Raw genomic sequence first — 112,679 nt, 5'->3', positions numbered from 1 at the left:
GCAGCATCGCCGAGTGGAACTTCTCGGCGCCGCGCCTGGACTGCCGCCACTGGAAGAACATGGCACCCTCGGAGCCGCGGGCCACGTGGGCCAGGGAGTTGCGGGCCATCTGGCCGGGAGCCTTGGCCGGGTTGCGGGGCTGCCAGTTGACGCCGGAGGTGGAGTGTTCGAGCAGCAGCCAGGGGGCGCCGCCCGCGACCGAGCGGGTGAGGTCGGCGGCCATGGCGAGGTTGACGTGGGTGCGGCGGCCGTCGGTGATCAGGTAGTGGTCGTTGGTGACGAGGTCGACCTCGCGGCCCCAGGCCCAGTAGTCGACGGAGTCGCACTGGCTGAGGGCGGTCATGAAGTTGGTGGTGACGGGAACGCCGGGTGAGAGGCGGTGCAGGATGTCCCGCTCGGCGCGGAAGTTCTCGCGCATCGTGGCGTCGGCGAAGCGCTTGTAGTCCAGCGCCTGGCCCGGGTTGCCCACCGTCGGGGTCGTGCGCGGCGGGTTGATCTGGTCGAGGTCGGCGTAGCGCTGGCCCCAGAATGCGGTGCCCCAGGCCTCGTTGACGGCGTCGACGGTGCCGTAGGTGGTCGCGAGCCAGCGGCGGAAGTGTGCGGCGCAGGAGTCGCAGTAGCAGGCGGAGACGGGGACGCCGTACTCGTTGTGGACGTGCCAGAGCGCGAGTGCCGGGTGGCTGCCGTAGCGCTCGGCGAGCCTGGTGGTGATGTTCGCGGCGGCGGCGCGGTAGTCGGCGTTGCTGTGGCAGATGGCGCCCCGGGAGCCGAACTCGTACCGCGTCCCCTCGGCGGTGACGGGCAGCGCCTCGGGGTGGGCCCGGTAGAACCAGGCGGGCGGGACGACGGTGGGTGTGCCGAGGTCGGCGCGGATGCCGTTGTCGTGCAGCAGGTCCAACAGGCGGTCCAGCCAGCCGAAGTCGTAGGTACCGGGGGCGGGCTCCAGCAGGGCCCAGGAGAAGATCCCGGCGCTCACCATCGTGACGCCGGCCTCGCGCATCAGCCGGACATCCTCCGGCCAGACACTCTCCGGCCACTGCTCGGGGTTGTAGTCCCCGCCGAAGGCGAGCCCGGTGAGGCCCCTGGGGGTGGTCTCCGGCATGGCTGGTCTCCCGAATGTGATCGATCAGTTGGGAACGTGCACACACATGATCGGCGGTGCGATCCCAACATAACCGCACAGCAACAACCATTGACAAGTGTCCGGGATGTTTCTCTACTGTGAACGCTCACAGAAGCATGGCAGGTCTTCGCAGCAGGCGGAGACCCCAGGTCAGGGGAGAGTTCCATGCCGTACACGAAGCGCCGCCGCCTGGTGACCTCCGCAGTCGCCGTCGCACTCGGTGCCACCACCCTCGCCGCCTGCGGCTCGTCCGACGACAGCGGCGACGCCCAGTCCGGTCCGGTCTCGCTGACGTACTGGACCTGGACGCCCGGCATGGACAAGGTCGTCGACCTGTGGAACGAGGGCCCGGGCAAGAAGGAACAGATCACCGTCACGGTGAAGAAGCAGGCGTCCGGCGACACGCTGGTCACCAAGATCCTCACCGCGCACAAGGCCGGCCAGGGGCCCGACCTGGTACAGGCCGAGTACCAGGCGCTGCCCACGCTGGTCAGCAACGACGCGCTCGCCGACATATCCGGCGAGGTCGGCGACGTGAAGGGCCGGTTCGCCGAGGGCGTGTGGCAGCAGGCCACGCTGGGCACGGACGCCGTCTACGCCGTCCCGCAGGACATCGGGCCGATGATGTTCTACTACCGCGAGGACCTGTTCGAGAAGTACGGCCTAGAGGTCCCGGCCACCTGGGACGAGTTCGCCGAGACCGCGCGCAAGCTGAGGAAGGCCGCCCCCGACAAGGACCTCACCACCTTCTCCGCCAACGACTCCGGCCTCTTCGCGGGCCTCGCCCAGCAGGCCGGCGCCAAGTGGTGGTCGGCCGAGGACGGGAAGTGGAAGGTCGGTGTCAACGACGAGGCGACGAAGAAGGTCGCCGAGTTCTGGGGCGGCCTCGTCAAGGAGGGCGCCATCGACAACCAGCCGATGTACACGCCCTCCTGGAACAAGGCACTCAACACCGGCAAGCAGCTCGCCTGGGTCAGCGCCGTGTGGGCGCCCGGCACGCTGACCACCGCCGCGCCCGACACCAAGGGCAAGTGGGCCATGGCCCCGCTCCCCCAGTGGCCCGGCGGCGAGAACCGCACCGGCAGCTGGGGCGGCTCCTCCACCGGCGTCACCACCGACTCGAAGCACCAGGACGCCGCCGCGAAGTTCGCCGAGTGGCTGAACACCGACCGGGACGCGCTGAACGCCCTGGCCAAGGAGGGCGGCGTCTACCCGGCCTCCACCTCGGCCCAGCTCAGCGGCGCCTTCACCAACCCGCCGGAGTTCTTCTCCAACCAGCCGGACTTCTACACCAGGGCCGCCGACATCGCCGAGACGACGGCGCCGGCCGCCTGGGGCCCGAACGTCAACGTCGCCTACACGACCTTCAAGGACGCGTTCGGCACCGCCGCCAAGAACAGGTCGGACTTCACCGCCGCCCTCGACACCATGCAGGAGGAGACGGTCACCGACCTGAAGAAGCAGGGCTTCGAGGTCGCCCCGTGACCAGCACCACGGCACGCCGCAGGCCGTACGGGGTCAAGGGCGCCCCGTATGCCTTCCTCCTCCCCGCGGTCACCCTGTTCCTGCTCTTCTTCGCGCTGCCCATCGGCTACGCCGTCCACCTCAGCTTCCGCAAGGTGGAGGTCTCCGGGCTCGGCCTCGGCGCCGGTGCGCGGCAGGAGGTGTGGGCCGGCCTGCAGAACTACACCGACGCCCTCACCGACAGCGAGCTGCTGAACGGGGCTCTGCGCGTCCTGGGCTACGGCTGCGTCGTCGTACCCGTGATGCTGGGTCTGGCCCTGCTGTTCGCGCTGATGCTCGACGCCGAGAAGGTGCGGTTCACCCCGGTCACCCGGCTCGCGATCTTCCTGCCGTACGCCATCCCCGGCGTGGTCGCCGCGCTGCTGTGGGGCTTCCTGTACCTGCCGGACGTCAGTCCCTTCTACTTCGTGCTCGACCGGCTCGGTCTGCCGCAGCCGGACCTGCTGGACGGCGGCCCGCTCTACCTCGCCCTGTCGAACATCGCGATCTGGGGCGGCACCGGCTTCAACATGATCGTCATCTACACCGCGCTGCGGGCCATCCCGGCCGAGGTGTACGAGGCGGCGAAGCTGGACGGCGCCTCCCCGCTGCAGATCGCGCTGCGGATCAAGATCCCGATGGTGGCGCCGTCGCTGGTGCTGACGTTCTTCTTCTCGATCATCGCCACGCTCCAGGTGTTCAACGAGCCGACCACCCTCAAACCACTCACCAACTCCGTTCCCACCACCTGGAGTCCACTGATGAAGGTGTACCAGGACGCCTTCGGCAACGGCGACATCCACGCGGCCTCGGCCCAGGCGGCGATCATCGCGCTCGTCACCCTGACGCTGTCCTTCGGGTTCCTGCGGGCCGCGAACCGCCGCAACAAGCAGGAGGCAGCACGATGAGTTCCCTTGCCGTCCGCAAGACGCGGCCGGCGGCGGGCACCACGCCCGGCACCGCCCAGGGGCCCCCGCCGCGCCGCCGTATCGCGCTGGTCCCGACCATCACGCTGCTCCTCGGCGCCGCCTACTGCCTGCTGCCGGTGGCCTGGGTGGTGGTCGCGGCCACCAAGTCGGGCAGCGAACTGTTCTCCACCTTCACCTTCCTGCCGGGCACGGGCTTCGCCGACAACGTGAGCGACCTGAGCACCTACCGGGACGGCGTCTACTGGCAGTGGATGGCCAACTCGGCTCTCTACGCCGGCCTCGGCGCCCTGCTGTCCACGGCTGTGTCGGCGATCAGCGGCTACGCCCTGGCGACCTACCGCTTCCGCGGCCGGGAGACGCTGTTCAACGTGCTGCTGGCGGGCGTACTGATGCCCCCGGTGATCCTCGCCGTCCCCCAGTACCTGCTGCTGGCCGAGGCGAACCTGACGGACTCGTACCTCTCCGTGCTGCTCCCCCAGATCCTCTCCCCCTACGGCGTCTACCTGGCGCGTGTCTACGCCTCGGCGGCGGTGCCCGCCGACGTGGTGGAGGCCGGGCGGATGGACGGGGCGAGCGAGTGGCGGATCTTCACCCGGGTCGCGCTGCCGATGATGGTGCCCGGACTGGTGACGGTCTTCCTGTTCCAGTTCGTGGCCGTGTGGAACAACTTCCTGCTGCCGTACATCATGCTGAGCGACGACGAGAAGTTCCCGATCACGCTCGGTCTCTACACACTGCTGGAGCAGGGCGCGAACACGCCGGCGCTCTACACGCTGGTGATCACCGGTGCCTTCCTCGCGGTGCTTCCGCTGGTCGCCCTCTTCCTTGTCGTCCAGCGGTTCTGGAGCCTCGACCTGCTCTCCGGGGCCGTAAAGTCATGACCATGAGCAACACGGGGGGCCGGCGCCGACCGCCCACGATCCACGACGTGGCGCGCGAGGCCGGAGTGTCGCGGGGCACGGTGTCACGGGTGCTCAACGGCGGGCACTACGTCAGTCCGGCAGCACAGGAGGCCGTCAACGCGGCCATCCGCAAGACGGGTTACGTCGTCAACCGGCACGCCCGGTCGCTGATCACCGGGCGGTCGGACTCGGTGGGGTTCCTGCTCACCGAGCCGCAGGAGCGGTTCTTCGAGGACCCCAACTTCAACGTCCTGCTGCGCGGCTGCACCCAGGCGCTGGCCGCGCACGACGTCCCGCTGCTGCTGATGCTGGCCGGGACCAAGGACGAACGGCGGCGCATCACGCGGTACATCACGGCGGGCCATGTCGACGGAGTCCTGCTGGTCTCCAGTCACTCCGGGGACCCGGTCGCCGAGGAACTGCGCGCGGCAGGGGTGCCGCTGGTCGCGTGCGGCAAGCCGATCGGGCTGGGCTCGAAGGTGAGTTACGTGGCCGCCGACGACCGGGACGGCGCCCGGGACATGGTCCGCCATCTGCTGTCGCTGGGGCGGCGGCGGGTGGGCGTGGTGACCGGCCCGCTCGACACCCCGGGCGGTGTCGAGCGCCTGGCCGGCTACGAGGAGGTGCTCGGCGAGGCGGGCATCGGCGTCGACGAACGGCTCGTCGTCACGGGCGACTACAGCCGGGCCAGTGGCGAGGTGGCGGCGGAGCGGCTGCTGGCGCGGGCACCGGACGTGGACGCCGTGTTCGTGGCGTCCGACCTGATGGCACAGGGAGTACTGACGGCGCTGCGACGGGCGGGGCGGCGGGTGCCCGAGGACGTGGCGGTGGGTGGTTTCGACGACTCCCCCGCGGCGGTCGCCGCCAGTCCCGAGCTGACCACCATCCGGCAGCCCTGGGACCGGATCAGCGCCGAGATGGTCCGGGTGCTGCTGGCCCGGATCGGCGGGGAGGACCCGGCGACGGTGATCCTGCCGACGGAACTGGTGAAGCGGGACTCGGCCTGAGCCCGCGTTCCTTGCGTGCGCACTAATTGCATACTCAAGGAACACTCGCTTCGGTGTTACCGTGCACGTATGGCAGTCAAGACGGCCGGTGCGCGGCTCGAGGAACGGTGGCGGGAGATCCTCTCGGTCCACGCCCGCACCATGTGCGAGATCGACCGCGCGCTGCACCCGCACGGTCTGGGCGCGAGCGACTTCGAGGTGCTCGACCTCCTCGTGACCGAGGGGCCCGAGGAGGGCTCCCAGTGCCGGGTGCAGAACCTGGTCGGCCGGGTCCATCTGAGCCAGAGCGCGCTGTCCCGGCTCATCGCCCGGCTGGAGAGGGACGGGCTGGTGGAGCGCACGATGTGCGCGGAGGACCGGCGCGGTGTGTACGTCGCCCTGACCCGCAGGGGCCGCGACCTGCACGCCGAGGTACTGCCGCTGCAGCGGGCCGTGCTGGCCCGCATGCTCGGCGACGACGGTACCGCTCACGCTCGCCCCTGACGGCGCGCGCCCCTTCCGTCCCTAGGGGCGGGCCAGCAGGGTGCGCACGCCGTCCGACGTGAGCGTGAGGCGGTGCTCCGAGCCGGCGTCGATGGACAGCGACAGGTCGTCGGCCGGCCACTGCGCGGCGAGGGCGCCCAGCGGCACCATGCGGTAGCGGGAGACGTACGGCAGCAGATCGGCCATCTCCAGCTCGGAGGTGAACACCGGCACCACCTGACGGCCGCCCTGTTGTTCCAGCACCGGCAGGGCCAGCATCCCGGGGTCGGCGGCGTCCTGGCCGTCCGCGTCGTCGGGCACCGGGACGAGGACGTCGCTGCTCGCGAGCGTGTCGAGCGCCGCCGTGTCCTCGGTGTTCTCGGCAAGTACGTCCAGCGCGCGGTGGGCGGGCGAGACGGAGTTTTCGTTCGCGGGTGTTTCCATGGCAGATCCCTGGTAGCGGCGGTGATGGAGCCCGCCCCGATGGCCGGCACGGGGGCGGTTCAGGCTCGCGTACCCGATCACCCGGGGCGCAATCCTGTTCGACGCCCGACGCCGTCGCCAACCTGTTCGGCCCGGCACCGTCAGGGCGGTCCGGGTCCACGACGACATGCCCGGGATGTGAGTACTGGGGCCCATGCGGTTACCCGGGAGGTCCCCGAAGGGCCACGAAGGTCCCGAAAGACCCCGGGAGTCGAGCCACCGACTGGGAGAAGTGCTCATGTCCCACACCACCAGCGCCCGAGAGGTGGTCGACGCCGTCAAGGACGTCGACTTCCCGGCGGGCAAGGACGACCTGATCCGGGCGGCGCGCGAGGCGGGCGCCTCGCCGGACGCCGTCGCCGCACTGCGCGGCATTCCGCCCGAGAGCTACGCCAACCGCGAGGAGGTGGCGAGGTCGGTCCGCGTGGACCCCGCCTCCGACCTCGGCACCTCTCCCGCGCAGCGCGCCGAAAAAGCTCGCGCCGGCGGCAAGCCGGGCCAGTCGCAGCATCTGCGCGAGGTGCCGAAGCCGCCCGTGGAGGAGGAACTGGACCGGGACCGCTGACGTCCTGGAAGCCCGCCGCGTCGCGCCGGCCGGGCCCCTCGACCGGCGCACGGCGGGGCGGTGCGCCCCCTCGGGACACCACGCGCGCTCCTCGCACCACCCAAGGGCTCCCGTCGCACCGCAACCTTTCGGTCAATCGGCCCGTCTCATCCAATACCGGAACACGCAGACCCCCCGGGGGACACGATGCGACGAAGCAGAACGGCATGGATGGCGGTCGTGCTCGCGGGCACCGCCCTGGGGACGGCCACGGTCGCGGCCGACGCGGCCCCGGTCACCGACGCGCGGAGCACCGTGCGCGACACCGCGCGCTCCACGGCGTGCGCCACCGGCTGGGGCAGTCACGACAAGACCCGCGTCGTGGGGACGACGACGCCGGTGAAGGACGTCAGGACGGGGCGCCACGCGTGCTTCGACCGGATGGTCGTCGACGTGCCCGGTGCGAGCGCCGGGCGTCTGGGCTACTTCGTCCGGTACGTCGACCGACTGCACCAGGACGGCTCGGGCCGCCCGATCGCGGTGGGCGGCCAAGCCGTCCTGGAGGTCAGGATCGCCGCACCCGGCTACCGGCCCGAGACCGGCGACGCCACCTATCCGGGCCGGGCCGGGCGGCCTCTGCCGGGTGTCGACCTCACCGGCTACCGCTCCTTCGAGGACACCCGGTTCGCCGGCAGCTTCGAGGGCGAGACACAGATCGGGCTCGGCGTCCGCGCCCGGCTGCCCTTCCGGGTGCTGGCGCTGGACGGCCGGGTCGTGGTGGACGTCGCCCACACGTGGGACGGGGTGCGCTGAGGCGGGCGGTCCGGCGTGCGCTCAGGCGGGGCGCCCGCCGGCCTCCACGAGTGCGGCCAGTTTGGCCAGGGACATGCGCGTGCCCGTCTCGTTGTCCGCGGCCGGCACGGCGTCCGGGAGTCCGTCGTGGGTGACGACGACCTCCGTGCCGCCGTCCGCGTCGGTGAGCGTGGTGGTCATCGTCATCGTGCCCTCGAAGGCGGCGTCGGCCGACTCGAACTCGAGCACCTCCACGACCTGTTCGTCGGGCACCAGCCGCGCGAAGTGCCCGTGGTAGGTGTCCGTGCGCGCGCCCGACTTGCCGACCCCCGCCGCCGACTCGTAGGTGAGCGAGACGCGGAAGGTGCCGCCCTCGCGGGCGTCGAACGTGTGCACCTGTGCGGTCATGTCGTCCGGAGCCCGCCACGCGGCGACGGCGTCCGCGTCCAGCAGCGCGCGGTACACGGCGGAGCGCGGGGCGTTCACGCGCCAGGAGACCCGGGTCGAGTGCATGGACACGATGCTACTGCACTCATCTGATCGCCCGGGGGCCCACTTGATCGATCAGAAGGGCGATCGGGTTAGCATATGAGCGCCGCCTAGCTCGAAAGATAGAGACGTGACTGCCAACGACGACTCGTTCACCAACTGGAAGAACCGCGAAGAGATCGCGGAATCGATGATCCCGATGATCGGGAAGCTGCACCGGGAGCAGGACGTCACGATCCTGCTGCACAGCCGTTCCCTGGTGAACAAGTCTGTGGTCAGCATCCTCAAGACCCACCGCTTCGCCCGCCAGATCGCCGGCGCGGAGCTGTCGGTCACCGAGACGATGCCCTTCCTGCGGGCCCTCACCACGCTCGACCTCGGTCCCTCGCAGATCGACATCGGCATGCTCGCCGCGACCTACAGGAGCGACGACCGCGGGCTGACGGTGGAGGAGTTCACCGCCGACGCCGTCGCCGGGGCCACGGGCGCCAACAAGACCGACCGGCGCGAGGGGCGCGACGTCGTCCTGTACGGCTTCGGCCGCATCGGCCGGCTCGTCGCCCGCCTGCTCATCGAGAAGGCCGGCTCGGGCAACGGCCTGCGGCTGCGCGCCATGGTGGTCCGGGGCGGTGGCGAGCGGGCCGCCGAAGACATCGTCAAGCGCGCCTCGCTGCTGCGCCGCGACTCCGTGCACGGCCAGTTCCAGGGCACGATCACCGTCGACGAGGACAACAGCACGATCCTCGCCAACGGCAACGCCATCAAGGTGATCTACGCCGACGACCCGACGCAGGTCGACTACACGGCGTACGGCATCAAGAACGCCATCCTCATCGACAACACCGGCAAGTGGCGCGACCGCGAGGGCCTCTCGAAGCACCTGCGCCCGGGCATCGACAAGGTCGTCCTGACGGCGCCGGGCAAGGCCGACGTCCCCAACATCGTGCACGGCGTCAACCACGACACCATCAAGCCGGACGAGCGGATCCTGTCCTGCGCGTCCTGCACCACCAACGCGATCGTCCCGCCGCTGAAGGCGATGGCCGACGAGTACGGCGTGCTGCGCGGCCACGTGGAGACGGTCCACTCGTTCACCAACGACCAGAACCTGCTGGACAACTACCACAAGTCCGACCGGCGTGGCCGGTCCGCGCCGCTGAACATGGTCATCACCGAGACGGGCGCCGCCTCCGCGGTCGCCAAGGCTCTCCCGGACCTCAACGCGAGGATCACCGGCAGCTCGATCCGCGTGCCGGTGCCGGACGTGTCGATCGCGATCCTCAACCTCCAGCTGGCCCGCGAGGCCACGCGCGAGGAGGTCCTCGACCACCTGCGCGACGTGTCGCTGACGTCGCCGCTCAAGCGCCAGATCGACTTCATCAGCGCCCCCGACGCGGTCTCCAGCGACTTCATCGGCTCGCGCCACGCCTCCATCGTCGACGCCGGCGCGCTGAAGGTCGAGGGCGACAACGCGATCCTCTACCTCTGGTACGACAACGAGTTCGGCTACTCCTGCCAGGTCGTGCGCGTCGTGCAGCACGTCTCCGGCGTGGAGTACCCGACGTATCCGGCCCCGGCGGTCTGATCCTCGCACGGAGCGGGCGTGCGCGAGGGGCGGTGGGACGCGATGTCCCGCCGCCCCTCGCGCGTGCCGGGTCAGGGCGTGAGGCCCTCGACGAACACGCGGGTGAGCGCGGTCGGCGCGGTGATGGCGGTGCCGACGACGACACTGTGCGCACCCGCCGCGAGCGCCCGGCCCGCCTGTTCCGGCGTCGCGATCCTGCCCTCGGCGATCACCGGGATGGCCAGCGCGGCCGCGAGGTCGGCCACGAGGGCCAGGTCCGGGGCGGTCTGCGCCGGGGAGCCCGGCACGTAGCCGGAGAGGGTGGTGCCGACCAGGTCGGCGCCCTGGCCGGCGGCGGCGACCCCCTCGTCGAACGTCGACACGTCGGCCATGACCAGGGCGCCCGCCGCGTGCACGGCCTCGACGAGTTCGGCGAAGGTACTGCCGTCGGGGCGCGGGCGCGCGGTGGCGTCGGCCGCGACGACCGCGGCGCCGGCCTCCACCAGGGCGAGCGCGTGGCGCACGGTCGGGGTGCGAAGACGTCGCTGTCACCGTCCTTCCACAGGCCGATCACCGGGAGGCCGACAGCCGCGACGGTGGCCGCGACGACCTCCGGGTCGTTGACGCGCACGGCCGCCGCGCCGCCGGACCGCGCCGCGAGGGTCATGCGGACCAGGGTGTCGGTGTGGCGCATCGGGTCGCCGGGCGGCGCCTGGCAGGACACGATCAGGCGGCCCTTGAGGGCTTCGGCCAGGGACGGGGCCGAGGTCATGTACGGACTCCAGTGGTGAGGGGGTCGTGCAGAGGCAGGGTGCGGGTCAGCTCGGCCGCGCCGAGGACCGCGGCGTCGGCGCCGCCGTTCGGCGCGGCGGGGCGCAGCGTGCGCAGCGGGGGCATGAGCTCCGCCGCGAACGCCGCGCACAGGGCGTCCCAGTACAGGGCGCCGATCCCGGGTACGCCGCCGGCGACGACGACCCGGTGCGGGCCGAGCGCGTTGGCGAGGCCGCCGAGGGCGCGGCCCACCGCCCGGGCGCCGAGCGTGATGGCGGACGCGGCGTGCGCGTCGCCGTGGGCCGCGCGTTCGGCGACGGTCTGGAGGCGGTCGGCGTCCTCCCCGCTGATCCGTCCGTAGTGCGCGGTGATGGCGGGGCCCGCCGCGATCGCCTCCAGGTGGCCGGTGGCGCCGCAGGTGCAGGGCAGACCGGCCGCCTCGGGGCTCGGCAGGTGACCGAGGTGGCCCGCGATGCCGGCCGCGCCGTGCAGCATGCGCCCGTCGGCGGCGACGGCTCCGCCGACTCCGGTGCCGACGGCGGCGTAGATCAGGGTGCCGTCGGCGCCCAGCCCGGCGAGTTCTGTCGCCGCGGCGGCGCGTACGTCGTTGTCGCAGGCCACGGGGGACCCCGTGCGGGTGGCGAGGCCGGTGGCCAGGGCCCGCTGCTGGAAGGCGGACGACGCGTGCGCCACCGCCTTCCCGGCGGCGACGGAGGGTCCGGGCGGCCATCGCTGGCACTGTGTCCACCCTCAGCAGAGCATGATGACGGAGGAAGCCCTGAGCGGAGGCTGACCCGGCCCGCATCGGCCGACCGGGCCGGGGCATGCGTGTGATGGCGTTCCCCGCTCGGACGCCGTGTCGCACGACGGTCGGCTGAAACGAGAATGGGGCCATGAACGCACTGGTTCGGCGCCCGCCCCGGCGCTCGCCCTGGGTCGAGGTGCTGATCTGGTGCGTGGCGGTGCTGAGCCTGACCGTCCTGGCCGCGGCCGCCGTCGTGCGCAGCACCGTGCTCGATTCGGAGTTCTACGGTCAGGTACTGGAGGACGAGCGGGCCTACCAGCGGTTCTACGACGAGGTACTGGTCGACCCGGCCAGTACGCCGCTGGCCCAGGAACTGCTGGACCGGCTGCCCGTCCCGCAGTCCACCATCACCTCGAACCTCAAGGTCGTGATCCCGCCGGAGACACTGCGGGCCATGGGCGACCGGCAGATCGCCGAGGTGATCCACTATCTGGAGGGCGACCGCGACCGGCTGCGGGTCACGGTCGACCTGGAGCCCGTGGTCGCGAACGTCGAACGGCTCAGCCAGGCCTACTTCGGTGATGCCGTCGCCGCCCTCCAGCAGCGGTCGGAACCCGACTTCCAGGCCTTCGTGCAGCGGCTGTCCGAACTGGCGGCACAAGTGGTGGCCGGTGAGGCCCCGCTGGAGGGCCTGCCGTCGCTGCCGCTCTCCCCCGACCAGGCGGCCGCGGCCACGGAGGCCCTGATGCGGCTGGTACCGGCGGACGCGCGCGCCGACACCAGACCCGGCGTGCAGACGGCGCTGGACCGGGGGGACGTGGCCTCGGCGCTGGCCGCGGTCGCGCCGGTCGCCCTGACGGACCAGGTCCGGGCAGCCGCCGCGGAGTTGCTGCGGGAGGCGAACGACGGCACGTGGGTCATCACCGTCGATCTCGACCCCCGGCAGGAGGCGCTCGCTCCGGTGGACCGCGCGCGTGCCGTCACCCGCCTCTTCCAGGAGGTGGTGGAACCGGCGGCGGCCGTGCTCTGTGCCGCCGCGCTCACGCTGCTGTGGTTCTCCACACCCTCTCCCGCCAAGCGCCGGCTGATCCCGCTCGGCTGGGTGCCGGCCGCCGCCGCGTCGCTGATGGCGCTGACGGTGCTCGTCCTGCGTCTCGCGCTGGGCGACGCGCTGTTCGACACCCCGTCGTCCTGGCCTCCGACGGCGTCGTCCCTCCTCGGCGACATCCAGGCGACCGCTCTCGACCGGCTCCTGACCACCGCCACCGTCGTCGCGGTGATCCTGCTGGCCGCCGGCGCCCTGCTGATCACCGTGGGATGGGTCTGGCAGACCAGGCCCGGTGTGCCGGTCCTCACCGATCCGCGGCACGGCCCCACCCTGACCTTCGCCGTCACGGCGTGCGCGCTCGTCGGCACGATGCTGGCGCCGGTGGCGATCACCGGCTCCGCGCCCCGCGTCTGCCAGGGCAGCGCCGAGCTGTGCGACGCCCGCTACGACGAGATCGCCCAGCTGGCGTCGCACAACGCGATGGCCACGACCGCGGACCGGTTCATCGGCCCCCTCCAGGACCCGGACATCGTCGGTCAGCTCAACGCGGGGGTGCGCGTCCTGCTGCTCGACACGCACCGGTGGGAGCGGCCCGAGGAGGTCGCGGACCGACTGAGCACCTCGGACTTCTCCCCGGCGCTGCGCCGGCGGCTCACCGGGATCCTGGAGCGGGTGAACCCTCCCCACCCGGGCCTGTGGCTGTGCCACTCGGTGTGCGGGGCCGGGGCCCTCGAACTGGAGCCCGCGTTGCGCCAGATCGGTGAGTGGCTGCGCGCGAACCCCACGGAAGTCGTCACCCTGATCCTTCAGGACGGCGTCGGCTCCGCGGAGAGCCAGAGCGCCTTCGAGCGGGCCGGGCTGTCCGACCTGCTGTACGAGCCGGACGCCGACCCGGACCGCCCGTGGCCGCCGCTGGGGGACATGATCGACGACGGCCGGCGCCTGGTCGTCTTCGCGGAGAAGGCCGACGGGCCCGCGCCGTGGTACCGGAACTTCTACCGGTACGGCATGGAGACGCCCTTCGCGTTCCGCAGCCCGGACGAGATGTCCTGTCTGCCGAACCGGGGCGGCGCGGACAAGCGGCTGTTCCTGCTCAACCACTTCGTCACGGCCGGCGGCGGGCGGCGGCTGGACGCCGGGGTCGTCAACTCCCGGCAGCGGGTACTGGAGCGGGCGCGCACCTGCGAGCGGCGGCGGGGCAGACCGGTCAACTTCATCGCGGTGGACTACGCGACGATCGGCGACGCGCTCGGCGCGGTCCGGGAACTCAACGCCGAACGCCGCCAGGACGACTCCCGCCATCCCGCGGGACGGTCGCCGGAGAAGCTTCCCGGCGCGTGAGGAACGCGACGGCGTGCCGCCCGGCGACGCGTTGGTGCTCCGCGTCGCCGGGCGGGTGCTGCCGGCGGTGCCGTACCGGACCGCCGGCCGGTCTCACCGGTTGATCTTGAACTGCGATCCCGGTTCGATCGTCACGTCCTCCTCGGCCGAGTCGGTGATGGTGACGTCGGTGAGGGTGGCGCTGCCGCGGGCGCCGCCCATCGCGAGGATGCCGGAGCCGTTGTTCGACTGGTCGATGCGGACGTTGTCCACCCTCACGTCCGGTATCTCGCCGCCTCCCGTCTTGAACTGGATGCCGTCATAGGTCGAGTCGAGGATGTCGGTGTCCCGGATGGTCACGCCGGGGATGTCCGGCCCCTGCGCGAAGAGGGTGATGGCGCCGAACTCCTGGTCCTCGTTCCAGAACGCGCCGCCCGTCCGGTGCAGGGCGTTGCCGGCGATGAGGGTCTGTCCGGAGAAGGGCAGCGGGTCGTGGTCGGTGGCGAGCATGATGCCGGGGTAGTTCATCGTGTCGGAGATGACGTTGTTCTCGATGGTGTTGCCGTAGCCGCCGTAGACCGCGATGCCGTTGGCCCGCCACGGGAGCTGGATGGTGTTGTTGCGGAAGTGGTTGTCGTGGCCGACGTCCACGGAGGTGTCCTTCACGTACTTGCTGGCCCACACCGCGAGGGAGTCGTCGCCGGTGTTGCGGAAGGAGGAGTTGTGGACCGTGGAGTTGCGGGTGCCGTTGGCGAAGTTGATGCCGTCGGCGTAGGTGTTGCGGATGCGCATGCCGGTGAACTCCAGGCCGTCGCCGGGGCCCCACAGCTCGGGGATGTTGGAGTAGTCGCGGCCGGCCCAGACGCCGACGTTGGCGTGCTCGATCCACACGTTGCTGATCCTGGTGTCCTGGCCGAAGCGGCCGTTGAGTCCGACGCCGCCCTCGTGGTTGCCGTCGCCGCCGCGGATGGTGCCCGAGCCGAGGATGGCGATGTCGGAGATCTGGGTGTTGTGGTCGATGTCGAAGCCGAAGTTGCCCTCGTGCGGGTGGTTGATGCCGCCGGCCTCGTGCGGCGGGGTCAGGGTGTGGAGCTGGGAGTGCCACATGCCCGCGCCGCGGATGGTGACGTCGCGGATGCCGACCGTGTTGAACTGGCCGCGGTTCTGCGGGTCGTCGGTGAGGATCTTCTGCTCCTGGCGCCACTGCCCCGCCGGGATCCACACGCAGGGGATCTCGCCGTTCTGGTCGGCGGTGACGGCGCGCTGGAGGGCGTCGGTGTCGTCGAGTCCGTCGCCGGGGACGGCACCGTACTCGGTGATGGAGGCGCAGTCGGCGGGCTTGGCCGCGGGCGGCGCGACCTGCTCCAGGTCGATCAGGTCGATGACGTGGAAGGCGGCCGAGTCGCCCGCGTCGCGCTGGAGGCGGAACTCGGTGCCCTCGGGGAAGGTCCTGTCCAGCAGCGCGTGGGACTCGTCGAACAGCCGCCGCGCGTCGCCGCCGGGCCGGTTGGTGAGGCCCTCGGGGTCGTCGGTGTTTCCGTACAGCCAGCTGTGCTTGGACGACAGAGTCAGTTTCTGTACGAAGCCGCCGTCGGCGTAGAGGCTGATCGTGGCGTCCGCTCCCCCGCCGCCGGGGGCGTCGGGGACGGAGTTGCGCACCACGATGGAGTTGGTGGGTGTGGTGGAGGTGAACTCGACGTACTCGCCGGTCGAGTCGAGCCGGACGGACTCGCGGCCGGACGACTCGGTGCCGAAGTTGGTGTGCCCGAAGGTCCGCTTGGCGTCGGTGGTGAGCAGGGTGCCGTTGTGACGGCCGTCCTCGGCCTCGTACTCGGTGTACGGCACGGCGGCGCCGCGTCCGACGACGAGGGACTTGGCGAGCACGTTGTTGTTCTCGTTGGTCTCGGTGACGACGCCGGTCGCGTCGGCCGTGGCGGAGAGTGTGACGCCACCGCCGGTCGCCGTCCAGGTGCCGCTGACCGGAACGTTCACGGTGGCGCCGGCGGCCACCGCGCCGGTGGTGCCGTTCAGGGTGGTGGAGCCGGCCTGGAGCCGGGTCACCGAGCCGGCCTGGACGGCGCTCGTGCCGCGGTTGTGCACGGCGACGGTGAAGGAGACCTTCGCGCCCACGGCCGGGTTGGCCGGATCGGTGGTGATGGAGCGCACCTCCAGGTCGGGTCCGGGGGCCCGGTCGACGACCAGTCGGCCGGAGGCGGTGCGGCTGTTGTTGGTGTCGTCCAGTTCGGCGACCGTGTCGCCCGGGTCGGCCACCGCGGCGACGGCGTAGTCACCGGCCGCGTGGGTGCCGGTGGCGACGGCGACCTCGGCGAACTCGCCGGGGTCGAGCGCGGGTACCTCCGCGCTGCCGGCGGTCGTCCCCTCCACGGTGACCTCGGCGGTCGTCGCGGCCGAGGGCGCGGTGCCGGCGTTGCGGACCGTGGCGTTCACGGTCACCTCGTCCCGCTCCGAGGGGTCGGCGGGTGACCAGTCGAGGCCGGTGACGGTCAGGTCGGGTGCGGGCGCGGCGGTGCCGACGACCTGGAACTCGGCGACCTGACCGCCGGGCGCGCCGGAGTTGGCGAAGAACCTGAGCCGTACGTCGGATACGCGGCCGGTGACCGGGATGGTCACCGTGTTGTCGTTGCCCGGGCTGAACGCGTGGTCGGCCCGGGCGCGCAGCGAGGTGAAGTCGCTTTGGCCCTGCTCCCGGCCTAGGACCTGGATGCTCTGGGTCCGGGCCGCCCATACGGGGGCCGGGTCGAGCTTGACGACCACGGCGCTGATGTCCGCGTCGGCGCCGAGTTTCACGGTGAGGTCGGCGGGGTGGCCGGCCGCTTCCCAGTAGGTGGAGGTCGAGTCGTCGGTGGCGTTGGCCGCGACGTAGGAGTGCACCGACGAGGTGGCCTCGGCCGGCTTGTTGCGGGCCAGGTTGGTGCCGGTGGGCGGTGGCTCGGTGTCCACTTCCTCGCCGTACACCTCCAGTTCGGAGAGCTGCGCGGCGTTCCAGCCGGTGTTGCCGCTGACGTGGACGCGGACGTAGCGCGCCTCGGAGGGGGAGGCGAGGTCGACGGAGACGGTGTTGGCCCGGTCCGGGGTGAACGCCCGTGCGGCAGATCCCGCGAGGCTGCCGAAGGTGGATCCGTCGGTGCTGCCCTGGAGGGAGAGGGTCTGGCTGCGGCTCTCCCAGCCGGCGGGCAGTTTGAGGACCACCCGTTCGACGTTCCGGACCTCGCCGAGGTCGACCTGCACCCACTGGGGGAAGGAACCGGCCGGGCCCTCCCAGTAGGAGGCCTGGGTGCCGTCGGTGGTGTGGCCGGCGGGGTACGAGCCGTGCGAGCCGCCCGCCGTTGCCGGGCGGCCGAGGGCGAGGTTGACGTCGGCGGCGGCCGTCGCGGCCCGCGCGGTGGCCGTGAGGGGCAGCGGGAGCAGCCCGACCGTCATCAGCCCGGCCACGACGGCGCCCGTCAGCGACCGTCGGCCGAGGGATCTCCATCTCATGGGGGTCCTCTGTTCCTTGGGGAGTCGGGGAGCGCGGCAGGCCGGCGGGGAGGGGGAGCACCGACGCACCGACCATGCGCGCCAATTGAGCAGGACAGTCGATTCTTTGCGGAAAGTGCGTCATCAGATTTCTAGTGCGTCACCGGTTTGTCAACGGTCCTCGTTACAGCGGGATTTGGGACGCAAACGGCTTGCGTCGCTTGCCACGTACTTGCGTTGACTGTGACCTGGTCAGGTACCACCGACAGGGCCTGGAAGTGGCTGCCGAACCTCGCGAGGCACGCAAGCGGTGTACGGGGACGAGAAACAGAAAGGCCGGCCCGACGCCAGTAGGCGTCGGGCCGGCCCTTGCCGGTGCGGGGTCCCCCGGGGGACTGGATCAGTCGGTGCCGAACTCCATCGCGGCGCGGTCCAGCAGCTCGTCGTCGCCGGAGACCTCACCGCGGGAGGCGATGGCCTGCGCGCCGCCCTCCGGCATGGCACCGATCAGCCCGGTCGAGGCGGCCTGGGCGGCACCGATGGCGGGGTTGGCGGTGCCGATCAGACCGAGCCCGGCGTACTGCTCCAGCTTGGCGCGGGAGTCGGCGATGTCGAGGTTGCGCATGGTGAGCTGGCCGATCCGGTCCACCGGACCGAACGCGGAGTCCTCGGTGCGCTCCATCGACAGCTTGTCCGGGTGGTAGCTGAACGCCGGGCCGGTGGTGTCGAGGATCGAGTAGTCCTCACCGCGCCGCAGCCGCAGCGTGACCTCGCCGGTGACCGCCGAGCCGACCCAGCGCTGCAGCGACTCGCGGATCATCAGCGACTGCGGGTCCAGCCAGCGGCCCTCGTACATCAGCCGGCCCAGACGCCGTCCCTCGGCGTGGTACTGGGCGAGGGTGTCCTCGTTGTGGATCGCGTTGACGAGGCGCTCGTACGCCGCGTGCAGCAGGGCCATGCCGGGGGCCTCGTAGATGCCGCGGCTCTTCGCCTCGATGATCCGGTTCTCGATCTGGTCGGACATGCCCATGCCGTGCCGGCCGCCGATGGCGTTGGCCTCCATCACCAGGTCGACCGGGGAGGCGAACTCCTTGCCGTTGACCGTCACGGGGCGGCCCTGGTCGAAGCCGATCGTGACGTCCTCGGCGGCGATCTCGACCGACGGGTCCCAGAACCGCACGCCCATGATCGGCTCCACGGTCTCCACGCCGGTGTCGAGGTGCTCCAGCGTCTTGGCCTCGTGGGTGGCGCCCCAGATGTTGGCGTCGGTGGAGTACGCCTTCTCCGTGGAGTCCCGGTAGGGGAGGTCGTGGGCGATGAGCCACTCCGACATCTCCTTGCGGCCGCCGAGCTCGGTCACGAAGTCCGCGTCCAGCCACGGCTTGTAGATCCGCAGCTGCGGGTTGGCGAGCAGGCCGTACCGGTAGAACCGCTCGATGTCGTTGCCCTTGAACGTGGAGCCGTCGCCCCAGATCTGGACGTCGTCCTCGAGCATCGCCCGGACGAGGAGCGTGCCCGTGACGGCACGGCCGAGCGGCGTGGTGTTGAAGTAGGCACGCCCGCCCGAGCGGATGTGGAACGCCCCGCAGGTGAGCGCGGCCAGGCCCTCCTCGACCAGCGCCGCGCGGCAGTCGACCAGACGCGCGATCTCGGCGCCGTAGGCCTTGGCGCGGTCGGGCACCGAGGCGATGTCGGGCTCGTCGTACTGACCGATGTCGGCGGTGTACGTGCAGGGGACGGCGCCCTTGTCACGCATCCACGCGACCGCGACCGAGGTGTCGAGGCCGCCCGAGAAGGCGATACCGACGCGCTCGCCGGTGGGGAGGGAGGTGAGGACCTTGGACATAGGAAGAGTATGCATGATTACGCATGACCATGCAAAGGTGGGTGGTCACCGGGCCGGCATCGCGACGTACTGGTACTCCAGGAACTCCTCGATGCCCACCGTTCCGCCCTCGCGGCCCAGTCCCGACTGCTTGACGCCGCCGAAGGGCGCGGCCGGGTCGGAGACGAGGCCGGTGTTGAGGCCGACCATGCCGACCTCCAGGCGTTCGCTGACGCGCAGGGCGCGGTCGAGGCCCTCGGTGAAGACGTAGCCGACGAGTCCCCAGGGGGTGTCGTTGGCCCGGCGTACGACCTCGTCCTCGTCGTCGAAGGTGAGGATCGCCGCCACGGGACCGAAGATCTCCGTGCCCATCAGGCGGCTGTCCGCACTGACGTCGGCGAGCACCGTGGGCGGGTAGAAGCGGCCGGGGCCCTCGGGCGTACGGCCGCCGACGAGAACGCGGGCGCCGCGCTCCACCGCGTCGGAGACCAGTTCCTCGACCTTGGCGCGTCCGGCGGCGTCGATGAGCGGGCCGACGTCGACACCGTCCCGGGTGCCGGGGCCCACGACGAGCGAGCCCATGCGGGCGGCCAGGCGCCGCGCGAACTCCCCGGCCACCGACCGGTGGACGAAGAAGCGGTTCGCGGCGGTGCACGCCTCGCCCATGTTGCGCATCTTGGCGACCATCGCGCCGTCCACGGCCACGTCCAGGTCCGCGTCGCCGAAGACGATGAACGGCGCGTTGCCGCCCAGCTCCATCGAGGCACGGACGACGGTGTCGGCGCACTGGGCGAGCAGCAGCCGGCCGACCTGCGTGGAGCCGGTGAAGGACAGCTTGCGGATCAGTCCGCCGCGCAACAGCGGCTCGCACACCTCCCCGGCCCGGGAGGTGGTGACGACGTTCAGCACGCCGTCCGGCAGTCCCGCCTCCTTGAGGATCGCGGCCAGGGCCAGGCTGGAGAGCGGGGTCTGCGGGGCGGGCTTGAGCACCATCGTGCAGCCGGCCGCGACCGCCGGGCCGATCTTGCGGGCGCCCATGGCCAGCGGGAAGTTCCACGGGGTGATCAGCAGGCAGGGGCCGACCGGGCGCCGGGAGAGCAGCATGCGGTTGCGTCCGTCGGGGAGGACACCGTGACCGCCGCCGACGCGGACGGCCTCCTCGGAGAACCAGCGGAGGAACTCGGCCGCGTACGCCACCTCTCCCCTGGCCTGAGCCAGCGGCTTGCCCATCTCGGACGTCATCAGGCGGGCGAGCCCGTCGGTGCGGTCGAGGACGATCTCGTACGCGCGGCGCAGGATCTCGCTGCGCGCCCGTGGTGCCGTGCGGGCCCACTCCTCCTGCGCCTGGACCGCCGCGTCCTGGGCGAGCCGGGCGTCCTTCGGGCCGGCGTCGGCGACATGGCAGAGGATCTCGCCGGTCGCCGGGTCGTCGACGGGCATGGTGGCGCCGTCGGCGGCGTCCGCCCAGGCACCGCCGATGAACAGCTGGGTCGGGGTGTCGGTCATGGGGTCCCTCCTGGTGCCCGGCCGGTGGGCCGGGCTCGGTCGCCGTGTGCCGGTGTGCGGTGCTCGTGCGCCCGAGCGCCGGAATGCCGGGGCGCGGTCGTCATGTCCCGTACGGTCACCGTGGCCCGTGTGGTCACCATGGCCCCTGGGGTCACCGTCATTGGTCAGCCGCTCCCGACGTACCGGCCTCGACCGCCGCCGCCCACGCCCGGAGCCCGTCGTCGACGGCCGGCTCGTCGATCACCAGCGCCGGGATCATCCGGACCACCTGGTTCCAGGCCCCGCAGAGCAGCAACAGCAGGCCCTCGTCGACGGCGGCCCGCTGGACGCGGGCGGCGGTCTCGGGGTCCGGGTCGCCGTCCTCGGTGACGAACTCACTGGCCAGCATCAGCCCCATTCCCCGTACGTCGCCGATGGCCGGCGTGCGGGCCGCCACCGCCTCCAGCCCGCCGCGCAGCCGCGCCCCCATCGCCTCGGCGTTCTCCACGAGCTTCTCGTCGCGCACGACGTCGAGCGTGGCGCAGGCCGCCGCGCACGCCACCGCGTTGGCGCCGTACGTGCCGCCCTGCGAACCCGGCCACGCCTTGCGCATCAGTTCCTCGGGGGCGGCGATGCCGGACAGCGGAAAACCGCTGGCCAGGCCCTTGGCGGTGATGAGGATGTCGGGCGTGACCCCGAAGTGCCCGTGACCCCAGAACCGGCCGGTGCGGCCCACGCCTGTCTGCACCTCGTCGAGGATCAGCAGGAATCCGTGGCGGTCGGCGCGCTCCCGCAGGCCCTCCATGAAGGCGCGGTTCGCGGGTACGTACCCGCCCTCGCCGAGCACCGGTTCGACGATGACGGCGGCGGTGTCGGCGGGCGAGGAGATGGTCTGGAGGGTGTAGTCGAGTTCCCGCAGGGCGAAGCGGGTGGCGGTCTCCTCGTCCCAGCCGTAGCGGAAGGCCGTCGGGAACGGGGTGACGACGACACCGCTCATCAGCGGTGAGAAACCGGACCGGAAGCGGGTGCCGGAGGTGGTCATGGAGGCGGCGGCCACGGTCCGGCCGTGGAAACCGCCGTGGCAGACCAGGACGTTCGGCCGGCCGGTGGCCTGGCGGGCCAGGCGCAGCGCCGCTTCCACGGCCTCGCTGCCGGAGTTCATGAAGAACAGGCTGTCCAGGCCGTCCGGCAGCACCTCGCCGAGCTTGTCGACGAGGTCCCGCAGCGGCTGGTGCATGACGGTCGTGTACTGACCGTGCACCAGCGTGCCCACCTGTTCCCGGGCGGCGGCGACGACCCTCGGGTGACAGTGCCCGGTGCTGGTGACACCGATGCCGGCGGTGAAGTCCAGATAGCGGCGGCCGTCCTCACCATGGAGGTGGACGCCCTCCCCCCGGACCGCCACGACGGGCGTGGCCTGGCGAAGGTGCGGCGACAGTGCGGTCATGGTCGTCTCCCGGCCTGATCGTCGGTCTGCTGCTCTCCCGAGCCTTCCCAGGGCCCGGGGTCCGGCAACGCGTGATCTGTCCGGCCGGGCCGCGGTATCCGGACGTTGTGTCAACCATTGGGGTCCCGCCGCGCGCCCCGGCCGCGCCACGGCCGCCGTCCGAGCGCTCTTGCGCAGGTCAGTGACGCTTGTCAGAGTGACGCCAGGCGTGCAAGGAGGCACTGTGGGCGAGAAGCGGCACCGGGGCCCGGTGGGACGTCCCCTCACCGTGGCCGACGTGCTGGCCCTGCCGGTCCTCGCCGCGGGAGAGCCGCGGGTGGTCACCGGCCTGGATCACGTCGGCCGGCCGGTCCGCTGGGTCCACATCACCGAACTGACGGACCCGGCCTCCTTCCTCAAGGGCGGTGAACTCGTCCTCACCACCGGCATGCCCCTGCCCGACGACCCCGTCGCCGTACGCCGCTACGTCGACGAACTCTCCGCCGTCGGTGCCGCGGCCCTGGTCATCGAACTCGTACGCCGCTATCACCGGCCGCCCGACGCCCTCGTCGACGCATGCCGGACCCGCGGCCTGCCTCTGGTCACGCTCGCCAAGGACGTCAACTTCCTGGAGGTCACCCAGGTCGTCCACACACTGATCCTCGGCAACCAGGCGGACGCGATGCGCAGGACCCAGCGCGTCCACGAGGCGTTCACCGCCCTCACCCTGCGCGGCGCCGGTCCGCAGGACGTGCTGCGCGCCGCGGCCCAGATGTGCGGCCGCACGGTCGTGCTGGAGAACCTGGTCCACCGGGCGCTGCTCTGTGAGCCCATGGGCACTGCGACAAAAGCGGCGCTCACCGACTGGGAACGGCGTTCCCGGGCCACCCCGCCGGCCGACCGTACGGGGCTCTTCGGCCCCGAGGGCTGGCTCGTGGCCCCGGTGGAGTACCAGGGCGAGGACTGGGGTCGGGTGATCATGCTTCCCGGTCCGCCCGGCACGCCCGGTCCACCCGGCACGTCCGGCTCTCCCGGCACGCCCGGTCCTTGCGGCACACCCGGTCCTTGCGGCGCGCCCGAGGCCTTCGGCCCCGAGGACGTCACCGTGCTGGAGAGGACCGCGATGGCTCTCACCATCGCCCGCCTCACCCACCCCGTCTCCTGGGAACGCACCGCGCACCGCAACGCCCTGCGGGACCTCGTCGAGCAGCGGCACCGCTCCCCCGCGGAGGCGCGCGCCCGGGTGGCGGCACTGGGGCTGCCGACGGAGGGCGCCCGCTTCGTCGCCGTCCTCGCGGACGTGCCGGCAAAGGACGACACCGTGAGGACCGAGACCCGCCTCACCGAGGAACTGGGGGCGACGGGGGCCCCGGCGCTCGTCGGCCGCCTCGCCCCCACCCGCCTCGGAATCCTGCTGGCGCTGCGCCCGTCCGGTCCCTGGCGGCAGGCCGTGGAGCGGCTGAGCCGCACCGCCCGGGACGCGGTCCCGGACACGACCGTGAGCGTCGGCTCCCCGGCCTCGGACCTCGCGGACGTCGCCCGCTCGTTCCGCGAGGCGGCCCGGGTGGCCGAGGCCACCGAGCCCGGTCAGCCCCTCCCGCCGGACCGCTCCTTCCACGAACGGTCCGACATCGGCCTGCGCCGCCTGCTCTTCGCGCTGCGCGACGACCCCCGGGTCCAGGACTACGCGGAACGGCAGCTGGGCCCGCTCCTCGACCACGACGCCCGGCACGGCACCGACCTCCTGGCCACCCTGCGCGGCTACCTGGACGCCGCCGGCAACAAGACCGTCGCCGCGCGCGCCGGCGGTCTGTCCCGGGAGACCGTCTACCAACGGCTGCGCACGATCGAGCGGTTACTCGGCCGCGACCTCGAATCCGGCGGGCAGCGCACCGAGGTCCACGTGGCGCTGCACGCCCTCGACGCCCTGCGCGGCGGCTGACCGCTCACCGCCTCGCGCGTCGCCCGTTCACCCATCCGAGCAGGACCATCGAGCACACCGCCGCGAACGCGCACCACGTCGAGACGAACTCCAGCCGCCACAGGGCCCAGCAGACCGGCGCGCCCACGCCGGTCAGGTACCCGAGCACGCGCAGGCCCCGGTCGCCGGACAGCAGCAGGGAGCCGACCGTGGCCACCAGGTAGCCCACGACCAGCGGCCCGGCGTGCGGCAGGTCCACCGCGTAGCCGATCGTGTGGCCGCGGATCTCCGCCCGCACAGGGCGCGTGGCGAGTACGTACGAGAGCACCGTCGCCGTCGCGGCTCCGGCGGCGAGCGGCACGACGAGTCGACGCCGTGCGGACCGCGGGGCGGCGCACAGCACGCCCGCCGGTACCCACAGAGCGAGCAGTGGGAGGGCCATGACCGTCCAGGCCAGGGTGGCCGGTCCGGTCCCTCCGTCCGAGGCCCAGACCGCCGCCTCGACCATCTGATGGAGTCCGAGCAGCAGGGGCAGCGCGGCCAGCGGAAGGTCGCGGCCCCGTCGGGTCCGCGCCACGCAGGCCACGCCGACGGTGGCGACCGCCGCGCCCGCGACGAGGTCGGCCTCCGCGCTCCAGCACATCCTCGCGTCCTCGGGTCGGCCGACGGGCCCCCATCCTCACCGATCCGGTGGGGCACGGCCTTGTCGACACGGCCGCACCACCGTAAGTGGCCCCGCCTGCCCGCCGTCCCTCCGGTCCGCCACCCCGCGACGAGCGGTGCCACCCGGGGTCACCGGGTGGCACCGCTCGTAGTACGGCCGGCGGATCAGGCGTCGGCGGTGGCTTCCTGGCCGAACACGGCGTGCAGCCGCCGCGTGTGGTCGACACGGCGTTCCGGGCCGGTGAGGGTCACCGTCGCCGTCAGGAGCGGGTCGGTACTGGACGCGGCGAGCCGGAGCTCCAGGTCGCCCGGCTCGACGACACGGTGGCCGTCGCGCCCGGTGAAGGAGGCCAGGTCGGCCGGGACCGAGACGCGTACACGGCGTCCCTCACCGGGAGCCAGCGGCACCCGCGTGTAGCCGACGAGGCGCTGCACCGGCTGGACGACGGAGGCGACCGGGTCGTGCAGGTAGAGCTGGACGACCTCGGTTCCGTGCCGTTCGCCGGTGTTGCGGACGGTGAGTTCCAGCCGGAAGGCACCGTCCGTGGGCGCCTCCTCGGTGTCCACCGTGAGGTCGCTCCAGGCGAACGTCGTGTAGGTGAGGCCGTGCCCGAAACCGAAGGCGGGTGTCGGGTCGATGTTGGACACCTCGCTGGCGTGGGCGAGCCGCGCCCCGAGATACGTGGTCGGCTGGGCGCCCGCCCCGCGCGGCACGCTGACGGGCAGCCTGCCGGTGGGGCTGGTGCGCCCGCTGAGCACGCCGGCGATGGCGGCGGTGCCCTCCTCGCCCGGGAAGAAGGACTGCACGATCGCGGCGGACTCCGCCACGGCGCGGCCCAGGGCGTAGGGCCGCCCGGCGAGCAGCACCGTCACCACGGGCTTGCGGGTGTCCAGCAGCGCGTCGAGGAGCTGCTGCTGGGCGCCGGGCAGGGCGAGCGACTCGACGTCGCAGCCCTCTCCACTGGTGCCGCGGCCGAACAGTCCGGCGCGGTCGCCCAGGACGACGACGACGACATCGGCGTCGCGGGCCGCCCGGACGGCCTCGGGGATGCCGATGACGTCCCCGTCGTCGACCCCCGTGCCGCGCACGTGAGTGAACTCGGCGTCGGGGAACTCGGACGCCAGGGTGTCGCGCAGGGTGGGCAGTTCGATGCCGACCGGGTTCTCGGGGTGGTGGACGCCGATGTGCTGGGGGAAGGAGTAGCAGCCCAGTACGGCGGTGGGCTCGTCGGCGTTGGGTCCGACCAGGGCGATGCGGCGCGGCCGGTCCAGGGGCAGGGTGCCGTCGTTGCTCAGCAGCACGACCGCTTCCTCGGCGACCGTGCGGGCCAGTTCGCGGTTCGCCGGGCCGTCGAGGTCGATCCTGCCGCGCAGCGCGGCCGGGTCGTCCGGGTCGGCGCCGTCGAGCGCGGGCGGCACCGGGTCCCAGTCCGGGTCGAGCAGCCCGAGCGCCGCCTTCTGGGTGAGTACCCGGCGCAGGGCGCGGTCGATCACCGACTCCGGCACGCGGCCGTCGGCGACCGCCTCGACCAGGGTCGCCCCGAACGTCTTGACCGTCGGCAGTTCGACGTCCACGCCCGCCCGCAGCGCGGCGCCGGCGGCCCCCGCCCAGTCGGCGGCGATGCCGTGCAGCGTCTTGAGGAAGGCGATGCCGAAGTAGTCGGCGACCACGGTGCCGTCGAAGCCCCACGTGTCGCGCAGCAGCCCGGTGAGGAGGTCCTCGTCGGCGGCGGCGGGCATGCCGTCGATGTCGGTGTAGGCGTGCATCACCGATCGGGCGCCGCCCTCGCGGATCGCCATCTCGAAGGGGGGCAGCAGCACGTCGGCCCGCTCGCGCGGGCCCACGGAGGAGGGTGCGAGATTGCGTCCGGCGCGGGAGGCCGAGTAGCCGACGAAGTGCTTGAGGGTGGCGACGACGCCGGCGTCCTCCAGGCCCCGCACGTAGGCGGTGCCGATGGTGCCGACGAGGTACGGGTCCTCGCCGATGGTCTCCTCGACCCGGCCCCAGCGGGCGTCGCGCACCACGTCCAGGACGGGTGCGAGGCCCTGGTGGACGCCGACGGCCCGCATGTCGCGGCCGATGGCGAGGGCCATGCGCCGGACCAGGTCCGGGTCGAAGGTGGCGCCCCAGGACAGCGGGACGGGGTAGGCGGTCGCTCCCCAGGCGGCGAAGCCGGCCAGGCACTCCTCGTGCGCGACGGCGGGGATGCCGAAGCGGTTCTCGGAGGCGATGCGGGCCTGGGTGCGCATGAGGGAGAGCGCGCCGAGCGCCGGGTCGACGGGGGCGGTGCCGAAGGGACGGGTGAGTTGGCCCAGTCCGGTGGGCAGGAGGGCGTCGAGGTCGACGGCCTCCTCCATGTCGTGCTGATGGGGGGCGACGTCTCCGCCCTCGTTGGACGCGCCGACCCACACGCCGTACAGCTGGGCGATCTTCTCCTCGGGGGTCATCGCTTCGATCAGTGCGGACACCCGGTCGGTGAGGGATCGGGCGGGGTCGTTCCAGAGGGGCACTTCGGGGGTGGTCTCTACGGCCACGTTGGCGGTCACTTTCCTCCGGCACCCATCAGGCCCTGGACCAGGGCGCGACGGGCGAACAGGTAGACGAGCAGGATGGGCACCATGGACAGCACCACGGCTCCCAGCAGACCGGGGATGTCGATGCCGTGCGCGGTCTGGAAGTTGTACAGGCCCAGGGTGACCACCTTGGTGGACTCTGACTGGGTCAGGACGAGGGGGAACAGGAAGCCGTTCCAGGCCTGGAGCGCGGAGAACACCACGATCGTGGACAGTCCGCCGCGGGACAGCGGCAGGACGAGCTGGAAGAACACGCGGCGCGGGCTGGCGCCGTCCATCGCCATGGCCTCGTACAGCTCCTGGGAGATGTCACGCATCGCGCCGCTGAGGATCAGGGCGGACATCGGCAGGCAGAACGCGGCCGTGGGCAGGATGACGCCGAGGAGGTTGTCGTACAGCCCGGCTTCGCTGATCAGGTAGAACATCGGCACGATCACGGCCTGGGCCGGGATGGCGAGGCCGAGCAGGAACAGCCGGAAGATCGCCGACGTGGTCCTGCCGCGGCTGCGGACGATCGCGTAGGCGAGCGGCGGGACCAGCAGCAGCACGATGCCGATCACGGAGGCGGTGACGAGCAGGGTGTTGAGGAAGTACTGGCCGAAGCCCGAGTCGAAGGCACCGGTGAAGTTGTCCAGCGTGAAGCTGTCCGGGAACGAGACCGGGCCGTTCTCGGCGTAGTCCTGACGGGTGCGCAGGGTCGCGGAGAGCATCACGTACAGCGGCAGGCCGACCAGGAGGAGCCAGAAGAGCGAGCCGGCGCCGGCCAGGTAGTTCGGTCGGCGTCTCATGACACACCCTCCGCTGAGCCGCGCATCTTGTCGTAGCCGGAGACCCGGACGACGATCAGCGAGATGATCGTGGCGGCGACGACCAGGGCAAGGGCGATCGCGGAGCCGGTGCCGTAGTCGAAGCTCTTGAACGCCTTGTCGTACATGTAGTAGGCGCTGATGGTGGTGTCGGTGCCGGGGCCGCCCTGGGTCAGGATGAGGACCGTCTCGAACGTGGTCAGACCGCCGACGATCATCAGGATCCCCGAGGTGACCATGGAGGTGCGCAGCTGCGGCAGCGTGATGTGGAAGAACTGCCGGTAGCGGCCCGCCCCGTCGATCTCCGCGGCCTGGTACAGCACCGGCGGGATCGCGCGGGCGGCACCCTGGTAGATCAGCGTGTGGAACGGGGTGAACTGCCAGGTGCTGACGAACGCCAGCACCCCGATGGCCGTGGCCTGTTCACCGAACAGGTTGCCGTCGCCGAACAGCCAGGTGGCCTCGGCCGGGATGCCGAAGTTCGGGTCGAGCAGCGCCCGCCACAGCACGGAGACGGCCGTCGCGGACAGCAGCAGGGGAATGAAGTAGATGACCGACAGGACGGCGCGGTTGCGCTGGTGACCGGCGGCCCAGACGCCGAGCAGGATGCTCAGCGGGGTCTGGAGGACCACGCCGAGCGCGGTCAGCAGCAGGGTCAGCCAGATGCTCTTGAGCATGACCGGGTCGTCGATGAGGCGCGACCAGTTGTCGGTGCCGACGAACTCGGGCGAGCTGAGCCCGTCCCAGCTCATGAAGGACAGCACCGCCACCATGATCAGCGGGACGATCGCGAAGAGGGCGAAGAAGACCGCGGCGGGCAGCGCCCAGGCGAAGCTCGGGCGGCCTATCTTCGTTGCGGACGAGGCGGGCGGCCGCCGCCGGGACCCCTTGCGGGGTTCGGCGGGCGGCCGGGCGCTCGTGGTCTGTGTGGTCATGAGCCGTTCGTCACTCGGTCGGGAGGGCCTGCATGGCCTTGATGAAGCCGTCCGTGTCGAGCTGTCCGTTGAAGAACTGCTGGATGGCCTTGTGCATGTCCGAGCTCGCCTTCTGCGGGAACGACTGGTCCCAGGAGAGCTGGAAGGACGGGGCGTCGGAGACGAGGTCGTACTGGAAGCGCGAGTACTCGGGGGTGCCCGAGGTCTCGATGAACTTGTCCGTGTTGGTCGTGGTCGGCAGGTTGCCGATGTCCAACTGCGCCTTGACGAAGTCGTCGGAGTACATGAGCTTCAGGAACTCGGCGACGGCCTCGGGGTGCTTGGTCTTCTTCATCACCGAGTAGTAGTTGTTGGTGTTGCCGGCGACGTTGCCCGGGTCGCCCTTGCCACCCTCGACGGCCGGGAAGGCGGTGTAGCCGAGGTCCTTCTCGGCGAAGTCCGGATGGTCCGTCAGCTGCTGGGAGTAGTACCAGGAACCCATCAGCTCGAAGCCGGCCTTGCCCGAGGCCACCAGCTGGACCGAGCCGCCGTTGGTGTACTTGACGGAGTCGTAGTTCTTGCCGAAGGCGCCGGCGTCGACGAGCTCCCTGATCTTGTCCAGGGCCTCCTTGCTGTCCGCGCTCTCCCAGGCGGCCTTGTCGCCCCCGACGGCCTTCGCGAACAGCTCCGGGCCGGCGATGCGGTCGTAGAGGTACTGGAACCACATCTGGGTGGGCCAGACGTCGCCGCCGCCGAGCGCGATCGGCGTGACACCCTCGTCCTTGAGCTTCTCCACCGCGGCGAGCAGTTCGTCCCAGGTCTTCGGCGGCTGGACGCCGGCCTTGTCGAGGACCGCCTTGTTGTGGAAGAGCAGGACCGGCTGGGTGCCGCGCATCGGGATGCCGTACGGCTTGCCGTCGACGACCGCGCTCTCGAAGACGCTCGGCAGGAACTTCTTCTCCAGGTCCGGGTTCTTCTTGATGAAGTCGTCGAGCGGCAGCAGCAGGTCGGCCTTGACGAACGGCTTGATGCTGCCGCCGCCCCAGTTGAAGAAGACGTCCGGGGCCTGGGGGGTGTTGATGATCGTCTGCAGCTTCTTCTGGTAGTCCGCACCCGGGATGGTGTCGAGGACGACCTTGACGTCGGACGTCTTGTTGAACGTGTCGACGATCTTCTGCTCGACCTTGTTGGTGGCGTCCCCGTAGACCAGGACATGGATCTTGCCGTCGTCGGACGACGCCCCGCCGCTCCCGTCACCGCAGGCGGACAGGCTCAGCGCCATGGCGAGCGTCGCACCGGTGGCGACCAGTCTGGGCAAGCGCGCACGTGTCTTCATCGTTCGCCTTTCGAAAGTTTCGGCATCAACACCGAAAGTCCATGCTGGTCGGACAGTAAAGTCAGACGGGATTTCCGGTCAATGGTCGTGCAGGTGCCGACTCAAAACGTTATCGATCGGATGGCCTATCCTGCCTCCATGCACGATGAAGTTGAGGTGGGAGCGAGGGTCACCCTGGCCGCGGTGGCGAAAGAAGCGGGGGTGTCCCCTCCGACAGTTTCGAAAGTCCTCAACGGTCGTTCGGACGTCTCCAGCACCACCCGGGTCAAGGTGGAGCGGCTGCTGGAGGCCCACGGCTACCGCCGCCGAAACTCGAACCCGTCGCGCTCCCCGCTGGTCGAACTCGTCTTCCACGAGCTGGACAGCGTCTGGGCGATGGAACTCGTCCAAGGCGTGGAGACCGCCGCCAAGGCGAACCGGGCGACCGTGGTGCTCACGAGGAGCGGCACCCGGCACGCACCGGCGCCCGACTGGATCGAGGGGGTGCTCCGGCGCAGGCCACTGGGTGTGGTGCTGGTCTTCTCGTCACTCCCCGCGGAGATGAAGCACCGGCTCCGGTCGCGGAACATCCCCTTCGTCATCGTCGACCCTGCCGGCGACCCGGACCCCGACGTGCCGTCCGTGGGCTCCGCCAACTGGGCCGGGGGCCTCGCCGCGACGCGTCATCTCACCGACCACGGGCACGAACGCGTCGCGATCATCACCGGGTTCGAGGACATGCTGTGCTCGCTGGCCCGTCTCGACGGGTACCGGTCGGCCATGACCATGGCGGGCCTGACGATCGACCAGCGCCTCGTCCGCTTCGGCGACTTCGACGTGCAGAGCGGTTTCGAACACGCGATGGACCTGCTGGACGGCCCCGTCCGGCCGACGGCGATCTTCGCGGGCAGTGACCTGCACGCCCTCGGCGTGCTGGAGGCGGCCCGGGTCAGAGGCCTGCGCGTGCCCGAGGACCTCTCGGTCGTCGGCTACGACGACGTACCGCTGGCCCAGTGGTCGAGCCCGCCGCTGACCACGGTCCACCAGCCGCTGCGGCACATGGCCGAGGAGGCGACCCGCATGCTCTTCCGCCCGGACGGCCCGGGCCGCGCCGCCCAGCGCATCGAACTGGCCACGCACCTCGTCGTACGGCAGAGCACGGCGCCACCGGGAGGAGCCTCCGCCGACGCGTGACGACGACCCGCCGGTCACCGCCGGCCGCTGTCGGTGGGTCGCCCCCCCTCCCGGCGGGTCACACGGCACCGCGCCGTGCGCCACCACGCCGTCACGCGGTCCGTGAGCGGCCCCGACCGGTTCGGGAGGCCACGGCGAGCCATCCGGCCGACGCGCCGACCGCGTACCAGAACAGGTCGGGTGTGTCGAAGGTGGAACCGAGGACCAGGCGGGCGACGGCGCTGTGCCGGGAAAGCTCCGCAGGAACCCCGCTGAGCTGTGAGAACTCCACCGCCCAGCTGAACGTCAGGGCGACCGCGCCTGCTTTCCACGCCGTCACCCGTGGCGCCACCAGGACGACGAGGGCGACGATCAGCAGGGTGTACAGGGCGTCTCCGCCGTACTTGGCCACGTCTCCCGCCGCCACGGCCCTGAGGCCCAGCCCCGCTCCCACGGTCGTCAGGGCGGCCGCAGCCGCCGCAAGGCGGGTCCGGTTCCTCCCTTCGCTGTCGACACCCGCACCGGTCTTGGGAGGAGAGGCCATACGGTCATTCTGCGGGACCGGCTCCGCTCCCCGGCGGGGCGGGTGGGGCGGTGCGGGTGGGCGGTGCGGGTGCGGCGGTGCGGGTGCGGCCGGGGTGGCCGGCACAGCGTCGTTCCTCGGCCGTTGTGCGGGAAGGCGTCGACCCTTGTGCGGGGAGGCGTCAGCCGTTGTCCGGGAAGGCGTCGTGTTCGCGGAGGACACCGATGACCTCGTCGTCGCTCACCTGCTCGAAGTCCTCGTACCAGTGACCGACCGCCCGGAAGTCCGGCGGCCGGTGCGGACAGACCACGTCGTCGGCCTCCGACTCCATCTCGGCCGCGGTCTCGGGAGCGCTGACGGGAACGGCGAGGATCAACCGGGCGGTACGCCGACGGCGCAGGTGCCGCAGGGCGGCGCGGGCGGTGGCGCCGGTGGCCAGTCCGTCGTCGACGAGCACCACGGTCCGGTCCTCGACCCGGGGCGGGGGCCGGCCGCCCCGGTACAGCAGTGCGCGACGGTGCAGTTCGGTACGCTCGCGGGCCACGTCCGGGAGGAGGCGGTCCTCGTCCAGGCCGAGCATGTCGAGTGCCCGCCGGTCGAACAGCGGCGGGTCGTCGCCCACGATCGCGCCGATGCCCGTCTCGGGTCGGCCGGGAAGGCCGATCTTCCGTACGACCAGCACGTCCAGCGGCGCTCCGAGCGCCCGGGCGACCTGGGCGGCCACGGGGACGCCGCCCCGGGGCAGCGCGAGCACGAAGGGGTTGGGGAGGTCGCCGCCGGACGCCCGTTCCACGAGGTGGACGGCGAGTTCCTGGCCGGCTTCCCGGCGGTCGTGGAATCGCATGACCGGGTATCTGCCTTTCTTACGAGGAGGAGGGGCCCCGCACGGTGTCGCGTGACCGGCCGGAGCGCTCATCGTCCGCCCGCCCCCTCAGGTGGTCACGGAACCAGCCGGCGGCGGCCTCGGTGACCTGGTCCAGGGCGCCGGGCTCCGGGAAGAGGTGCGTGGCCCCGGCCACGACGTGAGTCAGGTGGGGCACGGACAGCCGTTCCGCGGCTTCGCGGTTGAGGTCGAGCACCACCGGGTCGCTGCCGCCGACGACGAGCAGGACCGGGGCCACGACCATGGGCAGCACGTCGCCGGCGAGATCCGGCCGTCCGCCCCGCGACACCACCGCCGCGACCTGTCTCGGCCGCTCCGCCGCGGCCACCAGGGCGGCGGCCGCCCCGGTACTGGCCCCGAACAGACCCACGGGCAGGTCCGTGGTGTCCGGGCGTCGCTCCACCCAGTCGACGGCGTCCACGAGTCGCCGGGCCAGCAGCGCGATGTCGAAGCGGTGCCCGGCCGTCGCCACGTCCTCGCGCTCCTCGTCCCCGGTGAGCAGGTCCAGCAGCAACGTGCCGAAGGACGCCCGGCGCAGTCCGGTGGCGACCGCCCGATTGCGGGGACTGAGGCGCGAGCTGCCACTGCCGTGCGCGAACACGACGATTCCCCGTGCCCCGCCGGGGACGATCAGGTCCCCGTCCAGCGTCACGCCGTCCGAGGTGACCCGTACGGATTCGGAGATCACGCGTGTTCATCTCCCCTGGTGCTGTCCGATGGCCGCTACCGGGTACCCGGCCGAGTGATCGGGCACACCGGGACACACCGGGTGGGCAGACCGGTACACACCGGGTATGACACGCGAGCCCCCACGCTCGGCCCCGCCTTCGTCCCCGGGCTTCCGGTGTAGTGGCGCAACCGCGGGTACTCGCCCGGTGCCAGCCACCGGCTCTCTCGGCCGGAACGCACCATGGGGAAGGACGCCCACCTCATGCAGCATGACGAGATGATCGGAAAAGTGCAGGCGCTCGCCCAGTTGCCCGACCGGGGTTCTGCCGAACAGGCGACGCGGGCCGTACTGGAGACACTGGCCGAGCGGCTGCCGTCGGGGCTCGCGGATCACACGGCCGCCCAACTGCCTGCCACGTTGGCCACCACCATGCGACAGGTGACGGGTTCCACCGCCGAGGGGCACTCGGACACGTCGGCCGAGCGATTCGACCTCACCGTGTTCGCCGGCCGGATCGCGGGCCGCGCGGCGACGGACGAGGACCAGGCCCTGCGCGAGGCCGCCGCCGTGCTGGAGGTGCTCGACGCCGCCCTCACTCCGGAGCTGACGGAGAAGGTGTCCGGGGCACTGCCCGCGGACATCCGCGAGCTCCTGCCCGCCGGCCGCACCGTGGAGGGCGACTGAACCGGGACCGCGCCACCGCGCCCGGCGCCGGTGCGGCTTCCGAGCCGTCATCGGGTCCGAATCCACGCACAGTGCGCAGATCACCTTGAGCGTCCCGGCCCGATCACCTCCTGAGCGGCGGGTGCCGGACACTCTGCGAGACTGCGCGCTGACTGTCGTACGGATCCGGAGAGCACGAACATGACCGACCGCGGTATCGGGCGGACCGGGGCCAGGGGCACGGGACGGCGATCGGCACGACGCGCTACTACTACGGGTCCGCCTCCATGCGGTTCCTCGTCGAGCCGGAACCGCCCGGAAGGTAAAAGAATCACAAAGTAGCGGGATGGTCGACGGAAGGCTCCCTCCTCCTTCGGAAGCACTCCGAAGGAAAAGGACCAGACGTGGGCGGTCACCGCCCACCCGGACGGCACCTACGCGCTGAGGAACGTGAACTCCGGACTCTGCGCGGACATCAGCCAGAACTCCACCCAGCCGGGGGCCGCCGTCATCCAGTGGCCGTGCGGCGGAGCCCCGAACCAGCGCTGGACCGCCACACCCGAGGACGGCGGCTACACCCTCACCGCCCGGTCCAGCGGCCTGCTCCTCACCGCGGCGTCCACCACCGGCGGCGCATCGCTCACCCATCGTCCCGCGACGTCCGGCGCGATCCAGACCTGGACGTTCACCGGCGTCTCCTGAGTCCGTGGCTCGGCCCCGCCCGGGCCGTCCGGCCCACGGACATCGCAGGCTCCCTCCCCTCCGCCAAGGACTCTCCCCGGCGGACCACGTGACGGCAACACCCCGTAGTACACGGATGTGGACGCTCCGACCTCCAGGCAGCAGCTGGGCACTGACCGGGGGCGCGCTGTCCGACCTCGAGATCCGGTGCTCCGGAGCGGGGCCCGTTCACCTCGTGGGCCATCAGGGCAACCATCCGCCTCCATGTCGCAGTCCGGCGGTCGGCCCACGGCACCGCCGCTCCGCAGGCGGGGTCCGGCCCGGCGGCCCGGCTGCCGGGCACAGGGCTCTGTCAGTGGCGGGTGGCAGCATCGGGCGTATGACGGACATCACGGCATTCGACTGGCGGGCCTTCCTGCTCGGGTGGAGCGGGGAGTGGGCGGATTCCCTGCCGGACGGCGAGACCCGGGGCGAGGACGAGGAGGCCGCCCGGCGGGCGCGGTGGCTGGGGTTCCCACCCGCCTCCGAGGAGCGGATCGCCGTCATGGAGGAGCGCCTCGGCCGTCGGATGCCCCCGTCGTACCGGGAGTTCCTCAAGGTCAGCGACGGGTGGCGGCACGCGGGCGGCTTCGTGTCGCTGCTGGCGGGGACCGCGGACGCGCGCTGGCACGCCAACGAGTCCGAACTCGCGGAGCTGTTCGAGGAGGACCTGGACGAGGACGCCGAGCCCGAGGAGTGGCGGGAGGCGGACCTCTGGAGGCGGGGGCTGCAGCTCGACGTCGACTCCGACGCCACCTACGTCCTCCTGGATCCCGAGGACGTGGACGAGGACGGCGAGTGGGCCGTGTACACGTGGGCCGGCTGGCGGGCCGAGTCACCCGAACGGCACGCGAGCTTCCTCGCGTTCCTGCGGGACATGCACCGCCAGTTCCACAGTCTGCGGGCGCGAGCCGGCGACGGGGTACCGGCGTTCGTCAACGACACGACGCGAAGGCTGGACACCCTGGTGGAGGAGGCCCGGCTGGAGGCGCTGCGGGGCGGCTGGGCACGGGCCGTGGAGGCGCTGGACGAGGCCAAGGCGTACGGCAGACCGCGGGCCGCCGGGCTGGGCGACCAGATACGCCGACTGCTCGGCCAGACCTTCATGGTCTACTTCGACGGCCTGGTGACGGACCCGCGGTACGCGCCCGAACTGCTGCCACCGTTGGTCGCCGAGCACGCGGCGCACTCGTACCGGGACGACTCCACGCTGAGGTTCCACCTGCGGGGCGCCGACGACGACCTGGTGGCGCTGGCTTACGCGACGCTGGACCAGGTGCGCGGCGGCACGTACCGGTACACGGCGACCGGTCCGTTCGGAGAGGCGGTCGAGCGGGCGCGGGAGCAGGCAAGGTGGGCGGACACCGACGGGGCATGGCGGACGCTGAGGGACGCTCTGCCCCTGTGGGAACCACTGGGACCTGACCACCTGGCCCCGCTGGGCTGGGTGGCCGACCCCGTACTCGGGCCGCTGCTGACGCCCGAGCGGGGCCGCGAGCTGCTGTCCACCCCACGGGGCGGGCAGACCGGTCAGGCACCGGGACCGACGGCCGGGCTCGCCCCGGACGGTCCGGCGTGGCTCGCGGAGCGCGACCACGGCGACAACCGCACGTCGCGGGCAACCTGAAGGACGGCACCGAGGCGGAACACAGTCGCTTGAGTCCCGGACCGCACCGCTGGACCGCACGGGTGCGCCCGAAAACGTGGCGGATGTGGTGTGCCCCGGCAGAGTACTTTGACGTGCCCCTCCCGGCCGCGGCCCGCGACCCGTAGCCGGCCCGCAGACTTCCGGCAGGACATCACGGCGTTGGTCCGACGAGCCCAGGCCGCAGGCGCGTCGCGGCCGCGGCCGTGCACAAGGAGCGGGGTGCCCCCGCACCGGCCCCGATCCTCGATCTGGGCAGCGGTCCCGACACCGGCAGCCTCACCCTCGCCCTCGCCCGCCAGTTACCCGGCGACGTTCGAGGCGGTGGACATCTCTCCGCAGATGCTGCACCGGCTGCACAAGCAGGCCGCGGCGACTGGCATCACCGACCGGATCAGCACGCTGGAGGCGGACTTCGACGAGCCCTGGGCCGAGATCGGTGAGGGCGGGCCGTACGACCTGATCTGGGCCGCCGCCTTCCTGCACCACGTGGCCGACCCCGCCCGCCTTCGCCCGGGCCTTCGAGCAGCTGCGGCCGGGCGGGCCCATCGCCGTCACCGGGATGGACTTCTTCCCCCGGTTCCTGCCCGAGGACACCGGTACCGGCCGGCCCGGCCTCGATGCCCGCCTGCACGCCGCCACGAACACCCAGCCGCCCCACGAATGGACCGACCACCTCCGGGGCGCCGGGTTCACTCCCGAGGAGCGGCGCCCCTTCGATATTCGTCTCGACAGCACTCAGGCAGGACCGTCGCTGAACGCCTGCGCCCAGGGCTTTCTGGCCAAGCCGCGCTCCCACGCCACAGACGTCCTGGACGCGGGCGACCTGTCCGCCTTGGACGCGCTGCTGGACGAGACACAGCCGCACGGCATCGCGCGCCGTGACGACCTGAGTGCGCGCGCACCACCCGCACCACCTGAATCGCCCGCCGCCCCTGACCCGCGGAGCGAGCCGCGCCAAAGCCCGCCTCACCCACCGCTGGGCCCTGGAAGTCGAAGCCCGGCCGGTGGGCGAAGAGCACAACCCGATGGGACCGTGCCCGTGCCGTTCCTCATGACGAGGACACAGGGCCCGGGACGCTCAGTCCATGACCGCGGTGGCCTCGATCTCCACAAGGTGCGCGGGGATGTCCAGCGCCGCGACGCCCAGAAGGGTGGCCGGCGGGGCTGCGGTGACCCCGAGCTTCTCGGTCGCCCGGGCGATTCCGGCGAGGAGCAGGGGCATCTTGTCCGGGGTCCAGTCGACGACGTACAGCGTCAGCTTCGTCACGTCGTCGAAGGAGGCGCCGACACCGGCCAGCGCGGTACCGATGCTGAGGTAGCACTGCTCGACCTGCGCGGCCAGGTCGCCGTCGGAATCCCAGGCGACCTGGCCGGCGATCGAGACCAGCTTCGTACCGGTCGCGACCGACACCTGGCGGTAGACGTCGATCTCGGGCAGTCCCGCGGGGTTCACCAGGGTGATGGCCATCGTCGTACGCCTCCTTGTCGCACAGGCCTGCCGGCCCGCGCTTGCTCTCTTGTGGTTACTGGGAAACCGTAGAAGAGTGGCTGCTGACATGGAAGAACGCACTTTCAAGTGACTGAGGGACCTTATGGTGACCAAGCAATTCACGGGCTCTCCCGCGGAACAGGCGGACCTGAGGCGGGCGGATTCGCTGGCGCGGGAAATCTTCTCGGACGTCGCCAACAAGTGGGCGCTGTTGATCATCGAGGCCCTGGGCGAGGGCACCCTGCGCTTCAGCGAGGTGCGGAGCGCGGTCGAGGGGATCAGCCACAAGATGCTCACCCAGAACCTGCGCATGCTGGAGCGCAACGGTCTGGTCGAGCGGACCGTGTACCCCACGGTCCCGCCGAAGGTCGAGTACACCCTGACCGAGCCGGGCCAGGGACTGCGGAAGACGGTCGACGTGATGTGCGAGTGGACCCACCGAAACCTCGGCCACATCGAGGCGTCCCGACGCGGTTTCGAGGGCTGAGAACGGCCGGTCCCATCCCTCAACCGCCCTTTCCACGAGTCGGCATGGTGGCCGCGCGCATAGCCGACCCTCGAACTATGTTGCCCCGCCACATGTGCGCTTGACCTGCGGGTTCCTACGGTGTGGCGACACGCGAACGTCCCCGTCACACCCCAGGAAGTGGTGCCGATGTCGTCGCCCGCAACCGCTCCACCGGCCCCGGACAACTTCAAGCGCATCGTCGCCGCGTCCCTCATCGGCACCACCATCGAGTGGTACGACGACTCATCCGACCAGAGCTACGACCTGCGGCCTTTCCAGGGTTGACCCTTCCGAGTCAGCACCGCGCCGGCATCGGCAATTCTCGTGCCGGCCGGGGAACGAGGAAGCACCAGACCTGGCCGAAGGCTGCCCTGATGACATCGTGACATTGGCGCGGTCGGGTTGGCCTCGGCAGCGGGGCGACGAAATCGGCCAGGCTCGGGCGCGCGTCGGCGCTCGGCAGCTTGTCGCCGCGCTCGACATACTCGACGGTCTTGGCCGACGGGCCGGCGTCGTTGACGGCGTCGGCACTGCGGTGAGACCCGACGACGGGACACGGTCTTAAGCTTCATCCGCCGAATGTGACGCCGGCCCGGCCAACCCGTGCAACAGCAGGTCCGTAAGGGTGTCGACGACGCGCTGGTCGTCTTCGCCGCCGGGGGGCGTCAGCACAGCGTAGTTGAGGGTGACGAGCATCGCGCCTATCGCCCCCGCGATGAACTCGGGGTCGCCGGGCAGCTGGTGTCCGCGCTCGACCAGGTACTCCAGATGCTCCCGAATGGTGTCTGTCTGCTCGCGCAGGTCGCGCCAGGCCCGGCCCGTGCCCGGGTCGTCGGCCACCATCGCCTGAAACAGTGCGAGCGTGACCGGGCGATTCTGCCGCATCACCGTCCAGGCGACACCGAGGTGGTCGCGCAGCTGGTCGCGGTCGGTCAGGTCGTGGTCGCGGGGGTGCTCCAGGCCGACCATGCGCTCGTCGATCGCATCCTCCATCTCGGCGAGGAGCGCCTGGAGCAGCTCGTCCTTGCCGGCGAAGTGTTCGTAGAACGAGCCGGTCGAGCGTCCGGCCGCTGCGGTGATGTCGGTGATCTTCGTATTGAGGTAGCCGCGATCGTTGAACAGCCCCCGCGCCGCGTCCAGCAGCGCGGCACGAGTCTGGGCCGCACGGACCTTTCGACTGGCGGTACTCGCCTGCGGCATGTCGTCCTCCATCGGCTGTTGACAGATGCCAGCCTATCGGAACAGACTTACGCTGAATCAGTATTCAGTGAAACCAAATTCAGGGAGCGCTGTGCGAACGATCGTGATCGGTGGCGGGATAGCCGGGCCTGCCATCGCCCTTGCACTGCAGCAGATCGGTCACGACGTGACCGTCTACGAGGCGTACGATGTTCCGCCCGAGGACGTCGGCGCCCACTTCAGCCTGGCGGTCAACGGCCTGCGCGCGCTGGAGAAGCTGGGCTGCCTAGGCGACGTACAAGCGGCCGGACACCCCATCGAACGGATGCGGTTCTACACGGAGGGCGGCCACCTCTTGGGCGACGTGCCACGCCTTCGGCGTGAAGCCGACTCGATGCGCAGCATCTCGCTCGAGCGCGGACGGCTCGTGGCAATCCTGCGGCGCGCGGCGCTCGACGCGGGCGCGCGGATCGTCACCGGCGAACGCCTGGTGGGCGGAACGGAGTCAGCGGACAGCGTGGTGGCCGAATTCGCCTCCGGCCGGCGCGACACCGCGGAGCTGCTCGTGGGCGCCGACGGCGTCTGGTCGACCGTGCGCGGGCTGATCGACTCGTCCGCGCCGCGCGCAGAGTACGCGGGGCTCTACGGGGTCGCCGGAATCGCCACCATGACGGGTCTCGAGCCCGGCGTCTGGAATCTCGCCTACGCGCGCCACGGCGCCTTCGTATACACCAGCATCGACGAAAAGACCCAGTGGTGGACGGCTCAGATCGGAGATCCGGTCAAGCCCGACCTACGAGGCATCGACGACGCGCAATGGCTACGGCGCGTCGCCGAGCTGTTTCCGGAGGCGATGCCGAGGGCCATCGTTGGAGCCGCGACATCGATAGTCGCGTCCGGCCACCTGAACGTCTGCGATCCGGTCCGGACGTGGCACAGTGGGCGCATGGTCCTGGTCGGCGATGCCGCCCACCCTGTCGGCGTCGGACACGGCGCCTCGATGTGCACCGAGGACGCTTTGGAACTCGCGGCGGCGCTGAGCAGCGCCCCGACCGTCCCAGCGGCGCTCAAGGCCTACGACGCGGCACGCCGCCCGCGCATTGACAAGCTGCTCAAGCACGGGCACAACGCCCGTGAGAGCAAGCGGCCCGGTGCCGTGAAGCGACAGGTCAACGCGGCGAAGATGCGCGTACTCCTCCCGTTCTTCGAACGGGCGCAGGGATACCTGTACGACTATGAGCCGCCTTCCCTGTCCGCCATGGGCGGATCACCGTCCGCCACGCGCTAGACGGCCCGCAGGCCCGACGTCTCGCTCGTGAAGATGGACGCGGGTTGCCGAGGATGGGTGTCGGCAGGGCCTCATTCACAGGGGGCGCCGGTGCATGTCGCGCGTACGAGGGTGGGGTCGGATTTCCACGCCCGTTCGGTGGTGGCGTGCAACGTCCGCAACGGACACGGCGCGAGACCGTACTGACCGACCATTGACCGACCCGCACGGATGACAACCCGGTGTGGCGACGCATCGAGGACGATGCGGCGCCACACCCATCGAGAAGGAGAAGCAGTTGCTGAAATCGCTGGTGAGGAAGAACCTGGCCATCGGGCTGGTGATCACGGCCGTCATCGCGTCGCTGTCGGTGGTTGTTGCGGACGACGGCAGCAAGGTGGAGGAGCTCAGGAAGTCGCTGATAATAGGCTTATCAGTGACGGGGGCAGTGACAGGGGGTACCTGGTTGCTGCAGCGGAGGCGTGCGGCACGGTGACCGGCGTCCAAGCACCGGCCCTGTGGTCACCGGCGCTGCAACGGCATCGCCTCGTCAGTAGGCGCCGCCTCGGTGGCCGGACCGCCACGGGGCGAGGGGGTGGCCCGGCGACTCCTCGGCGTCTGGGATCGCGTTTCAACGGCGGCTTGACGTGGACCTCGGAGAGGGGCGACACGAAGTCGTACTTCCGTACGGCGTGACCTCGCCCCAGCGGACGCCCCTGCCGGCGGCGGACTCGACGAGCGGGTGCCACTGCGCGTCGCACGATTCCCGGCCGGTCGAGGTCTCCTGCTCGGTGACACACCGGTGCAGAGCCGCAGGTCCTGGCTCCGATCGGATGAGACGTCGCACCACTCGATGGTGGTGCCGAAGGACGCGGCGACGATGCGCTTGAGGTTGTTCGCGGCTGGTGGAGCGGTTGCGGGCGACGACATCGGCACCACTTCCTGGGGTGTGGCGGGGACGTTTGTGTGTCGCCACACCGTAGGAATCCACAGGTCAGGCGCACATGTGGCGGGGCAACATAGTTCGAGGGTCTGCTATGCGTGCGGCCACCACGCCGGTTCGTGGAAAGGCGTCGCAGGGGCTCGGTGATGGTCGAAATGAGTGCCGTCCGGGACGAGCAGTTCAGGGTGGTTTGACGGTGCGGTGCTGACTCCCCTGCTGACTACGCTCCGTTGAACTCATTACATGCGGCGCGGGCGGCCGTTCGCGGGACGGTCGGCCCAAGACCGTCCCGTACAAGCCCAGCCCCCGTTCCGCTCCCCACCGCCAGGCCGCTGAACAGGACACACACGGCAGCCCGGCTGGAGTACTGACATGTGGGCGTCTTGAGAGTATCCCGTTGAGGTCGTCGGAGGGCTTTCGCGCTGAGCCGGGGGCGACGAACCCGGTCCGACCGCCGGTGCGGCTGCGGACCCGTCGTGGACAAGGCTCTGAGGCCGTCGGCATGCTGGAACCGGCCACGGTCGTCTCACTGCTCCGCAACCTCGCGGCGGGTCAGGGATAACGAGGAACCCGGCGGTCATGCACATCATCCCCAGCCCTGCTGGCCGAAAACGTCGGTGTAGTTGCTGCCGAAGCCCGGGACCTCATAGACCTCGACCCGTAGCAGGAGTGCCGTCGTCGTTCATCATCATCTCCTCCTCCTGCATGTCTGACATTCTCCTCACCCGTGCGGCTGCGGAGCTCGGACGACGCTTCCGGCCGGTCGGGACACAGGGAGTCTGGTTTGCGCAACCGACCCGGTCACCGGCGGTGTCCGCCGATGCCCTCGTCGTCCGCTTCGTGCCAGATCACGTGACCGTCCGCGATGTACACGACGTCGTCGCTTGCGAACCGCGTAGGATCAGGTTCCGGACGGCCGGGCCCGGCCATGTCGTCCAGGTCCACCTGCAGCCGGTCGATGTCGTTCACCAGCCTGAGCAGGTGTGGTGTCGTTCCGTCGTTGGTCCGTAGCGAGTTCAAGCAGATGCGCAAGGTGTTGAGGGCGTGACGCATTTCCGTGAGCTGCGCGTTCGTCATGGCTTCCTCCGTCCAGTGCGGTTCGGTGGTCCCCCTGCGCGGCCAGGGACAAGGCGGCAGCCCAGAGACCGTCTTACGATGTCCGGGACTCGGTCAGTTCGCGCCAGCCTTCCGCGCTCAGCGCGTGAGCGGGTGCTCCCGAGCCGGCCAGACGCCGCCACAGGGGCGGGGAGACCAGCAGGCAGGCACTGATCGCTCCCAGGAGCAGGGCTCCGGCCGGATCGTGGCGAAGGGGCAGCAGTTCCTCCGCGCTTCCCTCGTACCACCCTCTTCCGGTCGCGGCCCGGGCGAGTTCCTGCAAGATGTCCAGCCGCCCTCGGCCCACCTCCGCGTGCCGCAGCACGGCCATGAGCAGCATGTGGGTACGGATGCCCGCGCGTGCGGGCGGCGGAGGCCCCACGGCTTCGCCTCTCGACAGAGCGAGCCAGCGCGGCACCAGGTCGACGCCGGCGAGTTGGGCGTTGACGGGTTCCACGAGCCGCGGGTTGACGTCGATGTAGCGGACCGTGCCCCGCGACTCGTCCAGAATTCCGTCCATGGACAGCGGTCCGTGCCAATCCAGCGCGTCGCCCAGCTCGGTGAGGTGCCGAGTCACGTCGGGCAGCGTCAATGACTCCTTCGCGGCGGCGCTGCCCTGCGCCCCCTCTCGGCTACGCAGTGACACATGCGCGCCGACCAGGGTGCCCCGGTCGAACAGCGACTGGGCCATGACGAGCGGTCCTCGCAGGGCCTTCTGAACCAGAATCACGCCGCCGCGGTCGAAGGTCTCCCTCACCTCGGGCCGGGCTGCGGCCCCGGCCAGCCCTGCGGGGTCAGTCGCGCGCCAAACCCCGCGACTCGAGGTCGCCACCGGCAGCTTGACGTACGCGGGCAGCAGGTGCACCTGTGCAAGCAGTTCCTTCGCGTCCGTCACCAGCGCGGTATCCGGCTGGGGCAGTCCGAGTGTGCCGAAGAGCCTGACAGTCTCGGCCTTGTCCTGAACCTGACGCACCGCGTCGAACGCCGGAACGGCCAGTCCGACTCCCATCGCGCCGAACTCCTCACGGTGTCGCGAGAGCGCCACCAACTGCTCGTGGGTGGGTAGCACGACGTCGTACTCGTATTCCGCCAGAACTCGCCGCAGGGCGACCAGGTAACGTTCCGGTCCGGCGGAGAAGCGCGGGCCGCGGTGGCGGCGCGCCACCCACCGGGACCGTGCGGTGAGGCCGAGTCCGCCGCTGTCCATGACACCGATCTCGTGTCCCTGGCGCCCGAGCACCGTCAGTATCTCGCGGGCCGACGCGCTGGACGCCTCGGTGAGCAGGACTCGGTAGCGAGGAGTGTGGTGCTCGCCGTCAGCCATGGGCCGTCTTCCTCTCCTTCAGTGAACCGCTGGCACCCCGGCTCCTTACACCGAGCACGAGTGTCACGCCGCCTATGGCAAAGAACGCCAGGATGGAGAGCCACGCCAGGCGGTAACTCCCCGACACCTGCAGGACGATCCCGAAGGCCGATGTACCGAGGAAGGCCAGGCACCTGTTGACCATCTCGAAGATGCCGATGAACTCGGTCGTCTGGTCCTCCGGTACGAGCCTGATGAACACCGACCGCGACAGCGCGTAGGTGCCACCCACCACCAAGCCGGCGCCGACACACAGCGACAGGAAGGCGAAGAAGGCCTCGTCGGGGACGAGCGCCCCGGTGACCACCGTGAGCATCCAGGCGACCAGCAGCCCTTGGAGCACCCTGCGGCCCCCGTACCGCTCCGCCAGGCGCCCGGCGATGAGCGCACCCGCGAACGCGACGAACTGGACCGCGAGGATGGCGATGACCAGGCTGTCCTGCGAAATGCCGATCTCCTCCACCGCGTACGTTCCCACGAGTGAGGTCACGGCCTGCATGCCATTGTTGTAGAGCAGAAAGGCGATCAGGAACCAGCGAGCCCCGGGCAGTTTCCACAATCGGCGCACGGCCATGAAGAGTGTGCGGTACACGCCACTCGTCACCGACTGGGCCTCGACAGCCGGAGGAGTTCCGTAGCCGCGCATCATCCATATCGCCACGATGGCGAAAACCAGCCACCACACTCCGGTGATAAGCAGAATGAGCCGTACGGCCTGACTTTCCGTCAGTCCAACCGTTTCGTGATTGGCGTACAGCGCGAGATCGAACACCAGCACAAGACCGCATGCCAGGAATCCGGCCGCCGATCCCTCGGTGGACATGCGATCCTGCCGCCTGGGCGAGGCGAGAATCGGGATGTACGTGTTCGCGATCATGATGGAGGCACCCAAGGCCATGATGGACACCACGTACAGCACGCCTCCGAGGAGGTAATCCGTGGGACCGATGGCGACCATACCGATGCCCGCGCACGAACCGCCGGCCGCGAACACCGCGAGCAGCCGGCCCCGGTCGTGCCGTTCGGAGAGTGCCGCAGCAGCGGGCAGCAGGAACGCCTGGAGCAGGACGGACAGAGCGGCGACGTACGGGTAGAAAGAACCAGCCAGCACCGGGATGCCCAGAGGGTGGACATACCCGTCGACGTCGGCCGCGTTTTCACTGACATCGGTGATGTACGGCCCGAAGAAGATCGAAGTGACCGAGGTGGCGAAGACCGAAGTCGCGCAGTCGTAGCCGTACCAGCCCAGTCGACCGCGCCGTGTCTCACGCCAATGCATCTCCTCCTGAGTTCCGGGCGCAGCCAAGGTACGTGCCTGGCCGGCCATTAAGGGCGCCCTGTGGCAAAAAACGCGAGCACGGTACGGATCATGTACGAGGCAGGAGTCATAGGACACCTCCGCAGCGTGGGGGGAACAGACCTTTTTCTCACCGTAGGGCGAGATGAGGCCCACCATCCATGGCACCCGCCCCCGAGTGTCGGTGGGGTTACCCCCCGACCCATATCCGAATTTTCAGACACCAGCCAGAGGAATCCGGAGCGGGATGCCAACGGAATGCGACTCGAAATCACCGAAGAAGCTGATCTTTTCAGCCACGCAAGGGCATCACCATCGTCTCAAGCAGTTCCTGGGGCCGGTCGTTTATGAAGAAGTGCCCTCCAGGGAACATGTGCGACCGAAAACGCGCTCGCGTGAGACTCTCCCAGGCCAGCAGCTCGGTCCGATCGGCCCGGGGGTCCTCTTGGCCGCCGAAGACCGTCAGGGGGACGTCCAGGAGCGGCTCTGGCCGGTACTGGTACGTCTCGTTGACCCCCAGGTCCGCGCGCAGCAACGGCAAAAGCAAGGCCATGAGGTCCTTCTCTCGCAGTACTGCTTCCGGCGTACCCCCCATACCGGCTACTTCGCCGATCAGCTCGTCGGCCGGCAGATCACGCAGGGGACGCCGGGTGTCCGGCAGTTGAGGTGCCGCCCGGCCGGAGACGAAAAGGTGGACGGGAGGCCCGGCGTCCATCCGGCGGATCTCCCGCGCCAATTCGAAGGCGACCAGCGCACCCATGCTGTGCCCATAGAGCGCGTATGTCCCGGTGAACTGTTCGCTCAGCGCCGCCGCCAGGTGTCCCACAAGCTGGTCGCAACGGTCGTACGGCGCCTCCCGGAACCTTTCGGCCCTGCCCGGCGGCTGCACGGGACAGACTCTGACGCCCTCTCCGACGAGGGAGCGCCAGGGTGCGAACGCTGCCGCGCTCGCACCGGCACTGGGAAAACAGAACAACCGGGGAGCGGCAGGTGGTGGCTCACCGAACGGCAGGCACAGCCCGGCAAGGCTCCCGTCAGCAGTCACTCCCGGCATGGCTTGTTTGACGTCTTCGCTCATCGGGTCTCGACCGTCAGGTACTCCGGCGGTGACTGGATCTGTCGCAGATCGGACTCGAGAACCAACCGGTTGCCGTCGCGTTCAGCCTCCCGGAAACCAGCGAAGGCATAGGTCACGTACATGACCCGGTTACGCCCGGTCTCCACGAAATCCGCTCGGAGTACGGCGCCGTCGTCCCGGGCCAGTGACATCACGTGGTTGAGCAGCACCGTTCCGACGCCCCGCGCCAGTACTCGGCAGGACATCAGGAGCATACGCAGGTGCCATGCGGGCCGGCCGCGCTCGACCAAGGCGAGCCCGATCTTGCCGTAAGTCCCGTATCGGTCCGTCAGGCCCGCGACCAGCAGCACATGGTCCGGCGACTGCCGCAGCCCGTCCAGTTCCTCGTACGAGTAGGTCCGTCCGGTGGAGTTGAGCTGATTGGTCCGGACGGTCAGTTCCTCGGCCCGTTGCAGGTCCTCCCGTTCGGCGGGGGAGATGGTGAAGTGCATGCCGAGTGTGGCGAGGAACTCCTCGTTGGTCCCGGTGTACTCCTGCTCCAGCTGGTCTCTCAGGGCCGCGCTGCGGTACATGTCCCGGCGTATCCGGGACTCGTCGGTGATGAACTTCGGCTGAAACTCCGGTGCTTGTAGCGCCTGTTCGAGCTCGGCGACATCCACCGTGAGGACCGAGGGCAGCATGTGCTCCACCTCGGCGCGTTCGAACGGCTGGTCGTCGACGAAGGCGACGGCGTCCAACCCGATGTTGATGGCCTTGGCGATCGCCTCGATCGAACTCGACTTGGGATTCCAATTGATCTGGGGATAGAGGAAGTACTCCGCGAGCCCCTCGGCTTCAAGGCGCTCCATGGCGGCGGCGTGATCGTTGCGGCTGGCGACGGAGTGCAGGACGCCGAGGTCGTTGAGCCTCTTGATCTCGGACACGACCTCCGGCCGGACGGCCACCCGGCCCTCCTCCAGCAGGACTCCGTCCCACAGAGTGTTGTCGAGATCCCACACGACGCACTTGATCCGGCCCTGGCGGGGCTTGCTGTCAACCATACTTCCGGTGGTCTCACCGGGGTTCATACTGCCTCCTGCCGGTACGCTTCTGTCGCGATGGTGAGCTGCTGGAGTTCGGTGCTGCCCTCGATGATCTCGGCTACCTTGGAGTCCCGGTACATCCTCGCGACCGGGTACTCGGCGCTGAAGCCGTTCGCGCCATGAATCTGCACCGCGTCGCTCGCGGCGGCCGTAGCTGCTGTGGAGGCCTGGTACTTCGCCACCCAGGTCGCCATGATCGTCGCAGGGTCGTCCGCGTCTTTCAGCCGGCCCGCCTCGGCGCACAGCAGCCGGGCAGCCCGACTGCTGACCACCATGTCCGTCACCTTCCGGCGGATCAACTGGAGTTCGGACAGCCGGCCGTCACGAACCGAACGCCGGGTGGTGTAGTCGACGCAGGCGTCCAAGCACGCCTGGACGATCCCGACGGATCCACAAGCCACGCTGTAGCGGCCCAGGTCCAACGCTCCGGTCATCACGGTCCCTGCCGCCCAACCCGGCGGACCGATCATCGCGTCCGGACCGACCCGGACGTCACGCAGCACAATGCCGGCGAGCATGCTGGCCCTGGTGCCCATGACCCCGGTGAGGGGAGTGATCTCCACCCCGGGGGCATCGGCCGGCACAAGGAAGGCACTCATCCCCTGTTCGGTCCGGCAGAAAACAAGGAGCAGACCGGCGACCTGGCCGGCGGTCATCCACTTCTTCTCACCGTTGATGACCCAGCCGGTCCCGGCAGGCTCGGCGAGCGTGCCCGAAGCCGAGGCATCACTGCCGCTGTCCGGCTCGGTCAGGCAGAAGGCCCCAAGCAGGTCACCGGCGGCCAGGCGGGGCAGCCAACGCTGCCGTTGTCCGTCGGTACCCCAGCGGTGGACCGTCCAGGCCACCATAGTGTGCACGGTCAGGAAGCTGCGGACGGACGAGCAGCCCCGACCGATCTCCTCGTGGACACGTCCCAGCGTGGTCCACGTCATGCCTGACCCACCCGCGTCGACGGGGAGGAAGGGGGCCCACAGCCCCTGCTCTCCCACCCTGGTCAGCAGCTTCGACGGCAGCCGTTCGTCCCGGTCCCACTCCTCGGCGTACGGAACGATGTCGGATGTCACGAAGTCACGGACGGATTCGATCACGTCCTCCGGTGCCCCCGCGGTGCTGCCACAGGCCTCGGTCAAGGAAACGGTCATCGTGTACTCCTGGTCATCCGGCCGACAGGCGGACGCTGTCGGTCATCCCGCCCACCAGGTCGGCCATGGCGTTGAGGGTGCGGAAGCTGTCCAGCCGCAACTGCTCGTTGGGTACCCGGACGCCGAACGTCTTCTCCACGAACATGACGAGTTCCATCGCGAAGAGCGAGTTGACGAAGCCCAGGGCGAAGATGTCCTCGTCGTCGGCGAGGGAGATCCCGGGGAACTTGGCGGAGATGAACTCACGTATGGGCGTGCGAACGTCGTCGGACATGGTCGGACACTCCTCAGTTGACGGGAACGGAGCGGACAGCCCCGCTGCCTTCGGCGGACGGACCGGTTTGCGAGGTGGCCGACGGGCCGTAGGCGTAGAAGCCCTCACCCGACTTGCGGCCGTGCAGTCCGGCGTCGGTCATGTGCTTGAGCAGCGGGCAGGGACGGTACTTGCTGTCCCCGAAGTGCTCCTGGAGCACCTCGATGCTGTACAGGATGGTGTCGACACCGATGAGATCCGCGGTCTCCAGTGGCCCCATCGGGTGGCCGAAACAACTACGGAAGACCTCGTCGACCGTCTCCGCGTCGGCCACGCCCAGTTGCTGGCGACCGGGGTGCTGTCGCTGCTGACAGCGGTGCTGTCGGACTCCGCGTTCAACAGCTGGGGCCGACGGATACCGTTCCTGCTCTCCGGGGTACTGGTCATGGTCGGTTTGTGGATTCGTCTGTCTGTCGACGAATCGCCGGTCTTCAAGCAGGCGTTGGCACAGGCCGCCACGCGCGAGGCAAAGGCCGAGCCGCTGCCGATCGTCGCCGTGCTGCGGCACCACTGGCGTGACGTGCTGATCGCGATGGGCGCGCGGATGGCGGAGAACATCAGCCATTACGTCATCACGGCCTTCATCCTCGTCTACGCCACCACCGCCGCCGACGTCTCCAAGCAGAGCGCGCTCAACACGGTACTGATCGCCTCGGCCGTGCACTTCGCGGTCATCCCGGCCTGGGGTGCGCTGGCGGACCGGATCGGGCGGCGTCCGGTGTATCTGCTGGGCGCGGCCGGTGTCGGGCTGTGGATGTTCCCGTTCTTCACGCTCATCGACACCGGTGACTTCGGCAGTCTGCTCCTCGCGGTGACCGTGGGCCTGGTGATGCACGGCGCGCAGTTCGCCTCCGTCGCGGCCGGCGCCCCCGCGCCGCTGATCGCCACCGCACTGCTGGACAAGTACGACAGCTCCACCCCGGTCTCCCTCTACGTCATCGCCGCGGTCGTCCTGACGCTGATCGCCGTGGGCGTGGCGAAGGAGACCCGCCGGCGGTACCTCAACGAGGTCATGCCGTCTTCCGAAGGCGCGGACGGAGACGGGGACAAGAAGGAGGCGGAGGGGAGCGCCTCCGGGGCGCCGGGGGCACGCGCCCTGTGCCCTGTCCTGTCTCTGGCCTCCGTACGCCCGTGCGTGCGGGGGTCAGTGCGGTGCCGGGGCCGACAGGCGGTGGAGTCTGAGCGCCAGTTGTGTCTCCAGTGCGCGGTCGGGGCTCTGCCAGTCGTCACCGAGGAGGCGGCCGACGCGTGCCAGGCGCTGGGCGACCGTGTTCACGTGGACGTGCAGGGCGTCCTTGGTGCGGGCGGGGCTCATGCCACAGGCGTAGTACGCGTCGAGGGTGCGCAGGAGCTCGGTGCCGCGCCGCTCGTCGTAGGCCACGACCTGGCCGATGGTGCGCTCGACGAAGCCGGACACGTTCTGGTCCCCGGCCAGCAGCAGGCCCAGGAAGCCGAAGTCCTCGGCGGCGGCGCCGTCTCCGGAGCGGCCCAGCAGGCGCAGCGCGTCGAGGCAGCGTCCGGCCTCGGTGTACGCGGTGGCCACGGAGTCGGGGTGCGTGGCGAGGTTCTCCACGGGGGCGGAGGCGCCGACGGTGACGGTCTCGTGGACGGCCTTGCCCAGCTGGAGGGCGGTACGGCGGGCCAGGTCCGTGGCACCGTCCCCGTCAGTCAGGGGCAGCAGGAGTACGGTGCCGCCGTCCCGGGTGGCGGCCAGGCCGTGCCGGGTGGCGGCGAGGTGGGAGGCCGCGGCCCACAGGCGTCGGCGCGCGTCCGCCTCCTCGTCGGCGTCGGGTGCGGTGGCGTCGAGGCGGGCGGCGAGTACGACGTGGGTGGCGTCCAGGTCGGCGCGCAGCCGTCGGGCGCGGTCGCCCAGCAGGCGCGGGTCGCGGGCGCGGGCGTCGAGCAGGTCGTCCAGCAGCTCGCCGCGGACACGCTGTTCGGCCTCGGCGGCGGAGCGCCGGGCGAGCAGGAGGAGGGAGGTGACCATCGCGGCGCGTTCCAGGGTGAGCTGGTCGACGGGGTCGAGTCCGGGGTGGCCGCGCAGGACGAGGGCGCCGAGCAGCTCGTCGCCGGCGGCGACGGCGGCGATCCAGTCGTCATCGTGCCGCACCGCGTGGCCGTCGGCGTGGGACGCCTCCAGGGGGCGCGCCGGTGCCGAAGCGGCTTCGGTGAACTCCACGGTGCCGGCCAGGACCTGGGAGACGGCGGCGGCCACGTCGTGGACGCCGCCGCCGCGCAGGACGAGTTCGGCGAGCCGGTCGTGGACGTCGGAGGCACGCTCGATGACGCCGCCGCGGTCCCGGATGATCTCGTTGGCCCGCTCCAGGCCCGCCAGGGCCGAGCGAGTCTCGGCGAGCAGGTTCGCGGTGTCGATGGCGGCTGCCGCGAGGGCGGCGAAGGAGCCGAGCAGAGCGATCTGTTCGCGTTCGAAGACGCGGGCGCGCCGGTCCGCGGCGAAGAGCACGCCGATGACGTGGTGGCCGAGCATGAGGGGCACGCCGAGGATGGCGACCAGGCCGTCGTCCCGTACGCCGGCGTCGATGGTGTGGGTGTGCTGGAAGCGGGCGTCCGCGAAGTAGTCGTCGGTGACGTAGGGGCGGGCGGTCTGGGCGACGAGGCCGCCGAGTCCCTCCCCATGCCGAGCCGCAGTTGCTGGAAGCGGGCCGCGACCGACCCCTCGGTGACGCGCATGTAGGTGTCGCCGCGGGCCGGGTCGTTGCGGCTGAGGTAGGCCACGTCGGTGCCGAGCAGCGAGCGGGCCCGCTGCACGATCGCGCGCAGGACGGCGTCCGGGTCGCGCAGTCCGGCGAGGTCGTGAGCCGTCTCGAACAGGGCGGACAGCTCGGCCTCACGCCTGCGCCGGCCCTCGAGTTCGGAGCGCACGCGCAGGGCGAGGCGCTTCGCCTGTTCGAGCGCGGTGATCCGCACGGCCGGTCCTCCCTCGGCGCGGGCGAGCAGCACCGGCCGTTCGTAGGCGTCGGCGGACGCGCCCCGGGCCAGCAGCTCGAGGAACGGCGCCTCGACGGCGGCGGGCGCCGGGGCCACCGCATCGCCTGCGTCGCCGGAGTCGCCGGCCGACGCTCCGGCATCGTGGGCGGAGCGCTCGGCGGACTGCACGTGGTCGCGGGACATGGTCACAGGATTCCCCCTCGCACGGTCGTCCCGGCAGCCCTGTGGAAAACCCCGGCCGCCGGGGGCGCCGCCCCGGCTCGGTGAGCGGGCCGGTCCCGCCCTTCCCTGCTCAGTGCGCGGTCCAGCCGCCGTCCAGGACCAGTGAGGTGCCGGTGACGAAGGACGCCTGCGGGCCGCACAGGTAGGCCACGGCCTCGGCGACCTCCTCCGGTTCGATGAGCCGCCGCACGGCGCTGTCCCGCAGCAGTACGTCGGTCAGCACCCGCTCCTCGGGGATGCCGTGTGCCCGGGCCTGGTCGGTGATCTGCCTCTCGACGAGCGGGGTGCGCACGTAGGCGGGGTTGACGCGGTTGGAGGTGACGCCGTGGGGAGCGCCTTCGAGGGCGGCGGTCTTGGACAGTCCCTCCAGCCCGTGCTTGGCGGAGACGTAGGCCGCCTTGTAGGCCGAGGCGCGCAGGCCGTGGACGGAGGAGATGTTGACGATGCGTCCCCAGCCCTGCCCGTACATGTGGGGCAGGGCGCCGCGGATGAGCCGGAAGGGGGCCTCCAGCATCACCGTGAGCACGGTGTGGAAGACGTCCGGGGGGAACTCCTCGATCGGCCGCACCAGTTGCAGTCCGGCGTTGTTGACGAGGACGTCGGTGCCGGCGGCGGCGAGTTCCGCGGCGTCCAGGTCTGTCAGGTCCAGGACGTGGGGTTCGACGCTGCCCGCGAGGCCCCCGCAGCTCCCGGCGAGGGCATCCAGCCCGGCGGCGTCCCGGTCGATCGCTCGGACCTTGGCTCCCGCGGCGGCCGGCCGCCGCGCACAGGCACGGCCGATGCCGCCGGCGGCGCCGGTGACGAGGGCGGTACGGCCGGCGAGGTCGAGCGAGGAGGCGTGGGGGGCCGGAAGGACGCTGGGCGAGGTCATGTCCCGACCCTAGGCAGGCTCCGCCCCACCCCCCATGTGGGCACGCCCCATACTTCAGACGCAACCAGTGGGGTCGAACCATGTGGGGGCGTCGGCCAGTGCCTGCTTGACCCGGGCCTGCCCGAAGTCCCTGAGGTCCGGCAGGGCGTCCACGGCGAACCAGCCCACGTCCAGCGACTCGTCGTCGTTGACCCGGGCCTCGCCGCCGACGGCACGGCAGCGGAAGGTGATGTCCATGTACTGGCAGACGTCACCGTTGTCGTACGTGACCGGGTCCAGTGCCTGGACGAGGACCACCCGCTCGACGGCACACCGTACGGCCGTCTCCTCCTCGACCTCGCGCACGGCGCAGGCGGCGGGCTGCTCCCCCGGTTCCGGGATGCCGCCGATCAGGGACCAGCGACGGTTGTCGGACCGTCGGTTCAGCAGCACCCGGCCCTCGTCGTCGAAGACGACGGCGGTGACTCCGGGGAGCCAGAGCAGCTGGTGTCCGGCCGAGGCGCGCAGGTCGCGGATGAAGTCGGGAGTAGCCATGCGCACGACCCTAACGGGCCTCTCGGGCCGCTCCCGGCGAGGTCGCGGGGCGTGCGGCGGGCGTACGGCTACACGTCGCGGGCGCGTCGCCCGCGCACACCGGCGCCGATGGCCCAGCCGAGCCCGCCGGCCGCGGCCAGCACCAGAGCGATCTCGGGCAGCACGCCCAGCCGGGTGGCGGGCGTCTCGAAGGAGCGCAGGGGCACCTCCTGGACCAGGGAGTCCGCCACGAACATGCCGGTCTTCTGGGTGACCCTCCCGTCCGGCATGATGATCGCGCTGACCCCACTGGTCACCGGCACGGTGACGGTCCGGCTGTGCTCGACCGCGCGGACGCGGGACATGGCGAGCTGCTGGTAGGTCATCTCGCTGCGGTCGAAGGTGGCGTTGTTGCTGGGCACGGAGATCATCTGGGCGCCGTCGGCTACCTCGGAGCGCACCGCCCAGTCGAAGGCGGCCTCGTAGCAGGTGACGAGCCCGACCTTGGTGCCGGCCATGGTGAACACGCCCGGTTCGGTGCCCCGGCTGAAGTCCTGGCTGACCATGGAGGTCCAGTCGTCGTTGATCGCCCCGATGAGCGAGCGCAGCGGGAGGTACTCGCCGAAGGGCTGGATCTGCCGCTTGTCGTAGGTGTCGACCGGGCCCTTGTCGGGGTCCCACAGGATCTGTTCGTTGAGCAGTTTGCCGTCGCGTTCCACGACGGCGCCGACCGAGACGGGCGCGCCGATCGCCTTGGCGGCCCGGTCGATGACCGCGCGGGCGTCGGGATTGGCGAACGGGTCGATGTCCGAGGAGTTCTCCGGCCAGAGCACGAAGTCGGGCCGGTCGGCCTTGCCTGCCTTGATCTCGGCGGCCAGGCGCCGCGTCTCACGCGCGTGGTAGTCGAGTACGGCACGCCGCTGGGCGTTGAAGTCGAGACCCGCGCGCGGCACGTTGCCCTGGATCACGGCGACGGTCGCGGTGCCGTCCTCCGCCTTGTCGCTGACCAGCGGCCGGGCGGCCACGGCGCCCACGACGGGTACGGCCACGCTGAGGAGGGCGACCGCCGCAGCGCCACGCCGTACCTCTCGGGTGCGGCGCGCCCGGACGGCCAGGCGGACGGCTTCGCCGAGGCCGAAGCCGCACAGGACGACGGCGAAGCCGAGTACCGGTGTGCCGCCGGCCGCGGCGAGCGGCAGGAAGACGCCGTCCGCCTGACCGAACGCGATCTTGCCCCAGGGGAAGCCCTCGAACGGCACGCGCGCACGTGCGGCTTCTCCCGCGGTCCACAGCGCCGCCGCCCACACGGGCCAGGCCGGCAGCTTCGACACCGCTGCGACGCCCGCGCCGACCAGCGCCACGAAGACCGCCTCGATGACGGCCAGGGCGAGCCAGGGGCCGGGGCCGACCTCCACGCCGGTCCACACCAGCAGCGGCAGCAGGAAGCCGAGGCCGAAGAGGTAACCGAGGCCGAGGCCCGCCTTCCAGCCGCGGCCGCGCAGCACCCCGCCGAGGACGGCGAAGGCGGGCAGGGCCAGCCACCACAGGGTGCGCGGCGGGAAGCTGACGTAGAGCAGCACTCCGGAGAGCGCGGCGGCGGCGGCCGGGAGGAGGCGCGGGAGCCGCGCGGCGACGCGCGAGGCGGGCGTGGTCCGCGGCTGTGTCCGGTCCGACTCGCCGACGGAGGTTGCGGTGGCTGTCACCCCCCGGAGTGTACGGCGGGTGACCGTGCCGCCGACAGCTCGGTCCGCGGTCGCCGCGAGGCCCTGGGCGACCGGTGCCGCATCGTTTCGGCACAACGGGTGCGGAGCGGTCCGCGCTCCGCCGACCAGCCGTTGCGTCGTGCCGGGGGCGGGTGGGGCGGGCCGGTGCGAAAGGCGGTCGTGGAGCGGCTCCGGGCCCTCACGGCGGCTCGGCACCGGGGCGCGGGTGCGCTCAGTGCGCCGGTCCCGGTGCCTTGGGCCGCAGCCGTTCCTTGATGACCTGGACGGCCGCTTCCGCGTCGTCCACGGTGATCGTGAAGGTGTGGCCGTCCCACAGCCGCAGGATCACGCCCTCGCCCCTTCGTACGACGACGGCGGTGCCCTTCTCGGGCCGCCATCGGTAGCCCCAGCCGCCCCAGTGGCGTGGGGTGACGTGCGGGGCGAACTCGGCGCCGACGACGTGCGAGAGGGGGATGCGGCGACGGGGCAGGCCGATGTGGCCGCAGCGCACTTCGAGGCACTCCTCGTCGACTCTCAGGGCGACGTGCACGAACGCCAGTGTGCCGAAGAGGACCAGGAGTCCCGCCGCGATGCAGCCGACGACCGCCATGGCCAGCGGGGCGACGCCCGACTCCCAGGCCGAGTCGACGGCCAGCGCGATACCGAGTGCCACGCTGGCCGCGCCGATGAGCGCCAGCAACCACTGGACCCGGTTGGTGGCACGTCCGGTCCAGACGTCCGGCTGGGGGGTGGTCTCGCCGTGGCGATGCCTCATGGATAAGAGGTTACTCATGTTTCGCTGCGCGGGTACCTCGTCGCGCAGGGTGACTGGGCCGACCGGGCGTCGCCGCCGGTCAGCGGGCCGGTGTCACCGCTCGCAGGAGCCGGCCCTCGTCGTAGGCCAGCGCGGGCGCGGGCAGCGTGCCCTCACGTCCGCTCAGCAGCACGGTGAGGGTGCCCTCGGCCGGCGCCCCGGGGTCGGGGCGGGCGCCGATCCGGCGCAGCGCCTGGGCGGCGACCGCGCCGGCGGAGCCGTGCAGGACGAGGCGCGGGGCGCCGGGGCGCTGCACGGCGGCGCGGATGCGTTCGGCGACCAGTTCGTAATGGGTGCAGCCCAGGACGACGGTCGTCACCGCGTCGGGTGTCAGGGCCGCCGCCGCGGCCACGGCCGCGGTGATCGCGTTCTCGTCCGCGTGTTCGACGGCGTCGGCGAGCCCCGGGCACGGCACCTCGGTGACCGCCGCGCCGCCGGCGAACCGCTCGATGAGACCGCGCTGGTAAGGACTGCCGGTGGTGGCGGGCGTGGCCCAGATCGCCACGGGGCCGCCGCCGGCCGCGGCGGGCTTGATCGCCGGGACGGTGCCGATGACCGGCAGCGCGGGCTCCAGCCGGGCACGCAGCGCGGGCAGGGCGTGGACGGTGGCGGTGTTGCAGCCGACGATCAGGACGTCGGGACGGTGTGCGGCGGCGGCCTCGGCGACGGCGAGGGCCCGCTCGGTCAGGTCCTCGGGGGTCCGCGGTCCCCACGGCATGCCGTCGGGGTCCAGGGAGAGGATGAGATCGGCGTCCGGGCGCAGGCGCCGTACCGCGGCGGTGGCCGCCAGCAGACCGATTCCGGAGTCCATGAGAGCGATCTTCACCGAGCCACCATAGACGATGGGCCGCTGCGGGCCGTGGCCGTGGGGCAGACTTCGCACGTGAGCGCAGATGCGTGGACCTCCGTCGTGACCGTCGTGACCGCCCTGTCCCTCGCCGCCTGGCTGTGGCTGCTGCTCGCCCGGGGCTTCTTCTGGCGTACGGACGTCAGACTGCCGCTCCTGGAGGAGCCCGCCGCCTGGCCCTCCGTGTGCGTCGTCGTCCCGGCACGTGACGAGGCGGCGATGCTGCCCGCGAGCCTGCCGCCGCTGCTCGCCCAGGACTATCCGGGGCGGGTGGAGGTCTTCCTGATCGACGACGGCAGCACGGACGGCACGGGAGAACTGGCCTGCGAGCTGGCCCGGCGGCAGGAGGGTCTGCCGCTCACCGTGGCCTCGCCCGGGGAACCGCCCGCCGGCTGGACGGGCAAGCTGTGGGCGGTGCGCCACGGCATCGCTCTGGCACGCGCGCGTGAGCCCGAGTACCTGCTGCTGACGGACGCCGACATCGCCCACGCGCCGGACAGTCTGCGCCGGCTGGTGGCGGCGGCCGGTGCCGGTGGTTTCGACGTCGTCTCGCAGATGGCCCGGTTGCGGGTCCAGAGCGTCTGGGAGCGGCTCGTGGTGCCGGCCTTCGTCTACTTCTTCGCGCAGCTGTACCCGTTCCGGTGGATCGGCGAGGACGGCGCCGACGCGAACGGGGGTGCCGGGAAGACGGGGACGCGGACGGCGGCAGCGGCGGGTGGCTGCGTGCTGCTGCGCACCGAGGCCGCCGAGCGGGCGCGGATCCCGGACGCCATCCGGCACGCCGTCATCGACGACGTGGCCCTGGCGAGGGCCGTGAAGGGCAGCGGCGGCCGCGTCTGGCTGGGGCTGGCCGACCGGGTGGACAGTGTGCGTCCGTATCCGCGGCTGCACCACCTGTGGCGCATGGTCTCGCGCAGCGCGTACGCGCAACTGCGGCACAACCCCCTGGTGCTCGCCGGAACGGTCGTCGGCCTGGCGCTGGTGTACCTGGTGCCGCCGGTGGCGGTGGTCGTGGGTGCGGCGACGGGGAGTACGACGACGGCCGTCCTCGGCGCCGCCTCGTGGCTGGTGATGGCGGGGACGTACGTGCCGATGCTGCGTTACTACCGGCAGCCGGTGTGGCTCGCCTGGCTGCTGCCGTTCACCGCGTTCCTGTATCTCCTGATGACGGTCGACTCCGCGGTGCAGCACTACCGGGGACGTGGTGCGGCGTGGAAGGGCCGCACCTACGCCCGTCCGGGCGCCGTGCCCGACGAAGGCTGAGCGCCTGGGCCGGCACGTTCCTCACTTGCGGCCGGGGGTCCAGTTCATGCCCCACCCGTAGGCGTGGTCGACGGTCCGCTGCGGGCTCACGCCGCGTTCGGGCACCAGGTAGCGGGCCTCGCGCCGGACGACCAGGTCGCTGCCGGTGTTGGTGATCAGCGCGAGGGCGCACACCGTCGAGGGGACCGTGCACTCGTCGAGCGAGAAGTCGACCGGGGCACCGTGCTGCGGCCGGAGGGTGACCGTGGCGTTCAGGTCGGCGAAGGAGCGCGCGCCCTGGTAGATGGTGACGAAGACGAGGACACGCCGGAAGTACCGCTGGTGGTCGAGGTTGACGGTGAGGTTCTCTCCGGAGGACACGGCGCCGGTGCGGTCGTCGCCGTCCAGGTGGATGTAGGGCGGCTGCCGCAGGGAGCCGAAGGCGTTGCCGAGGGCCTGGACGACTCCCTTGCTGCCGTCGGTGAGTTCGTACAGGCAGCACAGGTCGAGGTCGAGGTCGTCGTGCGTGGCGGCCGGGCGGCCCAGTTTGCGGGCCCAGCCGGAGAACTGCTTGCGCACCTGCCAGTTGAGATTGACGCGCAAGGAGCCCGAGGTGCCGCCCTGCTTGGTCAGCGACACGGAGGGTGCCGCCTTGGTGAGCGTGACCTTGGTCAGGCGGACCGGCTCGGCGGGGGGCGCCGTGGGCGGGGGCGGGGTGACTGCGGGGGCCGGTGGTGCCGACGGGGCGGCCGGCGTTGCCGGTGGGGCGGCCGGGGACGCCTGTTGCGGCTCGTCCACCGAGATGCCGTAGTCCGTGGCCAGTCCCTCGAGCCCGCTGTCGTAACCCTGGCCGACGGCGCGGAACTTCCACGCGCCCTGGCGTCGGTAGAACTCCCCGAGCACGAAGGCCGTCTCGACGGTCGCGCCCGGGTTGTCGAAACGGGCCAGCACGGTGTTCCGCTCGGCGTCGCGGACCTCGATGTACAGATCGGGGATCCGCCCGAACGGCCCGCCGTCCGAGGAGGCGGCGAGGAGCACGGTCTCGATCGCGGGCTCCACGCGCGCGAGGTCGACGAGCAGGCTGTCGGTCACCCGGCCGCCGGCGTCCCGCTTGCCCTCGTGGCGGACCGCGCCGGAGGAGTGCGCCGGCTGGTTGTAGAAGACGAAGTCCGCGTCGGAACGGACCTTCCCGCCCACCAGGAGGAGGGCCGAGGCGTCCGCGTCGGGCACACCGGGGCCGGATCGCCAGCCCAGTTCCACCCGCGACGCCGTCGTGGGCACCGGGGTGTTCGACCCTTTCGACATTGACATGTCCGCCCCCATCGCGTGTTTCACCGAACCGGGCCGCGTCCCGGCGGTTCGCCAAGTTCTCCGAGCCCAACCTATTCCCCCCGCCGCGCCCCCCTCACGCCGAGCAGGGGGGAGACGCCCGGACAACCGCCGGTAACCCGCCCGGAACTCGGCCTTTACCCCGAGATCTCGTGGCGTGACGCCCTATTTTGCGAAGTTCGCTCGTATTGGGGATGCCAGGTCACGGCGGACACGGAAAACAACCCTCTTATCGGTCTCCCCAACCAGCACATCGTGGGCTTAACTTATGTGCCATGACCTCCCCCCGCTCCACTTATGGCGGCGGCTATTACTCCGCCTCCTTCCCGGACACTCCGATCTACGACTCGCTCGTGGCCGAGCGGGGCACCCCGCAGATCGCCCCGATCCGGGTCCCCGCCGCGTACGACGTGCCGGGCAGCCACCTGCCCGCGCTTCCCTCGGCTCTGCCCGCCCTCCCGGCGGGCCCGTCCCAGCCCTCCTACGGCTACCCGCAGCAGGCACCGCAGCCCGCCCCGCTGCAGCAGGCCCCGGCCGCGTACATCCCGCACCAGGCCACCGCGCCGCGCGGATACCCCGGCCCCCAGCAGCCACAGCAGCCACGCCCGGCCGCGCCCGGTCCCGCGGGGTACGAGGCGATGCGCCCCGCGGCTCCCCGGCCGGCCCCCGCGCCGTACCAGGACCCGTACAACCAGCAGCAGTACCGCGGCTACTGAGCCGTCCCCGAGGGCGCCCGTGCCACCTGGCACGATGTCCTCATGGGGAACGCGCGACTGCAGTCGATTCACGTCCATCCGGTCAAGGCGTTCCGGAGCCTGTCGCTCCGGGAGGCCGTCGTGGAGCCCTGGGGGCTGACCGGAGACCGCCGCTGGATGCTGATCGACGACGGGGGAAAGGTCGTCACACAACGCCAGCAGCCGCGCCTCGCCCTTGCCGCCGCCGAGCTTCTGCCCGGCGGCGGCGTCCGGCTGTCCGCGCCCGGCCGGGAGCCGCTCACGGTGCCGGTCCCGCGCGCGGCGGGCACCGTCGTGGCGCAGATCTTCCGCGACAAGGTCGAGGTGCTCCCCGCCCGGGACGAGGCCGCGCATGCCTGGTGCAGCGCCTTCCTCGGGACGGACGTGCGGCTGGTGTACCTGGACGATCCCGCCACGAGCCGGCCCGTGGACCCGCGGTACGCGCTGCCGGGCGAGACCGTCTCCTTCGCCGACGGCTTTCCGCTGCTGCTCGTGACGACGGCCTCCCTCGACGCCCTCAACTCCCTGATCGCCGAGGGCGAGCACGCGGCCGAGGGCCCGCTGCCCATGGACCGCTTCCGGCCGAACGCGGTCGTCTCCGGCACCGTGCCGTGGGCCGAGGACGGGTGGTCCCGCATCGCCGTCGGCGAGGTCTCCTTCCGGGTCGTCAAGCCGTGCGGGCGATGCGTCGTGACGACCACCGACCAGGGCACCGCCGGGCGAGGCAGTGAGCCCCTGCACAGCCTCGGGCAGCACCGCCGCGTCGGCGGCAAGCTGGTCTTCGGGCAGAACCTGGTCCCGGTGGGCCGCGGCACGATCCGGGTCGGCGACCCGGTGCGGGTCGTCGAGTGACGGCCACTGCCCCCTTCCGAGAGCCCGCTGGGAGTCCGTTTCCCCTGCGGGGACCGGTCACGGGTAGCGGCCACGGGTAGCGGCCGGCGGGCGGGAACCCGGTTCCGGGCCCGCGCGTTGGGCTTCATGAGACGTTCATGAGAATCCGGCCGGGAGGCGCCACCGGCAGGTAGGCGGCGCGCCCTCCCGGACCGACCCGCGCGTGAACGGCTCGACCGGGGGGCACGGAGCGGGAAAGGGGCGGACGTCGTGCGGGCGATCACGGGGCTCTGGCGCTGGCGGCACAATCCGCTGTGCCGCACGACCGACCTGGCCGAGGCGTGGGTGGCGCTGGCCGGACTGCTGCTGATCCTGTCGGTGGCGCCGCCGGCCGGCGTGCTCGTGGGTGGCGCGGCACAGAACGCCCTGCGGCGGTCGGTGCGCGAACAGCACGAGACCCGGCACCGGGTGGCGGCCACCGTGATCCGTGCCCTGGAGCGCTCACAGCCGACGATCGACCCGGAGGGGCTGTCCGCCGGGGACCTGCGCAGCCGCGTCCTCGCCGCCCGGACGGCACCGGACGGCTCTCGGCACGAGGCCCCCGTCCTGGTGGGCGTCGACGATCCGCGCGCCGGAGACCGGTTCGCGATCTGGACCGACGCGCAGGGCCGGACGCTGGCCCGCCCGCTGGACTCCGCGACCGCGACGACGCACGCCGTGCTCGCCGGGGCCGGCGCCGCGGTGTCGGCCGCGGCCCTGATCGAGACCGCCCGGCGGATCGTCGTGTGGCGCATGGTGCGCCGGCGTCACGCCCGCCTGGAGCGGGAATGGGGCCGGGCGGGCCCGGACTGGGGCAGGACCGGCGCGGACAGTTGACGGGCTTCCGCCTCCGGTCAACTCACCACCTGCGCGCACGCTACGGTGGACCGGCCGAACCAAATCGGCGACAACCCGCGTACGACGAGGTGGGGGCACGGCAACGCCATGGCACAGGGCACGGTCCAGGTGACGCACACCGGCACCTCGCGGTGGCGGCGCCGCACAGGTGAGTACGCATCGCTCGCCGCCGCCCTGGAGGCCGCGGCCGACGGTGACGTCCTCACCGTCGCCCCCGGGACCTACCGGGAGAACCTCGTCGTCCAGCGGGCGGTGACCCTGCGCGGGCCCGAGGGCGCCCTGGGTTCCGTCCGGATCGCGCCCGTCGACGGCGTCCCGTTGACCGTGCGCGCCTCGGCGGTGGTCCAGGACCTGCACGTGGAGGGCCAGGACGCGGCGGCGCCCGCGGTACTCGTCGAGGAGGGCACGCCGGAACTGCTGGGGCTGCGGGTGGTCACGCGTTCCGCGTCCGGGATAGAGGTGCGCGGCAGCGCCCGTCCGACGGTGCGGCGTTGCAGCGTCGACAATCCGGCCGGTGTCGGCATCGCCGTCCTCGACGGCGGGGGCGGCGTCTTCGAGGAGTGCGAGGTCGTCTCCGCCGGTCAGGCGGGCGTCGCGGTGCGCTCCGGCGCGCACCCCCGGCTGGAGCGCTGCCGGGTCCACCACGCCGCGGGTTCCGGCCTGACGGCGACGGGCGAGGGATCCTCGCTGGAGGCCGTGGGCTGCGAGGTCTACGAGGTACGGGGCAGCGGCGTGCAGGTCACCGGCCGGGCCACCGCCCACATGACCGACTGCGACGTGCACCGCACCACCGGCGACGGCGTCACGCTCGACACGGAAGCGGTGCTCACGCTCGCCGACTGCCGCATCCACGAGATCCCGGAGAACGCGGTCGACCTGCGCTCCCGCTCCGTCCTCACCCTGACCCGCACCACCGTGCGGCAGTTCGGGCGCAACGGCCTGTCGGTGTGGGACCCGGGCACGCGCGTGGACGCCAACCAGTGCGAGATCTTCGACAGCACGGGCGACTACCCGGCGGTCTGGGTCAGTGACGGCGCGACCGCGGTGCTCGACTCCTGCCGGGTGCACGACGTGCCCGACGCGCTGTTCGTCCTCGACCGCGGATCGCGCGCGGACGTCGTCGACAGCGACCTCTCCCAGGTGCGCAACACGGCCGTGTCGGTGAGCGACGGCGCCACCGCGCAGCTCGACGACTGCCGCATCCGGGACGCCGCCACGGGCGCGTGGTTCCGCGACCACGGCAGCGGCGGCACCCTGAACAACTGCACCCTGGACGGCAACCGCACCGGCGTGATCGTCACCAAGGGCGCCGACCCCACCATCGAGCGCTGCACGGTCGACTCCCCCTCGGAGGCGGGGGTCTACGTGTCGGCCGGAGGCCGCGGCAGCTTCCTGAACTGCCGCGTGACCGGCAGCACCGGCTACGGCTTCCATGTGATCGACGGCTGCCGTACGACGCTGCGCAAGTGCCGTACGGAGCGGTGTGCGCGGGGCGGGTACGAGTTCGCGGACGGCGGACCGGACACGGCGTACGACTCCGGTCCGCTCGTCGAGGACTGCACCAGCGACGAGAGCGGCGGCCTGGCCCCGCCCGCCGCGCCGGAACCGGTCGTGCAGACGGTGAGCCACTCCCCCGGCCTGCTGGGCTCCATCCCCGGGCAGCGCAGCACCGAGCAGGAGCCCCTGATCGCGGGCGCCGGGCCGCCGGAGCCGACACGTACCTCGAAGGCCGTCCTCGGCGAACTGGACGCGCTGGTTGGCCTGGACAGCGTCAAGCGCGAGGTGCGGGCCCTGACCGACATGATCGAGGTGGGCCGGCGCCGGCGGCAGGCGGGGCTGAAGGCCGCGTCGGTCAAACGGCACCTGGTCTTCACCGGCTCCCCGGGCACCGGAAAGACGACGGTCGCCCGGCTGTACGGCGAGATACTCGCCTCCCTCGGCGTACTGGACAAGGGGCACCTCGTCGAGGTGTCCCGGGTCGATCTGGTCGGCGAGCACATCGGCTCCACGGCGATCCGCACCCAGGAGGCGTTCCAGCGGGCGCACGGCGGCGTGCTGTTCATCGACGAGGCATACGCGCTGTCCCCCGAGGACGCGGGCCGGGACTTCGGCAAGGAGGCCATCGACACGCTGGTGAAGCTGATGGAGGACCAGCGTGACGCGGTCGTGGTGATCGTCGCGGGGTACACGGCGGAGATGGAGCGTTTTCTGTCCGTCAACCCCGGGGTGGCGTCCCGGTTCTCACGGACCATCACCTTCGGCGACTACGGGCCCGAGGAGCTGCTGCGGATCGTGGAGCAGCAGGCCGACGAGCACGAGTACCGGCTGGCGCCGGGCGCGGCCGAGGCGCTGACGAAGTACTTCACGGCGATCCCGAAGGGCCCGGCCTTCGGCAACGGCCGTACCGCCCGCCAGACGTTCGAGGCGATGGTGGAGCGGCACGCGAGCCGGGTCGCCCAGGTGGCCGACCCCAGCACGGACGACCTGACCCTCCTCTACGCCGAGGACCTTCCGGAGCTGCCGTAGCGGGGCCTGCCGGGGCCGCCGCGGGCGACGACCCCGGCAGGCCTCAGCGGTCCCGGGCTCCACCGTCCGCCGGGGGGACGACGGGCGCCGGGGGGACGACGGGCGCCGGCCGGCCGTCGTGGCGCGGCGCCGGTACATCCGGGCGCAACCGGGCCAGCAGGCGCTGCCGTTCCTCGGCGAAGGCCGGATCGGCCTGGTAGTCGGAGTGGCCGAGGATCGGCGCGGGCAGCGGGTGGAGTTCGGTGCGGCCGTAGGTGAGCGGGTCCTTGAGGGGCGCGCGGTCCACCGCCGGACCCGAGTCGCCGGGCAGCCGCATCGGGCCGCCGATGGGGTCGGTACGCCGGTAGAGGTTGCGCCAGCAGTCGACCTCCTCGTGCAGCGAGCCGAGCGCGTCCGGTCCGAAGTGGGCCGGGAACCAGCGGCCGTACAGCCGCTCCAGCGGTGAGCCGTACGTGAGCAGCGCGACCCGTTTGCGGGCGGACGGCTCCAGTTGCCAGGCCGCGGAGGCGGCGAGGACGCTGCCCTGCGAGTGCCCGGAGATGACCAGCCGCCCGCCGGTGGCCCGGGTCCAGGTCGCCATCCGCCAGGTGAGGTCGGGCACCGCGCGCTCGGCGTAACAGGGCGGTGCGAAGGGGTGGGCGGCGCGCGGCCAGAAGGTGCCGACGTCCCACAGGATGCCGATGGTGCGCCGGGCGGAGGCGTCCTTGTAGGCGCGCCTGCCCCAGGTGACGAACAGTATGAAACCGAGGCCGATGAGCCAGGAGCCCAGCGCCTGCGCGGTCTGCGCGGCGCCGTGCACGACGGCGTACGTGCCGCGCGCGGCCTCGCCGGGCACCCGGTCGGTCGTCAGGGCGCCCACCAGGGCTCCGGCACCGAGCAGCAGGGTGACGGCGGAGGTGATGGCGACGAGGAGGGGGGCCCGGTCGGTGAGGGTGGCCAGGGCGCGGGTGAGGGCGATGCGCCGGGTGCGTCCCGGGTCCCCGGCCTCCCCGGGGTGGTCGCCCTCCACGGCGTCCCGTTCGGCGCGGGCGAGGCGCCAGGTGTGCCGGACGAGCGCGGCGCACAGCAGCAGTACGACGACGAGCAGCGGTGGGATGACGGACGCCTGCCAGGTCAGCAGGACGGGCGGGCCGTCGATGGAGGTGCCGGTGCCGTCCAGCCAGTCCGACACCCGCTGGGAGACGCCGCCGGACATCACGCCGCCCAGGGCGCAGGCCAGCATGGCGACGGCGGGGCCGCCGAGGCCGCGCATCGCGACGCGGGCGTCGGGGAGGCTGCGGTGGAGGACGTGGGCGACCACGGCGAGGGCGATGACCAGCAGTCCCTGCACCAGGGTGATGCCGCCGAACGTCATGTCCCCCGGCAGCCGCCCGGCCGACGTCCACTCCGGGCGGGCCCAGCCTCCGTACAGCAGAGCGAGGACGAGAAGGGCGAGGGCGGCGAGCGGCAGGCGTCGTACGAGGTGCTCGTCGAGTTCCCGGTCGAGACGGTTCTCGCTGCGGCCCCGGCGGCAGACCACCGCCACCACGGCGACCGCCCCGGCGGCCAGCGCCGTCTCCAGGGCCCAGCCCAGCGTGTCGAGCGGCGCGGGTCCCCCCGCCCGGCGGTCGAAGCGGGCCGCCGGCGCGCCGACCGCCGCGGCGACCGTCAGCAGGGCCGCGGCGGTGTGCGCGGCGCGCAGCCGGGCCACCAGGCGGCGCCCGTACCAGAACCCGGGCCGGCCCAGGGCGGTACGGCCGGGGCCCTCCTCGGGGCCGGACTCGCGGTCCACCGGCGGCTGGGACTCGTACGCCCGCCAGGTGCGCAGCGACAGGTACCACAGCAGGCCGGTGAGCGCGGCGGGCACCGCGGCCGCGAGGGCGAGCCTGCGGCCCGGCGTGCTCCACCAGCCGCCTTCCGACATCTGTGGCGACAGGAAGCCCAGCCAGGAGTGCCGCTCGGCGCACGCGTGCGTGCCCGCGCACTGCCACGCCACGAGGTCGAGGGCGACCTCGCAGGCCGCGGCGACCAGCAGCACCGTCAGGGTCAGGCCCGCGAGCCGCACCAGCAGCCCGTACAGGCGGACCGTCCGGGGCCGGCCCTGGGCGGTGGGCCGCATCCAGTGGGCGAGGTTGACCACCATGAAGGGCAGAAGCAGCAGCCACAGGGCGCGGGTGCCGTTGCCGGAGGTGAGGTTGCACCAGACGTAGGCCTCGGGCACCGGTCGTCCCCGGTAGTCCTCCGGCCGGGACTCGGCGTCGGCGTCCTCGGCGCGCCGGAAGACGGCCGCGATGTGGTCGCCGGTGACCCGCACGGTCCGCGGGTCGTCCAGCATCTCGGCGGGTGTCGTGCCGCCCACTCCGTGCACCAGGAGTTCCAGGGCGGTGCCGGTCCTTCCCTCTCCCCCGCCCTGCCCGTCCACCCCGTCTCTCCCGTTCGTCCCGTCTGTCCCGTCTGTCCCGTCGCGCGGTCCGGGGGCGTGCTGCCCGCCCGTCCCGGCCGGTTCCTGCGCCTGTTCCACTGTCCGCACTCCCCCGTGACGCGCCGTCGGCTCTGTCCGTGCGGGCACAAGGATCTCCGCTGAGTGGGCTGCGCACACCCCTCGGCACGGAATCTCCCCGAACCGTCTGCCAGGTGACGCCGGAAGGGGACGGGAGGGACTTGTGCGCGGCTGACAGTCGGTGGCGCGGCCCCGGGCGTGGCGTGCGAGGATGGGACGTCCGCGCACAGGAGTGGGGAGTAGCCCTCATCAGAGCGAGTGCGTCGGCGTGTCGGGCGGTTGTGCGGCGAAAGGACCGAAGCGTACGTGAGTGAGAATCCGAACCTCCTCGCGGAGCAGCGTCGCGCCCTGATCCTCGACGAGGTGCGCCGCCGGGGCGGAGTCCGGGTCAACGAGCTGACCCGCAAGCTCGGTGTGTCGGACATGACGGTCCGCCGCGACCTCGACGCGCTGGCCCGGCAGGGCGTGCTGGAGAAGGTGCACGGCGGCGCGGTCCCGGTGGTCGAGGCGAGTACGCACGAGCCGGGGTTCGAGGCGAAGTCGGGTCTGGAGCCGACCGCCAAGGAGGACATCGCGCGGGCCGCGGCGGAACTGGTCGCGCCGGGCGCCGCGATCGCCCTGTCGGGTGGTACCACCACGTACGCGCTGGCGCACCGGCTGCTGGACGTGCCGGATCTGACGGTGGTCACCAACTCGGTGCGGGTCGCCGACGTGTTCCACGTCGCGCAGCGCACCTCGGGTGCGCGGCAGGGTGCGGCGACGGTGGTACTCACGGGTGGTGTGCGCACTCCCTCCGACTCCCTGGTGGGCCCGGTCGCCGACCAGGCGATCGCCACACTCCACTTCGACGTGCTGTTCCTCGGTGTGCACGGGATATCGGCCGAGGCAGGCCTGTCGACCCCGAATCTCGCGGAGGCCGAGACCAACCGGCGGCTGGTGCAGTCGGCGCGGCGTGTCGTGGTGGTCGCCGACCACACCAAGTGGGGTGTCGTGGGCCTGAGTTCCTTCGCGGCGCTGGAGCGGGTGGACACGCTGGTGACCGACGCGGGTCTGCCGGCGGACGCCCGCACGGAGATCGCGGAGCACCTGGGACTGGTCGTGGCGGGCGAGCCGGAGACGACCGGCTGACCTCGGCGGATGCCGGTTCCCGTCCGTGGTCCCGCTGACACCCGGCGCGACCCCGGCTATCGTGACGCCTCCCGGACGACCGTCCGCATGCGTGGTTTCGCTCAAGGGGGTTGTGCGCATGGCGCACCGTCTGCGTCCGGTGGGTCCCGACTTCGTCGAGACGGCGCCGGTACGTCTGGTCTTCGCGCGGGAGATCTCCGCCGCTCCGGGTCCGGTCTTCCGCGCGCTCGCCGAGGACGTGCCGGGCTGGACCACCTGGTTCTCGGCGGTGACCTTCGCCCGGCCCATCGGTGAGGGAGCGGGGCGGGAGATCCGGCTCAGGGGCGGTACGCGCTTCGTGGAGACGGTGCTGGCGGCCGAGCGGCCCGAGGTGTACGCGTATCGCGTGGACGTGACCAACGCGCCCGGCGCCCGGGCCATGGCCGAGGAGTGGCGGCTGGCGCCCGCCGGGGCCGGCACGCGCGTGCAGTGGACGTTCGCCGCGGACGGTACGGTGCCGTTCCGTTTCGTGATGAACCGCGCGCGTCCGGGTCTGGGGCGGGCCTTCCGGGACGCGGTCACCTCGCTGGACCGGCGGCTCGCCCGCCCGTAGGCGCGTGGACCGGCGCGGCCCGCTCGCGTGGTCCTCGGTCAGCCGGGCCAGGTGCCCGTGTGCAGCAGGGACTCGATCGCCGCCGTGTACGGGCCGATGTCGAGGCCCTGTTCGGCGAGCCAGGTGTCCGAGTAGTACTTGTCGAGGTACCGGTCCCCCGGATCGCACAGCAGCGTCACCACGCTGCCCCGGCGCCCCTCGGCCACCATCTCGGCGACGATCTTCAGCGCGCTCCACAGTCCGGTGCCCGTGGAGCCGCCCGCCTTGCGGCCGATGGCCTGTTCCAGGGCCCGGACGGCCGCCACGCTCGCCGCGTCCGGCACCTTCATCATGCGGTCGATCGCGCCGGGCACGAAGCTCGGTTCCATACGCGGCCTGCCGATGCCCTCGATCCGGGAACCGCGGTCGCAGGCGACGTCCGGATCGCCGGTGGTCCAGCCCTCGAAGAAACAGGAGTTCTCCGGGTCGGCTACGCAGACGCGGGTGTCGTGCTGCATGTAGTGCACATAGCGCGCGAGGGTCGCCGAGGTGCCGCCGGTGCCGGCCGTGGCGACGATCCACGCCGGTTCGGGAAACCTCTCCAGCCGCAGCTGCCGGAAGATCGACTCGGCGATGTTGTTGTTGCCGCGCCAGTCCGTGGCGCGCTCGGCGTAGGTGAACTGGTCCATGTAGTGGCCGCCGGTCTCGGCCGCGAGGCGGGCGGATTCCTCGTACATCCGGCGGGAGTCGTCCACGAAGTGGCACCGGCCGCCGTGGAACTCGATCAGGCGGATCTTCTCCGCGCTGGTCGTGCGCGGCATGACGGCGATGAAGGGCACACCGATCAGCTTCGCGAAGTACGCCTCGGAGACGGCCGTCGAGCCGCTGGACGCCTCGATCACCGGGCGGTCCGGCCGGATCCAGCCGTTGCACAGGCCGTAGAGGAACAGCGAGCGGGCGAGGCGGTGTTTGAGGCTGCCGGTGGGGTGGGTCGACTCGTCCTTGAGATACAGGTCGATACCCCACCGCTCGGGCAGCGGGAAGAGGAGCAGGTGGGTGTCGGCCGAGCGGTTGGCGTCCGCCTGGACCTTGCGTACGGCTTCTTTCAGCCATGCGCGGTAGGCGGTGTCGCTGTGATCGACGTCGAGGGTGGCGCCGGTGCGGGACTGCTGGGGGGTGCTCACGACGGGGCTCCTTAGGCTGCGCGCCGACGGCGCGTCGCGCGGCCGACACCTCGATCATAAGCACGTTCCACACGCTCCTCACCTGCATAAACACACCTTTGAGCGGCTCAAAGGCACCCCTGGGGGCCGGCCCCCGGCCCGGTGGGGGCGCATTCGCGCGAGTGCTCCGGTCGCCGCCGGAAAGGAGCGGCGCGTACTGGTGCTCGGCGCGCGGTGCGGGCAGACTGCCAGCGGGCGGGACCGGTTCCCGCCGCGGGCGCACACTGGAGCACGAAACGAGCCGGTACCGGGCGCACCCATGGGCACGGTCCGGCAACCGACGCGCACGAGGGGGCGACGGCATGGCGGAGCCGGAGTTCAGGGCGACGGGGGTGCGGATAGGCAAGCGACTGCGCTCGCTCACCCGGGCCGGCACGGTCCGGATCAGCGGTGGCAGGGTGGAGTTGCTCACCAGCTACGGCAGTGAGATCGACAGCGCGCCGGTGCAGGCGGTGCGCGCCTCGCGTCCCTGGTTCGCCCCTCAGGACCGGGCCCTCGCCGACCTCAACGGCAAGCGGTACCTGCTGACGCTCGGCGAGCGGGACCCCGCGCCGGGCGAGCCGGGTCCGCCCGCGGCCCGCCGTTTCATCGAGGCGGTACACAGGGCTGCCGGGCATCGCGTCTGAGATGTCCGTAAGTTGCGGTGCCTCACCCCTTGCGTCACGCTGGTCTCACGTCACTCTGGGTTTACCGGCGATAACGCTGCGAACCAGCCCGCCGGCCAAGACAGCGGGCGGCGATGCGCCGCGTGCGCCCTGCTGGATCCGAACTCCGTGTTCTTCCGGACCTCTATGTCGGGGAGTCGCAGCCGTGATCAGTCACCCAAGCAGACACTGCACGGTGGAGCTCCAAGCCCTGCCGTCGCGGATCGGCCAGGTCCGCAGAATCGTATCTGCGCAATTGCGCTACTGGCATATGGATCCCCTGATCGACCGGGCCGCGCTCGGCGTGACGGAGTTGTTGACCAACGTCCACCTGCATGCCCGGCCCGACAAGACGTGCACCGTGGAGATAGAGCTGATCCTGGACCGGCTCACCGTCTCCGTGCGCGACCATGATCCGCGTCTGCCCGTGGTGGACGACGCCGAGCCGCTCGCGACCTGCGGGCGCGGGCTCTCCATGGTGGCCGCGATGAGCGAGAGCTGGGGCGTCCGGCCGGACGGCGAGTCCGGCAAGGTCGTCTGGTTCACGCTCCCGACGGCCGTCTCCGTGGCGCCGCCCGCCGCGTCACCCGTCGCCGCGCGCCCACCGCGGCGCCTGGTCGGTGAGGTGCCGGCCGCCGCGTTCGCGGAGGTCGAGCACACGGCGGACCTGGGCAGGTCCCAACCCGCTCCCGCCCGGTCGGCCGTTGCCGGCTGACCGGGCGGTGACCGTTCGCTGCCGCGGGCCGTGCGGGGACGTTCGTGGCCACCGCCGCTCCGTGGGCGGGCCCGGCGGCGCCGGGCGCCCCCGCGGCCGCCGTGAGGCGGAGGGGCCCGGCGGTACGCCGCTCCGGCTCGCCGGCCGGTCGTGAGCCGGGGAGCGGCGGTGGCGCGGTCCGCCGGTTGTGCGACCAGTTGCGTGCGCCCGTTGCGTGCGCCGGTTGTGCGCACCGGCGACAGCCGGGTGCGGGCGGCAGCCCGCTTGTCCGTTTTCGCCGGCTCAGGTGGTCCCGGACGTCCGGCACAGGCTGCGGTGTCGCCACCGCCGTTACCCTTCACGGCTTCGACGACCGCAGCCGGAGCCCGGGGACGGTCGTCGCGGTCATGCCGCACCTCCCTTGCCCGTCCGGCCTTGCCCGTCCGGCCGAACTTCTCGTCCAGCACGGACAGTCGGCGCAGTAACCTTCCTCGTCGATCTCGCCGGAGGCGAACCGGTGGCCGAGTACGGCGCCGGTGTGCGTACCTCGCGGGGAGTACGCGGTCCGCCCGACTCCGCGTCCCCCGGCCACCGGGCACGCGAGGACTGGCTAGGTTCGGTCCATGCTGAGAATCGGTATCCCTGTCATCGGCGTCACGGACCTGCCCCGCGCGGTGGCGTTCTGGACGGCTGCTCTGGATCTGGTCGCCACCGAGGAGTGGGCGAGCGAGACGTGGCGGACGCTCGATCACGCCGACGGTTCCGGGCGGGCCCTCGGCCTGCTGCGCAGTGAGTCACCGGCCGAGCCACGGCCCCGGCTCCACCTGGACCTGTTCACGGACACGGCGGAGGAGCAGCGGGCGGAGGTGCGGCGGCTGACCGGTCTCGGCGCGCGGACCGTCGACTGGGACCTGTACCCGCCCGACCCCGACTTCGTCGTCCTCGCCGACCCGGACGGCAACGTCTTCTGCGTCGTCGACCTCAGTCACGCCCCGAGCGGCGGCGCCCGGCCGGCCCCCTGAGCCGACGGCGCCGTTCCGGCCGGACACGGGCGTCTACGCCAGCGCGCCCAGCGGATCGTCCAGCACCGGCTGCCAGGCCAGTTCGGCCGCGCCGACCAGGCTGTTGTGGTCCAGGCCGCACGGCAGGATGGGCACGCCGCCGCTCTGGCCCCACAGGCTTCGGCCGGCGACGACCGCGCGCAGACGCCCGGGGTCGGCGTCGAGGAGTTCCCGGTGGAGTCCGCCGAGGATGATGCGGTCGGGGTTGAGGATGTTCACCAGGCCGGCGAGGCCCAGGCCGAGACGGTCGATGAGGGTCTCGGTGGCGGCGCGGACGGCCGGGTCGGCGTACTGGTCACGGATCAGGTCCTTGGACCGCTGGAGCAGGGACACCTCGGGTCCGGGCTCACGGCCTGCCGCCGTGAGGAACGCCAGCGGGTCGGTCTCCACGTCCAGGCAGCCGTGGCCCCCGCAGTGGCAGGGGCGGCCCTCGGGGTTGACGGTGAGGTGGCCGACCTCCAGGGCGAGCCCCGAACTGCCCATGTGCAGACGGCCGTCGAGGACCAGCGCGCCACCGACCCCGCGGTGGCCGGTGGCCACGCAGAGCAGATCGCGGGCTCCGCGCCCGGCCCCGTGCCGGTGCTCGGCGAGCGCGGCGAGGTTGACGTCGTTCGCGGCGAACGCGGGGCCGCCGATCCCGGCGGCACGCACCTGCTCGGCGAAGATCCGCCGCACGGGCGCGCCGGCCGGCCAGGCCAGGTGGAGCGGGTTCAGGGCCAGGCCGTTCGGTTCCGCCACGGCGGAGGGTACGGCGAGGCCCGCGCCGACGCAGCGGCGCCCGGTCTCCCTCAACAGTTCCGCTCCCGCCTCGACGACGGAGCCGAGCACCTTCGCCGGATCGGCGTCGACGACCTCGCGGCCGGGCGCGGTGGCGACGATCCGGCCGCCGAGGCCGACCAGGGCGGCCCGGAACCCGTCGGCGTGGACCTGGGCGGCGAGGGCGACGGGCCCGTCCTCGGCGACCGCGAGGCGGTGCGAGGGACGGCCCTGGGAGCCGGCCGCCGCGGCGGGACGGGCGTCGACCCGGATCAGGCCGAGCGCCTCCAGTTCGGCGGCGACCGCGCCGGCCGTGGCCCGGGTCACGCCGAGTTCGGCGGTGAGGACGGCCCGGGTGGGAGCGCGTCCGGTGTGCACGAGCTCCAACGCGGGTCCGAGCGCGCCGCGCCCCCGGTCCAGCCGCGCCCTCGAGGTGGTTCCTTCCCCCGCCGCCCGGGGGTCCGCCTTGCCGCTCATGAGGGGGAGTCTCCCATGATCCGCGAGGGGCGGGGAGCCTGGATGCCGCTGACCCGGAGCGTGATGTTCAGCCGCCCGGTGAGCCCCAACTCGGGCGGCGCGGTGCCCGCGTACACCCGGGGCACCCCGTGGTACGCGAGCCGGGACGGCCCGCCGAAGACGAACAGGTCGCCGCTGCGCAGCCCGACGTCGGTGCAGGGGCGGGTCCGGGCCCTGGGGTTGCCGAAGCGGAAGACGCAGGTGTCGCCGAGGCTGAGGGACACCACGGGCGCGTCGGACTTCTCGTCGGCGTCACGGTGCATGCCCATGCGGGCGTCGGAGTCGTAGAAGTTGATCAGTGCGACGTCGTACGGCTCCTCCGCCACCGCGTCGGCGCCGAGCGCGTCGGTCACCGCCCGGCGGGCCAGGTCGCCGAGCCGGTCCGGGAAGGGCTTCACGGGGGTGCCGTCGCCGTCGACGACGGTGCGGGCGTAGGCGTACGGGTACCAGTGCCACCCGAGGCACACCTGCCGGGCGGTCATCGTGCCGCCGCCGGGGGTGCGGACCGTGCGCAGTCCGGCCGGCGGCCGGGCCCACTCCCGGCAGGCGTGCAGCAGCTCGCGCTGCCGTTCAGGGTCCAGCCAGTCCGGCACGTGGACGGCGCCGGGCGCGACCTCGGCACGGGTCCTGGGGAACAGCTCGGCGTCCATGCCGTACATCCTGCCCGGGTCCTTCCTCACTCCGCCGGCACGGCCTGAGCTGCCGCTCGGCTAGCCTGGACGCACGATGAACGACCGCAGCGACCGTATGAAGACGCCCTGGGGCGAGCATGTGCCGGCCCGCTTCCCCGAGGACCCGCGCGACCGGCTCCGTGCCTGGGACGCCTCCGACGAATATCTGCTCGGGCACCTCGCGGAGCGGGAGGTCCCGCTGTCCGGCACGGTCGTGGTCGTCGGCGACCGCTGGGGTGCGCTGGTGACGGCGCTGGCGGCGCACCGGCCGGTGCAGATCACCGACTCGCACCTCGCACGGGAGGCGACCCGCGCCAACCTGGAGCGCAGCGGCGTCGATCCGGGCTCCGTGCGCCTGCTCACCACGCAGGACCCGCCACCGGACCGCGTCGACGTGCTGCTGGTGCGGGTCCCCAAGAGCCTGGCACTGCTGGAGGACCAGCTGCTGCGGCTGGCGCCCGCGCTGCACGAGGGCACGGTCGTCGTCGGCACGGGGATGGTCAAGGAGATCCACACCTCGACGCTCAGGCTGTTCGAGCGGATCGTCGGGCCGACCCGGACGTCGCTGGCCGAGAAGAAGGCCCGGCTCGTCTTCGCCACGCCCGACCTCTCGCTGAGGCGGCCCGCCAACCCCTGGCCGCTCGCCTACCGGCTCCCCGACGACGCCGGGCCGCTCGCCGGCCGGACCGTCGTCAACCACGCCGGTGTGTTCTGCGCCGACCGGCTCGACATCGGCACCCGCTTCTTCCTCCAGCACCTGCCGGACGCCGTCGGCTCCCGGCGGGTGGTGGACCTCGGCTGCGGCAATGGTGTGGTCGGTACGGCGGTGGCGCTGGCCGACCCCGCGGCCGAGGTGCTGTTCACCGACGAGTCCTTCCAGGCCGTCGCCTCGGCCGAGGCGACGTACCAGGCGAACGGGGCGGTGGGGCAGGCGGAGTTCCGGGTCGGTGACGGGCTGGCCGGGGTGCCGGACGGCAGCGTCGACCTGGTACTCAACAACCCGCCGTTCCACTCCCATCAGGCGACGACCGACGCCACGGCGTGGCGGATGTTCACCGGGGCGCGGCGGGTGCTGCGCCCCGGCGGTGAGCTGTGGGTGGTCGGCAACCGGCACCTGGGCTACCACGTCAAGCTGCGGCGCCTGTTCGGCAACAGTCACCTGGTGGCGAGTGACCGGAAGTTCGTGGTGCTGAAGGCCGTCAGGAAGTAGTCCGGGCGACCACCTGGATGATCGCCGCCACCGTCCGCGCCATGGCCTCCCTTCCCGCGGTGAGGTAGCCGCGCGAGTCGGCCGCTTCGGGTCGGGCTGCGAGGAACTCCCTGATCGCGCCGGTCATGGCGAGATTGAGCGCGGTGCCGACGTTGACCTTGCGGATGCCTCCCTCGACGGCCGCGGCGAGTTCCCCGTCCGGGACTCCGGAGGAGCCGTGCAGCACGAGCGGCACGTCCAGCGCGCCCGAGACCGCCTTGAGCAGGTCGTGGTCGAGGGCGGCGGTGCGCGTGGTCATGGCGTGGGAGCTGCCGACCGCGACGGCCAGGGCGTCCACGCCGGAGTCGGCGACGAAGGCGCGCGCCTCGGCGGGGTCGGTACGGGCCCCGGGTGCGTGGGCGTCGAGCGGCGGTGCGCCGTTCTTGCCGCCGACCTCCCCCAACTCGGCCTCGATCCACAGGCCCCGGGCGTGTGCCCAGTCGGCGGCGGCCCGGGTCGCGGCGAGGTTCTCCGTGTACGGCAGCCGGGAGGCGTCGTACATCACGGAGCTGAATCCGGCGTCCGGGGCCTGGCGCAGCAGGCCGTCGCTCTGGACGTGGTCGAGGTGCAGGGCGACGGGTACGGCGGCGCCCTCGGCCGCGGCGACGGCCGCGCGGGCCAGGGGCAGCAGCCGGCCGTAGCGGTACTTCACGGCGTTCTCGCTGACCTGGAGGACGACGGGCGTGTGCACGGACTCGGCGCCGGCGACGACGGCCTCGATGTGCTCCAGGGTGATGATGTTGAAGGCGGCGACGGCGGAGCGCGCGGCCGCGGCGCGGCCGACCAGGTCGCCGGTGGTGGCGAGGGGCACGGTCTCTCCCTTCCCGGGAGTCGGAGCGCGGGTGTCGGGGCAGGTGTCCCGAAGCCGGCGTCAGGGGGCGAGGATCACCGAGCGGGTGAGATGGCGGGGCCGGTCCGGGTCGAGGCCGCGGGCGGCTGCGACGGCGACCGCGAGGCGCTGGGCGCGGACCAGCTCGGCGAGTGGGTCGAGCTGCCCGGGCACCCACAGTGCGCCGGTGTCGCGGACCTGGCCGGCCAGCCCCTCGGGCGCCTGGCCGAACATCCAGGTCGCCGTTCCCGCGGTGCTGATGCTGATGGGGCCGTGTCGGTACTCCATGGCCGGGTAGGCCTCGGTCCAGGACAGGGAGGCTTCTCGCATCTTCAGGCCGGCCTCGTTGGCGAGGCCGACGGTCCAGCCCTGGCCGAGGAAGGTGAACTGGGTGCGCTCGACGAGCCCTTCGGGCAGCTCTGCCGCGAGCGCGGTGCGCGCGTCCGCGACGACCGCGTCGGTGTGCAGGCCCAGGTGGGCGCGGAGCAGGGTGAGGGCGGTGGTCGCGAACCGGGTCTGCACGACCGACCGTTCGTCCGCGAAGTCGAGGACCACCACGTCGTCCGCGGTGGTCATCACGGGCGTGTCCGGGTCCGCGGTGAGCGCGACGGTACGGGCGCGCCCCTTCAACTCCGTGAGCAGTTCCAGTACTTCGGTGGTGGTCCCGGAGCGGGTGAGGGCGACGACCCGGTCGTACGCGCGACCGAGCGGGAATTCGGAGGCGGCGAACGCGTCCGTCTCGCCCTGGCCCGCGCCCTCGCGCAGCGCCGCCGCGGACTGGGCCATGAAGTACGAGGTGCCGCAGCCGACGATCGCCACCCGCTCCCCCGGTGCGGGTAGCGCCGCCGTATGGCGTGCCGCCTGGGCGGCGGCGCGTGTCCAGCACTCGGGCTGGGTGTTGAGCTCGTCCTCGACATACGTCATGCCGCACACTCCCCGATCACTGCCCCATGATCATCCGGGCTTCGGTCTGATTGTTCCTGCAAGATATAGCGAGATTTCGAGCACAATCAAGCACATCAACAAGAAGAGTGGGGTGCGCTAGGGTCGGCGGAAGATCGAGGAACGGAGGCGCGGATGTCGCGCGACGCCCGCTGGAAGGCGCTGCTGGAGCTGCTCGTCGAGCGTGGCCGGCTGGACGTCGAGGAGGCGGCGACCGAGCTGGAGGTCTCGGCCGCGACGATCCGCCGTGACTTCGACCGGCTCGCCGAGCAGCAGATGCTCGTGCGCACGCGCGGAGGCGCCGTCGTGCACGGGGTGTCGTACGAGCTGCCGCTGCGCTACAAGACAGCCCGCCGCGCCTCGGAGAAACAGCGCGTCGCGCAGGCGGTCGCCGCCCTGCTGGCGCCCGGCGAGGCGGTCGGACTGACGGGGGGCACGACCACCACAGAGGTGGCACGCGCCCTGGCCGTCCGCGCCGACCTGGCCTCCGGCACCCCCGCGCTGACCGTGGTCACCAACGCGCTCAACATCGCGAACGAGCTGGCCGTCCGGCCGCAGTTCAAGATCGTGGTGACCGGCGGGGTGGCCCGGGCGCAGTCGTACGAGCTGATCGGGCCGCTCGCGGACGGGGTACTGGGGCAGGTGACCCTGGATGTCGCGGTACTGGGCGTCGTCGCCTTCGACGTCGCGCACGGCGCCGCGGCCCACGACGAGGCGGAGGCGGCCATCAACCGGCTGCTGTGCGAGCGCGCCGAGCGCGTGGTCGTGGCCGCCGACTCCAGCAAGCTGGGCCGGCGGGCGTTCGCCCGGATCTGTGCGGCCGAGTCGGTGGACACGCTGGTCACTGACGGCGCGGCGGACTTGGAGCTGGTCCGGCGGTTCGAGGACGCCGGGGTCCGGGTCGTCATGGCCTGAGCGGTCGGCCGGCATCCGTGACCGCGCGCTGGCCCGGCCGGCAGTAGACCTGGCTGAACAGCGGACCTGGCCGGCAGCAGATCTGGCCGGCAGCAGGCCTGGTCCCGGTGGACCCGCCCGTCAGTGGCCGTGGCCGTCGGTGTGCCCCGTGGTGGCCGTCGGCGCGGATTCCTCCCCGCCGGGCGCCGAACCGGCCCGTACGGTGAACGCCGCGGTGTGGACCTCGCCCCGGTGCCGGAAGTCCAGGAAGAGGCGGTAGCTGCCGTCGCTGGGCGCGGTGGCCGTGAAGGAGACCTCCGGGCCGGGCTTCGTGGTGCCGTCGCCGGGTTCGCCGTTCGGGTGGACGTGGAGGTAGGCGAGGTCGCCGGAGCGCAGCGCGACCAGGTGACCGTAGGCACCGAGGTAGGGCTGGAGGTCGTTGACGGGTTCCCCGCCCCGGGAGACCTTCAGCTCCAGCTCGCTCGCCCTGCCGGGGCGCAGGGAGCCGGCGAGTGTGACCTCGTAGCCGTCGGTCCGGGCGGTGCTGTTCGGGGCCGGCGGTGGGGCGGGGTCGTAGCGGCCGGAGGCGGCGAGGTCGGCGCCGAGGGTGAGGTTCTCCGCGCCCTTCTTCGCCGGGGTGAAGTCGGCGAAGACGCGGTAGCCGCCCGCGCGGGGCAGGTCGACGGGGGTGCTCCAGGTGCCGTCGGCGGCGCGGGTGGGGTGCAGGTGGCGGTAGGTGACCAGGTCGCGTGAGGCCAGGATGAGGTGGAGTTCCTTGTCGTGCTCGCGCTGGTACGCGGTGACGGCCTCGCCGCCGCCGTCGCGGACGGTGAAGCGCAGCTCGGTGCGCTGACCGGCGGTGACGCGCGGGGTGGCGAGGTCGAGGGTGTAGCCGTTCTCGGAGATCCGCGGTCCGCCGGGCGGGGTGGCCTCGTGCCCGTCGTGGCCGCCGCCGCCCACACCCCCCTCCGGTCGCGATGCCGGCCCGCCGTGCTCGTCGTGGGGTGCGGGCGCGCGCTCCGCGACGACCGGATCCACCCCCTTGCCGACGCCGTAGGCGGTGCCGAAGGTGGCTGCCAGTGCGGCGGTGAACGCGGTGATCCTCAGTCCGGTCTGCATGATCGCCATCTCCCTGGAACCTGGGGCCCCGACTCGTGCGGAGGCCTCTTCACGCACCTCACCATACCCCTGGGGGGTAGGCAGTCAAGAGATGCGAGGGAGTTGCGTTCTGTACCCCCCAGGGGTATACATGGACTCGACAGGGGTACCCCGCCCCCGTATTCGACAGCCCGCCCCGAGACTCCGGAGGAAGCCATGACCTCGACCGTCAGGACTCCCGTCACCCCGCCCGTCACCACCACCTACGCCGTGTCCGGGATGAGCTGCGGTCACTGCGAGGCGACACTCACCCGGGTGATCGGTGAGGTGGACGGTGTCACCGGAGTCGAGGTCCGGGTGGACACCGGCCGCGTCACCGTCACCGGCACCGCCGAACCGGACGACGCCGCGATCGCCGAGGTCGTCGACGAGGCCGGCTACGAGCTGACCGGCCGCGCCTGACCCGGCCGCGGCCGGCCGATCCGCACTCCCCCGCCACACCGCCGGGACCCGCGCGCCGGGTCCCGGCCGACGACCCCGCCCAGGAGTAGTCATGACCACCAGCACGACCAACGCACCGGCCGAGGTAGAACTCGCCATCGGCGGCATGACCTGCGCCTCGTGCGCCGCCCGGATCGAGAAGAAGCTCAACCGGATGGACGGGGTCACCGCCACCGTCAACTACGCGACGGAGAAGGCCAAGGTCCACTACGCCGGTGACGTGTCCGTCCCGGAGCTGATCGCCACGGTCGAGGCGACCGGTTACACCGCCCGTGAACCGGAGCCGGCGCGTGCCGAGCCCGCGCCCGGCACGGAGCACGCGGAACCCGCCGACGAACTGCGCCCGCTGCGGGAGCGGCTGGTCACGGCCGTGGTGCTGGCCGTCCCGGTCATCGCGATGGCGATGGTGCCGGCGCTGCAGTTCGAGTACTGGCAGTGGCTGTCGCTGACCCTGGCGGCGCCCGTGGTGACCTACGCCGCCTGGCCCTTCCACAGGGCCGCCTTCACCAACGCCCGGCACGGTGCGGCCACCATGGACACGCTGATCTCGGTCGGTACGTCGGCCGCGTTCCTGTGGTCGCTGTGGGCGCTGTTCTTCGGCACCGCGGGCATGCCCGGCATGACGCATCCCTTCGAACTGACCATCGCCCGCAGTGACGGCGCCGGGAACATCTACCTGGAGGCCGCCGCCGGGGTGACCGCCTTCATCCTGGCCGGGCGCTACTTCGAGGCCCGCTCCAAGCGCAAGGCCGGCGCCGCGCTGCGGGCCCTGCTGGAGCTGGGCGCCAAGGACGTCACCGTACTGGGCACGGACGGCGGTGAACGCACCGTCTCGACCGACGAGTTGGCGGTGGGTGACCGTTTCCTGGTCCGCCCCGGCGAGAAGATCGCCACCGACGGCAAGGTCGTCGAGGGCACCTCCGCGGTGGACGCCTCCATGCTCACCGGCGAGTCCGTCCCCGTCGAGGTCGGCGTGGGCGACGCGGTCACCGGCGCCACCCTGAACGCGGGCGGCCGGCTCGTGGTGGAGGCGACCCGGGTCGGCGCGGACACACAGCTGGCACGGATGGCGAAGCTGGTGGAGGACGCGCAGAACGGCAAGGCCGCCGCCCAGCGGCTCGCCGACCGCATCTCCGGTGTCTTCGTCCCCGTCGTCATCGCCCTCGCGCTGGCCACCCTCGGCTTCTGGATCGGCAACGGTGCCGGGCTGACGGCCGCGTTCACCGCCGCCGTGGCCGTCCTGATCATCGCCTGCCCCTGCGCACTGGGCCTGGCCACGCCGACCGCGCTGATGGTCGGCACCGGGCGCGGCGCCCAGCTCGGCATCCTCATCAAGGGCCCCGAGGTCCTGGAGTCCACCCGCGAGGTCGACACCATCGTCCTCGACAAGACCGGCACCGTCACCACCGGCCGCATGACCCTGCTCGCCGTCCACACCGCCGACGGCACCGACGAGGGCGACGTACTGCGCCTCGCGGGCGCGCTGGAGCACTCCTCGGAACACCCGATCGCCCAGGCGGTGGCCGCCGGGGCAGCCGACCGCGTGGGCACCCTGCCTGTGCCCGAGGACTTCGCCAACATCCCCGGTCTCGGTGTGCAGGGCGTCGTCGACGGCCACGCCGTTCTGGTCGGCCGGGAGAAGCTCCTCGCCGAGTGGGCCATGGAGCTGCCCGTCGGACTGGCGCGGGCCAAGGCCGACTCCGAGGCGGCGGGCCGCACAGCGATCGCCGTCGCCTGGGACGGCGAGGCCAGGGCGGTCCTGGAAGTCGCCGACGCCGTCAAGGAGACCAGCGCCGAAGCCATCACCCGGCTGCGTGCCCTGGGCCTGACCCCGATCCTCCTCACCGGCGACAACCGGGCCGTCGCCGAGGCGGTGGCCGCGGAGGTCGGCATCGACGCCGAGCACGTGATCGCCGAGGTCATGCCCGAGGACAAGGTCGACGTCGTCCGGCGCCTCCAGAGCGAGGGACGCTCGGTCGCCATGGTCGGCGACGGGGTCAACGACGCCGCCGCCCTCGCCCAGGCCGACCTGGGGCTGGCCATGGGCACCGGCACCGACGCCGCCATCGAGGCCGGCGACCTCACCCTCGTCCGCGGCGACCTGCGCGCCGCCGCAGACGCCATCCGCCTGGCCCGCAAGACGCTCGGCACCATCAAGTCCAACCTCTTCTGGGCCTTCGCCTACAACATCGCCGCCCTGCCACTCGCCGCCGCGGGACTCCTCAACCCGATGATCGCCGGAGCGGCCATGGCCTTCTCCTCCGTCTTCGTCGTCGGCAACTCCCTGCGACTGCGCCGCTTCAAGACCGCCGTGAGCTGACCCGCCACCGCCCCGTGGCCCGACACCACCCCGGTGCACCGACAGCCACCCCGGTGAGCCGACAACCACCCCGATGACCCGACGCCACACCCCGTGAGCCGCCGTCCGACCCCGCACGGGCCGGCCGGCGGCTCACCGGTGTCTTCCCGGCCGCTTGTGACGAGACGGGAGACGGGAGACGGGACCCGTGTCGCCCTACGGGTGAGTGGGTCGTCCAGGGGACGACGCCCGCACCGTCCCCCGTCCGGGCCCCGCCGGCGCGCGGTGCGCCCGGAGACGGACCAGGCTGGTGCGGCGGCGGTTCACGCACGGTACGCCCAGTCACCACGCGCGGGCACGCCCACGGGTCGCGCGCCGCACACCGACGGGGGCACGGTGCCCTCGGACGTCGCCCGGCCCATCGCCCGCCGAGCAGGAGCCCCATGACCGAACCGACCGACGCCGACGGGGACACCAGCGGCCCGCTGCCACCGGACCACGGCCCGGCGCGTTCGCGCGGACGGGCCCTCAGCGCCGTACTCGGTGATCTGCGTGCCGTGGACGGCGCGCTGTACGCGGCGGTGGCCGCCACGTCCACGCCCACGCTCGACCGGGCGCTGCGCCGGCTGTCCCACGCCGCCGACCACTCGAAGATCTCGCTCGGGATCGCCGCCGCGCTCGCGGTGAGCGGCGCGCGGCCCCGCCGGGCGGCTTTCGCCGGGTTGGGTGCGCTCGCCGTGGCGTCGGTTTCCTCGAACCTGCTGGGCAAGCGGCTGGTACGCCGGGCACGGCCGGACCGGGAGGCGGCGCGGGTGACGGTGGACCGGTATGTGCCCATGCCCGCGTCGGCGTCGTTCCCGTCCGGGCACACGGCCTCGGCGGTCGCGTTCGCCACGGCGGTCGGCGTGGTCCTGCCCGCGGCCGCCGTCCCGCTCGGCGCGCTGGCGAGCGCCGTCGGCTACTCCCGGGTCCACACCGGCGTGCACTACCCCGGGGACGTGGCCGCCGGTGCCGTCCTGGGCATCGCCAGTGCGGCCGCCGCACTGGCGGCGGCGGCCGCTCCGGTGCCGGGCCTGCGGTCGGTCTACTCGGCGGCGCCGTCCGCGCCCGGGTAGACGGACGTGGCGCGGACCGTCAGCCGAAGGCCCTCACTGCCTGGTAGTACGTCCACGCCGTGCTGTTGCAGGCGGCCTTGGTGGCGCTGCCGTAGCGGGCGCAGACTCGTTTGAGGTCCTCGTAGAAGGCGCTGTCGAGGCGGGACTTGTTGGCGCTGAAGGAGCCCGCGTCCTTGTAGTTGCGGTACCCGAAGTCGTGCCGTGCGCAGGAGGTGCTGAACGGGAAGCCGAACGGGTTGTCCGGCGAGGAGGAGCAGTAGTCGGTGGTCCAGTCGAACCCGTAGGCGGCCCAGGCGGACTGGTTGGACCGCGCGGCGGTCCAGGCGTTGTGGCTCGACGCGCTGGTCTGGGTCCAGTTCGCCAGGACCTGCGGTTTGTCGGCGGGGGCGGCGTCGGCGGTCGCCGCGGTGGCGACGACGGTGGTCACGGCCAGAGCCGAGGCGGCGAGTCCGGTGGCGAGTCTGCGGTGCATTCCACACCTCCACGAGGTTGCGACCCGCTCATCGGGTCGCAGGTTCATGCCAAGATGATGCGCATCCCGGGCACCCCTTCACACCTCTGTCGCTCTAATGGCCCGTTAACTCTTCGGCCCGGCAAGGGATCGGGAGCTGAACAGCCGCCCTCCAGGACTGAACGCTCATCAACTCATCGCAGCCCGGGCATCGTCGGCCGTCGTGGTCCGTACCGGACGTGCGGGCCACTCCCGTTACTCCCCCTGGTACGGCAGCGTCGTCCCCGGCAGCGCGTACTCGTCGCGGCGGCCGCACATGCCGTAGCCGCCGGTCCGGGTGGGTGACGTCTCGTACGCGGTGGCGTCGGCGAGGTACGCCGGGTCGCCGTCGGTGAGCGCGTCGAGCTGGGCGCCGGTGCGCTCCGCGGTGGCCAGCGCGCCGGCCCGCCACAACTCCCGCCAGCCGGGCACCCTGTGGCGCACCAGGAGTGCGGCGGCCCGCTGGAACTCCCGGTAAGGACCGGTGTCCCCGGCGAGGAGAGCCTCGCGCAGGGGAAGGTAGCCGTCGACGGCGAGGTCTCTGCGGCGCCGGGCCGCCGCCTCCGTCTCCGGTCCGGTGCCGGGCGGCAGCGAGGCCGCGGCGGCGTACGCCTCCGGGTCGGCCAGCACCTCGGGCGGGAAGGTGAAGACGGCGTCCCCGGCCTCGGGCAGGCCGCTGTTCTGCATCAGCACCGTGACGCGCAGATCGCCGCCCCGCACCATGCGGTGCGCGGTGCCCGGCGTGAACCAGGCGACCGTGCCGGGCTCCAGCGGGATGTCACGGTAGCCGTCGGGGCTCAGCGTCTGCACCGCGCCGTGTCCGCCGGTGACGACGTACGCCTCCGTGCACACCAGGTGCAGATGCGGGCTGCCACCGCAGGCCCCGTCGACGGCCTCCCAGTCGTAGGCGCTCAGGTGGGACAGGCCGACCGCGCCGGGCAGGGGGCGGGGAAGCCCGGGCGGGGCACCGCTCACCACGGCAGGCCCTCCAGGTACGTCCCCACCCGGCCGACGTCCCAGGCGCCGTCGGCGACCACGACGCGGTAGCGGTAGGCGAAGGACTCGCCCGGCGGCAGCTCGAACTCCTCGAAGAACGCCCAGGAGAACGCCACGGTAGGGATCGGCTCGGCGCGCACGAACCAGTGGGAGGGGTGGATCGCGGTCTTCTCGTCGAGGTTCTCGGGTGCGTGGGCGAAGACGAGCGTGGAGTGGGCGTCGACCTCGTCGTGCTCGGTGGTGAAGGCGAGCCACGGGCTCCGGGTGCCCATCGGTTCCCCGGCGCCCGCGCCCGCGTGCGCGTCGGTGTCCGGGGTGAGAACGCCGCCGCCCGTGAAGTCGCGGGAGCCGCGCCACTGGAGGCCGGTGTAACCGGCCATCTCGCGGCCGGCGGTGGTCGGGGAGCCGAACACCAGAAGCTGGGGGCGCGTGTTGGTGAGCCGGATCGTCCAGTCCAGGGCCCAGGCACCGGCCTCCTCGTCGACCGAGTGGACGGTCAGGCCGCGCTCCTCGCGGGCCCACTCGGCACCGCCGTTCTCGATCCAGGTGAGGTTCTCGGTGATCGAGAGCAGGTCGTCCTCGACCGTGAAGCCGGGGAAACCGTCGTGCCGCATCGAGCCGATACGCTCGGGCAGGCGCAGATAGCCCTCGCCGTGGACGTAGCTGTTGCCGCCCCAGAAGTTCTGGCCGGAGAGGTGACTGGCCGTCATCTGCAGGCCCTTGTGCCAGCGGTGGTCGCTCGGGCGGTAGCCGGTCACCGTGCGCCCGGAGAGGGTGCGCACCGGGTGGGCGTACGGCTTGCGGGACTCGAAGGGCTCGGGGTCGGGGCGGTAGACGTAGCGGAGGATCTCGGTGCCGTTCGGCGCGGTGACCGCGATGTGGTCGCCGTGGGTGTGGCTGACGCGAAGGGAACTCATGCGCGCTCCTCGGGGGCCCAGTCGGGGTGATCGCCGTGCATGGCCGCGTGGAAGGGGTCCCCGGGCGCGATCTCGCCCGCGAGGACCGGCCGTCCGGTGAACGCCGCCTTGTACAGGGCGGCGGCGAACTCCAGCGTGGCGCGGGCGTCCGGACCGCTGCCGGGCGGCCGCACGCCGGCGTCCCGGGCGTCCAGTACGGCGCCGAGCTGTGCGGTGTGCGAACTGGGCACGTCCGTCGCCGGGGTGCGCCAGGCGGCGGCGCGTTCCGGGGTGACGTGCCGGGCCGGAGTGTAGGTCCAGTCGTCGTTGCGGTGCCCGTACAGGTGCGTCAGCTCGACCGTGGCATCGGCACAGTCGACGCGTACGCGGCTCACCTCGTCCGGGGAGAGGACGCTGTTGACGACGGTGGCGAGGGCGCCGTTCTCGAACCGCACCAGGGCGGTGGAGACGTCCTCGCTCTCGGTGTCGTGGACCAGCCGTGACGCCATGGCCCGCACCTCCGCCCACGGGCCGAGCAGGTGCAGCAGCAGGTCGTACTGGTGGATGCCGTGGCCCATGGTCGGGCCGCCGCCCTCGGTGGACCAGCGTCCGCGCCACGGCACCGCGTAGTAGGCGGCGTCGCGGTGCCAGGTCGTCTGGCAGTGCGCGACCAGCGGGGCGCCCAGCTCGCCGCCCGCGATCAGTTCCCGGGCGTGCGCGGCCCCCGAGCCGTACCGGTGCTGGAAGATCACGGACGCGTAGGCGCCGGACGCCTCCTCGGCGGCGGCGATGTCGTCGTACTCGGCGAGGGAGAGGCACAGCGGCTTCTCGCACAGCACCCAGGCCCCCGCCTTGAGCGCGGCCACCGTCTGCTCCCGGTGCAGGGACGGCGGCGTACCGACGAGGACGAGGTCGGGGCGTACGGCGTCCAGCATGACGCCCATCGACGTGTACCCGGCGACGTCGCCGCCCGCCTCGGCCCGGAAGGCGTCGAGCCGGCCCTGGTCCACGTCCACGGCGGCGACCAGTTCGGTCCGGTCGGCGTGGGCTCCGAGGGCGGTCAGGTGACCGCCGGTGACGATGGCTCCGGTACCGACCACGGCGACCCGGCGGCGGGCTGGGCGTGGGGACATGCGGTCCTCCTCGGACGCCGGCGCACGACAGGCACGTGCGCCGCTAGAAAGCGCTTTCACTCCGGCAGACCCTAGGCGGGGAGCGAATGGCTGGACAACCCCCCAGCGTTTGCGGGCTCGGCATGCGGCTGGTCGACTGTCGCCGGGGGGACCGGAGGCGGTGGTACCGCGCCGGCGCAGTCTTCAGTCCTCGTCCCGAAGGAGTTCAGGCGTGAGCAACCCCAAGTCGTCGTCCGTGGAGCACCGGTCCGACGGCAGCCAGCCCTGGCTGCACCAGAAGGGCCGGACCATCCAGGAGTTCGGCACCGTCAAGCAGTTCCCCGTGGCGCTGACCATGGAGACCCGCCTCTACTCCTGCCAGCGGCTCAACAAGGTCCTGGCGGACACCCGGATCCTGCACGACCTGTACAAGAAGTACCACTGGCTCATGCGCGGGGCGACGTTCTACCAGCTGCACCTGCTGCTGGACAAGCACGCGGGCGAGCAGCTGGAGCTGATCGACACCATCGCCGAGCGCGTCCAGACGCTCGGCGGCGTCGCGATCGGCGACCCACGGCACGTCGCCGAGATCACCACCGTGCCCCGTCCGCCGGACGGGGTGGAGGAGGTGCCGTCGATGCTGTCACGGCTGCTGGAGGCGCACGAGCTGATCCTGGCCGACTGCCACGATGCCGCCGGCCGCACCCAGGAGCTCGGCGACGACGGCACCAACGACCTGCTCGTCTCCGAGGTCGTACGCACCAACGAGCTGCAGGCGTGGTTCGTGGCGGAGCATCTGGTGGACACGCCGCTGGTGCACGCCTGATCCCGGGCCTGCTCCCGGTCCTGACAGCGGTCCTGACTCCGTCGCACGCGACCGCCGCGGCTCCGGGAGGGGCCGCCGTCACGCTCCGTACTCCCCCGGGCGACGGCGCTCTTGATGCCCTTTCGCGTCGGCCGTGAAAGCGTCCGGACATGGCCCACATGTCCCCCGGCGCCCATGCCCAGCCTCCGACGCGCGGGCAGCGGTGGTCCACGTTCCGGCAGTCGCCGTTCTGGCCGGCCACCGTACTGGTGCTGATCCTCGCGGCGGCCGCTGGTCTCTTCGCGGGTTCGTACACCTACTCGATGGCGGACCCGACGCCGCACTCGATCCCCACCGCCGTGGTCGGCTCGTACGAAGAGGCCCGTGGCCAGGCCTTCCTGGGCGGCCTGGAGAAGGCGCTGAACGCCTCGGTCAAGGTGCGTCCCTACGGCAGTGAGGCCGAAGCCCGGGAGGCGATGCAGGACCAGGAGGTCTTCGCGATCTTCGAGCTGCGTAACGACGGACGGACCGCCGTGCTCGACCTGTCCAGCGCGTCGGGCGCCTCGGTCGCGCAGGTACTGGCCGACACGGCACCGGCCGTGGGCAAGAAGACCGGCGTCGAGGTCACCGTCCGGGACATCAACCCCTTGCAGGAGGGCGACCCGCGCGGCCTGGCCATCTTCTACATCTCCCTGGCCGCGGTGATCATCGGCTTCGTCGGGGCGATCCAGCTGAGCGTGCACGCGCGCTCCCTGACTCCGTTCGAACGCATCCTCTTCACGGTCGCCTACGCGCTGCTCGGCGGGTTCGCGATCGCCGCGACCGTGGACTGGCTGCTGGGAGCGCTCGACCTGCCGTTCGTCGAGTCGTGGCTGATCCTGGCGCTCACCATGTTCGCGTCCGGCATGGTCTTCACCATGTTCAACACCCTGTTCGGACGCTGGGCGATGCTGCCGACCTGGGGGCTGATGGTGCTCCTCGGCAATCCCTCGTCCGGCGGCGCGGTGTCCTGGCCGCTGCTGCCGTCCCCGCTGGGGGCGATCGGCCAGTGGCTGCCGCCGGGAGCCTCGGTCAACGCGCAGCACACGGCGGTGTACTTCCAGGGGCACCAGCACGCGTTCCCGTTCCTGGTGCTGGGCGGGTGGGCGCTGCTGTCCTGCGCGGTCTTCTGGATCTGGCGGCACCGGCATCCCGGCGGGCGGGACAAGAAGCCACCCGAACCCGCGCCGGAGGCCGCCGCGTCCTGAGGCTCAACGGGCGGAGGCCGGACACTGCGGGTTCTCAGCCGAAGGTCAGGGCACGGCACGCCCTCCCTTGTTCCTCGCAGGGAAGCCCGGCCTTCGGGCCGGGCGGGAATGCGCTCCTCGGCCCGGAGGCGCGAAGCGCCGGAGATCTCCGCGTCTTCAACGTTCTACGGGCCGGTCCGGGCACCTAGACGCGGTCCGCGAGGCCGCCGGGGACGGCGCGGACGCGGTGTTCGTCAACTGCTTCGGCGACCCCGGTGTGCAGGCGGCACGGAAGATCGTGGACATCCCGGTGGTCGGCGGCTTCGAGCCCGCCGTGCTCACCTCTCTCGCACTCGGCGAGCGCACCGGCGTGATCACCGTCCTGCCGAACGTACCGCCGATGCTGCACGGGCTGGTCCGGCGCTACGCGCTGACCGGGCGGGTCGGCACGATCCGGGCCGTCGACGTCCCCGTCCTCGAACTGGACTCCGGTGACCGGCTGATCGAGGGCCTCACCGAGCAGGCCCGTGCCGCGGTGGCGGCGCGGGAGGCCGACGTGATCGTGCTCGGCTGCACCGGGATGCTGGGCGTGGCCGCGGCGCTCCAGGAGCGTCTGGCCGCCGAGGGCCCCTTCGTGCCTGTCGTCGACCCCACGGGGGCTGCGATCATGTGGCTGGAGTCCCAGGTGCGGCTCGGGGTGCGGCCCAGCCGCACCACGTATCAGCCGCCCCGGCGGAAGGACCGCATCGCCTGACGCCTCCGCCCTGTCCGTTCCGCCCGTCCGTCTCTCCCCCATCCGTCCGGCCCTCACGTCCCTGGAGTTGAGCCATGGCCCTTGACGTCGACGCGATCCGCGCGCACGTGCCCGCCCTGAAGTCCGGTACCGCGCGGTTCGACGCGCCGGGCGGTACGCAGACCCCGCAGCCGGTGATCGACGCGATCGCGGCGGCGCTGACCACCCCGCTCGCCAACCGGGGACGGAACACCGAGGGCGAGCGCAACGCGGACCGGATCGTCTCCGGGGCCCGGTCCGCCCTGGCCGACCTCCTCGGCACCACGCCGGGGACGGTGGTCTTCGGGCGCAGCGCCACCCAGCTCGTCTACGACCTGTCCCGGACGCTGGCCAAGGGCTGGGGGCCGGGCGACGAGGTGGTGGTCACCCGGCTCGACCACGACTCGAACATCCGGCCGTGGGTGCAGGCCGCGGAGGCGGCGGGGGCGACCGTGCGGTGGGCGGACTTCGATCCGGCCACGGGTGAGCTGCGGCCCGAGCACGTCGAGGCGGTGCTGAGCCCGCGTACCAGGCTGGTCGCGGTCACCGCCGCGTCCAACCTGATCGGGGCCATGCCCGACCTGCCGGCGCTCGCCGCCCTCGTCCACGCGGCCGGGGCGCTCTTCCACGTCGATGCCGTGCACTACGCCTCGCACGCGGTGGTGGACCTGGCGGCGATCGGCGCGGACACGCTGGTCTGCTCGCCGTACAAGTTCCTCGGGCCGCATCTGGGCGTGCTGACCGGCCGGGCGGAGCTGCTGGAGTCGCTTCGTCCGGACAAGCTGCTGCCGTCCGCCGACACCGTGCCCGAGCGGTTCGAGCTGGGCACCCTGCCCTACGAGCTGCTGGCCGGCGCGGAGGCGGCGGTGGACTTCCTGGCGGGGCTGGACCCGCGGGCCCGGGGCTCCCGCCGGAACCGGCTGGCCGCCTCCTTCGCGGCGCTGGAGGACCACGAGGACGCGCTGCGCGAGCGGATCGAGCGGGGCCTGGCCGACCTCGGCGGGATCACCGTCCACTCGCGGGCCGCACGGCGCACGCCGACCCTGCTGTTCACCGTGGCGGGCCTGCGTCCGGCCGACGTCTACCGGGAGCTGGCCGAGCGGGGGGTCGACGCGCCGGCCGGCTCCTTCTACGCCGTGGAGGCCTCGCGCCGGCTGGGGCTGGGCGACGAGGGCGGCGTGCGGGTCGGGCTCGCGCCGTACAGCAGCGCGGACGACGTGGACCGGCTGCTGACGGCGCTGGACTCCCTCCCCCGCTGACGCGCGGAGGAACACGGGGCGCCGGTCCCGGTGAGCCGCCGTGCGGACGGCGGCTCACCGGGACGGCCCCTCCACTTCTGGCCTCACCCCAGGGGGACGGTCACCTCTCCCGCGCCCTGCGCGCTCGCACCGCCCGCGACGCGCACCGTGAACGGACGGTCACTGCCGCTCGCGGTGACCCGCAGGACGTCCCCGTCCCGCCGCGCGCGGAAGGTCGCGGCGGGCGTGCCCAGCAGGTCGGGCACGGTGACCTCGGCCGCGTAGTCGGGTCCGGCGGGCGGGTGGACGAGCAGGGTCGGGGCGTCCAGCCAGTCCCCGTCGGGACGGCTGTCGTCGGAGGCCAACGGCAGGACGGCGCCCTCACGGACGTACAGCGGCAGGCTGTCGTAGCCGTGCCGCTCGGTGCGCCAGGCAGGGCCGGTGACGCGCTCGCCGGTCAGGAGGTGGGTCCAGGTGCCCTCGGGGAGGTAGACCTCGACCTCGCCGTCCTCGGTGAAGACCGGGGCGACCAGGAGGTCGGAGCCGAGCATGTACTGGCGGTCCAGCGGGCGGCAGCCCGGGTCGTTCGGGTACTCCAGGATCATCGGCCGCATCATCGGCACGCCGGTTCGGTGGGCCTCGGCGGCGACGCCGTACAGGTAGGGCATCAGGCGGTGCTTGAGGAGGGTGAAGCTGCGGGCGACGTCGACCGCCTCCTCGCCGAACTCCCACGGCACCCGGTACGACGAGGAGCCGTGCAGGCGGCTGTGCGAGGAGAGCAGGCCGAAGGCCAGCCAGCGCTTGAAGACCGCGGGGTCGGGCGTGCCCTCGAAGCCGCCGATGTCGTGGCTCCAGAAGCCGAAGCCGCTCAGGGACAGGGACAGGCCGCCGCGCAGCGACTCGGCCATCGCCTCGAAGGACGACCAGCAGTCGCCGCCCCAGTGGACGGGGTACTGCTGGCCGCCCGCCGTCGCGGAGCGGGCGAAGAGGACGGCCTCGCCCTGTCCGCGCTCCTTCTCGAGGAGTTCGAAGACGGTCCGGTTGAAGAGGTGCGTGTAGTAGTTGTGCATGCGCTCCGGGTCGGAGCCGTCGTGCCAGACGACGTCGGTGGGGACGCGCTCGCCGAAGTCGGTCTTGAAGCAGTCCACGCCCTGGTCGAGCAGCGGCTTGAGCTTTCCGGCGTACCAGTCGCGGGCGGCGGGGCTGGTGAAGTCGACCAGGCCCATGCCGGCCTGCCACAGGTCCCACTGCCAGACGTCGCCGTTCGTCCGGCGCACCAGGTGCCCGAGGGCGGCGGCCTCGTCGAAGAGGGGGGACTTCTGCGCGATGTAGGGGTTGATCCAGGCGCTGACCTTCAGCCCCTTGGCCTTGAGCCGGGCGAGCATGCCGTCCGGGTCGGGGAAGACGTCCGGGTCCCACTGGAAGTCGCACCACTGGTACTCGCGCATCCAGAAGCAGTCGAAGTGGAAGACGGAGAGCGGGATGCCTCGCTCGGCCATGCCGTCGACGAACTTCGTCACCGTCTCCTCGTCGTAGGAGGTGGTGAAGGACGTGGTGAGCCACAGGCCGAAGGACCAGGCGGGCGGCAGGGCCGGGCGGCCGGTGAGGGCGGTGTAGCGGGTGAGGACCTCCTTGGGGGTGGGGCCTGCGACGACGTAGTACTCCAGCGTCTGGTCCTCGACGCTGAACTGCACCTGGCCGACGGACTCGGAGCCGACCTCGAAGGAGACCGAGCCGGGGTGGTTGACGAAGACGCCGTAGCCGCGGGAGGAGAGGTAGAACGGGATGTTCTTGTAGGCCTGCTCGCTGCTGGTGCCGCCGTCGGCCTGCCACATGTCGACGACCTGGCCGTTCTTCACGAACGGGGTGAAGCGCTCGCCGAGGCCGTAGATCTGCTCGCCGACGCCGAGCGCGAGCCGGCTCAGCATGTGGTGCGCGCCGTCGCCCGTGGTGGCGAACGCGGTGCTCTTGGCGCCCGCGTGGGTCAGCTCGCGTCCTTCCGCGTCGTGGAAGCTGAGGCCCCAGGGGCCCTCGCTGTCCAGGCGGAGGGTCAGCGGGCCGCTGGTCAGCTCGGTGACCGAGCCGTCCTGGCGCACCGCGCCGGCGCCGTCCGCCGCGCCCGCGAGGGCGAAGTCGGGGCCCGGCCGGCGCTTGCCGGCGTGGTGGGTGACGCGGACGCCGATGACGCCTTCGGTGGGAGAGAAGCACTCGACCGTGAGGAGCGGCGCGTTGAGCGTGTCCCCCCTCCGCGTCACCTTCTTCACGGCGGCATACGTGGTGAAGCGCTTCGATTCGGGGCGCACATCGCGTACCTCGGTGGCGTACGAGAGATGCACGCCGTCACGGATGAGCCAGAAGCCGTCGGTGAACTTCATGATCTTCCTTGGGTGCGGCGGGAGCTGTCGGATGGGAGCACGGGGGCCGTCTCACAGCATTTTGATCGTACACAAAACAAATCCGCCCGCAGAGGCCTTCGCGAAGTCTTCACCGCGCTGAACAGGCGTGATTACCCATCAGAACAGTCCACTCACCCCACGAAGTAACGAGACCGAGGCCACTTTCCTCTAGCGCGACAGCCCGTCCGTGACGTATTAGTCATCACATCAAACAAAACGGTCCGGCAAGGAAGCCGGACGGTACGACAGCAAGGGCCCCGCACCATGTCGAAGCGCTTCACCTCGCTCGCCTTGACAGCACACCCTCCGGCTGCCACGCACCGCGGGCGAGGACGCTCACGCCGAGTCGTCGCCCCGTTCGCCGCCGTCTCCGTCCTGGTCGCCGGCGCGGCGCTCACGGGCTGTGGGCAGCAGCGCGACGCCGACGTGTACACCGTGATGAACTCCTCGACCGACGAGTCCTACCACCGCTGGGACGCGGAGGCGATGGCCCGCTGCGGCAAGCAGCTGGGCATCACCATCGAGCAGCAGAGCGTCCCGGCGTCGCAGGTGATGACGAAGGCACTGCGCATGGCGTCGTCCAAGTCGCTGCCCGACATCGTGCAGTTCGACGCGTCCGAGATGCCGACGTTCGCCGACGCGGGCGGGCTGACCGACCTCGAATCCCTCGGGTTGAGCACCGACGGCATCCCCGAGGGCATCGTCGACTTCGGCTCCTACGAGGGGACGTACTACGGCGCGGCCCGGTCCGTGAACACGCTCGCGCTCTTCTACAACAAGGACGTCCTCGACAAGGCGGGCATCGACGTGCCCGCCACGTGGGAGGAACTGCGGGAGAGCGCCGACAAGCTCACGCAGGGCAACCAGTACGGGCTGGCGCTCAGCGCGGGCGGCGCGGAGGACGGCGTCTTCCAGTTCACGCCGTTCATGTGGTCCAACGGCGGTGACGAGACGGACCTGGACAGCCCGCAGGTCGTCGAGGCCCTCGACTACTGGAAGGGCCTGCTGAAGGACGGTTCGCTCTCGAAGTCCACGGTCAACTGGACGCAGGCGGACGTCAACGACCAGTTCATGGCCGGCAACGCGGCCATGATGATCAACGGGCCGTGGCAGGTGGAGACCCTCAACGCCGACAAGTCGCTGAACTGGGGCATCGCGCCCATCCCGGTGCCCGAGGCCGGCGACGACTCGGTGGGGCCGCTCGGCGGCGCCGTGCTCACCGTGCCCAACACCGGTGACGAGGCGCGGGAGAAGACCGCGGGCAAGATCGTCGCCTGTCTGGCGAGCGAGAAGGAACAGCTGACCTACGCGCTCAACAGCTGGATGGTCCCGGCCAACGCCGAGGCCGCCGCCGTCTGGCGCGAACAGGTGCCCGAGCTGGACTCCCTCGCCGACCAGGTGGCCGTCGCGCGGTCCCGGACGGCGAAGCTCGGCGCCGGCTGGTCGAGCGTGTCGCTCGCCCTGCAGAGCGCCTTCCAGTCCGCCCTGACCGGCCAGTCCAGTGAGACCGCCCTGAAGCGCGCCCAGCAGCGGGCCACGAGCGGGAACTGAGGAAACGCGCCCATGACCACGTCCACCGTCACCACCCAGACGCCCGCCGAGGCGTCCAAGACGGCCGCCGCGCCGGACCCGGACCGGCTCAGGCGCCGGCGCCGGCTCGCCCAGTGGGGTTTCGTCGCCCCCGCCGTCGTCTTCATGCTGCTGTTCTTCGGCTACCCGCTCGTCCGCAACGTCGTGATGAGCTTCCAGCACTACACGCCGAAGACCTTCTTCACCGGTGAGGCGCCCTTCAACGGCGCCGACAACTGGTCCAACGTGTTCCAGGACGCCCTGTTCGGCAAGGCGCTGTGGCACACCCTCGTCTTCACCGCGGGCTCGCTGATCGGGCAGTTCTGCATCGGCATGGCGCTCGCGGTGTTCTTCAGCCGCCGGTTCCCGCTGAACGGGGTGCTCCGTTCGCTGATCCTGTTGCCCTGGCTGGTGCCCATGGTGGTGTCCGGCATCGTCTGGCGGCGCATCCTCGACCAGGACACGGGCGTGCTGAACTCGTTCCTGGACACCGTCGGGATCGGCGGCAGCACGCCCTGGCTGACCAGCCCGGAGATGGCTCTGGTGTCGGTCATCCTGGTCAACATCTGGATCGGCATCCCGTTCAACATGGTCATCCTGTACGGCGGTCTCCAGGAGATCCCGAAGGAACTGCACGAGGCCGCGGCCCTGGACGGCGCCTCGGCGTGGCGGACCTTCCGATCCGTCACCCTGCCGATGCTCAAGCCCGTCATCACCGTCGTGCTCGTGCTCGGCTTCATGTCGACGGTCAAGATCCTCGACCTGATCCTCGCCCTGACCGACGGCGGGCCGGCCGACGCCACCCAGACGCTCGGCACACTCACGTACCAGAACTCGTTCGTGCAGCTGGACTTCGGCGCGGGCGCCGTCGTCGGCAACGTACTCATCCTGATCTCCGCCGTGTTCGCGGTGTTCTACCTGCGGGCCAACCGCACCGAGGGGAAGTGACGTCCATGGCCTCCCACACGCCCACAGCCTCCCGGCGCCGCTGCGGTTCCACCGTCGCCGGCGTTCTCATCCTCGGCGTGATGCTGTTCCCGCTGTACTGGATGCTCAACACCGCGCTCCAGCCCGAGGCCGGGCTGCTCCAGGTCGACCCGGTGCCGGGCAGCCTGGACCTGTCCGGGTTCTCCAAGGCCATCAGCGACCAGGGCGGCAACCTGCTGACCTCGCTGGCGGTCTCGATCGGCGCGGTCGCCATCTGCCTGGCGGTCTCGGCGCCTGCGGCGTACGGCCTGGCGCGGTTCGGGCTGCGCGGCTCGCGCACGATCGTGTTCGGCACGCTGATCACGCAGATGGTGCCGGGCATCGTCATCGCCAACGCGCTCTACAACTCGTACGTCGACCTGGGCCTGGTCAACTCCTACTTCGGCCTGATGCTCGCGGACGCCTCGCTGGGCATCCCGTTCTCCATCGTGCTGATGCGCGCCTTCATGGTGTCGATCCCGGGCGAGGTGATCGAGGCCGCGCAGATCGACGGGGCCGGACCGGTGCGGACGTTCGTGCGGGTCGTGCTGCCGATGAGCCGCAACTCACTGATCACGTCCGGGCTGTTCGCGTTCCTGTTCTCGTGGAGCGACTTCATGTTCGCGCTCACCCTGAACACCACCGACGACGTCAAGCCCATCACCCTGGGTATCTACCAGTACATCGGCGCGCACGTCGGTGACTGGGGTTCGGTGATGGCCGCCTCCGTGCTCTCCGCGGTGCCGGCGGCGATCCTGCTCGTCCTCGCCCAGAAGTACATCGCCGCCGGGATCACCGGTGGTTCCGTCAAGTGACCCGCGTATGCGGCCTGGTACACATGGAGATGAGTTCCACAGCATGAGTGACTTCCCAAGTTTTCCGCCCGGTTTCGTGCTCGGTGCCGCGACCGCCTCGTACCAGATCGAGGGCGCGGCACGGGAGGACGGCCGCGGTCCGTCGATCTGGGACACCTACAGCCACACCCCCGGCCTGGTGGTGAACGGGGACACCGGTGACGTGGCCTGCGACCACTACCACCGCTACCCCGAGGACGTGGCACTGCTGCGCGACCTGGGCGTGGACTCGTACCGCTTCTCGATCGCCTGGCCGCGCATCGTGCCCCAGGGTTCGGGCGCGGTGAACCAGAAGGGCCTGGACTTCTACTCCCGCCTGGTCGACGAGCTGCTCGCCGCGGGCATCGAGCCGGCCGCCACCCTCTACCACTGGGACCTGCCGCAGGCCCTGGAGGACCGCGGTGGCTGGCGGGTGCGGGAGACGGCGGAGCGGTTCGCCGAGTACACGGCCGTGGTCGCCGAGCACCTGGGCGACCGGGTGCCGCGCTGGATCACGCTCAACGAGCCGTGGTGCAGCTCCTTCCTGGGCTACTCCATCGGGCGGCACGCGCCCGGCGCCAAGGAGGGCCGGGGCGCCCTGGCCGCCGCCCACCATCTGCTGGTCGGCCACGGTCTGGCGGTGCGCGCCCTGCGGGCGGCCGGGGTGCGCGAGGTGGGCGTCACGCTCAACCTGGACCGCAACCTGCCGGCCACCGACTCCGCCGCCGACCTGGCGGCCGTGGTCCGCGCGGACACCCAGCACAACCTGGTGTGGACCGAGCCGATCCTCGCGGGCCGCTACCCGGCCACCGAGGAGGAGACCTGGGGCGAGCTGATCACCGGGGAGGACTTCCGGCGGGACGGCGACCTGGAGCTGATCTCCCAGCCGCTGGACTTCCTCGGCGTCAACTACTACCGGCCGATCGTGGTCGCCGACGCCCCGCACCGCGAGAGCGACCCGGCGCTGCGGGTGGCCACGGACAACCGCTACGAGGAGGTCCGGCACCCGGGCGTCCGGCACACCGCGATGAACTGGCCGGTCGTCCCGGACAGCTTCACCGACCTGCTCGTCCAGCTCAAGAAGCAGTACGGTGACGCGCTGCCGCCCATCCACATCACGGAGAACGGCTCGGCGGAGGACGACACACTCGCCGCCGACGGCGCGGTGCACGACGCCGACCGCGTCGCCTACCTGCGCGACCACCTCACCGCGCTGCGGGCGGCGATGGACGCGGGAGTGGACGTACGCGGGTACTACGTGTGGTCGCTGCTGGACAACTTCGAGTGGGCGTACGGCTACGACAAGCGCTTCGGCATCGTCCGGGTCGACTACGCCACGCAGGAGCGCACGCCGAAGGACAGCTACCGCTGGTACCGGGAGATGATCGCCGCCAACCGGGGCTGACCTGGAGCGCGGAGGCGCTGGAGCGCGGGGGGCCGGCCGAGCGGTCGGCCCCCCGCGCTCAGCTCTGCTCCCGCTCCGCGCACGCCGCCGGGTCGGCCAGCACCTCGCGGACGATCACACCGGCCGCGCCCCGGGCCGCGTCGCCGAGGGAGGAAGAAGGCCGCAGCCGCTTCCCGTCCTCGCTCCACAGCCCGGAGACCACGCGAAGGGCGAGTTCGCGGTCCACGGCGGGAGCCAGCCAGTCCATCAGCTCGCGGTAGACGCCGCCGAGCATCACCGCGTCGGGGTCGAAGAGGTTCACCGCGCCCGACACGACGACGCCCAACTGCTGCCCGGCGCGCTCGATCGCCGACAGCGCGACCGGGTCGCCCCGCCGGGCGCGGCGTTCCAGTTCGGCGACGCCCTGGACGCCCGCGTCCGCGTCGATGCCCGCGGCCGTGAGCAGCGCGGCCTGTCCGGCGTACTGCTCCAGGCAACCGCGGGCCCCGCACCGGCACAGCGGTCCGCCCGGGTCGACGACCATGTGCCCGATCTCCCCGGCGAAGCCGTGCGCGCCGCGCAGCAGTTCGCCGCCGAGCACCAGGGCGCCGCCGATGCCGATCTCGCCGGTCAGGTACAGGAAGCTGCGCACGCCCTCGGTGCCCGCGCCGAACCACAGCTCGGCGAGGGCGGCGGCGTTGGCCTCGTTGTCGGAGCTGACCGGCAGGGGGCGGTGAGCGGGACGCAGGGCGAGGAGGGCCTGGGCGAACAGCCCTTCGACCGCGACGCGCTGCCACCCCAGGTTGGGGGCCTGGCGCACGGTGCCGCCGGTCACCAGGCCCGGCAGCGCGACATGGACGCCGGCCGGCACGAGGTCCTGTTCCGCCGCCGAGCCGATGGCGCGCGCCGCCAGCCGGGCCGCGCGTGCCAGTACCTCGGAGGGCTGGACCCCGCGGTTGTCGAAGTGCTCCACGAGCCGGACCCGGTCGGTACCGGCGAGGTCGACGACGCACACGGTGACGTAGTCGATGTTGATCTCGACACCCAGGCCCGCCGGTCCCGACCGGGACACCTTCAGTACGGTGCCGGGCCGGCCGGCCTGGCCGCTGCTGGTCTTGCCCCACTCGGAGACGAAGCCGTACTCCAGCAACTGCTCGACCAGGGACGACACCGCCGCCCGGGTCAGTCCGACATGCGTGGCGATACCGGCCCGGGTCGCCTCCCCCGCGTCGTGCACGGCTCTCAGGACCAGACTGAGGTTGTGCCGTCTGACCGTGGCCTTGTCGGCCTTCGGCTCCAGGGGGGTGAGGGTGTTCTTCATGGTGGTGTCGAGCGTATGCGACGCCGAGGGCCCCGCCCCGCGCCCCCGTGCCGGGCCGGGCGCCCTTGCTCCTCCCCCGCTCTCGCCTCTAGCCTGATTTTGTGCCGCAAATAAACAAAACCCGATCGCACAACGCCGTGCCGGGTCCCAGCGACAACCTCACCCGCCTCCGCATCGCCCTGACCGCCTTCTTCGCCCTCGACGGCTTCGTCTTCGCCGGCTGGGTCGTACGGATCCCCGCCATCAAGGAGCAGACCGACTCCTCGGCCAGCGACCTGGGGCTGGCGCTGCTCGGTGTCTCCGCGGGCGCCGTCGTCACCATGACGCTCACCGGACGACTGGTCCGCCGCTACGGCAGCCACCCCGTCACCGTCGCCTGCGCGGTGCTGCTCTGCCTCAGCATCGCCCTGCCCCCGCTCACCCACTCCGCGCTCGCGCTCGGCGCCGTACTGCTGGTGTTCGGCAGCGCGTACGGCGGGATCAACGTCGCCTTCAACAGCGCCGCCGTCGACCTGGTGGCCGTCCTGCGGCGCCCGATCATGCCCAGCTTCCATGCGGCGTTCAGTCTCGGCGGCATGATCGGCGCCGGGCTCGGCGGGCTGGTCGCCGGGTCGCTGTCGCCGGTACGGCATCTGCTCGGTCTCACCTTGATCGGCCTGCTCGTCACGCTGGTCGCGGGGCGCGCCCTGTTGCGCTGCGAACCCGCCGTGCCGCCCGACCGCACGCCCGAGGACGACAGCGCCCCGCGCCGGCTCGACCGCCGTACCCGCCGCCTCGTCATCACCTTCGGCCTGATCGCCCTGTGCACGGCGTACGGCGAGGGCGCCATGGCCGACTGGGGCGCCCTGCACCTGGAGGCGGACCTCGACGCCTCACCGGGCATGGCGGCGGCGGGCTACTCCTGCTTCGCGCTCGCCATGACCGTCGGCCGGCTGACCGGCACGACGCTGCTGGAGCGCCTCGGCCGGACGACCACGGTGGTGGCCGGCGGCACGACCGCCGTGGCCGGCATGCTGCTCGGCTCGCTCGCCCCGTCCGTGTGGGCGGCCCTGTTCGGTTTCGCGATCACCGGGCTCGGGCTCGCCAACATCTTCCCGGTCGCGATCGAACGGGCCGGGGCGCTGGGCGGCCCCAGCGGCGTCGCGACCGCGTCCACCCTGGGCTACGGCGGCATGCTGCTCGGGCCGCCCGCGATCGGCTTCATGGCCGACTGGTTCTCCCTGCCGGCCGCGCTCACCAGCGTGGCGGCGCTCGCGGCGGTCGCGGTGCTCGTCGCGGTGGCGACCCGGCGGGCGGGGGCGACGGGCTGAACCGCTGGGCGGGCGGGGCGACGGGCCGAACCGCGGGGCACTGCCCGGCGGATCACACTGGGGTGCCCTCGCGACCAGTGGTGCCCTGCCTACGCCACCTCGGTCAGACGGTTGAGACGATCACGGTGCGCGGAGGTCATCTCGAGACGTCCCGCGGCGATGTTCTCCTCCAGGTGGTCGATCCGGCCGGTGCCGGGAATCGGGAGGATGACGGGTGAGTGGCCGAGGAGCCAGGCGAGCGCCACCTGCGTGGGGGTGGCGCCGAGCTCGGCCGCCACGGAGGCGATCTCGGCCTGCGCTCCCGACTTGCCCCAGGCGACGGGGCGCCACGGCAGGAAGGCGGTCCCCGCCGCTTCGCAGGCCGCGAGTACGGGCTCGTGCTCGCGGTCGAGCAGGTTGTACCGGTTCTGCACACTGGCGACATCTACGATCGTTCGCGCCTGGTCGAGTTGGTCGACGGTGACCTCGGACAGCCCGATCCGACCGATCTTGCCCTCGGTCCGCAGGTCCCGCAGCGTGCCCACCTGGTCGGCGAGCGGCGTGTCGGGGTCGACGCGATGCAGCTGAAGCAGCTCGATCCGCTCGACCCGCAGTCGGCGCAGGGCCTGCTCGACCTGATCGCGCAGCACGGCCGGCCTGCCGTCGAGCTTCCACTCTCCCTCGGGACCCGATCGGGCGAGGCCGACCTTGGTGGTGATCAGCAGCCCGTCCGCGTAGGGGTACAGGGCCTCGGCCAGGAGTTCCTCGTTGGTTCCCCCGCCGTACATGTAGGCGGTGTCGATCAGCGTGACACCAAGCTCGACGGCCCGTCTGGCGACCGCGACGGCGTTCTCGCGGGACGGCCCCTCCTCCGTGGGCAGGTGCATGGCACCGAACCCCAACCGTCGCACTTCCAGATCCCCGCCGATCCGAAACTCGGTCGATGTCACGCGCTGACCCCTCTCCCCGTTCAACGGGGCCACGTTAACAGCCCAGTTGCCCATGACCGTGTTCCCGTGACCGTGTTCCCGTGACCGTGTGACCGTCACCGATTGCCCATGACCGGTTGTCCGCCCCCGGGTTCGCGACCCGGCCTGGCCCATGGGAGCGTCAGGTCTTCGGGGCTGCCCTGGAGCCCGCTCCATCCTGCACACTGCCTGTCATGGAGATCACCGCGTTCGTCGAAGTCACGCGCCGCGAGGGGGCGTTGCTGGCCGCGGCCGCCGAGGCGGCGGGCACCGGCGCCAAGGTGCCGACCTGCCCCGGCTGGCAGGTGCGGGACCTGCTGCGGCACACCGGGATGGTGCACCGCTGGGCGACGGGGTTCGTCTCCGAGGGGCACACCGGCCCGCGGCCCGACGGAGGCCTGCCCGAACTCGACGGCACCGCACTGGTTGCCTGGTTCCGCAAGGGACACGAACAACTCGTCGACGCCCTCGCCGACGCCTCGCCCGGCCTGCGCTGCTGGCACTTCCTGCCCGCGCCGTCACCGCTGGCGTTCTGGGCCCGGCGGCAGGCGCACGAGACGACGGTGCACCGGATCGACGCCGAGTCGGCCAGGGGCGGCGACCCCACCGGCATCGGCGTGGACTTCGCGGTGGACGGCATCGACGAGTTGCTGTGCGCCTTCCACGCCCGCCCGAAGAGCGCGGTGCGCACCGGAGAACCCCGCACACTGCGCGTACGGACGACGGACGCGCCGGGCTCCGTGTGGACCGTACGACTGTCCGCGGAGCCTCCCGTGACCGAGCGGGACGACGCGGGGGACGCCGACTGCGAGCTGAACGGACCGGCCGCACAGCTCTACTCGGCGCTGTGGAACCGCCGGCCCTTCCCGGAGGTGACCGGCGACGCCTCGCTCGCCGCGCTGTGGCGTGCGAAGTCGGGCGTCACCTGGAACTGAACAGGGCCGCGCGGCAACATCGGTCAGCCAGTCGGTCGGTCGGTCAGCCAGTCGGTCGGTCGGTCGGTCGGTCAGCCAGACGATCGGTCAGTCGGTCAGTCGGTCAGCAACCGGTGCAGCACGGCCCGCTGCACCGGGAGCACCTGGCCGTACATGACCCGCCCCTTCGGAGTGAGCGCCACCCGCACGCCCCGCCGGTCCTCGGGACACATGGAGCGCTCGACGAGTCCGCCCTCCACCAGCCTGGCGACCAGCCGGGACAACGCGCTCTGACTCAGGTGGACCCGCTCGGAGATCTGCTGGACCCGATAACCGCAGGGGCCGGAATCGTCCTCGTCCAGCGCGCCGGCCAGCACGTCGAGAACCTCGAAGTCGCTTCCGCACAGACCGTGCCGGTGCAGCGCACGGTCGAGTTCGCACTGGACGCGGGCGTGCAGGGTCAGGATGCCGCGCCACTGGGTCACGAGCGCCTGTTCGACGTTCTTCGCCGCCATGGGGCGCACCGTAGCAGAGCGGTCGCAGGCGTCCGGCTGCCGAATCGGCGCGGGTCTGGGAAAATCGCCGGCATGAAGGCCTACGGGGGACGGCGTACACAGGGCGAGCGGGACGCGATCACGGTCGAGATCGGCTACGCGCTGTGCAGCGCGGCGTTCGCGGGTGCCGTGCTGTTCGGGGCCGTGGCCGGGCCCGCGTATCTCTTCGCGCCGCCGGCCGGTGTACGGAGCGCGCTCGTGGGCTCGGGAGCGGTGCTGGCCGTCGTGGTGTTCTTCGTCCGTGTGGCGAGTGTGCTGGTCCGGTTCACGCGCGGTGATCATCCGAGCCGGCCCGGCCGTACCGAACCCGACTCGTAGGCCAGGACGACCAGTCGGTCCCGGTCGCGAGCGCCCGGCTTCACCATCGTGCGGCTTCGCCGGCGCGCTTCACGTCGTCGGCCACGTGCTCCCGGGGAAGTACGCCCTCCCCCTCCTCTCCGCCCGGGCCGTTCGCGCCGGGCGCCGTGGGTGTCCGTGCCGGTGTCTCCTTCATCCGGAAGCGGCGCAGCGGTCGCGGGGCCCACCAGTTCGCGCGCCCCGCGAGCCGCATCGTCACCGGCAGCAGCACCACCCGGATGAGGGTGGCGTCGACGAGGATCGTCAGGGCCGTGCCGATCCCCAGTTCCTTGAGGAAGACGACGCCGCCGGTGGCGTACGACAGGAAGGACAGCGCGAGGATGCCGGCCGCGGCGGTGATCAGCGGGGCGCTGCGCCGGATGCCCTCGCCGACCGCGCGTACGGTGTCCCCGGTGCGCTGGTGCTCCTCCGTGATACGGGCCAGCAGGAAGACCTCGTAGTCCATGGACAGGCCGTACGCCACGCAGAACATGAGCACCGGAATGCTCGGCTCGATGGATCCGGTCGGGGTGAAGCCGAGCACCCCGGACAGGTGCCCGTCCTGGAACACCCACACCAGGCAGCCGAACATCACGGACAGACTGAGCAGGTTCAGCACGGTCGCCTTCGCGGGCAGCAGCAGACTGCCCGTCATGAGGAAGAGGATCACGTACGTGGCCACCAGCACGATCCCGACGGCGTACGGGAGCCGGTCCAGGAGCGTGGCGCGGAAGTCGGTGGTCTCGCCGGGGTAGCCGCCGACCAGGGCGGGCGCCGGGGACGGAGTGTCCCGGACGCGCTCGACGAAGGCGGGGACGTCGCCGTACATGGCCTCCTGCGTCGGTACGACAGCCAGCCGCACCCGCCCGTCCGGTGCCGTAAGACGGTCCTGGCCGGGCGCGCCGGTGCGCTCGCCCTGGCGGTAGGTGCCCTCCGGCGCGTCGACCTGGAACACGCCGGGGAGCCGGGAGAGTGCGGTGGCGTACGCGCCCGTGCCGGCGCCCCGGTCCGGGACGCCTCCGTCCAGGACGACCTGGATCGTGTCCGTGGGTTCGGCGGAGAACTCCCGGTGCACGATCTCGGAGGTGGTGCGTGAGGAGGTGCCCTCGGGCAGGGTGCGTTCGTCGGGCAGCCCGAAGCGCAGGCCCAGCAGCGGAGAGGCTGCCACCAGCAGGACGGTGAGCACCCCGGCGCCGGCCAGGAACGGGCGGCGCATGGCCGCGAGCGCGGTGCGGTGCCAGAAGCCGGAGGCGGGCGCGGTGGGCCGCTCGACGCGGTGGCCCCAGCGGGCGAGCGCGGCGGGCAGGAACAACACGGCCCCGGCGACCGCGGTGAGCACCACGAAGACACCCGCGTAGGCGAACGAACTGAGGAAGAAGAACGGGAACACCAGCAGCGCGCACAGCGACACCGCGACCGTGACCCCGCTGAAGAGCACCGTCCGTCCGGCGGCGCGGGTCGCCTCGACGACCGCCTCCGGCTGGGCGTGCCCGGCGGCGCGCTCCTCGCGGTAGCGGTTGATCATGAAGAGGCCGTAGTCGACACCCAGTCCGAGGCCGAGGACGAGTGCGAGGTTCGCGGCGAACGTCGACACCTCCGTGACCTGCGCGACCGCCCGCAGTCCGGCGAGCGTGCCGATCACGGAGAACAGGCCGACCGCCACGGTCAGCAGCGCGGCGACGGTGCGCCGGTACACCAGGATCAGCAGGAGCAATACGGCCGGCAGGGCGAACAGCTCGGCGCGCAGGAAGTCGGTGCGGGCCTGCTCGCCGACCTGCCGGGAGATCTCCTCCTGGCCGCCGACCCGGACGTCGAGTTCGGGTGTCGTGCGCGTCAACTCCGCCGAGAGGGTGGCGAGTTCTTCGCGTGTCTCGGTGGCCGTGCCTTCGAGGCGGGCGAGGATCAGGGCCCGGCGGCCGTCCTCCCCGCGCAGGGCCGCGCTCCCGGCGTCCCAGTAGGCGGTGACGTCCGTGACGAGCGGCAGATCACCGACCTCGGCGGCCAGTTCGCGGGCGGCCCGTTCGGTGCGCGGGCTGTCCACGTCGCCGTCCCGGGCGGTGACCAGGAGGGCGAGGTTGGGGTTTCCGGTGCGGAAGTGCTCGCGCAGCCGGTCACCGGCGCGGACGGACTCCGTGCCGGGAGAGTCCCAGCGGGAGAGGTCGAGGTCGCTCTGCGCGCCGGCGCCGTACGCGCCCAGGCCGATGAGGGCGAGCAGGAAGCCGAGCAGCACCGCACGGCTGCGCCGCACGGCCAGGCGGCCGAGCCGGGTGAGCATGGGATGGGCCTTTCTTCCAAGGGGCTGGTCCGCACACTCTCGGCCCGGACGCTGGAAGGACGACTGGAAGGACCGCTGGAAGATCCACTGGAATGCCGCGCCCGGGATACGCTCGACGGATGGGTGAGGGGACACCGAGGACACCGGCAGCACCAGGGACACGGGCGGCACCGAATACACCGGCAGCACTGGGAACACCGGCAGCACCGAGAGCACCGGCAGCACCAAAGGGCTCGGCGGCATCGACGACAGTGGTGGCATCGGAGACCTCTGCGGCATCGACGGCAGTGGCGGCACCGGTGACCACGGGAGCGGCCGGCGCGACGAGCACCCTGCGCTGCGAACTGCTCGGCCCCCTACGCGCGTTGCGCGACGGCGTCGAGATACCCCTCGGTCCGCCGAAGCAGCGCGCGGTGCTCGCCGTCCTGCTGCTCCAGGAGGCGCGCCCCATCTCGTACGACGGTCTGGTCGAGGCCGTGTGGGGCGGGGCACCGCCGGTGCACGTGCGCAACCTGGTGCAGAAGTACGTCTCGGGGCTGCGCCGCGCGCTCGGCGACGGTGCGGAGCTGACGTGGACCGGCAGCGGCTACCGCCTCACCGGGGCCCACGCCGACGACCTGCGACAGCGTCGGGAACTGGTGGCCGAGGCGGTGGCCGCCCGCGACACCGGCGAGCTGCACCGCGCCACCGAACTGGCCGGGCGGGCGGAGCGGTTGTGGCGCGGCGAGTTCGCCGAGGGGCTCCAGACGCCCTACCTGGCGGCGGAGAGGCTGCGCTGGGCCGAGAAACGGCTCACCGTCCTGGAGGCTCGGCTGGCCGGCCTGATCGAACTCGGGCACTCCTTCGAGTGCGTCCACGAACTCGTCCGGCTCGTGGCCGCGCACCCCCTGCGGGAACGCCTCAGCGAACTGCTGATGCTCGCGCTGTACCGCGCGGGCCGCCCGTCCGACGCGCTCAGCGCGTACGAGGCGGTACGGCAGCGGCTCGCCGAGGCGATGGGTTCCGACCCGGGGCCGGGGCTGCGGTCCCTGCACGCACGCGTCCTGCGGCAGGACCTGGCCCTGCTGCCCCCGCCGAGGGTTCCGTCCGGGTGAGGGACGCCTCAACGACCGGGGGAGGACTGGGGGAAGACCAGGCCCACCGCGTGGGCGAGCCGCTCCGCCGCGTGACGGAAGAACGTCTCCCGGTCCTCCACGACCCGGTTGAACTGCCCGAACACCTCGAACCCGACCAGCCCGAACAACTCGGCCCAGGCCGCCGTGAACGCCGCCACCGTCTCCGGCGGCAGATCGGGGGCGAAGTCCGCGGCCATCCGGTGGGCCTCGGGCCGCAGTTCGGCGGGCAGCGGCGGCTTGGCGAGGCCCGGTCCCCGGTGTGCGTCGCGCAGGACGCCCATGAACACGTAGGCCACCCGGGCGGCGGCGGGGACCGTGTCCACGGGCGCGGTATAGCCGGGTACCGGTGATCCGTAGATCAGCGCGTACTCGTGGGGATGCGTCAACGCCCAGGCGCGTACCGCCTCGCACACCGCGGTCCAGCGGCGGGTGGGTCCGGCGTCGGCCGCCGCGTCGTGGGCGGCCTCGGCGGCCTCGCCGAGCGCGTTGTAGGCGTCGATGATGAGGGCGGTCAGGAGATCGTCGCGGCTGGGGAAGTAGCGGTAGATGGCCGACGATGCCATGCCCAGCTCGCGGGCCACGGCCCGCAGCGAGAGCTTGGCGGCGCCCTCCGCCGCCAGCTGTGCGCGCGCCTCGTCCTTGATGGCGGCGGTGACCTCGATCCGGGCGCGGGCACGGGCGCCGTGTGTGGTGCTGCTCATGGGTCCAGTGTCCCACGGAGTCAGAGCACCGCACACAGACGAGAGCACTGCACGCAAAGGAGAGCAGCGCACACAAACAGGAGCGCCGCACGCAAAGGTGAGCGGCGCGCACAAACGAGAGCAGCGCTCTTGCTTCCCGCGTCCCCCTCGGGCACACTGAAGCACAGAGCGAGAGCAGTGCTCACGAAAGAGAGCAGCGCTCTCATCATCGTTCTCGCCACCTGAGCGACCTGGGGGTCACCGATGTCATCAGCGCCGTACTACCGCAAGGGCAGCCCGGTCACCGTCCGGCTCAACGGCGTCATCGGCTGGCTGGCCCGGCACGGTGTCAGCCTCGCCGGCGCCGCGGAGATGTCCGTCCGCGGTCGCAAGAGCGGACAGATGCAGCGGATCCCTGTGAACCCGCACGTCCACGGGGACGGGCAGTACCTCGTCTCGGCCCGCGGTCACTCCCAGTGGGTGCGCAACATGCGCGCCGCCGGCGGCGGGGAGCTGCGCGTCGGACGCAAGGTCCGCACCTTCACCGCGGTGGAGCTCCCCGACGAGCAGAAGCTCCCGATCCTGCGGACCTACCTGGAGAAGTGGGGGTGGGAGGTGAACCAGTACTTCCAGGGAGTCACCGCCAAGTCCTCCGACGAGGAGATCGTCGCGTCCGCCGCCGACCACCCCGTCTTCCGGATCGAGGTCAGGAGCTGACCTCGTCACCCGCGGCGCCCGCGGCCCCCGGGCCACTCGGGCCACTCGAAGCGTCCGGAGCGTCCGGAGTACCCGCGCCACCCGAGCCGCCCGCGCTGCCCGGAGCGCCCGCGGAGTCCCCCTTGACCGCGGTCCGGCGGTCGATCGCCGCCAGCGCCCGCTGTGCCAGCGGGTGGCTGCGGACCAGCTCACCCAGCGAGGTCGAGCCCTGCGTGATGTCCTTGAACGCCTTCCAGGCCGGGCGGAAACCGGTCAGGGCCGCGTGGAAGAGCCCCGGCCGGCGCTCGAACAGCGCCAGCATCCGCTTGCCGACACTCATCTCGACGCCGAGCCCCGCCTTGATCGCGAAGGCGTAGTTCAGGGCCTGCTTGCGCGCGTCCACGGCGTCGTGCGCCTCGGAGATCCGCACCGCCCACTCCCCCGCGAGCCGTCCGGAGCGCAGCGCGAAGGAGATTCCCTCACGGGTCCACGGTTCCAGGAGCCCCGCGGCGTCCCCGCAGACCAGGACCCGCCCGCGCGACAGCGGCGAGTCGTCGGCACGGCAACGCGTCAGATGGCCGGAGGAGATGCTCGGTTCGAAGCCGGCGAGGCCGAGCCGGGCGACGAAATCCTCCAGGTACCGCTTGGTCGCCGCGCCCTCGCCGCGTGCCGAGATCACCCCGACGGTGAGCGTGTCGCCTTTGGGGAAGACCCAGCCGTAACTGCCGGGCAGCGGCCCCCAGTCGATGAGGACCCGTCCCTTCCAGTCCTCGGCCACCGTCTCCGGCACCGGGATCTCCACCTCCAGACCGAGGTCGACCTGGTCGAGCTTCACCCCGACATGCGCCCCTATCCGGCTGGCGCTGCCGTCCGCGCCGACGACGGACCGCGCCAGCACCGTCTCCCCGCCCTGCAGGACGACGGCGACCGTGCGTCGGTCCGGCACGGCCGACCCGTGCTGCTCCACCCGCGTCACCGACACCCCGGTGCGCAGCTCGGCGCCCGCCTTCTGCGCGTGCTCGACGAGCTGCTGATCGAACTCGGGCCGGTTGATCAGCCCGAACAGCATCTGCCGGGAGCGCCGCGTCCGGGTGAACCGCCCGTTGTTGGAGAACGTCACCGCGTGCACACGGTCCCGGAAGGGCAGCTCGAAACCGGGCGGGAGGGTGTCGCGCGAGGGACCGATGATGCCGCCGCCACAGGTTTTGTAGCGGGGCAGCTCCGCCTTCTCCAGCAACAGCACGCGCCGCCCCGCGACCGCCGCCGCATAGGCGGCCGAGGCCCCCGCCGGTCCCGCGCCCACCACGACCACGTCCCAGACCTGACGCGTGTCGTCCGCCGAAGAGTTCTCGCTGCTCACGATGGTCTACTGCTCCCAACAAACCGCATGCCGCACCTGACCCCCGCATCCTACGGCGGGCATCGCCGCAGGCCACTGTGGGAGGATCGGGCCTACCAATCCCAGCACTCGTCGTACCCGTCGTACTCGACGTACTCCTGTACTTCTCGGTACAACGTCGCACCCACAAGGAGCGTGCCCATGTCGTCGAATCCGGTCGCCGAGACCGTCTCCTCGCTGATGCCCAGGGCGAAGGAGGAGCTCACCGCGCTGGTGGCCTTCAAGTCGGTGGCGGACTTCGACCAGTTCCCGCGCAGCGAGAGCGTGGGCGCCGCCAACTGGATAGCGGCCGCACTGCGCGCCGAGGGCTTCCAGGACGTGGACCTGCTCGACACGCCGGACGGCACGCAGTCGGTCTACGGATACCTGCCCGGCCCCGAGGGCGCGAAGACGGTCCTGCTCTACGCCCACTACGACGTGCAGCCGCCGCTGGACGAGGACGGCTGGGCGACCCCGCCGTTCGAACTGACCGAGCGCGACGGGCGCTGGTACGGGCGCGGCGCGGCCGACTGCAAGGGCGGCGTGCTCATGCACCTGCTCGCGCTGCGCGCGCTGAAGGCGAACGGTGGCGTGCCGGTGCACGTCAAGGTGATCGCCGAGGGTTCGGAGGAGCAGGGCACGGGGGGCCTGGAGCGGTACGCCGAGCAGCACCCCGAGCTGCTGGCGGCCGACACCATCGTCATCGGCGACGCGGGCAACTTCCGGGTCGGGCTGCCGACGGTCACCTCGACGCTGCGCGGCATGACGCTCGTCCGCGTGAAGGTCGACACGCTCGAAGGCAACCTGCACTCCGGCCAGTTCGGCGGCGCGGCGCCCGACGCGCTGGCCGCTCTGATCCGCGTACTGGACTCCCTGCGCGCCGAGGACGGCTCGACGACCGTCGACGGACTCGCGGCTGACGGCGCGTGGGAGGGCCTGGCCTACGACGAGGAGCAGTTCCGCCGGGACGCCCGGGTGCTGGACGGCGTGGAACTGATCGGTTCCGGGTCGATCGCCGACCGGATCTGGGCGCGGCCGGCCGTCACGGTGCTCGGCATCGACTGCCCGCCGGTCGTCGGCGCCACCCCGTCGGTGCAGGCGGGTGCCCGCGCGCTGGTGAGCCTGCGGGTGCCGCCGGGCGTGGACGCCGCCGAGGCCACCAAGCTGCTCCAGGCCCACCTGGAGGCGCGTACGCCGTGGGGCGCGCGGGTCGGCGTCGAGCAGATCGGCCAGGGCCAGGCGTTCCGCGCCGACACCGCCAGCCCGGCGTACCGGGCCATGGCGGACGCGATGGCGGTGGCGTACCCGGGCGAGGAGATGCAGTACGCCGGTCAGGGCGGCTCCATCCCGCTGTGCAACACCCTGGCCGGGCTCTACCCGCGGGCGGAGATCCTGCTGATCGGCCTGAGCGAGCCGGAGGCGCAGATCCACGCCGTGAACGAGAGCGTGTCCCCCGAGGAACTGGAGCGGCTGTCGGTGACGGAGGCCCTGTTCCTGCGCAACTACGCGGCGAGCTGAGCGGTACCGGTCGGGAACGGAGGCTGCCCGCCGCGGTCACGGCGATCCGGTGACCGCCCGGGCGTCGCAGGCACTCCGGCAATCGGCGCGTGCCCACGGGGGTGTGCCGACGTCAGCCGACCGGGGTGCCCGCCTCCAGGTACAGTGCCGCACCGCGTTCCCGGGCTCGCAGGGCCCAGCGCAGCCGCTCGTAGCGGACCGGGGGCAGCAGGCCGGCGGCCTCGTCCTCGGTGACGAAGCGCCAGGCGCGCAGCTCGGGGCCGGGCAGCAGGACCCGGCCGGCGTCGGCGGAGTCGAGCCGGCCGCCGTCGAAGAGCAGGCGCAGACCGCCGTAGCCCGGGGGTGTGGGCGGTTCCCAGTCGACGACCAGCAGGGCGGGTACGTCGTCGAGGCGGATACCGGTCTCCTCGGCGACCTCGCGCATCCCGGCGCGGGCGGGCGCCTCACCGGGCTCGACGATGCCGCCGGGGAACTCCCAGCCGGGCTTGTAGGTGGGGTCGACGAGCAGCACCCGGTCCTGTTCGTCGAAGAGCAGGACGCCGGCCGCGAGGGTCTCGGCGGTGGGCTCGGGCGTCTGCACGATGTCGCAGGCCGGCGCTGAGCCGGTGCCGACGGCCTCGGCTATCCTGGCGGCGGCCTCGTACGGGGTGAGCGCGCCGGTGTCGACCGGGTGGGCGTCGGCGGTCAGCCAGGAGGCGAGGGCGGCCCGGTACGGCTCGATGTGGTCGTACGACCACTGCCGTACGCGTATCTCGCCGTCGGTCAGGTCCTCCGGTATCTCGCGGCCCGCTATCCGCTTCCGCAGGATCGTTTCCGCCGGAGCCAGCAGGACGTGCCGGACCGCGATGCGGCGGGCGGCGAGGCCGCCGAAGATCTCGTCGCGGTAGTCCTGCCGCAGCAGGGTCATGGGGACGACGAGGGTCCCCCCGAGCTCGGCGAGCATCGCGGCCGCTGTGTCGGTCACGAGGCGGCGCCAGATCGGCAGGTCCTGGAAGTCGCCGACCTCGGCGAGGCGTTTGGGCGGCAGCAGATGTGCGAGCGTTCCGCCGATGACCTCGGGGTCGAAGAGTGTGCTGTTCGGGATCAGTTCGATCAGTTCCCGTGCGGTGGTGGTCTTCCCCGCACCGAACGCGCCGTTGATCCAGACGACGGTCACAGGTCCCCCTCTTCTGTTGGCCCCCTGAGGCTTGCCCGCTCCACCCTGCCACGGAAACCAGGCGCAGATGAGCGCCTACGACAGCGGCGCCGGCACCCCTCGGGGGAGGGACGCCGGCGCCGCGTGGTCCGGGTGGTGCGTGACGGACGGTCTACGTCAGCCCTGCTGCCCGCGGGCGTCGTCGCCCAGGGCCAGGTTCTCGGTGGCGACCGTGTCCTGGACGGTGCTGACGGTGTCCTCCACGTCGAGGCCGAGCGGGAGTTCACCCGGAGCGGCGTGGGAGGGCGTGACGGCCGCGACGACGAAACCGGTGGCCAGGGTGGCGAGGGCGAGCATGCTGCGCTTCTTCATGGCTGGTTCAACTGCGTCGGCCGGGTGGCGGTCACGGCCGGCCGCCCATGTGGCACCCCCAGGTGTCCACGCACCATCACCGTTCCTAATCAGTGAGCAGGAGTGAGTCTTGGACTCGTACCTGGTCACTGCGGACATCCCGAACGGTTTTGGGTGTCCTGGTTGCCCGCGTA

General features: G+C 71.9%; 96 protein-coding genes and 8 pseudogenes (1 of these 104 running past the window's edge). 50 read left to right on the top strand and 54 right to left on the bottom strand.

Annotated features, from left to right (window positions below; translation table 11 throughout):
• Positions 1–1,102, bottom strand: partial view of a beta-galactosidase gene (locus ACH4NX_RS04135; protein WP_398127022.1) — the 5' portion only. 926 nt of this gene lie to the left of the window's left edge; only the first 1,102 of its 2,028 coding nucleotides appear in the window; it begins with the start codon at positions 1,100–1,102; its stop codon lies off the left edge, out of view.
• 186 nt (positions 1,103–1,288) lie between these two features.
• Between ACH4NX_RS04135 and ACH4NX_RS04130 the strand changes: the two genes are divergently transcribed.
• The 5 genes from ACH4NX_RS04130 to ACH4NX_RS04110 all read left to right on the top strand — a co-directional run bounded on the left by ACH4NX_RS04130 (position 1,289) and on the right by ACH4NX_RS04110 (position 5,947).
• On the top strand, positions 1,289–2,608 hold the full coding sequence (locus ACH4NX_RS04130; RefSeq protein ID WP_398127023.1) for an ABC transporter substrate-binding protein: 1,320 nt from the start codon (positions 1,289–1,291) through the stop codon (positions 2,606–2,608).
• Positions 2,605–3,534, top strand: coding sequence for a sugar ABC transporter permease (locus tag ACH4NX_RS04125; RefSeq protein WP_351397872.1), 930 nt, complete (start codon positions 2,605–2,607; stop codon positions 3,532–3,534). Before ACH4NX_RS04130 ends, ACH4NX_RS04125 begins: the two co-directional genes overlap by 4 nt.
• Positions 3,531–4,436, top strand: coding sequence for a carbohydrate ABC transporter permease (locus tag ACH4NX_RS04120; RefSeq protein ID WP_351397870.1), 906 nt, complete (start codon positions 3,531–3,533; stop codon positions 4,434–4,436). Before ACH4NX_RS04125 ends, ACH4NX_RS04120 begins: the two co-directional genes overlap by 4 nt.
• The gene (locus ACH4NX_RS04115) at positions 4,433–5,464 is read left to right on the top strand and encodes a LacI family DNA-binding transcriptional regulator (protein WP_351397869.1); all 1,032 of its coding nucleotides are present in this window, start codon (positions 4,433–4,435) and stop codon (positions 5,462–5,464) included. The genes ACH4NX_RS04120 and ACH4NX_RS04115 overlap by 4 nt, the downstream gene beginning before the upstream one ends.
• Positions 5,465–5,533: 69 nt before the next feature.
• The gene (locus ACH4NX_RS04110) at positions 5,534–5,947 is read left to right on the top strand and encodes a MarR family transcriptional regulator (protein ID WP_351397867.1); all 414 of its coding nucleotides are present in this window, start codon (positions 5,534–5,536) and stop codon (positions 5,945–5,947) included.
• Positions 5,948–5,968: 21 nt separating this feature from the next.
• Here the strand turns inward: ACH4NX_RS04110 and ACH4NX_RS04105 are convergent, their stop codons facing one another.
• On the bottom strand, positions 5,969–6,370 hold the full coding sequence (locus ACH4NX_RS04105; RefSeq protein ID WP_351397865.1) for an SseB family protein: 402 nt from the start codon (positions 6,368–6,370) through the stop codon (positions 5,969–5,971).
• Positions 6,371–6,647: 277 nt separating this feature from the next.
• Here ACH4NX_RS04105 and ACH4NX_RS04100 point away from each other — a divergent pair, with 277 nt between their 5' ends.
• Together ACH4NX_RS04100 and ACH4NX_RS04095 are read left to right on the top strand one after the other, a co-directional pair.
• A complete protein-coding gene (locus ACH4NX_RS04100) occupies positions 6,648–6,974 on the top strand; it encodes a DUF2795 domain-containing protein (RefSeq protein WP_398127024.1) in 327 nt (108 codons plus the stop codon).
• A gap of 210 nt (positions 6,975–7,184) precedes the next feature.
• On the top strand, positions 7,185–7,766 hold the full coding sequence (locus tag ACH4NX_RS04095) for a hypothetical protein (protein ID WP_398127025.1): 582 nt from the start codon (positions 7,185–7,187) through the stop codon (positions 7,764–7,766).
• Between the two features lie 21 nt (positions 7,767–7,787).
• Here ACH4NX_RS04095 and ACH4NX_RS04090 read toward each other — a convergent pair whose 3' ends face one another.
• Positions 7,788–8,258, bottom strand: coding sequence for an SRPBCC domain-containing protein (locus tag ACH4NX_RS04090; RefSeq protein ID WP_398127026.1), 471 nt, complete (start codon positions 8,256–8,258; stop codon positions 7,788–7,790).
• 106 nt (positions 8,259–8,364) lie between these two features.
• Here ACH4NX_RS04090 and ACH4NX_RS04085 point away from each other — a divergent pair, with 106 nt between their 5' ends.
• Entirely contained in the window at positions 8,365–9,819 is a 1,455-nt protein-coding gene (locus tag ACH4NX_RS04085; RefSeq protein ID WP_398127027.1) for a glyceraldehyde-3-phosphate dehydrogenase, read from the top strand.
• A 71-nt stretch (positions 9,820–9,890) separates the two neighbouring features.
• Here ACH4NX_RS04085 and ACH4NX_RS04080 read toward each other — a convergent pair.
• Positions 9,891–10,570 (bottom strand): annotated as a pseudogene (locus ACH4NX_RS04080) (N-acetylmannosamine-6-phosphate 2-epimerase).
• Positions 10,567–11,229: pseudogene (locus ACH4NX_RS04075) on the bottom strand (ROK family protein); the annotation flags it as partial. The pseudogenes ACH4NX_RS04080 and ACH4NX_RS04075, both read right to left, overlap by 4 nt.
• Position 11,230: 1 nt before the next feature.
• Here ACH4NX_RS04075 and ACH4NX_RS04070 point away from each other — a divergent pair.
• A pseudogene (locus ACH4NX_RS04070) lies at positions 11,231–11,362 on the top strand (peptide ABC transporter ATP-binding protein); the annotation flags it as partial.
• Positions 11,363–11,462: 100 nt separating this feature from the next.
• Entirely contained in the window at positions 11,463–13,703 is a 2,241-nt protein-coding gene (locus tag ACH4NX_RS04065; protein WP_398127028.1) for a hypothetical protein, read from the top strand.
• 93 nt (positions 13,704–13,796) lie between these two features.
• Here ACH4NX_RS04065 and ACH4NX_RS04060 read toward each other — a convergent pair whose 3' ends face one another.
• From ACH4NX_RS04060 to ACH4NX_RS04045, 4 genes are all read right to left on the bottom strand, one after another.
• A complete protein-coding gene (locus tag ACH4NX_RS04060; RefSeq protein ID WP_398127029.1) occupies positions 13,797–17,180 on the bottom strand; it encodes a CARDB domain-containing protein in 3,384 nt (1,127 codons plus the stop codon).
• 379 nt (positions 17,181–17,559) lie between these two features.
• Complete coding sequence (gene argG, locus ACH4NX_RS04055; protein ID WP_279562984.1) at positions 17,560–19,005, bottom strand: argininosuccinate synthase; 1,446 nt, start codon at positions 19,003–19,005, stop codon at positions 17,560–17,562.
• Between the two features lie 45 nt (positions 19,006–19,050).
• Positions 19,051–20,490: an NAD-dependent succinate-semialdehyde dehydrogenase gene (locus ACH4NX_RS04050; RefSeq protein WP_398127030.1), complete on the bottom strand. Its 1,440-nt coding sequence runs from the start codon at positions 20,488–20,490 to the stop codon at positions 19,051–19,053.
• Between the two features lie 157 nt (positions 20,491–20,647).
• Entirely contained in the window at positions 20,648–21,916 is a 1,269-nt protein-coding gene (locus ACH4NX_RS04045; protein WP_351397846.1) for an aminotransferase class III-fold pyridoxal phosphate-dependent enzyme, read from the bottom strand.
• 223 nt (positions 21,917–22,139) lie between these two features.
• On the opposite strand from ACH4NX_RS04045, the gene ACH4NX_RS04040 reads away from it, so the two are divergent.
• Complete coding sequence (locus tag ACH4NX_RS04040; protein WP_398127031.1) at positions 22,140–23,837, top strand: PucR family transcriptional regulator; 1,698 nt, start codon at positions 22,140–22,142, stop codon at positions 23,835–23,837.
• 4 nt (positions 23,838–23,841) lie between these two features.
• Here the strand turns inward: ACH4NX_RS04040 and ACH4NX_RS04035 are convergent, their stop codons facing one another.
• The 5 genes from ACH4NX_RS04035 to ACH4NX_RS04015 form a co-directional block, all read right to left on the bottom strand.
• Complete coding sequence (locus ACH4NX_RS04035) at positions 23,842–24,459, bottom strand: DUF6629 family protein (RefSeq protein WP_398127032.1); 618 nt, start codon at positions 24,457–24,459, stop codon at positions 23,842–23,844.
• Between the two features lie 185 nt (positions 24,460–24,644).
• Entirely contained in the window at positions 24,645–27,026 is a 2,382-nt protein-coding gene (locus ACH4NX_RS04030) for a beta-glucosidase (RefSeq protein ID WP_398129938.1), read from the bottom strand.
• Positions 27,023–27,841, bottom strand: coding sequence for a carbohydrate ABC transporter permease (locus ACH4NX_RS04025; protein WP_279562990.1), 819 nt, complete (start codon positions 27,839–27,841; stop codon positions 27,023–27,025). Before ACH4NX_RS04025 ends, ACH4NX_RS04030 begins: the two co-directional genes overlap by 4 nt.
• Positions 27,838–28,794 carry a sugar ABC transporter permease gene (locus ACH4NX_RS04020; protein ID WP_279562991.1) on the bottom strand — a complete coding sequence of 319 codons (957 nt, stop codon included), beginning with the start codon at positions 28,792–28,794 and terminating at the stop codon, positions 27,838–27,840. Before ACH4NX_RS04020 ends, ACH4NX_RS04025 begins: the two co-directional genes overlap by 4 nt.
• 10 nt (positions 28,795–28,804) lie before the next feature.
• Entirely contained in the window at positions 28,805–30,109 is a 1,305-nt protein-coding gene (locus tag ACH4NX_RS04015) for an extracellular solute-binding protein (protein WP_351397838.1), read from the bottom strand.
• Between the two features lie 138 nt (positions 30,110–30,247).
• Between ACH4NX_RS04015 and ACH4NX_RS04010 the strand changes: the two genes are divergently transcribed.
• On the top strand, positions 30,248–31,282 hold the full coding sequence (locus ACH4NX_RS04010; protein WP_398129939.1) for a LacI family DNA-binding transcriptional regulator: 1,035 nt from the start codon (positions 30,248–30,250) through the stop codon (positions 31,280–31,282).
• A gap of 91 nt (positions 31,283–31,373) precedes the next feature.
• Here the strand turns inward: ACH4NX_RS04010 and ACH4NX_RS04005 are convergent, their stop codons facing one another.
• From ACH4NX_RS04005 to ACH4NX_RS03995, 3 genes are all read right to left on the bottom strand, one after another.
• Positions 31,374–31,805 (bottom strand): DUF2809 domain-containing protein, encoded by a 432-nt coding sequence (locus ACH4NX_RS04005; protein WP_398129940.1) that lies wholly within the window; start codon positions 31,803–31,805, stop codon positions 31,374–31,376.
• Between the two features lie 160 nt (positions 31,806–31,965).
• Positions 31,966–32,628, bottom strand: a complete 663-nt coding sequence (locus ACH4NX_RS04000; protein ID WP_398129941.1) for a phosphoribosyltransferase — start codon at positions 32,626–32,628, stop codon at positions 31,966–31,968.
• A gap of 19 nt (positions 32,629–32,647) precedes the next feature.
• Positions 32,648–33,355, bottom strand: a complete 708-nt coding sequence (locus tag ACH4NX_RS03995; protein WP_398129942.1) for a dienelactone hydrolase family protein — start codon at positions 33,353–33,355, stop codon at positions 32,648–32,650.
• Between the two features lie 243 nt (positions 33,356–33,598).
• On the opposite strand from ACH4NX_RS03995, the gene ACH4NX_RS03990 reads away from it, so the two are divergent.
• The 4 genes and pseudogenes from ACH4NX_RS03990 to ACH4NX_RS03975 all read left to right on the top strand — a co-directional run bounded on the left by ACH4NX_RS03990 (position 33,599) and on the right by ACH4NX_RS03975 (position 37,250).
• A complete protein-coding gene (locus ACH4NX_RS03990) occupies positions 33,599–34,021 on the top strand; it encodes a DUF2267 domain-containing protein (RefSeq protein WP_351397826.1) in 423 nt (140 codons plus the stop codon).
• Positions 34,022–34,408: 387 nt separating this feature from the next.
• Positions 34,409–34,702: pseudogene (locus ACH4NX_RS03985) on the top strand (RICIN domain-containing protein); the annotation flags it as partial.
• Positions 34,703–35,060: 358 nt separating this feature from the next.
• Positions 35,061–36,335: pseudogene (locus ACH4NX_RS03980) on the top strand (SMI1/KNR4 family protein); the annotation flags it as partial.
• Positions 36,336–36,707: 372 nt separating this feature from the next.
• Positions 36,708–37,250, top strand: a complete 543-nt coding sequence (locus tag ACH4NX_RS03975; RefSeq protein ID WP_398129963.1) for a class I SAM-dependent methyltransferase — start codon at positions 36,708–36,710, stop codon at positions 37,248–37,250.
• Between the two features lie 196 nt (positions 37,251–37,446).
• On the opposite strand, the gene ACH4NX_RS03970 is transcribed toward ACH4NX_RS03975, so the two are convergent.
• Positions 37,447–37,836: a RidA family protein gene (locus ACH4NX_RS03970; protein ID WP_351397823.1), complete on the bottom strand. Its 390-nt coding sequence runs from the start codon at positions 37,834–37,836 to the stop codon at positions 37,447–37,449.
• 124 nt (positions 37,837–37,960) lie between these two features.
• Here ACH4NX_RS03970 and ACH4NX_RS03965 point away from each other — a divergent pair, with 124 nt between their 5' ends.
• Positions 37,961–38,344 carry a helix-turn-helix domain-containing protein gene (locus tag ACH4NX_RS03965; protein WP_351397820.1) on the top strand — a complete coding sequence of 128 codons (384 nt, stop codon included), beginning with the start codon at positions 37,961–37,963 and terminating at the stop codon, positions 38,342–38,344.
• 168 nt (positions 38,345–38,512) lie between these two features.
• Entirely contained in the window at positions 38,513–38,650 is a 138-nt protein-coding gene (locus ACH4NX_RS03960; RefSeq protein ID WP_398129966.1) for a hypothetical protein, read from the top strand.
• 276 nt (positions 38,651–38,926) lie between these two features.
• On the opposite strand, the gene ACH4NX_RS03955 is transcribed toward ACH4NX_RS03960, so the two are convergent.
• A complete protein-coding gene (locus ACH4NX_RS03955; protein ID WP_351397816.1) occupies positions 38,927–39,577 on the bottom strand; it encodes a TetR/AcrR family transcriptional regulator in 651 nt (216 codons plus the stop codon).
• 79 nt (positions 39,578–39,656) lie between these two features.
• Between ACH4NX_RS03955 and ACH4NX_RS03950 the strand changes: the two genes are divergently transcribed.
• Together ACH4NX_RS03950 and ACH4NX_RS03945 are read left to right on the top strand one after the other, a co-directional pair.
• Positions 39,657–40,832: an NAD(P)/FAD-dependent oxidoreductase gene (locus ACH4NX_RS03950; protein ID WP_351397814.1), complete on the top strand. Its 1,176-nt coding sequence runs from the start codon at positions 39,657–39,659 to the stop codon at positions 40,830–40,832.
• A 277-nt stretch (positions 40,833–41,109) separates the two neighbouring features.
• The gene (locus tag ACH4NX_RS03945; protein WP_351397812.1) at positions 41,110–41,307 is read left to right on the top strand and encodes a hypothetical protein; all 198 of its coding nucleotides are present in this window, start codon (positions 41,110–41,112) and stop codon (positions 41,305–41,307) included.
• 1,248 nt (positions 41,308–42,555) lie between these two features.
• On the opposite strand, the gene ACH4NX_RS03940 is transcribed toward ACH4NX_RS03945, so the two are convergent.
• From ACH4NX_RS03940 to ACH4NX_RS03905, 8 genes and pseudogenes are all read right to left on the bottom strand, one after another.
• A complete protein-coding gene (locus ACH4NX_RS03940; protein ID WP_351397809.1) occupies positions 42,556–42,831 on the bottom strand; it encodes a hypothetical protein in 276 nt (91 codons plus the stop codon).
• A 73-nt stretch (positions 42,832–42,904) separates the two neighbouring features.
• Positions 42,905–44,173 carry a hypothetical protein gene (locus tag ACH4NX_RS03935; protein WP_351397806.1) on the bottom strand — a complete coding sequence of 423 codons (1,269 nt, stop codon included), beginning with the start codon at positions 44,171–44,173 and terminating at the stop codon, positions 42,905–42,907.
• The gene (locus ACH4NX_RS03930; protein ID WP_351397803.1) at positions 44,166–45,539 is read right to left on the bottom strand and encodes an MFS transporter; all 1,374 of its coding nucleotides are present in this window, start codon (positions 45,537–45,539) and stop codon (positions 44,166–44,168) included. Before ACH4NX_RS03930 ends, ACH4NX_RS03935 begins: the two co-directional genes overlap by 8 nt.
• A 262-nt stretch (positions 45,540–45,801) precedes the next feature.
• Complete coding sequence (locus tag ACH4NX_RS03925; protein ID WP_351397801.1) at positions 45,802–46,587, bottom strand: alpha/beta fold hydrolase; 786 nt, start codon at positions 46,585–46,587, stop codon at positions 45,802–45,804.
• The gene (locus ACH4NX_RS03920; RefSeq protein ID WP_351397800.1) at positions 46,584–47,627 is read right to left on the bottom strand and encodes an HAD-IIIC family phosphatase; all 1,044 of its coding nucleotides are present in this window, start codon (positions 47,625–47,627) and stop codon (positions 46,584–46,586) included. The genes ACH4NX_RS03925 and ACH4NX_RS03920 overlap by 4 nt, the downstream gene beginning before the upstream one ends.
• A gap of 23 nt (positions 47,628–47,650) precedes the next feature.
• Positions 47,651–48,811: an acyl-CoA dehydrogenase family protein gene (locus tag ACH4NX_RS03915; RefSeq protein ID WP_351397798.1), complete on the bottom strand. Its 1,161-nt coding sequence runs from the start codon at positions 48,809–48,811 to the stop codon at positions 47,651–47,653.
• 13 nt (positions 48,812–48,824) lie between these two features.
• Entirely contained in the window at positions 48,825–49,085 is a 261-nt protein-coding gene (locus ACH4NX_RS03910; protein WP_351397794.1) for a phosphopantetheine-binding protein, read from the bottom strand.
• A gap of 13 nt (positions 49,086–49,098) precedes the next feature.
• Positions 49,099–49,401 (bottom strand): annotated as a pseudogene (locus tag ACH4NX_RS03905) (3-hydroxyacyl-CoA dehydrogenase family protein); the annotation flags it as partial.
• Here ACH4NX_RS03905 and ACH4NX_RS03900 point away from each other — a divergent pair.
• Positions 49,348–49,953: pseudogene (locus tag ACH4NX_RS03900) on the top strand (MFS transporter); the annotation flags it as partial. The pseudogenes ACH4NX_RS03905 and ACH4NX_RS03900 overlap by 54 nt on opposite strands.
• Before the next feature lie 315 nt (positions 49,954–50,268).
• Here the strand turns inward: ACH4NX_RS03900 and ACH4NX_RS03895 are convergent.
• The 6 genes and pseudogenes from ACH4NX_RS03895 to ACH4NX_RS03870 all read right to left on the bottom strand — a co-directional run bounded on the left by ACH4NX_RS03895 (position 50,269) and on the right by ACH4NX_RS03870 (position 57,022).
• Positions 50,269–52,256: pseudogene (locus ACH4NX_RS03895) on the bottom strand (helix-turn-helix domain-containing protein).
• A 109-nt stretch (positions 52,257–52,365) separates the two neighbouring features.
• Positions 52,366–53,166 (bottom strand): 3-hydroxybutyrate dehydrogenase, encoded by an 801-nt coding sequence (locus ACH4NX_RS03890; RefSeq protein ID WP_398129943.1) that lies wholly within the window; start codon positions 53,164–53,166, stop codon positions 52,366–52,368.
• A gap of 54 nt (positions 53,167–53,220) precedes the next feature.
• A complete protein-coding gene (locus tag ACH4NX_RS03885; RefSeq protein ID WP_398129944.1) occupies positions 53,221–53,700 on the bottom strand; it encodes an NUDIX hydrolase in 480 nt (159 codons plus the stop codon).
• Positions 53,701–53,768: 68 nt separating this feature from the next.
• The gene (lnt, locus tag ACH4NX_RS03880) at positions 53,769–55,382 is read right to left on the bottom strand and encodes an apolipoprotein N-acyltransferase (RefSeq protein ID WP_398129945.1); all 1,614 of its coding nucleotides are present in this window, start codon (positions 55,380–55,382) and stop codon (positions 53,769–53,771) included.
• A 232-nt stretch (positions 55,383–55,614) separates the two neighbouring features.
• Complete coding sequence (locus tag ACH4NX_RS03875; protein ID WP_351397785.1) at positions 55,615–56,157, bottom strand: hypothetical protein; 543 nt, start codon at positions 56,155–56,157, stop codon at positions 55,615–55,617.
• 79 nt (positions 56,158–56,236) lie between these two features.
• Entirely contained in the window at positions 56,237–57,022 is a 786-nt protein-coding gene (locus tag ACH4NX_RS03870) for an aspartate/glutamate racemase family protein (RefSeq protein ID WP_351397782.1), read from the bottom strand.
• Between the two features lie 57 nt (positions 57,023–57,079).
• Here ACH4NX_RS03870 and ACH4NX_RS03865 point away from each other — a divergent pair, with 57 nt between their 5' ends.
• Positions 57,080–58,306 carry a glycosyltransferase gene (locus ACH4NX_RS03865; protein WP_398129946.1) on the top strand — a complete coding sequence of 409 codons (1,227 nt, stop codon included), beginning with the start codon at positions 57,080–57,082 and terminating at the stop codon, positions 58,304–58,306.
• Between the two features lie 21 nt (positions 58,307–58,327).
• Here ACH4NX_RS03865 and ACH4NX_RS03860 read toward each other — a convergent pair whose 3' ends face one another.
• Entirely contained in the window at positions 58,328–59,590 is a 1,263-nt protein-coding gene (locus tag ACH4NX_RS03860) for a TerD family protein (RefSeq protein WP_398129964.1), read from the bottom strand.
• Between the two features lie 299 nt (positions 59,591–59,889).
• On the opposite strand from ACH4NX_RS03860, the gene ACH4NX_RS03855 reads away from it, so the two are divergent.
• The 4 genes from ACH4NX_RS03855 to ACH4NX_RS03840 all read left to right on the top strand — a co-directional run bounded on the left by ACH4NX_RS03855 (position 59,890) and on the right by ACH4NX_RS03840 (position 64,602).
• Entirely contained in the window at positions 59,890–60,330 is a 441-nt protein-coding gene (locus tag ACH4NX_RS03855) for a DUF6643 family protein (RefSeq protein WP_351397776.1), read from the top strand.
• A 42-nt stretch (positions 60,331–60,372) separates the two neighbouring features.
• Positions 60,373–61,200 (top strand): MOSC N-terminal beta barrel domain-containing protein, encoded by an 828-nt coding sequence (locus ACH4NX_RS03850; protein WP_351397773.1) that lies wholly within the window; start codon positions 60,373–60,375, stop codon positions 61,198–61,200.
• Positions 61,201–61,449: 249 nt separating this feature from the next.
• Entirely contained in the window at positions 61,450–62,055 is a 606-nt protein-coding gene (locus tag ACH4NX_RS03845; RefSeq protein ID WP_351397770.1) for a hypothetical protein, read from the top strand.
• A 108-nt stretch (positions 62,056–62,163) separates the two neighbouring features.
• The gene (locus ACH4NX_RS03840; protein WP_398129947.1) at positions 62,164–64,602 is read left to right on the top strand and encodes a right-handed parallel beta-helix repeat-containing protein; all 2,439 of its coding nucleotides are present in this window, start codon (positions 62,164–62,166) and stop codon (positions 64,600–64,602) included.
• Between the two features lie 43 nt (positions 64,603–64,645).
• Here the strand turns inward: ACH4NX_RS03840 and ACH4NX_RS03835 are convergent, their stop codons facing one another.
• Entirely contained in the window at positions 64,646–67,102 is a 2,457-nt protein-coding gene (locus ACH4NX_RS03835) for a hypothetical protein (protein WP_398129948.1), read from the bottom strand.
• A 285-nt stretch (positions 67,103–67,387) separates the two neighbouring features.
• Here ACH4NX_RS03835 and ACH4NX_RS03830 point away from each other — a divergent pair, with 285 nt between their 5' ends.
• Positions 67,388–68,209, top strand: a complete 822-nt coding sequence (locus tag ACH4NX_RS03830) for a DeoR/GlpR family DNA-binding transcription regulator (protein ID WP_351397764.1) — start codon at positions 67,388–67,390, stop codon at positions 68,207–68,209.
• A gap of 118 nt (positions 68,210–68,327) precedes the next feature.
• Positions 68,328–68,801: an SRPBCC family protein gene (locus ACH4NX_RS03825; RefSeq protein ID WP_351397761.1), complete on the top strand. Its 474-nt coding sequence runs from the start codon at positions 68,328–68,330 to the stop codon at positions 68,799–68,801.
• Positions 68,802–68,839: 38 nt separating this feature from the next.
• On the opposite strand, the gene ACH4NX_RS03820 is transcribed toward ACH4NX_RS03825, so the two are convergent.
• Positions 68,840–69,964 (bottom strand): PLP-dependent cysteine synthase family protein, encoded by a 1,125-nt coding sequence (locus ACH4NX_RS03820; RefSeq protein ID WP_351397758.1) that lies wholly within the window; start codon positions 69,962–69,964, stop codon positions 68,840–68,842.
• A gap of 341 nt (positions 69,965–70,305) precedes the next feature.
• Between ACH4NX_RS03820 and ACH4NX_RS03815 the strand changes: the two genes are divergently transcribed.
• The 3 genes from ACH4NX_RS03815 to ACH4NX_RS03805 all read left to right on the top strand — a co-directional run bounded on the left by ACH4NX_RS03815 (position 70,306) and on the right by ACH4NX_RS03805 (position 72,363).
• The gene (locus ACH4NX_RS03815; RefSeq protein ID WP_351397755.1) at positions 70,306–70,629 is read left to right on the top strand and encodes a hypothetical protein; all 324 of its coding nucleotides are present in this window, start codon (positions 70,306–70,308) and stop codon (positions 70,627–70,629) included.
• Between the two features lie 184 nt (positions 70,630–70,813).
• Positions 70,814–71,362 (top strand): ATP-binding protein, encoded by a 549-nt coding sequence (locus tag ACH4NX_RS03810; RefSeq protein WP_351397752.1) that lies wholly within the window; start codon positions 70,814–70,816, stop codon positions 71,360–71,362.
• Positions 71,363–71,964: 602 nt separating this feature from the next.
• Positions 71,965–72,363, top strand: coding sequence for a VOC family protein (locus tag ACH4NX_RS03805; protein WP_398129949.1), 399 nt, complete (start codon positions 71,965–71,967; stop codon positions 72,361–72,363).
• Between the two features lie 33 nt (positions 72,364–72,396).
• Here ACH4NX_RS03805 and ACH4NX_RS03800 read toward each other — a convergent pair whose 3' ends face one another.
• Both ACH4NX_RS03800 and ACH4NX_RS03795 read right to left on the bottom strand, forming a co-directional pair.
• Positions 72,397–73,635, bottom strand: a complete 1,239-nt coding sequence (locus ACH4NX_RS03800) for an ROK family protein (protein WP_351397746.1) — start codon at positions 73,633–73,635, stop codon at positions 72,397–72,399.
• On the bottom strand, positions 73,632–74,324 hold the full coding sequence (locus tag ACH4NX_RS03795; RefSeq protein ID WP_398129950.1) for an alpha-ketoglutarate-dependent dioxygenase AlkB family protein: 693 nt from the start codon (positions 74,322–74,324) through the stop codon (positions 73,632–73,634). The genes ACH4NX_RS03800 and ACH4NX_RS03795 overlap by 4 nt, the downstream gene beginning before the upstream one ends.
• Positions 74,325–74,421: 97 nt before the next feature.
• On the opposite strand from ACH4NX_RS03795, the gene ACH4NX_RS03790 reads away from it, so the two are divergent.
• Positions 74,422–75,555 carry a methyltransferase gene (locus ACH4NX_RS03790; protein WP_351397928.1) on the top strand — a complete coding sequence of 378 codons (1,134 nt, stop codon included), beginning with the start codon at positions 74,422–74,424 and terminating at the stop codon, positions 75,553–75,555.
• Here ACH4NX_RS03790 and ACH4NX_RS03785 read toward each other — a convergent pair.
• Complete coding sequence (locus ACH4NX_RS03785) at positions 75,545–76,405, bottom strand: ketose-bisphosphate aldolase (RefSeq protein ID WP_398129951.1); 861 nt, start codon at positions 76,403–76,405, stop codon at positions 75,545–75,547. The genes ACH4NX_RS03790 and ACH4NX_RS03785 overlap by 11 nt on opposite strands.
• A gap of 60 nt (positions 76,406–76,465) precedes the next feature.
• Positions 76,466–77,347, bottom strand: coding sequence for an SIS domain-containing protein (locus ACH4NX_RS03780; protein WP_398129952.1), 882 nt, complete (start codon positions 77,345–77,347; stop codon positions 76,466–76,468).
• A 153-nt stretch (positions 77,348–77,500) separates the two neighbouring features.
• On the opposite strand from ACH4NX_RS03780, the gene ACH4NX_RS03775 reads away from it, so the two are divergent.
• On the top strand, positions 77,501–78,280 hold the full coding sequence (locus ACH4NX_RS03775; protein WP_351397734.1) for a DeoR/GlpR family DNA-binding transcription regulator: 780 nt from the start codon (positions 77,501–77,503) through the stop codon (positions 78,278–78,280).
• 120 nt (positions 78,281–78,400) lie between these two features.
• Here ACH4NX_RS03775 and ACH4NX_RS03770 read toward each other — a convergent pair whose 3' ends face one another.
• A complete protein-coding gene (locus ACH4NX_RS03770) occupies positions 78,401–79,378 on the bottom strand; it encodes a hypothetical protein (protein WP_398129953.1) in 978 nt (325 codons plus the stop codon).
• A 195-nt stretch (positions 79,379–79,573) separates the two neighbouring features.
• Between ACH4NX_RS03770 and ACH4NX_RS03765 the strand changes: the two genes are divergently transcribed.
• The 3 genes from ACH4NX_RS03765 to ACH4NX_RS03755 all read left to right on the top strand — a co-directional run bounded on the left by ACH4NX_RS03765 (position 79,574) and on the right by ACH4NX_RS03755 (position 83,272).
• Positions 79,574–79,819 (top strand): heavy-metal-associated domain-containing protein, encoded by a 246-nt coding sequence (locus tag ACH4NX_RS03765; RefSeq protein ID WP_398129954.1) that lies wholly within the window; start codon positions 79,574–79,576, stop codon positions 79,817–79,819.
• Positions 79,820–79,910: 91 nt separating this feature from the next.
• On the top strand, positions 79,911–82,178 hold the full coding sequence (locus tag ACH4NX_RS03760; RefSeq protein ID WP_398129955.1) for a heavy metal translocating P-type ATPase: 2,268 nt from the start codon (positions 79,911–79,913) through the stop codon (positions 82,176–82,178).
• Positions 82,179–82,600: 422 nt separating this feature from the next.
• The gene (locus tag ACH4NX_RS03755) at positions 82,601–83,272 is read left to right on the top strand and encodes a phosphatase PAP2 family protein (RefSeq protein WP_351397722.1); all 672 of its coding nucleotides are present in this window, start codon (positions 82,601–82,603) and stop codon (positions 83,270–83,272) included.
• Between the two features lie 19 nt (positions 83,273–83,291).
• On the opposite strand, the gene ACH4NX_RS03750 is transcribed toward ACH4NX_RS03755, so the two are convergent.
• The 4 genes from ACH4NX_RS03750 to ACH4NX_RS03735 all read right to left on the bottom strand — a co-directional run bounded on the left by ACH4NX_RS03750 (position 83,292) and on the right by ACH4NX_RS03735 (position 86,787).
• Positions 83,292–83,744 carry a phospholipase gene (locus tag ACH4NX_RS03750; protein ID WP_345595682.1) on the bottom strand — a complete coding sequence of 151 codons (453 nt, stop codon included), beginning with the start codon at positions 83,742–83,744 and terminating at the stop codon, positions 83,292–83,294.
• 234 nt (positions 83,745–83,978) lie between these two features.
• Positions 83,979–84,740 carry a cupin gene (locus ACH4NX_RS03745; protein WP_351397719.1) on the bottom strand — a complete coding sequence of 254 codons (762 nt, stop codon included), beginning with the start codon at positions 84,738–84,740 and terminating at the stop codon, positions 83,979–83,981.
• Entirely contained in the window at positions 84,734–85,675 is a 942-nt protein-coding gene (locus ACH4NX_RS03740; RefSeq protein WP_351397716.1) for a PmoA family protein, read from the bottom strand. Before ACH4NX_RS03740 ends, ACH4NX_RS03745 begins: the two co-directional genes overlap by 7 nt.
• On the bottom strand, positions 85,672–86,787 hold the full coding sequence (locus ACH4NX_RS03735; protein ID WP_351397713.1) for a Gfo/Idh/MocA family oxidoreductase: 1,116 nt from the start codon (positions 86,785–86,787) through the stop codon (positions 85,672–85,674). Before ACH4NX_RS03735 ends, ACH4NX_RS03740 begins: the two co-directional genes overlap by 4 nt.
• Positions 86,788–86,998: 211 nt before the next feature.
• Here ACH4NX_RS03735 and ACH4NX_RS03730 point away from each other — a divergent pair, with 211 nt between their 5' ends.
• From ACH4NX_RS03730 to ACH4NX_RS03715, 4 genes are all read left to right on the top strand, one after another.
• Positions 86,999–87,592 carry a Dps family protein gene (locus ACH4NX_RS03730; RefSeq protein WP_121750497.1) on the top strand — a complete coding sequence of 198 codons (594 nt, stop codon included), beginning with the start codon at positions 86,999–87,001 and terminating at the stop codon, positions 87,590–87,592.
• A gap of 149 nt (positions 87,593–87,741) precedes the next feature.
• On the top strand, positions 87,742–88,818 hold the full coding sequence (locus ACH4NX_RS03725) for an ABC transporter permease (RefSeq protein ID WP_398129956.1): 1,077 nt from the start codon (positions 87,742–87,744) through the stop codon (positions 88,816–88,818).
• Positions 88,819–88,885: 67 nt separating this feature from the next.
• Positions 88,886–89,551, top strand: a complete 666-nt coding sequence (locus ACH4NX_RS03720) for an aspartate/glutamate racemase family protein (protein ID WP_398129957.1) — start codon at positions 88,886–88,888, stop codon at positions 89,549–89,551.
• Between the two features lie 74 nt (positions 89,552–89,625).
• Positions 89,626–90,828, top strand: a complete 1,203-nt coding sequence (locus ACH4NX_RS03715) for a cysteine desulfurase-like protein (protein ID WP_351397706.1) — start codon at positions 89,626–89,628, stop codon at positions 90,826–90,828.
• 83 nt (positions 90,829–90,911) lie between these two features.
• On the opposite strand, the gene yicI is transcribed toward ACH4NX_RS03715, so the two are convergent.
• Entirely contained in the window at positions 90,912–93,182 is a 2,271-nt protein-coding gene (gene yicI / locus ACH4NX_RS03710; RefSeq protein ID WP_398129958.1) for an alpha-xylosidase, read from the bottom strand.
• A gap of 285 nt (positions 93,183–93,467) precedes the next feature.
• Here yicI and ACH4NX_RS03705 point away from each other — a divergent pair, with 285 nt between their 5' ends.
• From ACH4NX_RS03705 to ACH4NX_RS03690, 4 genes are read left to right on the top strand one after another with little or no spacing between them, the layout of a single operon-like run.
• On the top strand, positions 93,468–94,754 hold the full coding sequence (locus tag ACH4NX_RS03705) for a sugar ABC transporter substrate-binding protein (RefSeq protein WP_351397701.1): 1,287 nt from the start codon (positions 93,468–93,470) through the stop codon (positions 94,752–94,754).
• A 12-nt stretch (positions 94,755–94,766) separates the two neighbouring features.
• Positions 94,767–95,720, top strand: coding sequence for a sugar ABC transporter permease (locus ACH4NX_RS03700; protein WP_279563053.1), 954 nt, complete (start codon positions 94,767–94,769; stop codon positions 95,718–95,720).
• Positions 95,721–95,725: 5 nt separating this feature from the next.
• Complete coding sequence (locus ACH4NX_RS03695) at positions 95,726–96,553, top strand: carbohydrate ABC transporter permease (RefSeq protein WP_398129959.1); 828 nt, start codon at positions 95,726–95,728, stop codon at positions 96,551–96,553.
• A gap of 43 nt (positions 96,554–96,596) precedes the next feature.
• Positions 96,597–97,976 (top strand): GH1 family beta-glucosidase, encoded by a 1,380-nt coding sequence (locus tag ACH4NX_RS03690; RefSeq protein ID WP_351397695.1) that lies wholly within the window; start codon positions 96,597–96,599, stop codon positions 97,974–97,976.
• Between the two features lie 58 nt (positions 97,977–98,034).
• On the opposite strand, the gene ACH4NX_RS03685 is transcribed toward ACH4NX_RS03690, so the two are convergent.
• On the bottom strand, positions 98,035–99,276 hold the full coding sequence (locus ACH4NX_RS03685; RefSeq protein WP_351397692.1) for an ROK family protein: 1,242 nt from the start codon (positions 99,274–99,276) through the stop codon (positions 98,035–98,037).
• 137 nt (positions 99,277–99,413) lie between these two features.
• Between ACH4NX_RS03685 and ACH4NX_RS03680 the strand changes: the two genes are divergently transcribed.
• Positions 99,414–100,586 (top strand): MFS transporter, encoded by a 1,173-nt coding sequence (locus tag ACH4NX_RS03680; protein WP_398129965.1) that lies wholly within the window; start codon positions 99,414–99,416, stop codon positions 100,584–100,586.
• Between the two features lie 89 nt (positions 100,587–100,675).
• Here the strand turns inward: ACH4NX_RS03680 and ACH4NX_RS03675 are convergent, their stop codons facing one another.
• On the bottom strand, positions 100,676–101,515 hold the full coding sequence (locus ACH4NX_RS03675) for an aldo/keto reductase (protein WP_351397687.1): 840 nt from the start codon (positions 101,513–101,515) through the stop codon (positions 100,676–100,678).
• A gap of 212 nt (positions 101,516–101,727) precedes the next feature.
• Here ACH4NX_RS03675 and ACH4NX_RS03670 point away from each other — a divergent pair, with 212 nt between their 5' ends.
• Positions 101,728–102,468, top strand: a complete 741-nt coding sequence (locus tag ACH4NX_RS03670) for a maleylpyruvate isomerase family mycothiol-dependent enzyme (RefSeq protein ID WP_351397684.1) — start codon at positions 101,728–101,730, stop codon at positions 102,466–102,468.
• A 95-nt stretch (positions 102,469–102,563) separates the two neighbouring features.
• Here the strand turns inward: ACH4NX_RS03670 and ACH4NX_RS03665 are convergent, their stop codons facing one another.
• Positions 102,564–102,962: a MarR family transcriptional regulator gene (locus ACH4NX_RS03665; protein ID WP_351397681.1), complete on the bottom strand. Its 399-nt coding sequence runs from the start codon at positions 102,960–102,962 to the stop codon at positions 102,564–102,566.
• A gap of 72 nt (positions 102,963–103,034) precedes the next feature.
• Here ACH4NX_RS03665 and ACH4NX_RS03660 point away from each other — a divergent pair, with 72 nt between their 5' ends.
• Positions 103,035–103,319 carry a DUF6332 family protein gene (locus ACH4NX_RS03660; RefSeq protein ID WP_351397678.1) on the top strand — a complete coding sequence of 95 codons (285 nt, stop codon included), beginning with the start codon at positions 103,035–103,037 and terminating at the stop codon, positions 103,317–103,319.
• Between the two features lie 40 nt (positions 103,320–103,359).
• On the opposite strand, the gene ACH4NX_RS03655 is transcribed toward ACH4NX_RS03660, so the two are convergent.
• Positions 103,360–105,612 (bottom strand): MMPL family transporter, encoded by a 2,253-nt coding sequence (locus tag ACH4NX_RS03655; protein WP_398129960.1) that lies wholly within the window; start codon positions 105,610–105,612, stop codon positions 103,360–103,362.
• A gap of 299 nt (positions 105,613–105,911) precedes the next feature.
• Here ACH4NX_RS03655 and ACH4NX_RS03650 point away from each other — a divergent pair, with 299 nt between their 5' ends.
• Complete coding sequence (locus tag ACH4NX_RS03650) at positions 105,912–106,706, top strand: AfsR/SARP family transcriptional regulator (RefSeq protein ID WP_351397672.1); 795 nt, start codon at positions 105,912–105,914, stop codon at positions 106,704–106,706.
• A gap of 8 nt (positions 106,707–106,714) precedes the next feature.
• On the opposite strand, the gene ACH4NX_RS03645 is transcribed toward ACH4NX_RS03650, so the two are convergent.
• Entirely contained in the window at positions 106,715–107,428 is a 714-nt protein-coding gene (locus ACH4NX_RS03645) for a TetR/AcrR family transcriptional regulator (protein WP_351397669.1), read from the bottom strand.
• 243 nt (positions 107,429–107,671) lie between these two features.
• On the opposite strand from ACH4NX_RS03645, the gene ACH4NX_RS03640 reads away from it, so the two are divergent.
• Entirely contained in the window at positions 107,672–108,124 is a 453-nt protein-coding gene (locus ACH4NX_RS03640) for a nitroreductase family deazaflavin-dependent oxidoreductase (protein WP_351397666.1), read from the top strand.
• Here ACH4NX_RS03640 and ACH4NX_RS03635 read toward each other — a convergent pair.
• Positions 108,114–109,463 (bottom strand): geranylgeranyl reductase family protein, encoded by a 1,350-nt coding sequence (locus tag ACH4NX_RS03635; protein WP_398129961.1) that lies wholly within the window; start codon positions 109,461–109,463, stop codon positions 108,114–108,116. The two genes, ACH4NX_RS03640 and ACH4NX_RS03635, sit on opposite strands and share 11 nt — an antisense overlap.
• Before the next feature lie 180 nt (positions 109,464–109,643).
• Between ACH4NX_RS03635 and ACH4NX_RS03630 the strand changes: the two genes are divergently transcribed.
• Complete coding sequence (locus ACH4NX_RS03630) at positions 109,644–110,999, top strand: dipeptidase (protein WP_398129962.1); 1,356 nt, start codon at positions 109,644–109,646, stop codon at positions 110,997–110,999.
• 112 nt (positions 111,000–111,111) lie between these two features.
• Here the strand turns inward: ACH4NX_RS03630 and ACH4NX_RS03625 are convergent, their stop codons facing one another.
• Complete coding sequence (locus tag ACH4NX_RS03625) at positions 111,112–112,155, bottom strand: NUDIX domain-containing protein (RefSeq protein ID WP_351397658.1); 1,044 nt, start codon at positions 112,153–112,155, stop codon at positions 111,112–111,114.
• Between the two features lie 156 nt (positions 112,156–112,311).
• Positions 112,312–112,506 (bottom strand): hypothetical protein, encoded by a 195-nt coding sequence (locus tag ACH4NX_RS03620; protein ID WP_351397655.1) that lies wholly within the window; start codon positions 112,504–112,506, stop codon positions 112,312–112,314.
• Positions 112,507–112,679: the final 173 nt, after the last annotated feature.

This window comes from Streptomyces sp. NPDC017225 (genome assembly GCF_044331465.1).
GTDB lineage: Bacteria > Actinomycetota > Actinomycetes > Streptomycetales > Streptomycetaceae > Streptomyces.
The sequence above is the reverse complement of the archived record's forward strand: the minus strand, read 5'-3'. Positions and strand labels throughout refer to the sequence as shown.

Coding starts and splice junctions, on each gene's coding strand:
- ACH4NX_RS04130 (WP_398127023.1), top strand. CDS start 1,289: ATGCCGTACACGAAGCGCCGCCGCCTGGTGACCTCCGCAGTCGCCGTC.
- ACH4NX_RS04120 (WP_351397870.1), top strand. CDS start 3,531: ATGAGTTCCCTTGCCGTCCGCAAGACGCGGCCGGCGGCGGGCACCACG.
- ACH4NX_RS04115 (WP_351397869.1), top strand. CDS start 4,433: ATGACCATGAGCAACACGGGGGGCCGGCGCCGACCGCCCACGATCCAC.
- ACH4NX_RS04110 (WP_351397867.1), top strand. CDS start 5,534: ATGGCAGTCAAGACGGCCGGTGCGCGGCTCGAGGAACGGTGGCGGGAG.
- ACH4NX_RS04105 (WP_351397865.1), bottom strand. CDS start 6,370: ATGGAAACACCCGCGAACGAAAACTCCGTCTCGCCCGCCCACCGCGCG.
- ACH4NX_RS04100 (WP_398127024.1), top strand. CDS start 6,648: ATGTCCCACACCACCAGCGCCCGAGAGGTGGTCGACGCCGTCAAGGAC.
- ACH4NX_RS04095 (WP_398127025.1), top strand. CDS start 7,185: ATGGCGGTCGTGCTCGCGGGCACCGCCCTGGGGACGGCCACGGTCGCG.
- ACH4NX_RS04090 (WP_398127026.1), bottom strand. CDS start 8,258: ATGCACTCGACCCGGGTCTCCTGGCGCGTGAACGCCCCGCGCTCCGCC.
- ACH4NX_RS04065 (WP_398127028.1), top strand. CDS start 11,463: ATGAACGCACTGGTTCGGCGCCCGCCCCGGCGCTCGCCCTGGGTCGAG.
- ACH4NX_RS04060 (WP_398127029.1), bottom strand. CDS start 17,180: ATGAGATGGAGATCCCTCGGCCGACGGTCGCTGACGGGCGCCGTCGTG.
- argG (WP_279562984.1), bottom strand. CDS start 19,005: ATGTCCAAGGTCCTCACCTCCCTCCCCACCGGCGAGCGCGTCGGTATC.
- ACH4NX_RS04050 (WP_398127030.1), bottom strand. CDS start 20,490: ATGACCGACACCCCGACCCAGCTGTTCATCGGCGGTGCCTGGGCGGAC.
- ACH4NX_RS04045 (WP_351397846.1), bottom strand. CDS start 21,916: ATGACCGCACTGTCGCCGCACCTTCGCCAGGCCACGCCCGTCGTGGCG.
- ACH4NX_RS04035 (WP_398127032.1), bottom strand. CDS start 24,459: ATGTGCTGGAGCGCGGAGGCCGACCTCGTCGCGGGCGCGGCGGTCGCC.
- ACH4NX_RS04025 (WP_279562990.1), bottom strand. CDS start 27,841: ATGAGACGCCGACCGAACTACCTGGCCGGCGCCGGCTCGCTCTTCTGG.
- ACH4NX_RS04020 (WP_279562991.1), bottom strand. CDS start 28,794: ATGACCACACAGACCACGAGCGCCCGGCCGCCCGCCGAACCCCGCAAG.
- ACH4NX_RS04015 (WP_351397838.1), bottom strand. CDS start 30,109: ATGAAGACACGTGCGCGCTTGCCCAGACTGGTCGCCACCGGTGCGACG.
- ACH4NX_RS04010 (WP_398129939.1), top strand. CDS start 30,248: ATGCACGATGAAGTTGAGGTGGGAGCGAGGGTCACCCTGGCCGCGGTG.
- ACH4NX_RS04005 (WP_398129940.1), bottom strand. CDS start 31,805: ATGGCCTCTCCTCCCAAGACCGGTGCGGGTGTCGACAGCGAAGGGAGG.
- ACH4NX_RS04000 (WP_398129941.1), bottom strand. CDS start 32,628: ATGCGATTCCACGACCGCCGGGAAGCCGGCCAGGAACTCGCCGTCCAC.
- ACH4NX_RS03990 (WP_351397826.1), top strand. CDS start 33,599: ATGCAGCATGACGAGATGATCGGAAAAGTGCAGGCGCTCGCCCAGTTG.
- ACH4NX_RS03975 (WP_398129963.1), top strand. CDS start 36,708: ATGCTGCACCGGCTGCACAAGCAGGCCGCGGCGACTGGCATCACCGAC.
- ACH4NX_RS03970 (WP_351397823.1), bottom strand. CDS start 37,836: ATGGCCATCACCCTGGTGAACCCCGCGGGACTGCCCGAGATCGACGTC.
- ACH4NX_RS03965 (WP_351397820.1), top strand. CDS start 37,961: ATGGTGACCAAGCAATTCACGGGCTCTCCCGCGGAACAGGCGGACCTG.
- ACH4NX_RS03960 (WP_398129966.1), top strand. CDS start 38,513: ATGTCGTCGCCCGCAACCGCTCCACCGGCCCCGGACAACTTCAAGCGC.
- ACH4NX_RS03955 (WP_351397816.1), bottom strand. CDS start 39,577: ATGGAGGACGACATGCCGCAGGCGAGTACCGCCAGTCGAAAGGTCCGT.
- ACH4NX_RS03940 (WP_351397809.1), bottom strand. CDS start 42,831: ATGACGAACGCGCAGCTCACGGAAATGCGTCACGCCCTCAACACCTTG.
- ACH4NX_RS03935 (WP_351397806.1), bottom strand. CDS start 44,173: ATGGCTGACGGCGAGCACCACACTCCTCGCTACCGAGTCCTGCTCACC.
- ACH4NX_RS03930 (WP_351397803.1), bottom strand. CDS start 45,539: ATGGCCGGCCAGGCACGTACCTTGGCTGCGCCCGGAACTCAGGAGGAG.
- ACH4NX_RS03925 (WP_351397801.1), bottom strand. CDS start 46,587: ATGAGCGAAGACGTCAAACAAGCCATGCCGGGAGTGACTGCTGACGGG.
- ACH4NX_RS03920 (WP_351397800.1), bottom strand. CDS start 47,627: ATGGTTGACAGCAAGCCCCGCCAGGGCCGGATCAAGTGCGTCGTGTGG.
- ACH4NX_RS03915 (WP_351397798.1), bottom strand. CDS start 48,811: ATGACCGTTTCCTTGACCGAGGCCTGTGGCAGCACCGCGGGGGCACCG.
- ACH4NX_RS03910 (WP_351397794.1), bottom strand. CDS start 49,085: ATGTCCGACGACGTTCGCACGCCCATACGTGAGTTCATCTCCGCCAAG.
- ACH4NX_RS03890 (WP_398129943.1), bottom strand. CDS start 53,166: ATGACCTCGCCCAGCGTCCTTCCGGCCCCCCACGCCTCCTCGCTCGAC.
- ACH4NX_RS03885 (WP_398129944.1), bottom strand. CDS start 53,700: ATGGCTACTCCCGACTTCATCCGCGACCTGCGCGCCTCGGCCGGACAC.
- ACH4NX_RS03875 (WP_351397785.1), bottom strand. CDS start 56,157: ATGAGGCATCGCCACGGCGAGACCACCCCCCAGCCGGACGTCTGGACC.
- ACH4NX_RS03860 (WP_398129964.1), bottom strand. CDS start 59,590: ATGTCGAAAGGGTCGAACACCCCGGTGCCCACGACGGCGTCGCGGGTG.
- ACH4NX_RS03855 (WP_351397776.1), top strand. CDS start 59,890: ATGACCTCCCCCCGCTCCACTTATGGCGGCGGCTATTACTCCGCCTCC.
- ACH4NX_RS03850 (WP_351397773.1), top strand. CDS start 60,373: ATGGGGAACGCGCGACTGCAGTCGATTCACGTCCATCCGGTCAAGGCG.
- ACH4NX_RS03840 (WP_398129947.1), top strand. CDS start 62,164: ATGGCACAGGGCACGGTCCAGGTGACGCACACCGGCACCTCGCGGTGG.
- ACH4NX_RS03825 (WP_351397761.1), top strand. CDS start 68,328: ATGGCGCACCGTCTGCGTCCGGTGGGTCCCGACTTCGTCGAGACGGCG.
- ACH4NX_RS03815 (WP_351397755.1), top strand. CDS start 70,306: ATGGCGGAGCCGGAGTTCAGGGCGACGGGGGTGCGGATAGGCAAGCGA.
- ACH4NX_RS03805 (WP_398129949.1), top strand. CDS start 71,965: ATGCTGAGAATCGGTATCCCTGTCATCGGCGTCACGGACCTGCCCCGC.
- ACH4NX_RS03800 (WP_351397746.1), bottom strand. CDS start 73,635: ATGAGCGGCAAGGCGGACCCCCGGGCGGCGGGGGAAGGAACCACCTCG.
- ACH4NX_RS03795 (WP_398129950.1), bottom strand. CDS start 74,324: ATGGACGCCGAGCTGTTCCCCAGGACCCGTGCCGAGGTCGCGCCCGGC.
- ACH4NX_RS03790 (WP_351397928.1), top strand. CDS start 74,422: ATGAAGACGCCCTGGGGCGAGCATGTGCCGGCCCGCTTCCCCGAGGAC.
- ACH4NX_RS03780 (WP_398129952.1), bottom strand. CDS start 77,347: ATGACGTATGTCGAGGACGAGCTCAACACCCAGCCCGAGTGCTGGACA.
- ACH4NX_RS03775 (WP_351397734.1), top strand. CDS start 77,501: ATGTCGCGCGACGCCCGCTGGAAGGCGCTGCTGGAGCTGCTCGTCGAG.
- ACH4NX_RS03770 (WP_398129953.1), bottom strand. CDS start 79,378: ATGCAGACCGGACTGAGGATCACCGCGTTCACCGCCGCACTGGCAGCC.
- ACH4NX_RS03765 (WP_398129954.1), top strand. CDS start 79,574: ATGACCTCGACCGTCAGGACTCCCGTCACCCCGCCCGTCACCACCACC.
- ACH4NX_RS03760 (WP_398129955.1), top strand. CDS start 79,911: ATGACCACCAGCACGACCAACGCACCGGCCGAGGTAGAACTCGCCATC.
- ACH4NX_RS03755 (WP_351397722.1), top strand. CDS start 82,601: ATGACCGAACCGACCGACGCCGACGGGGACACCAGCGGCCCGCTGCCA.
- ACH4NX_RS03750 (WP_345595682.1), bottom strand. CDS start 83,744: ATGCACCGCAGACTCGCCACCGGACTCGCCGCCTCGGCTCTGGCCGTG.
- ACH4NX_RS03740 (WP_351397716.1), bottom strand. CDS start 85,675: ATGAGTTCCCTTCGCGTCAGCCACACCCACGGCGACCACATCGCGGTC.
- ACH4NX_RS03735 (WP_351397713.1), bottom strand. CDS start 86,787: ATGTCCCCACGCCCAGCCCGCCGCCGGGTCGCCGTGGTCGGTACCGGA.
- ACH4NX_RS03725 (WP_398129956.1), top strand. CDS start 87,742: ATGGCCCACATGTCCCCCGGCGCCCATGCCCAGCCTCCGACGCGCGGG.
- ACH4NX_RS03715 (WP_351397706.1), top strand. CDS start 89,626: ATGGCCCTTGACGTCGACGCGATCCGCGCGCACGTGCCCGCCCTGAAG.
- yicI (WP_398129958.1), bottom strand. CDS start 93,182: ATGAAGTTCACCGACGGCTTCTGGCTCATCCGTGACGGCGTGCATCTC.
- ACH4NX_RS03705 (WP_351397701.1), top strand. CDS start 93,468: ATGTCGAAGCGCTTCACCTCGCTCGCCTTGACAGCACACCCTCCGGCT.
- ACH4NX_RS03700 (WP_279563053.1), top strand. CDS start 94,767: ATGACCACGTCCACCGTCACCACCCAGACGCCCGCCGAGGCGTCCAAG.
- ACH4NX_RS03695 (WP_398129959.1), top strand. CDS start 95,726: ATGGCCTCCCACACGCCCACAGCCTCCCGGCGCCGCTGCGGTTCCACC.
- ACH4NX_RS03690 (WP_351397695.1), top strand. CDS start 96,597: ATGAGTGACTTCCCAAGTTTTCCGCCCGGTTTCGTGCTCGGTGCCGCG.
- ACH4NX_RS03685 (WP_351397692.1), bottom strand. CDS start 99,276: ATGAAGAACACCCTCACCCCCCTGGAGCCGAAGGCCGACAAGGCCACG.
- ACH4NX_RS03670 (WP_351397684.1), top strand. CDS start 101,728: ATGGAGATCACCGCGTTCGTCGAAGTCACGCGCCGCGAGGGGGCGTTG.
- ACH4NX_RS03665 (WP_351397681.1), bottom strand. CDS start 102,962: ATGGCGGCGAAGAACGTCGAACAGGCGCTCGTGACCCAGTGGCGCGGC.
- ACH4NX_RS03660 (WP_351397678.1), top strand. CDS start 103,035: ATGAAGGCCTACGGGGGACGGCGTACACAGGGCGAGCGGGACGCGATC.
- ACH4NX_RS03655 (WP_398129960.1), bottom strand. CDS start 105,612: ATGCTCACCCGGCTCGGCCGCCTGGCCGTGCGGCGCAGCCGTGCGGTG.
- ACH4NX_RS03645 (WP_351397669.1), bottom strand. CDS start 107,428: ATGAGCAGCACCACACACGGCGCCCGTGCCCGCGCCCGGATCGAGGTC.
- ACH4NX_RS03640 (WP_351397666.1), top strand. CDS start 107,672: ATGTCATCAGCGCCGTACTACCGCAAGGGCAGCCCGGTCACCGTCCGG.
- ACH4NX_RS03630 (WP_398129962.1), top strand. CDS start 109,644: ATGTCGTCGAATCCGGTCGCCGAGACCGTCTCCTCGCTGATGCCCAGG.
- ACH4NX_RS03620 (WP_351397655.1), bottom strand. CDS start 112,506: ATGAAGAAGCGCAGCATGCTCGCCCTCGCCACCCTGGCCACCGGTTTC.